We start from the raw sequence: 114,286 nt of genomic DNA, 5'->3' as shown, positions 1-114,286 counted from the left end.
CCGTTTTTGCCGAAACAGTAAGACGAATCCGCGAAGCGAATCCGGGTTGTACAATCGAAATTCTTCCATCCGATATGAAAGGTGATTACGAGAGCCTCTCTACACTAATGTCAAGCGCTCCTGATATTTTCAACCACAACATCGAAACAGTCAGGCGCCTGACCCGTCGTGTTCGCGCACGCGCCATGTACGACCGTTCCTTGACACTGCTGAAGAGAGTAAAAGAAATTTCACCAAAGACACCAACAAAATCAAGTATCATGGTTGGACTCGGAGAAACGAAAGAAGAAATCATTGAAACAATGGATGATTTGCTTGCACATGACGTAGACATCATGACAATTGGCCAGTATCTGCAGCCTACGAAAAAACATCTGAAGGTTGAACGCTATTATCACCCAGACGAGTTTGAAGAACTGAAACAAATCGCTTTGTCCAAAGGCTTCAGCCATTGTGAGGCCGGACCGCTTGTCCGCTCATCTTATCACGCAGACGAACAGGTCAACGCCACCTCCGCCCAAAGAAGAATCAACTATATGAAGGGCTACGAAGATCAGGAGAAAAAAGAAGTCGACTTCACCTTTTAAATCAAAACCGCATTCCTTTCCACGGGAATGCGGTTGTTTTGTTAAAAGGTAATTGGAAGTTCCTTTAGCGATCTGAAGCCCACAAGTTTTCGCCACTGTAAATCATCTACTGCAATTTTAAAATCCGGTATACGTTGTAATAGTCCAGAAATGGCTATTTGAGCTTCTATTCTTGCCAGCAAGGCCCCCAGACAAAAGTGGACGCCATGGCCAAAGGCAAGATGCGGATTCGGATTCCGCGTAATATCCAGTACATGGGGACGATCAAACTTGTTCGAATCCCGATTGGCAGCCCCCAGAAAGATATATACATGTTCACCTTTTTTGATCGTCGCTCCATTTATTTGTAAATCTTCTGATGCTATCCGCGCTGTCATCTGGGTCGGGCTTTCATAGCGGAGGAATTCCTCGACCGCTGTTTCAATCAGCTCCGGCTTTTCTTTCAGCATGATGAATTGTCCGGGGTGGTTCGACAAAGCCAGTATCGAATTGCTAATCAGATTTACAGTGGTTTCATGTCCCGCAATGACTAATAAAATGCAGGTGGCCAATAGTTCCTCCTCCGTGAGTTTACTTTCCTGCTGTTCTTCCTTAACTAACAGGCTGATGAAATCATTTTGAGGACGGCTTTGCCGTTCTTTGATCAATCTCTTAAAAAAAGCAAGCAACTTTGCAGTCCATTCATTACCACTTTCCAAAACCCGTCTTGTTCGGGTGAAGTCAATGGTTTGCACCAAGCGGGCAGACCATTCTCTGAACTGATACCGCTCCGTAGCCGGAACACCCAATATTTTGGCAATGATCAGACTGGCCAAAGGAAAGGCAAAACCTGAAATAATGTCCATTTTTCTCTCTGTCTCTGCCTGATGAATCAAATCATTGACCGTTTCGATCATGAATGGCCTATATTCTTCTATTTTTTTCGGAGTAAAGGCCTTGCCAACTATCCCCCGGATTCGCCGATGATCCAATTGATTTTTAAAAAGCAGCATATTGTTTTGAATGTCTTTCAGGTGCCCATATTTCTTTGTAGCAGAAGGCAGAGGGATTCTGCTTTGAAATCTAGTGTCCAGAAGGATCTTTTTAGCTTCTTCGTATCCGGTGACATGCCATCCGGGATACTTGAAGGATTTAACCTGATAGACTGGATGAATGGAACGCATTCTGTCATAAAAAGGGTAAGGATTTTCCACGAACTCGTCGGAAGTGAGTGAGATTGACATAGACTGATTTGATTGTATTACCATGTTTTCCTTCCTTTTCTTCATCTATTTGATCAAATGCGCCTTGGCGTATTTGCGACCAGATTTTATCGAGCTCCGCTCGATAAATTTCCTCTGAAAATCTGTGGCATCCGCCGGAGGCTTTAACTTTATTCAGTCGGGGTTTGAACGAAATACCAACATGCATTCATCTCCACCACTTACAGAATTGGGAGACTTCTGCTGAATGAAGTTAAAGCGAAGAGCCTACTAGACTCTTAATCTGTCTAGTAGAAATGTGATGTCAACGTAATCCTCTACCGCTTTTTGTATACTTTCTTTCGCCACATCCTTCAGCTTGGGAACAATGCCTAAAACTGGAACACCACAATATTCCTCGATTAACCCCGGATTGGATTTTTCAGCCGTATCCGGATGATCGCTGATTCCGTTGATGATGATCCCTGCAATATCGATTCCCTGGCTCTTCGCATATTGAACAGTTAAAAAAGTATGGTTGAAAGTACCCAGATTAGGCCGTGCAACAATGATGGCAGGAAGGTGTAAGGCTTTCATTAAGTCACTAACCAAAAAGCCTTCTCCGAGCGGGACAGAGATTCCGCCGGCCCCCTCAACAATGAAATATTCATGCCTGCTTTTCACTTTGTCCCAATGGTCCAATACTTCTTCCACTTTGACATTCCTGGATTCAAGCTTTCCGGCGACATAAGGGGCGAGCGGCTCTTTAAATTCAAAAGGGGTAATGTCTTCATGTGATAGAGAAGTTTGGGACATTTGCTTCAACAGGCTCGTATCACTGCTTGGTTCATTGCGTGAAATGCCGCTTAACAGCGGTTTAAACACCCCAATATCCTTCCCTTTTTCTTTCAATGCTGCTACAAGACCACAGGATATGATCGTTTTTCCGACATCAGTATCTGTTCCTGTTACAAAAAAACCTTTCAAATCATGTTCAACTCTTTTCCGATTAAATTAAATGATTCTAGCAAGTAATCTATCTCTTCCGATGAATGGCCGGCTGTAACGGTTAAGCGGATGCGGCTTTCCCCCACCGGTACAGTCGGAGGCCGGATGGCGGGGGCGTAAATCCTCTTTTCCTGAAGTTTTTGTGAAAACAGTACCGATTTTGCCGCCTCCCCAATAAGGACAGGGATGATCGATGTTGCGCCCCCCTTTACTTGATAGCCCATATCGCTCAAGGCGGACTTGACCTTCTTTGCCTTGGAAAAAAGCCCTCTGCGCTTTTCTTTGTCAGCTTCAACTATTTCCAGGGCAGCGTAAGAAGCCGCACAACTGGACGGAGGAATGGCCGTTTGAAAAATGAATGTCCTAGCATGATTCAGAAGAAAATCGATCAATTGATGGGATCCTGCAACAAACCCGCCTTCCGTACCAACAGCCTTACTTAATGTGCCGATCACCACGTCAGGAGAGACATTAAAATACTCGCTTGTCCCCCTGCCATTTTCTCCCAAAACACCTGTCGCATGTGCGTCATCAACAATCACATAAGCTTGATAATGTCTTGCAAGTCCCACGATTCGGTCAAGGGGAGCAATCGTTCCGTCCATACTGAATACCCCATCCGTCACAATAAAGCGGCGATGATATGATTGAGTTTGTTTTAACTTTTCCTCCAGATCATCCATATCCACATGTTTATACACAACTGTCCCGGCCCTTGAGAGCCTGCATCCATCGATAATGCTCGCATGGTTCAATTCATCACTTAAAATAACATCCCCTTGTTCAGGTAATGATGACAGCACGCCGATATTGGCTAAATAACCGCTTGAAAATAAAAGGGCGGCTTCCGTCTGTTTAAAAGCTGCAATTCTTTTTTCAAGTTTTTCATGCCACCTGGTATTGCCGGTAGTCAACCGTGAACCGCTGCTTCCCACCCCAAAATCATGCAGGACGGATTTCGCCTGGCGAATCAGCTGGATGTCATTTGCCAGGCCAAGGTAATCATTGGATGAAAAGACGGTCTCCCTTTTCCCGTCCATAGCGGTATCCATCGCTTTCAACTTCCTGTACAAACCAGCAGCTTTTCTCTTGTTCAAGCGCTGATTTAAATCTCTATCAAGCGAGGGCATGTGTTACCTCATGAATCGCTTCTTTTATAATCGCAGCCATTGCTTCAAGATCTTCTACTGTGCTAACAAGCGGAGGCATGAATACGATTGTATCGCCCAACGGCCTTGTCAGCATTCCCAACTCCCTCATTTTAAGAGAAACCTCGTATCCCACTCGCTTTTCAGCCGGAAACGGCTTTTTTGTTTCCTTTGACTCGACAAGCTCGATTCCGCACATGAAACCCAGTTGCCTAATTTCCCCAACATGACGGAGCTTTTGCAGCTCTTCGAGGATCAACTTCAGTTCAACCGCTTTTTGGGCCACCCTGTCAACGATTTTTTCGGACTCAAACAGACGAAGGTTTTCCAAAGCAACTGCACAGCCAAGCTGGTTTCCCGTATAGGAATGTCCATGGAAGAAGGTCTTCATATTTTGATAATCATCGTAAAATTCTCTATAGACCGCCTCTGTCGTTAGAGTGGCGGCAATCGGCAAATAACCTCCGGTGATACCCTTTCCGACTGCCATGATATCCGGCTGCACCCCTTCATGTTCACAGGCAAACATTTTTCCTGTCCGGCCAAATCCTGTCGCCACTTCATCGACAATCATCAGTACGTCATATTTTGTACAGAGCTTGCGTACACCGGACAAAAATCCTTCTGGCATTACAATCATGCCTGCTGCTCCCTGTACCATGGACTCTATAGACAAGGCAGCAATTTCCCTATGCTTTTTGGCAAGCAATTGCTCCAGTTCATTCAGGCACTCTTCACGACATACATCCGGATCACCGCTCTTGGACCGATACACATATGGAACTGGTGCTTTGAACCCTTTAAACATTAATGGTCCGTAAACACGGTGGAAAAGTTCAATCGCTCCGACACTGACTGCCCCAATCGTGTCACCATGATAACCATTTAACATGGAAACAAACTTTTGCTTTTCCGGTTTTCCTTTGTTCGCCCAATATTGAAAAGCCATTTTCAGAGCAATTTCCATCGCCGTTGCTCCGCTGTCTGAGTAAAAGACCCGCTTTAAGCCTTCAGGACTTATATCAATGAGTTTTTCAGCAAGTTCCGTTGCCGGAACATTTGTCATGCCAAGCAATGTTGAATGTGCAATTTTTTCAAGTTGCTTTTTGATGGCTTCATCCAATTCCTTTTTGCGGTGCCCATGCACATTGAGCCAAACGGAAGAAAATCCGTCGTAATATTCCTTGCCGTCAATATCCCTGACCTTGATTCCATCTCCACTTTCAAGGATTAAAGGGTCCTTCTCATAGTCTTTCATTTGTGTAAAAGGCAGCCAAAGACAGGCTTTGCTTTTTTCAATCAAGTTTTGAGTCATTTTACTTCCTCCCATCGGACAAAAATAGGCTGTTTTTTCAAATAATGTATGTAAGATTCTATATCTTCCCTGCCATTCACAAAGAAAATGCGACAGCCCCGTTCATCTCCGTATTTTTTTAGTTTGGTAATACGCCGATATCCAAGCCGTTTGCTCGCCACATACCCCGTTATATAATCCGGATCGTCCGACCAGCATAACTCAGCTACTGCAGCGGGATGACCGGTCACTTTTGTAGCAAGGACCAGCGCCTCTTTCATTCTAGAATTCCGGGGCATCCCATAATATGCGGCCCACTTTTCATAGTTATCCGCCTGCCAATCCATCCTAGACACCCGAATGCCTCTTTCATCTATTGGACGGCCTGAATGAATATCAAATAATACTGCACCCCCTAATCCCGAATATCCGGGTAAATGATGATATAGGGCCTCAATGCATTCTTCCGGAACCCCAGCCTGCTTCAATAATTGCCTAGCCAGCGCTTGCCCTTTCTCTACAGACTCCACTTGATGAGATTGAACGCCTAAAGGGTTCAGCAATTGAACGGGATCGTGAATGCAATCAAATTGAATTTGCATAAAATCCGGACTTCCTTTGGAATGGGTTAGCCCCTTTTCCAATAAAAAGTTCACCGCGTGCGTAATCCCATCAAAAGTGGAGATCTGTTCTCCGCCGGAAATATGCTTTCCGCCTTGTTCATGGGCCCCGCCCTTGGCAGCTCTCATTCTGACACTGTAGTATGTTTGCGATTTTATCTCTATCCTCCTCACCCTCCTATTGTTAACTATATTTTTAAAATGGTTGACAATAAAATTGTAGGTCTCCCTTTTCTATCTGTCAAATGGTTGAAGTGAATATGAGACAAAAGAACGATCTTCTTTCATCATGGAAAAGAGATCGTTCATACCAGAAGGAATGTAGTTTACCCTTTATTGCTTAAATTACTGGGGGTATCCCGCTTCCTCTATAGACATGCTTTAGAAAGCCAGAGACATGCTTTAGAAAGCCAGCTGCAATTGTATCAGCAATGCCTGCCTATCAAATCAAATGCGCCTTGGGTTATTTGTGCCCAGATTTTAACGAGCTCCGCCCGATAAATTTCCTCTGAAAATCTGTGGCATCGGCCGGAGGCTTTAACTTTATTCAGTCGGGGTTTGAACCCCCGCTGAGTGGAATACCAACATGCAGTCATCTCACCACTTACAGAAGTGGGAGACTTCTGCTGAATAAAGTTAAAGTTACGTTACTGCTCCCGCCCGAAATCCATGGTCACTCATACTTTTCTCCCTTTTGTTTACGGCATTTATTTAGCAGTTTCAGAGGAAGAATTGAAGCCCTCCCATTCCCTGGCAAGCATCCCGTAAACCGCATGGTCAACAAAGTGGTCGTATAGCCATTCCCCGTCCCTTATGAAGCCTTCCAACTGAAACCCGAGCCGCTCCGCAACCGCCCTGCTTTTTATATTTTCCTTAGCTGCTCTAATTTCCACACGATTCATTTTCAACTCTGTAAAAGCAAAATTAGTCAGCGCTCCTACGGAACGAACGATAATCCCCCTGCCTGTATAATGGTTATCCAGCCAATACCCGATAGATCCAGATCGATTATTCCAGTCAAATTCATTGAATCCTGCCACCCCGACGATCTCATCTTTGTAGACAATGGCCGTATTCATGCTCTTATGTCTAGCAAAGCTGTCCCGACTTTCTTTAATATACTGCCTTGTGTTGTTCACATTGTTCGTATCATCAAGCCACGGCAGCCATTGTCTCAAATGACATCTCGAACGGTCTGTCAGCTCAAAAAGTCTCACCGCGTCATTTTGATCAACTAGTTTCAGATAAATCTCGTCATCTACTACATGGACGAACATCATACTCACCCCCCTTGACTTTGAAAAAATCTATGCATAGAGATGAAAAATATCCACAAAATTGCAATAAATAATATGTTATCATCCTTAGATTCAACAAGACAACCTGTTTCAATCTTATTTGCCCAGACAAAATAATAGACAGGAATTCAAAATAATTCCTGTCTATCCATATAATCATTAAGCCTCTAATTCATCAAAGGCAATCTGCGGTGGTTCTTTTTTGAAGAAATCAGTCGAAAACGCAAGGTACACTGTTCCCAACAGTGCCCAGACAAGTCCCGCAACAATTGCAAAAATGTCGAGACTGGCCCATAAATATACAACGAATGCCAATCCGATGGCTGGAAAAATAAAGCTTCCAACGATGAAACGAAACGAACGCGGGCCCTTTTGTTTGAAAAAGTTAAAGAGCACACAAAGGTTCACGAATGAAAACGCGGTAAACGCTCCCACATTTATAAGCGAAGTAGCTTCCTCAAGGCTTAGAAAAATAGCTGAAAGCGACAAGGCGCCAATTAACAAGATGTTAGCTACCGGGGAGTTATATTTCGGATGTAAGTATCCAAAGAAACGTTTCGGCAGCACTCCGTCTCTTCCCATCGCGTACAGAAGCCTTGAAGCACTGACCTGTGCAGCCAAACCTGATGCAAAAACAGAGAATAACGCACCAGCAAGGAAAAAGGAAAGAAATAGATTCCCGCCGATAATCACAGCAATTTCCGGGGAGGCTCCTTCAATATCATTAAAGATGGACACGTCCGGAAAAAGAGATTGCATAAAATAGGTAACCCCGAAAAAGAAAACACCGCCAATTCCTGCTACAAGCAGAATAGCTCTCGGTATGGTTTTCTTTGGATTAATCGTATCCTCTGAAAGTGTTGTAATTGCATCAAATCCAATAAACGACAGGGCCAATAATGCAGCAGCCCCAAACAGACCGGACACTTCATCACCTGAAGGGAAAATCTCACCAATGGTAATAAAGCTTTCAGGGCCTTTGACAATTGAACGGATGGTAAGGTAGGTAAAAATAATCCCGACCAATGCCTGGAATACAACAAGCAGCAAGTTAAGAGAAGCCGCCAATTTCACACCAAAAATGTTTAAAAAGCTGATAATCACAAGCAAGCCCGCAATCCAAACCCATCCTGGAACCTCAGGAAACCCTGCCGAAAGATAAATATCTGCTAATAAGGCATTTATCATTGGAAGCGCTATATAAGCAATGAAGGTTACCCAGCCGACGATGACACCCAAATAAGGATTGATAATATTTCTTGTATACGTATAAACAGATCCTGCCGTCGGAAATTGTCGGACAAGCTTTCCATAACTCAATGCCGTGAACAGGATAGCTACAAAAACAACTATATATGCAGCTGGCACATGGCCGGACGAAACATCTGAGGCGATACCAAAAGTATCAAACACCGCCATTGGTGACATGTATGCCAATCCAACGGCAACAACGTGGATCAACTTTAGTTTTCTTTCAATATGATTGCTTTGTTCCATCAAATCAGACCTCTCAGGTTAAATCTTGAATACGTTTTCAGCATGCAGTCAACTTCCTACTTTTAACAGGGAGGTATGCCCGGCTTTTTGCCGGGCTTGTCCCTTATTAATCCAAGTTAACCCATACACTTTTAACTTCTGTGTAATTTTCCAAAGCATAGGAGCCCATTTCACGTCCGATTCCGGATTGTTTATATCCGCCAAATGGAACTGCTGCGTTTGTTAGGTTGTAACAGTTAACCCACACGGAGCCTGCTTTTAATTTACTAGCCACAACGTGGGCATTCTTTAGGTTATCAGTCCAAAGTCCCGCTCCAAGCCCAAAAGGACTGTTATTTGCACGTTCAATCACTTCGTCGATTGTTTTATAAGACATCGCAGCGACAACTGGGCCAAAAATTTCTTCCCTTGCAATCGTCATGTGATCTTCTGCGGAAAAGACAGTAGGCTGAACAAAATACCCTTTATCAAGGCTCTCTCCGCCAGCTAAAAGTTTTGCTCCTTCATCAATCCCTTTTTGAATATAGGAAGTGACGATGTCTTGCTGCCTCTTGGAAACAAGTGGCCCCATTTGTGTATCTTCCGCCAGACCGTTGCCAAGTTTTACTTTTTTCGCATGATCCGCAAGCCTTTCCATGACCTCATCATATATCTGCTCAGGAATATAAGCTCTGGAGCCTGCACAGCATACCTCTCCCTGATTGGCCATGATGCCGTTAAATACGCCAGGAATCGCTTTATCCAGATCTGCATCAGGCAAAATGATGTTTGGAGATTTTCCGCCAAGCTCGAGCGTTACACGTTTCATCGTGTCTGCCGCTGTTTTCATGATGGACTTTCCGACAGGTGTAGAACCGGTAAATGCGATTTTGTTCACCTTTGGATGTTCAACAAGTGCGTTGCCTGCTGACTTTCCAAAGCCAGGGACAATATTGACAACTCCATTCGGGAAGCCTGCTTCCTCAATCAACTTACCGAGGTAAAGCGCTGAGAGAGGTGTCTGCTCTGCCGGCTTCAAAATGATAGTACAGCCTGTGGCAAGTGCCGGAGCAATTTTCCACAACGCCATCATGATAGGGAAATTCCAAGGAATAATTTGCCCAACTACACCTACAGCTTCATGACGAGTATAGTTAAGAAATGAATTGGACACCGGAATGGTTTGTCCAGTCATTTTTGTGGTCCAGCCTGCAAAATACCTGAGCTGTTCAATCGCACCAGGCAAATCGGCCTTTCTCATTTCCTGGATCGGCTTACCATTGTCCAATGTATCCAACTGGGCCAGGACTTCAAAATCCCTTTCCATTAAATCAGCCAACTTGTGCATCAACTTGGAGCGGTCAGATGCGCTAATCCTCGACCAAAGTCCTTCTTCAAAAGCTTTTGCTGCAGCTTCAACCGCTTTATCAATATCATTTTCGCGAGCTTCATAAACATGAGCCAATACTTCACCCGTAGCAGGGTTGGTCGTTTCAAATGTTTGACCACCTACCGATTCATGCCACCCGCCATCTATGAATAATTTTTTTGGACCGTTTAAAAACTCGATTACTTTTGGATGAAGCGTCAAAGTTTCACTAGTAGTCATCATTCCATCCCCTTTTTTAAAAAGTGGACTGGCTGACTCGATCAGCCAATCATTTATGCAGACTTCGACAGATTGGATTCTTGTGCAGTGATGCGTTTGTACTTGGGATTCGCTACTACAACTAGAATTTTTGTGTCCGCAATCGATAATTGTGCGATATTCTGGATAATCGTGCGATATTTAAAATTATCGTGCGAAATCTCCATTTATTGTGCGAAAAACAGATTTATCGCGCGAAATCGGCAATTATCGTGCGGACGCCCCTGTAAAAGCGAATTCCCCACACCCACTTCGTCTGCACACCGCTAAACATCGCCATACGTCCTTTATATCGGCAGGAATCGTACAGTTTGTACGTCGTTAATCGAGGCTCCTTCGCTTTTCTTGTTGTTCAGCTCCGGTACCTAGCCCCTCGAGGTCATAAGCCAATCGCTTTTGAAGGCAAACTACGCCTTCTTCAGCGCTTGTCGCCCAGCCGCCCTACGCTTTTCGTTTTGTCCAGCTCCGGGCGCCAGCGACTAGCAGACTTCGCTCCTTCTCCTACGATAAGTCAACATCGGTTCGCCTTTGGCTTCACCGTGTTTCCTTTATCTCGTCAGGAGTCGTCCAGTCTGTACGTCGCTTAACGAGCGCTTACGCTTTTCTTCTTACAACGTCTTCGCAAATGCCCCCAACGCATCGTCTACGATTGCGATGATTTTTTCCACTTCGTCTTTTTGTACGATGAGCGGAGGAGCAATCGCCACGATGTTCATTCCTGGAGTGAAGTCAAACGGTCTGATTAAGAGCTCACGCTTATAGGCTTCTTCAACAACTGTTGCAGCAGCTTTGATCGTTTCAAATGGTTTGCCCGCTGCTGGATCTTCCATCAAGTCAAATCCGGCAAGAAGTCCTCTGCTACGAGTGTTTCCAACAAATGAATACTTGTCTTCCAAGTAATTCAAACCTTTTTGCAGCTCTTCTCCCATGGCAGCTGCGTTTTCAATCAAGCCGTCGCGCTCAAGGATTTCAAGGTTTTTCAAACCGACTGCACAAGCTGTTGGATGTCCGCTGTAAGTAAATCCGTGTGGTAGCATGCCATCATATGTGAAGAATGTGTCTCTGATTTCTTCTCTCATGATGACGCCGCCAAGCTGCACGTATCCGCTTGTCATTCCTTTTGCCGCACAAATGAAATCAGGAACAACATCCCAATGATCCACACCGAACATTTTTCCGGTTCTGCCGAATCCGCAAATGATTTCATCAGCAATCATGTGGATGTCAAACTCATCACAAAGTGCGCGGACTGCTTTCAAGTAACCTTCTGGAGGAACGTGTACCCCGCCGGCACCCTGGATCGGCTCTACGATGACAGCCGCAACTTTATCAGCGCCTTCTCTCTCAATGATGCTTCTGATGGAGCCTTCATACTCAGGATGGCTCTTGTCGCCAAGCTCACATTCAGTCATATGAGGTTTCGCGTTTACGATATTAGGGTCCCCTGATCCGGAGAATTCACGGTAAGCATCGATTCCAGTTGCCCTTTGGGTTGCAATTGTAACGCCGTGATAGCCTCTTCTTAAAGAAATAATGAGTTTCTTGTCTTTTTTGCCTTTTATATCCCAGTAAGATCTGGACAATTTAAAAGCTGTATCGTTTGATTCTGATCCGCCGGATGTATAGAAGATGGCATTCAGGTCTCCAGGTGTGACTTTGGCAATTTTTTCAGCCAAACGTACGGACGCTTCATTCGAATATCCATAGAAAGTAGTTGTGTAAGCCGCTTTCGTCATTTGCTCATAGGCAGCTTCAGCCAATTCCTTCACACCATGGCCAACGTTCACGTTCCAAAGCATGGAGACACCGTCGATGTATGTTTTGCCTCCCATGTCTTTTAAATAAATGCCTTCTCCGCTTTCAAAAATCAGTTTTGGACCGATTTCAGAATGAAGTTTTGGATTAGTGGATGGATGAATAATATGTTTTTTATCAAGTCCAGATAACTCATTGAATAATGCTTCGTTTTGTTGGCTCATTAAAAACCTCTCCTTTTTTATAAAAAATGATTATTTGGCTTCTGCCAGCTTTTGAACAACATGTAAAAGGACGTTCGCCCCTTTTTCAATATCATCATCTATCGTCAATTCCTGTTCGTTATGGCTGATGCCATCAACGCTTGGAACGAAGATCATGCCGGTATCCGACACGCCTGCCATATATTTAGCATCATGGCCTGGGCCGCTGAACAAATCCATTTTGGAATATCCAAATTCGTCTGCCGCCTCTTGGATAGCATCCTTGACGACCGATGAGAACAAGGTTGTCTCCGAATTCCAATCAGTTGTAATCGTCAATTCCACTTCGCTCATCAACGCAATGGCACTAAGCTGTTCCTTTAATCTTTCGAACGCGTGGGACCTCAAATCATTGTCCTCGTGGCGGATATCGATTGTGAATTCCACCTCGCCAGGAATAACGTTTGTCACGTTGGGTGTTACATTCACTTTTCCGACGGTTGTTTTTAAACCTTGGACTTCATCTGTAATCTCATTCACTTTTACAATCATCTTAGACGCAGCTACAAGTGCATCACGCCTGTTTTCCATCGGTGTTGGGCCTGCGTGGTTTGTCTTTCCGGTTACCTTTACTGTGTACAAATCATTCCCTTGGATGCCCTGAACAATACCAATTGTTATATCCTTTTCGTGTAAAATAGGACCCTGCTCAATGTGCAGTTCAATGAAATTTTTGACGTTTGTTATACGGTTTTGAATAGACCCCGAATAATTAATTTCATTTAAAGCCTGTTCAAAGGATATTCCTTCATCATCTTTGATGCCGTAAATAAAATCCTTTGAAAAGTTTCCGGTGATTCCCCCGGATCCAAGCATTGGGGGTGAGAAGCGAGCCCCCTCTTCATTGGTGAAATTGATAACTTCAACTGGATATTCAGTTTCGATATCGTTTTCATTTAAGACACGGATCACTTCCAGCGCAGATAGAACACCCAAAATGCCGTCATATTTTCCACCGCAAGGCTGCGTATCCAAGTGGGAACCGATGGCAACAGATGGACCATCGTTCCTCTTGCCTTTTCTTCTTCCATATATGTTTCCAAAATCGTCTATTCTAACATCAAGACCTGCCTCTTTTAACCAATCGACAAATATATCGCGCATGTTTTTATCAGCATCCGATAAGGCTAGGCGGTTCATTCCACCATTTCCGGATGGGCCGATGGAAGAGCTTACTTTTAATGTTTCAAGCAAACGCTCTCTGTTCACCTTTAATAATGTATTCTCCATACGCATCCTCCTCACTTATTTTATTAATGCAAGAAGCGTGCCAAAGTTATTTTTCTTTAAAAATAAAAACCTTTTCATTTAGTAGTATAGTAATATATAATAAATTTGCACCGAAAGTGAATATTAATGATGCGAAATCGAAGCACTTTTATAGAATTGGGAGGCGCTTTTATGAAAAAACACTTTTTTAAAGATCGGCATTTTCATCAGGTGTTCAATCATTTAAAGGATGGTATATTCATAGCAGATAGAAATGGCGTCGCACTTTGGTGCAATGATACAAGTACGAAGCAGATCGGTGCGCCAAGATCCAAAATCATTGGCAAGCATGTAAATGACTTGGAGAACAACGGTTTTTTCACCCCTTCTGTCACCAAAATCGTATTGGAAAATAAAGAAGTCGTTGTGACAAAAGTCCAGACATCAAAGGACAGACAGTTCCTGGCTACTGGTTACCTTGTAAAAATTGATGAAGATGATACCGAATACATTCTCGTTCAAGTAAAAGATATTACAGAAACGGTGAAGAACTCCTTTAAGCTGGAAAAAGCGGAAGCGCTGATGCAACAGTATTGGGAAGAGCTTCAGGCAATGAAGAAGAACCAGCAGAGGGATAAAAAGAGCCAGTTAATTATTGGAAACAGCAAAAGCAACGAGGAGCTGTTAGATCTTGTCAACCGGGTGGCCACCGTTGACGCAACTATCTTATTGACAGGGGAATCCGGCGTCGGTAAAAGCTTAATTGCTGGTGAAATCCATAAACACAGCTCAAGAAGGGATAAGAGCTTCGTCCAGATTAACTGTGGAGCCATTCCGGAAAACCTGCTGGAATCAGAGCTTTTCGGATATAAAAAAGGAGCCTTTACCGGGGCAAGCCAAAGCGGCAAAAAGGGGCTTGTTGAAAAAGCGGACGGCGGCACATTATTTTTGGATGAAATTGCTGAACTTCCCTTGTCCCTACAGCCAAAACTGCTTCAATTGGTCCAGGACAAATCGTTTATTCCTGTTGGGGGAACAGAGCTTCAAGAAGTGGATATCCGGATTATCGCCGCCACTAATCAGGACTTACCGAAGATGGTTGAGGAGAAACAGTTCCGCGAGGATTTATATTACCGTTTGAATGTAGTGTCCATCCAAATCCCGGCGCTTCGGGAACGAAACGAGGACATACCGCCATTGGTCTATCATTATTTAAATCTTTTTAACGATAAATATATGAAAAAATCATCCTTAGACAAAAGGGTTCTGGAGCACCTTCAGAACTACAGTTGGCCAGGGAATATCCGGGAACTCGAAAACATGATTGAACGCTTAATCGTAACGGCAAAGGCGGATACGATTACGCCTTCCGACCTGCCGGATAAAATTTTATACGAGGAATTCATGGATCATTCCATTCGGAAGCTGAATAACCAAAGTCTCCCAGAATATCTGGAAAAGATTGAAAGGAGATTGATAGAGGAAGCTCAAATGAAATACACCTCTACAAGGAAGGCAGCCCAGTCTCTGGGGTTAACCCAGTCCTCCTATCTAAGAAGATTGAAAAAGTATGAATTTTAGATAACGCGGGGGAAATTTTTACCCCTGCTTCATTTCATATGGCATGGAATTTGCATGATATTATATTGAATATAATTGGAGGGGATTATAATGGCACGTACGATAGATAGTACACCAAGAAATGACAGCTTTAGAATGCCCGGAGAATTTGAAGAGCACGAAGGCACATGGATGCTATGGCCGATGAGAACAGATACATGGAGATCTGGAGCTAAACCTGCTCAAAGAGCTTTTGCGGAAGTCGCGAAAGCGATTTCGCAATTTGAACCGGTTACGGTGTGTGTCAATGCGGAGCAATTTGAAAATGCCCGCGCTCTTTTGGACGATCAAATAAGAGTCGTTGAAATTTCATCCAATGATGCCTGGATGCGTGATATCGGGCCCACTTTTGTAAAAAATGACAAGGGTGAAGTACGTGGTATAGACTGGCAGTTCAATGCATGGGGCGGTTTGGATGAAGGACTGTACTTCCCATGGGACAAGGATCAGCTTGTCAAACAAAAAGTGATGGAGATTGAGAATATAGATAGATATGATGCGAAAGATTTCGTATTGGAAGGCGGGGCCATCCACGTTGATGGGGAAGGAACGCTCATTACAACAGAACAATGCGTGTTGAATCCAAACCGTAATCCGCACATGTCAAGAGAAGAAGTAGAGAAAAAGCTAAAAGAGTACTTAAACATCGAAAAAATCATCTGGGTCAAGGATGGCCTTGTTGACGATGAAACAGACGGACATGTAGACGAAGTACTATTTTATGTGCGTCCTGGAGAGGTCGCCATCGGCTGGACAGACGACCCTGAACATCCGCACTACGAAGTGCTTCGTGAAGCATATAAGCAATTGGAGCAGGAAACAGACGCCAAAGGGCGAAAACTGAAAATCTATAAAATCCCGATGCCTAAACAAATTGCCCTCACAGAGGAAGAAAGCAAGGAAATCGACTTTGCCGCTGACGCTTTCGATCGTACGGCAGACACTGAATTTATCGCTACCTATGTCAACTGCTACATTTGCAACGGTGGAGTCATCATTCCATCATTCGGCGATCCGAAGGATGAAGAAGCCGTTGAAATCTTCAAGGAGATGTTCCCAGATCGGAAGATTGTGACAGTGAACACACGCGAAGTTTCCATTGGCGGAGGAAACATCCATTGCATTACCCAGCAGCAGCCAAAGGCTTAAGGTGAAACGACGAGGCTGAGACATAAGTAGTTTTTTAAGCAAAATAAAAAAGCGCGAGAAATCAACGTTTCTAAAATTGATTCTCGCGCTTTTTAAGTGCGACTAGTTTTGTCCCATCCTCGTTTCTTACGGAAAAGGCAGCGTTTTGCCATTGTCTTATAAGTGTGCATTTCGTATAATGAAAGTGTCGTTCATTTCCGGGATGTAGCTCAGCTTGGTAGAGCACTAGCATGGGGTGCTAGGAGTCGCAGGTTCAAATCCTGTCATCCCGATATAACAGGAAAGCGCCTGACCCTTTACTTTCAAGGGGTCAGGCGCTTTTTAAATTGGTACAGCTCGAATGTGTCTTGAATAATACAGGCTTTTTGGGGTTTATTCTTTTCTTATTGTAACGTTTCCCATGTAACCTAATTTCTTTACCATACTTTCTTAATAAAATATTTTCGAAAATAGACGTTAGATTACAAAGTTTTTCTTCAATCAACTCTACTTTCATGCTAATCACCTCTTGATAAAGTTTTTTGTTGTACTAGCTCTTTTTGATGTCAATCATTTTTGACTGACTTTAACTTTAATAATTTAGAAGAGAAGAAATTAATAACGGGATAATGCATCTTTGCAGCTTTTTCTACCCTTTCGTTTTTTGAAGTAAAAATCTAATTTTATTGGCTAAAAAGGTTTCTCTCAACTCCGTATAAGGCAGGATAAAACTGCAAAATACTTTGTCACACAAGGAAAAAGGGATACGGGTAACATTAGAGTTCGCTTTTCCTTTATGCTAAAACCCAACATTGAAAATAAGTTATAGAAAGCTGGCTTATTAATCTGTCAGCAAAGATATATAAACTTTTATCATTATTGCACCAAAAGTTACCATAAGGAGCAACGGTATCCATCCAAATTGTTTTTTCGACTTTCCTATTATTTCATTAAGTGTTACAAACAAAAGGGTGCCAATAGTAGTTCCTGTCAACAATGTGTCTACTGTCCTCGCTGAACCCTTAATCGTTTCCCCTAAAAAAGCACTTACTCCGAAGACAACCGATAATATGGTTATTATATAAAGAAAAGTGACTCCTTTTATTCTTGTTACTAATAGGGTAGTCATAATGGCTATACCTTCCGGAATTTGATGAAGTATCATTGCGGTAAGAAAGGAATGACTATTAAATAATGTAACAGCACCATATGAAAACCCCATAATAATGTGATGAAAGAATATAGCTGCAACTAAAAATCCTAAAGTTCTTTCGGAAACATTAATCCCGTCTTCATGATGAAAAAAATGACCAATTAGTAACATAATGATGTACCCTGTTAAAGTACCTAAAAGTACACCTCTGAACTCAAAGTCTATTAGGGTATGAGGGATTAAGTCAAATGTAATAATACCAATTAAGATCCCTCCACAAATGACATATACATAAGGTAGCTTTTTCGGGAAAAATCGCTTAATCGAACTTGATAATAATCCTCCAATACCTAACCCCATAACAGAAATTCCTGATAAAAGCAAAGGCATCCACACGGATTCCAAATCCTTTCAATAATAAATTTGGTTTGTACAATCTTATGACGCAGTCTTAATGAAAATTATTCTGTTATTGGAATCCTTTTGTTAGATTATTAGCAACTGCAACTTCATAAAAAATGAGTCCTCTTTTAAAAGGACTCATTACTAAAAATTATTCGATATTTATCAAATGCGCCTTGGCGTATTTGCGCCCAGATTTTATCGAGCTCCGCTCGATAAATTTCCTCTGATAATCTGTGGCATCCGCCGGAGGCTTTGACTTTATTCAGCCGGGGTTTGAACCCCCACTGAATGGAATACCAATATCCATTCATCTCACCACTTACAGAAGTGGGAGACTTCTGCTGAATGAAGTTAAAACAAATGGAGTTCCTATCCTACGTAAGAGCAAATAATATTAGCTTTTAATACTACTTGACTTTTACTGGTTTTTTAGGCATATTATGCATTCCTCTTGCCGTGACATGAACCTGTACAATATAATCCCCTTCTTTATCAATTACTGTTTCAGCTTCGTAGGTCCATATTTATTATTCTTTAACTTCAACCATCATACTTTCATCTTTTTTTCCATCTTCCCATATTTCATATTTCACTTCATCTGCATCAGAAACAGGATCGTTACCTTGTGTAACAGTTGCTTGCATCTTTAATGTTTCCTTAGCATTAACACTTTCAGGAACTTTCTAGCTTCACTTCGAGTATTTCCGGTATATCTTTTTCTTCAGCATCCTGATTATTTTGATTTCCACCACTACATGCAGAAAGTAAAGCTAATGGTATCATTAGACAGATTATCCATAATCTCTGTCGCATTCTTTATTCCTCCTTGAATTTACAGAAAATCCCTTCTACTGTATTTGCAACTATTGCTTCGTACACTAACCTGACCCGTTATCAACTACCTTATTTAACAACGTGCTCGTTAATTTAGTACGGTCTTAATATGCTGAACTTGTATCTTATCCCAATTTGATTTCCAATTTTTCTTTAATACACGTTCCTCATAGATAGCAATACGATCCTTATCCTTTTTGAAATAACTGGTTGGCTTTACCTCCAAATTCAAAACATCTTTAACACCATGTGGAGCAGCTAATTTTAAGGTATCATATGCATCTAGCTTTACCCCCAAAGCTGTTGCCGTTTCCGGAAATTTAGATATAGCGTCAAAGGAGGAAAAGTAAGGAAGAATATTATTTGCGATATGCATTCTTGCTTCGTTCTTTACTGACCAAGGTTCATTAGGATATATACTGATCAGCTTTCTCTCAAGCTTTTTTTCTTCAGTCTCATCTATATTTGTATCATCAAAATAAATTACATCAATATCTGGTATAGGTGTCCTTTCGCTATATCCATGCAGCGTATCCCAAATTTTTGAACGGACAAAACCAGCACACACCCACCAATCGGGCAAATTTAATGACTTTACTGTAGTTAAAATATCCATCATCCAATCATCTTCGCTAATTAATTTTAAAATGTCCCCTTCACTTTTTAAATCCATATTAGCCTCCGTATATTACTCCATTTTTAAATGAACATTTTTTCTCGTTTTCATCGGCTTGCATTTTTAACAAAAATGGCCTGATCGTTGAAGAACCTTTTAACAATTCAGATAAAAATCACTTTAAAAAAGCTCAGAGATTTACATAAGACTGTGGTTCTATTTCAGAACCACACCAGTAAGACATAACTATTAGATTGGCGCTTATCTTAATCTACCCAGTCTCCAATTTGAAAGCTCTGCAATATAAGATCATTGAGATTACTTCATATTGATATAGGCACCCCCTATTTCAGTTTTATACTCTTGGATCCTTTCCAAAGGTGAGTCAGGAATGGTTTCTATAATTCTCTTAACAAAGTTTTTCTTTTATCGTTTCCGACATTACTTTTTCCCAAAATATACGTACAGCTAATTCTTGAACAGAAAGATATTTTGGGAACTTAATATGTTGTAATAAGATTTCATAAAGCTAGAAAGGTTCTGGTTTGTATCTCCCCAATACTCAAGTACAGTATATATTGCATCCTCATCATTGCCGATTACTAGCTTCTTCGCTTCCTCTAGTGAAGGATTTTTGGAAAATTTATCTACTAGTTCATTTTCATATTCAATATTGTATAACTCGTCGTCCATCTATAGAATTTGCAACATTTCACCAAATAAAGAAGACATGTGATGGACCTCTTCAGTCTCCGTATCTAGGTAGGAGATTGTTGGAGCAGTGGATCCAGAACTGTAATCTAATACTATCCAGTGGTGTCCACCACCACTTATGATTATATACTCCTTATTAACTACTTCCCATCAGTAGGTAATCTATCTCCATAATGCCTTTATTTTCCTTAATACCAAAAAGACAGTCTATTTGAACAACCCCTCCCCCCCAATTACTAATCAAATGCGCCTTGGCGTATTTGCGCCCAGATTTTATCGAGCTCCGCTCAATAAATTTCCTCTGATAATCTGTGGCATCTGCCGGAGGCTTTGACTTTATTCAGCCGGGGTTTGAACCCCCACTGAATGGAATACCAATATCCAATCATCTCACCACTTACAGAAGTGGGAGACTTCTGCTGAATGAAGTTAAAATGAACTGGAGCTAACGTAGGGAGCAAATACCCGCCATTTTGACTTAAAAACGGCTCTACATACTCTTAGGGAGCTTTACATTAAAGGTGTTTTCAGCTAATGCAATATCTTCACTTGTTAATGGAGCTAATACAATGTCAGGACTATAAGAGTTTTTCCATACATTCATACATTTTCTAGCTTACGATACATCTTATCAAGTAGCCATCTGAAGCATCCTAAACTAAAATCAAAGTTTAGGATTTTTATTTTAGTAAGTAAGTCTTTGGAATGACCTCGATGTTAATAATTATAAATTTAATATCATAAACATACATATTTTAAATTTTTATGATATTATAGGATTTATTTTATTATAAAGGTGTGTGGTTTTATGGCACTATTTTTTACATATGTTATTGCAGGCCTTTCTATTGCAATGCCAGTTGGGGCTATTACAGTAGAGATGACGAAGCAAGGTCTCAAAAATGGATTTATGCATGGCTGGGTTGTTGGATTAGGTGGAATGACTATTGATTTTGCTTTAATCGTAGCACTTTATTTTGGATTAGCTTCTTTTCTGCAGCTTCCTTTTATTCAAATACCAATGTGGCTAGTGGGTGCCATATTTTTGTTTTTAATCGGCTATGATTCTATTAAAAATGCGGATAAAGATATAACATTATCAGGTGAAAAAACTACAAAATCACTATGGTTAACTTATCGTAACGGCTTTCTCGTTGCAATCTCTCCCGGTAATATTATTTTTTGGTTAAGTGTGTTTGGGGCAGTACTATCTAATTCATATAGTTCAGCTAAGCCAACAAGTTTTTTAATTATTGCAGCAGGTGTTTTAACAGGGATTTTATTGCATGATCTAGGTTTATTAACCATTGTAGCAACTACTAGAAAAGCAATGAGTCGATCAATGATTAAAAGATTTTCTATCATCGCAGGATTTGTGTTAATTGGCTTTTCAGGATATTTTGTTTATAAATTCTTCATTGCCATGACAGGTGTGTTGTAGGTGTAAGCTCCTTATCAAATGCGCCTTGGCGTATTTGCGCCCAGATTTTATCGAGCTCCGCTCGATAAATTTCCGCTGAAAATCTGTGGCATCCGCCGGAGGCTTTGTCTATATTCAANATTTGCGCCCAGATTTTATCGAGCTCCGCTCGATAAATTTCCGCTGAAAATCTGTGGCATCCGCCGGAGGCTTTGTCTATATTCAACCGGGGTTTAAACCCCCACTGAATGGAATACCAATAGGCATTCATCTCACCACATACAGAAGTGGGAGATTTCTGCTGAATGAAGTTAAAGGGCCTGCTAGTAGGCCCGGCTCCTTATAGAAGTGATGTGATTCGTGAGGGTACGTTCACCCTCACGAAGTGCGGCAACCAGCATATTTTTAATCTAGCAGTAACTTCCGTTTTGTAAAAAAACCTATGAATGGCCCAAGTTCTACACCAGGGCCATTCATAGGTTTAATTTCATTTAAATATGTTAGACAATTGGTTAATACCACACTGAATTGTCTCCTCATTCACTTTGGAGTATCCCAATACCCATCCTTTTCGCTTGCTTTCCAGACAATAAGGACTTAGAGGATAGACACGTATTCCGTTCTCTAAAGCTTTATTTGTCATTTCTTCTTCCTTAAAATCCTCATCTGCTTCCAGTAACATATGCAGACCTGTCTCAACACCTTTTATAGAAAACAATTCATCTAATTGGGTTGAAGCAATCGCTTTTACCATCGCCTCATGCCTCCGTCTATAGACGTTTTTGACTCGCCTCATATGTCGCATGAAGTGACCCTGCTCAATAAAATGAGTAAGGGTTAGCTGTTCCATGATGGGAAGATGCCGGGAAGTGAGCTTTTGTACACGAGCTATTTGTGCAATTGCCTCAACAGATCCTATAATGGCTGAAATCCGAATTCCCGGAGCAATCATTTTGGAAAAGCTCATCAGATAGAGTGTACATTCAGGCTCTTGACTAAATAATGTCGGAAGTGGGTCACCTTTATGGCGAAATTCACCATCATAGTCATCTTCTATAATCCAAGATTGGTTGGAAATAGCTCGCTTAAATAATTCCCCTCTCCGCTTAACAGACATGATCACACCTGTTGCAGACTGATGGGCAGGTGTAACAAAAATAATCTTGGATTGTTCAGGAATGCGGTCCACCACTATTCCTTGTTCATCGACTGGAACAGGGATGACGTTCATGTTTCGATACATCAGTGTCAGTCCAGCCGGAGGAAACCCCGGATCCTCGACAGCTACTGTGTCCCCCTCCGTCAGTAATGCTTGTGAGATCAGGTCTATGCTTTGCTGAGCACCAGATGTTAGTAATATCTGATCTATATCAACATGGATCCCCCTTCCAACTGATAAATAATTTTGGATTTGATAGCGCAATGGTTCATAACCAAAAGGGTTTCCGTAAAGCCAGCTGGACAAATCAGCTTTGTCCGATGAATGAAGAAATGATTGCCTCCATTTTTTCAAGAATAAAGAATCTAAATAAGGCTCATGGGGAGAAAAGTCGATATCGACTTCGTTAACCTCTTTTCCCCAAGACCAATCATGTAATCTCTCTACCGCATCTTCTAAAACAGGCAAAGATGGTGGAGACAAGCGTTGGGCCGATCTTTCCTCCTTTGAGATGTTAGGTTGGCTCCAGTCACTTACACGTGTGCCTCCACGACGTGAAGTAACAGTATAGCCCCTGCTATATAGCTCTTCATACACGGCTTGTACTGTTGAGCGAGCGACTCCTAATTGTTGAGCCAGTTCACGTGTCGGTGGGAGGCGGTAACCAGCTTTCCATTTTCCACTCGTAATATTATGAACAGCTTGATCAAGCAACTGTTTCCAAATTGGTTTATGAGCTTGTCGATCTATCTTTATCACTGCGCAATTCACTCCTTTATGGACTGATTAAAATTGCTATTTTTGGATATATCATACCACTCCATTCGTTGTTATACTACGGTTGCACCATAAATCACATTATGAATGGAGAGAAACAAGCATGAAGCATATGAAATGTAAAATTCAAAATAACGGGAGTATTTTACACTTGAATGAGTCGACAGGAAGGAAAAATTGAAAAATAGCCGTTGAAAACTTTGTATCAGATATCCCAAAAATCTGGTCGTCATAGACAATGAAAGAATCCGCCAATATGGAAAAAACATGCTCATGAACATCAGGCGTTGCTTATGTAAAGCCGGCTCTTAATGACTGTTAACAAAGCGAGGCATGAACTTATCTTATAAGATACCTCTCATTTGCTGGCCCAATAGCATCATCTATATTCAGACCCAAGTCTATATGCTCACTTTTTCACAAAAAGTCGAGCAACAACCTAAGAAACTCGTTTTCAGAGTGTACCAATAATGAACGTAATTACAGGAATTATCATACTTGGTGGGATTTTACAAAATGCTTTCGGAAGGAGAAATCAGAATGAAATCTAAATCAAATCCGCTGCGGCTAAACGATTTATTTTTTCCATCGGTAGCTGCCTTAGTATCTGTACTTATTAATTATGGTGGAACGTTTGCAATTGTATTCCAAGCCGCCAAAGTAGCTAATCTAAGCCCCGAACTAACCGCTTCATGGGTATTTTCTCTTTCTATAGGTATTGGAATAACTGGGGTATGGTTAAGTTACAAATACAAAGAACCTATTATCACGGCTTGGTCAACTCCAGGGGTTGCCTTTTTAGCATCGGCTTTAGTGTTTACACCCTATAGTGAAGCCATTGGTGCCTATATGATATCTGCCATCGGTTTTATTATATTGGGTGTTTCTGGAATGTTTGACCGTCTGATTCAATATATTCCTCCTGGGATTTCAGCTGGTTTATTAGCGGGTATATTGCTTCAATTTGGAATAGCAGCCTTCGGAGGAGCTGAAATAGACCCAGCTTTTGTTATTATGTTATTTTTTACGTATATAGTTTTAAAACGGCTTCTCCCTCGATTTGCTATAGTAGGTATCTTAGTTGTCGGGTCATTGTCCCTCGTCTTATTCAATAAAGTCGATTTTACAGGGGTTGGGCTGGACTTTGCACTTCCGGTGTTTACCATGCCAGAGTTTTCTATATCTTCATTATTAGGTGTTGCATTACCATTATTTATCATTACATTAACCGGGCAATACATCCCTGGTATGTTGATCTTAAGAAGTGATGGATTTAAAACGAGTGCGAATCCTATACTGACTGTTACAGGCATCGGCTCGCTCATTATGGCTCCCTTTGGCTCACATGCTTTTAACATAGCCGCGATATCTTCCGCTATTTGTACAGGACCGGATGCTCATGAAAATCAATCAAAACGTTATATTGCCGGTATCATTTGCGGTACGCTATATATAGTTGTCGGTATTTTTGGCGTTACACTTGTCACATTGTTTTTAATACTACCCTCAACATTTATAGCAACTTTAGCCGGTTTAGCTTTGTTGGGAACGATTGGAAGTAGCCTTGCAGATGCAATGAAAGATCCCGCAGGTCGAGAAGTGGCATTAATTACTTTCTTGGCCACTGCAGCAAATGTAACGCTTTTGGGAGTAGGCGGTGCATTTTGGGGGTTGGTAGCAGGTATGTTAGCACATCTCGTGATAAACTTCCGAACATTCAGGAAGCCATTAAGCTACCAGTTAACCTTAAAGGATAAAAATGAGAAAAGAGTCGCACCATAACTTAAATGAAGCTTTTTAGGCAAAATCAATTTCGAATTCGTACCGTACTTTTTATAAAGGCTACAGAAAAATAATAGACTAGATACTGTTAATATTTTCTTGAATCCAATAGCCCTGCCTATCCGTAGTTCTGTTAAAAGGACGGTGGAAACATGAATAATCATGAGATTGACTATCAAATTATTGGCGATGACATGCAATTTGTAGAAGTAGAGCTGGACCCAGGTGAAACGGTTGTGGCAGAAGCCGGAAGTCTGATGATGATGGATGACCACATTCATATGGAGACAGTTTTTGGAGACGGCTCTTCTCAAAGCGGAGGACTGATGGACAAGCTGCTCGGCGCAGGCAAACGGGTGTTGACAGGAGAAAGCCTGTTCATGACGATGTTTACAAATGAAGGTAGCGGAAAAAAGCACGTTTCGTTCGCCTCCCCTTACCCAGGAAAAATTATCCCGATGGATTTGAAGGAACTGGATGGAAAAATCATCTGTCAAAAAGATGCATTTTTATGCGCAGCAAAAGGCGTATCTGTAGGAATCGAGTTCCAACGCAAAATAGGGACTGGATTCTTCGGGGGAGAAGGATTCATCATGCAAAAGCTTGAAGGTGACGGAATGGCGTTTGTTCATGCCGGAGGAACGATCCACCAAAAGACATTGGGACCAGGTGAGACATTGAAAATTGACACGGGTTGTCTAGTGGCCATAACCCGTGATGTGGATTACGATATTGAATTTGTCCGCGGCGTGAAAACGGCATTGTTTGGAGGAGAAGGGCTCTTTTTTGCCACATTACGTGGGCCGGGTACTGTTTGGGTGCAGTCACTGCCATTCAGCCGGCTGGCCAGCCGAGTATTTGCAGCCATGCCAGCGACCGGTGGTTCAAAGGATGAAGGCGGAATCGGTGGACTGTTTAATATATTCAGCGACAGATCATGAGAGGAGCCTGCCAAGCAGGCTCTTCATGATTCTAACCTATGTCAAAATCACGGTTCATGATGAAATTTGCCTTCTTCCGATCAAGAGCATGTCTCCTCAATATTAGTTATGCATCCTTTTTCAACCGATGAATATAAGTGCGAAAATAGCAGGGATAATGATACTTCGCCCTCTTTCCAACGCGTATCCTACTGATCGTCCACTAGGGCCTTCCACTGATCCATCGGAACCTCACCAAGTGCTTGTGGTAATATTCGCAGAACGACCCTATCTGCCTAATGAGCAAGAGCCTAGTTAAAAGTCCAATTACACAAAATAATTTATTACTCCCTCATCATCGTCGTCTTTTTATTCAATCTTTAGCCGGGATACTTGAGACTGTGGACAATTCTCGATTTTCATTTATGAAGCAATTCTTACATGCTTTCCTCATTCTTCAGGAGAATTTCTTTGATTTTTGCTCTGTCCTTCTCATCCAAACCTTTAAATTCTCTGATCATAGTCATAAAGACGATTTTATCTTCTCCACTGAATCCTTCAAAATCAACTTTCAGTGTATTTTGTGATTCTTGAACAGCTTGATTTAATTCAGCTAGCCCCGAAGCACTTAATGAGTAGGATGTAGCAATCTTACCAATCCATTCTTGAGGAACGTTTCTTTTGCCGTTTTCAACAGCTGATAAATAAGAAGAGGCGACCCCTATTTTATCAGCCATGTCTTTTAATAGCTCATCATTATCTACTCTTAGCTTTCTACAAAACTTTCCAAAAGACGTTAGCACGGTATGTCCTTCCTTTCTAACTAAACTATTAAATTGATTCCGTTTTAATCATACTGTACTTAAATATACATTTTCTTTTTAAATCTATTAAAAGCTTTTAAGAAGCCAGTTATATAAATATTTTATTTGAGAAAAAGCAAGGCTTGGCTGGTGTAAAGCGTTACATGCTACGGTGCCAACAGGCTCGGGACGCGACTTCTCAGATATGGACACAGCATTTAGTGAAAAATTTATTTACAACTCAGGTAGCTGATATTGTACGCTATATAATCAAAAAGCGACCCATCCAAAGGATAGGTCGCCCTCTTTAACAATCATCGTTGCCTGAATATATTCAACGCATTGCCCTTTATATTTCCAGCACCTGGAATTTAACATTATTTTCGAACAGCTTCAAATGTAATCAATTGAGTTTCTTTCGTTGGATCTTTTTTATAAGAATAACCAGCAGAACAAGTTATTTCAAGGAAACCTATACTTTTCAATATAAGTTTGAATTCCTCAACTCCATACCAACGCATGGCAAACCTTTGTAGTTCAGTGTCCACTAACTTACCTTTTCTCCATTTCTCATATTTTAGATAGGTCAAGGTATATTGATCTACCCAGTTCATTTCTATTGATTTACTTTCTAACAAAATACCTTCTTCATTAGAAAAAGGAAAAGTTGAAGTGGAAGTTTCTCCTGTATGCCAATCACTGGGTATTAGAAGATCAATGATCACACGTCCTCCAGGTAATAAATGATTATAAAAACACTCCAGAGCCGCCTTGGCATCCTCTAACTTCTCAATTAAACAAAAGGAGCCAGTCGGTATTATAATCACTTCATATTTTGAAGGCAATTTAAAGTGACGCAAATCACCTTCATATAAATTCGGGGTCAATCCTCTTTCTTTACAACGTTTTCGACAAGAATCTAACATTGCAGGTGAATAGTCAATGCCGTCAACGGTATATCCCTTCTCGAATAATGGTATAAGAACACGCCCAGATCCCACTGCAGCTTCAAGTATCTTTCCGTTCGTGTCTTTTAATCTTTCAAGATAATACTCAATATCACCACCTACTGAATGTCCAATAGGCTTTGTAAAATTATAAAGTTCCGTACTTAGTTCACCATAATAACTAAACAATTCAATTCCTCCATTTTATATGCGGAAGAATTTATTCAAATGTTATTTCTCCCGCTCCTGGTTCTTTTTAGCTATAAAATATAAAGAGCTGACTATCATAATATAAATCACTCGCTTTCTAACAAATTCAATATTAGGATACATTTTTCTTTGAAGACATTCAATTATTCATATAATTGTACAGATTATTATCCCCCATCGGGCCTGCCAACACACATCTTCCCCTGCTCCCTTTTCAGTAAAAGTTCTCTTTCTCCAAAAATTCTTTCGCAACCTTTTCCGGCGACACTCCATCAACATTCACTTTATAGTTCATTTCACGCATCTCATCATCCGTAATTTTTCCAGCCAGTTGGTTCAAGGCGTCCACCACCTCCGGAAATTGTTCAGCAATCTCTTTCCTCATAAGCGGAGCACCCTGATACGGAGGAAAAAGATTCTTATCATCTTCCAATACGACAAGCTTGTAATGCTCGATCTCGCTATCTGTTGAATAAGCGTCGATCAAATTGATATCCCTGGATTCAACCGCAGCGTATCGCAGCTTCGGCTCCATCGTTTTCATCGAAGGAAATGTCAGCCCGTACAGCTTTTGAACTCCGACATACCCATCCTCCCGGTCGGAAAATTCCAATGTGAATCCGGCTTTGATTTTATCGGTCAGAGTAGACAAATCCGAGATTGTGCCAATTTCGTAAGTATCCGCGAACTGCTCAGGGACTGCCAGCGCATACGTGTTATTAAATTTCATCGGCTCAAGCAGCATGAGGTCAAACTTCTCCAGCAAGCCAGCTCTGGCCTGTTCATAAACTTCTTTTCTGTCTGTGCTGACCGCTTTCTCTTTTAAAAATTCAGAGATGACCGTTCCTGTAAATTCAGGGTAAATATCAATGCTTTCACTTCTTAACGCGTTGAATAAAAAAGAAGTTTTTCCAAGTCCTGGCTTCAACTCAACCCTCAGATCGGTATTTTCCTCAATCAGGACTTTGTACATATTAATTAAAATTTCAGGTTCAGAACCGAGCTTCCCTGCAATGACCAGCTCTTTTTTCTTGCCGCCGGCTGCAAAAGGGATGATGATAATCAACAATGCAGCAACGGCGATTACGCCGATCACACCGGCTGATTTTTTAAAAGAGAGATGCTCAAACCTGCGAAGAAGCAGGTCGAATAAGATGGCTAAGAGGGCTGCTGGGACTGCACCAAGCACAATGAGGGCAGAGTTATTTCGGTCAATTCCAAGCAAGATGATATCACCCAGACCGCCGGCCCCAATCAATGCAGCGAGTGTAGCGGTTCCGACAATGAGCACCATTCCCGTCCGGATTCCTGCCATGATGACAGGCATTGCAAGCGGAAGCTCGACTTTCATCAACTGCTGCCGTCCGTTCATCCCCATTGCCCTGGCTGCCTCCGTCAAAGAAGGGTCGACTTCTTTGATGCCTGTATAAGTGTTCCGCAAAATAGGGAGCAGTGCATACACCACAAGAGCGATTATTGCTGGAACTTTTCCAATTCCGAGCAACGGAATCAACAGCCCAAGCAACGCCAGCGACGGGATGGTCTGCAACACAGCGGTGATGCCAATGATGCTTTCAGCCACCCTTTTCCTCCTTGTTAAAAAAATGCCAAGCGGAATAGCTATCAAAACTGCAAAGAACAATGCAATGAACGACAGCTCAATATGCTCCAGCAATGCCGTGACCAATTCTTCTCTTCTATCTTGAAAAATCTTCATAAAGCTACTCATGTTTACAGCCTCTTTCATCCAATTGGCTTGCCATATATTCAATGACCCTTTGCCTGTCTATCAAACCAATCGACTTTCCATCCTTTTCAATTAGGACTTTGTCATGCTGTGACAAATTTTCAAGCACTTCGGCCAATGAAGCTTTCGCTGGAAGACGATTTAAAACGACTGATGCGTCCAAAGGAAGGACAAGTGATTCAAGGTCAATTCTTTCATCCTGTTTATGCACCCCAACAAAGTCACGGACAAAAGGATTGGCCGGTTTATTTAAAATATCATCTGGGGTTCCGACCTGCACCACCTTTCCTTCTTTCATGATGCAGATCCTGTCACCGAGTTTAAGGGCTTCCCGGATATCATGAGTCACAAAAACAATCGTTTTATTGATTGTCCGTTTCAAATGCAGCATATCATTCTGCAATTTTTCCCGACTGATCGGGTCAAGCGCACTAAAAGGCTCATCCATTAAAATAATACTCGGATCAGCAGCCAATGCCCTGGCGACCCCGATACGTTGCTGTTGGCCTCCAGAAAGCTCCGTCGGTTTCCGGTCCCGATAAACGGCAGGATCCAATCCGACCATTTCAAGCAGTTCATCAACCCTGCCTAGAATTTGTTTTCGGCTCCACTTTTTCAGTTCCGGTACAACGGCAATGTTTTCTGCAATCGTCATATGCGGGAAAAGCGCAATCTGCTGGAGAACATAGCCGATATTCCAGCGCAGTTCATGGATATTGTAATCGGTGATTTTTTTATCTCCTATGAAAATACTGCCGTCTGACGCATCAATCAAACGGTTGATCATTTTCAAGGTAGTCGTTTTTCCGCAGCCGCTGGGTCCGATTAATACAAAAAACTCATTTTCTTGTATATGTAGATCAAGTTGGTCAACAGCCTTTGTCCGATCATCATAAAGCTTCGTAACTTTATCGAATTTTATCATAGGCTTACCTCTCTTTTATTCGACATTATAATAGCGTTAATTGTCGCAATAGGTGCAAGAAAAATCAAATGCTATGGCTTTAAAATTTTTTTTGAATCCAAAGGTTCAATTGACAGTAATTCCCTTAAAAGGATGGTGGAAAAAAGTGAATAATCATGAGATTGTTTATCAATTTATTGGCGATGACATAAGTGGAGTTGGATCCGGGTGAGACAGTTTTTGGAGACGGTTCTTCCCAAGGAGGAGAATCAAAAGATGAAGACGGAATCGGCGGCCTTTTTAACATATTTAGTAACAGATAATGAAGAGCCTGCATTCGCAGGCTCTTATTCGTCCGGGCTTAATCCTTTCATCAAAAATTGAATGGTTCTTTCCATTTCCTCTTCATCTTCCCACTCTTCAGAAGACAATATAAAAAAACGGGCCATTAAATGGCCGAAAATCGTCGAAAGAAACAAGCGGATGACGGTTTTTGACGGCATAACCATGATTTCACCTTTTTCTTGGTAATGCATGACGGCCTTCTCCATACGAGTATATATTTTAGCCGCGATATGCTCCTTGAATTGCTCCTGCAGTTCCTTTTGAAAAGGTAGCTCCTGCACAAGAATTCTGAAAAGAAGCATGTTTTTCTCCATAAAAGCTTCCCTGTTTTTGATCATTGCTCTGAGGAAATCCTCCAAAGTATCATAATCCTTATCCAGCACCCGATTGATATCCTTTATAACAAAAGGGGCAATCATTTTGGCCATCATCGGTGCAACAATGGATAAAAGCAATTCCTTTTTTGTTTTATAATGGCGGAAAATCGTTCCTTCCGCGACGCCGGCTTTTTTTGCGATTTCACTTGTCGATGTAGCAGCATAGCCTTTTTCAGCAAAGATTTCGACTGCTGCCGCTATGATTTTCTTCTGCTTCGGCGTGAACTCTTCCTCATCCAAAGACAATTGATCCCAAATCTGATTTTGTTCCAACATAATAGACTCCTTGTTATATTTTCCTATATTTTCTAAGAGCTCCGATATTCAGTACCATGAATAGAACCGCAAACCCCAGCATAGCCACCAGATCCAGAGCAATTTCTTTCACTCCATAGCCCCTGACCATAACATCCCTTAATGCATCTGCTGCATAATAAAGAGGCGTAAGCGGACCTACCCAGCTCAACCAGTCTGAAATAGTTTCAAGATTGAACAGCCCTGAGAAAAAAATTTGCGGTACGACGACAATCGGAATAAACTGAATCATCTGCAGCTCGTTATTTGCAAATGAGGATAATAAAATTCCGAGAGTCAAGGCCGTCAATGAAAGAAGCACAATGATTAATAGCACATACCAGAAAGATCCTTCGATTAACATGCCCAGGACATAAATGCTGTAGGCGGCTATGATTGTCGCTTGAAATAGTGTAAAAACGCCAAACCCAACTACATACCCAATGACAATCTCCCATTTGCGGAGCGGAGTCGATAATAGGCGCTCCAATGTCCCTGACGTCCTCTCTCTTATAAAAGAAACTCCTGCAATGATAAACACAAAGAAGAAAACGAAAAAACCAAGTAGGACAGGCCCGAAATAATCGAATTGGCTCATGTCAGCCGAACCGTGCAAATAGTGGATCTCTATGTCTGCCATTTCACTTGGGCCCTGCAAGGGCTTAAACGCTTTTTGCATCCACTTCATCGCGGAGCCGTTGACAAGCGGGTCACTGCCTTCAAGATATACGGACGGCGGCATCCGGTCGAAAACAAGATAACCGTCCAATTCACGGGAAGAAAGAAGCTTTTTAGCCTGATCCTCCCCTTTTAAGTCAGTGACCTTCGCACCTTTAAGGTCCATTTTATCTTTGATTTGTTCAGGCGCATTCACCAGTCCAATTTTGGGCGTGTAGTCATCTCCGTTAAAAACGAGATGGAGCATCGTTAGAACAAGAATAGGGGCAAAAACTAAAAGGCCGAGGGTTCTCTTATCTCTTCCGATCTGCTGTAAAATCCTTTTTACCAAAGCCATGACTCTCATGAGGATACACCTCCATATACCAGAAAAGCTTCTTCTATTGAATTTGAGTCCGTTTCTTGCTTCAGTTCCCCCGGCGTGCCAACAGCAATGAGCCGGCCCTCACGCATCAGCCCCAAGCGGTCGCATTTTTCTGCTTCATCCATGACATGGGTTGTGACAATCAGCGTCTTCCCTTCCTCTTTCAATTGATGGAAGGCTTCCCAAACACTTCTTCGGAGTACAGGGTCAATACCAACAGTCGGCTCATCTAAAATTAATAGCTCGGGCTTATGCAAAAGAGCGATGGCCAAGGAAAGTCGCCTTTTCATACCGCCGGAATAATTGGACACCTGCTTTTCAAGATGATCAGTCAGTTGGACAAGTTCCATCACTTCCACGAGCCTTTGTTTGCGTTCTCTTTTCCTCAGGCCATACAAAGCAGCAAAAAATTCAAGATTTTCACGGGCGGTCAGTTCCATATAAAGCGCATCCGACTGAGCCATATATCCCAGCTTTTCAATCAGGGGCAAGGAGGGCATTTTCTCCTGAAAAACATCGATTTCACCCGAGGTTGGCACTTCAAGCCCTGCAAGCTCCTTGACCAAAGTTGTTTTCCCTGCCCCTGAAGGTCCAAGCAGGCCAAAAATTTCTCCTTGTTGAATTTCAAGATCAATATCTTTCAAAACCTCCACTGTTCCAAATGTTTTGGAGACACTGCGAATGGAAACACAAGCATTGTTCAATTATTTCACCCCTTTTCACCATGAGTGATTACTCACTTTTTATTATAAACAAATTCCACAAAAATAGAAGTGATAAAATCGGGTTCCGCCCCTTTGAGGTATTTTCACATAAGAAGTATTGGGGTATAATGAGGAGAGAAACACCATATAGTCAGAATGATCGTTCCGGCGCTGGGAACACCGAAACGATCCGACAATAGCAGGTCCCGCCGGGGATCAGCACAAATGTGTACTAAAGCCGTCTGGAGGGGTCATCTCAAAGGCGGCTTTTAGTCTTTTTTAAATGACAGAATGGCCACAATCAAAACAGCAAAACCAATCATGGACGAGATAGATTCGTATACTGTCATGGCACCACCTCCCTCCTTGCGAGAAGTGTGCACGGACCGCCCTTGAGAAACCTGTTCTATTGTTCTTATATTATACCATTTTTTTCATAAATACGAACATATGTTTTATTTTTTGTTACTTTAGAACGAGGAGGCGAATTGAGTTGGAGCATGCTCTTGTCATTGGTGGAACGGGAATGCTATCAGGTGCTACACACTGGCTTGTCCAGCAGAATTACCGGGTATCTGTTATAGCAAGAAACTGGGGTCGGATGAAAAGATTGATTGACCAATCAGAAAAGCCTTCTGCCATTACACCTGTACTCGTAGATTACTGTAACGTAACAGATCTTCGCAGCGAGATAAAGAGGATTATTCACGAAAATGGGGAGATCAAATTAGTTGTAGCCTGGATCCATTCCATAGGAAAAAATGCTTTGCCCATCATTGCAGAGGTCATATCAAAAAACAGCAAAAACAAGTGGAGGCTCTTTCATGTATTGGGCAGCAGTATAGACTTGAAAAAGACTGTCCGAGATGTGGACATACCGTCCGGATGCCGTTATCGGCAAATTCAGCTAGGATTTGTCATTGAAAATGACCATTCTCGGTGGCTGAACCATAAAGAAATATCACATGGTATCATCGACTGCATCCAAAAAGATGCGCCACTTCATATCATCGGCACTGTAGAACCATGGAATTTGCGTCCATGAAAAAGAAGTCTGCCTGCCCGCAGACTTCTTTGCTTATATCGTATAGTTCAGCCAATCTGCGCGACTTCCACCCATTTTTTCATAAAATCGCTGCGCGCGGTAGTTATCAGGGGCGGTCACCCAAGACATATAGAAATAACCATTCTCCTTCGTATAGTCTTCGCAGGCTTTAAACAGTTCCTGTGCAACGCCTGCCCCCCTCTCCTCTTCAACGACATACAAATCATTCATGATAGTTATTTTATCTGCCCTTGTTGTACTGTACGTAAAGTACAGAGTCGCAAACCCTGCCAGCTTTCCACCTTTCTCGGCTACGAATTGGATCCCTTCCTTTTTTTCAAGCAGCAGTTCAATGATATGATGCATTTTTTCAACTTCCGGCCTTGGCCTTTGGTAAAAATCGACAACATACTCATACATAAGCTTTGTTAACTCATCTCTATCTTTCTTCTCAGCTGGTCTTACATTTATTGGCATAATCCATTCCCCCATTCCACTGTGTTAAATAAAAGGTTATAGTATATCTGTACACTAAGAAAGATACAGTTAAATAAAATTTAACCAGTACAGATTTGAGGTGATTTTATGAAAATATGTCCTCGATTGGAAAATCAATCAAGCGAACCGTTGTATCTACAACTCTATCAATACTTAAAAGAGGAAATTCAGACGGGAGGAATCCCATCTCTTAAACGCCTTCCGTCCATCCGCGAGCTTGCCGATGATTTACACATTAGCAAAACAACAGTTCAAATGGCTTATCAGCAGCTTTTAGCCGAAGGATATGTCGAGAGCAAAGAGCGCAGTGGGTATTTTGTAGTTAAAATGGAAAAAGAGCCCTTCGGGGACCTACCTCATTTTTCGCAGCCGCCATCAGAAAAAAAGCCCACTGCCGCACAGAAAAACATCCTGTTTGATTTTTACATGTCTCATATTGATGTAGACCATTTTCCTTTCCAAAAATGGAAAGCATACGTCAATCAAAGTCTGAACTCGGAATTCCTTTCATATGGAGACAAGCAGGGGGAGCCTGGACTTCGGTCCTCCATCAGCCGCTATCTCCGTCAAGCTCGTGCGGTAAACTGCGCGGAAGAACAGATTGTTATTGGGTCGGGCACTCAAACCATCATGAGGCTTTTATGTCAGTTGATTGGATTGGATGGAAAAAAGATTGCCATGGAAGAACCCGGATATGACGGAGTGCGACATGTTTTTCAAGGACTGGGATTCGAAATGTCACCAGTCAAGCTCGAAGCGGATGGAATCAATCTGGACGCATTGGAGCGAAGCGGTGCGAAAGTTGTTTACATTACGCCATCCCACCAATTTCCACTGGGGATGGTCATGCCCATTACGAAGCGGATCAAACTGTTGCAATGGGCGGAAGAGAACGGCGGATTGATTATTGAAGACGACTATGATGGCGAGTTCCGGTATCATGGAAAACCCATTCCTTCTTTGCAGGGACTGGATGCCAACGGGAATGTCATTTATGCCGGGACTTTTTCAAAATCACTCATGCCAGCCATTCGAATGAGCTATATCGTCCTTCCAGAAAGGCTTTTGCATATATACCAGGCGAATAGATTTAAATATGATCAAACCGTTTCGAGGCTGCATCAAAGAACATTGCAGATGTTCATGGAAAGTGGCGAATGGGAGCGGCATATCCGCAGAATGAGAAAGATTTATCAGAAAAAGCATGATCTTCTTCTCCAAACCATTAAAAACACCATGGGTGACTATGTGAAAATCACCGGACAAAACGCAGGGCTGCATATTGTCACTCAAATAAAAAGCAGAAAAAGTGCTGATGAACTTGTAGAAATTGCTGAAAGGTTAGGAGTGAAAGTTTACAGCACGACTGCCAATTGGAGCATTGGGCAAGAGAAGGGAAATCCACTCATTTTACTGGGATTTGGAGGCTTATCAGAGGAACAGATTGTTGAAGGAATTGAACTTCTCCATGAGGCCTGGCTGCCTTTTTATGAGGATCAACAAAAACCTATTGACTCTCACGTAACGTGATCCTTTATATTGTGATGGAAGGGAGGAGAAATCGATGAAAGTCAAGGAAGTGGCAGAGTTGATAGGAATTAGCGTCCGGACGCTGCACCATTACGATGAAATCGGCCTACTCTCGCCTAAACGAAAGGCAGAATCAGGTTATCGAGAATATACAGATGAAGATTTGGAAACCCTGCAGCAAATCCTTTTTTTCAGAGAGCTCGGCTTCCCTTTAAAGAAAATAAAAGACGTGTTGAACAGCCCATCATTCGATCGTCAGGAAGCCTTGCTGCTGCAGAAAAAAATGCTGCTGGAAAAGCGTTCCCGGCTTGATCAAATGATCCTTCTGATTGAAAGAACGATTCAACACGCCGAAGGAGAGATTCAAATGACGAACAAAGAAAAATTTGAAGGTTTTGATTTCAGTCAAAATCCTTATGAAAAAGAGGCTCGCGAACGCTGGGGAAACAAGGCAGTGGATCGATCCAATGCGAAGCTTGCGGGTATGTCGGGAGAGGAGCAAGAGGCGATGACTGAAAAAATGAATGCTATTTATAGAAAATTGGCCGCCCTTCGCAAAGAAGCGCCGAATTCTGATGAGGCACAGTCCGCTATCAAGGAGTGGTATGACTTTTTAAACGACAACTTCGGGAGCTATTCATTTGAGGCGTTTAAGGGATTAGGACAAATGTATGTCAGTGACGAGCGTTTTACAAAAAACATCGATCAATTTGGAGAAGGCTTGGCGAAGTTCATGTGCGAAGCGATGGCTGCATTTGCTGATAAGAAGGAAATCGAAAGGCGCTCAGACTTGGGCGACTAGGCGCTAACTATGACTTGGGGCGATGGATCTTGTGAAAATTTTTTACTTTTTTAAAATAAATGAGGGGCCAGCTTTTGCTGGACCCTCTTGATATAAAAAGCGAAAGATCGATCTGTACTGAAATAACAGTTTGCGCTGGTACTGTCCAGATTCGTGGAAATACTTGCGACTTTTCAGGAATACTATCCAGGTTTACGCTATTACTGTCCTACTTCGTGCAAATACTATCCAAGTTCACGGGAATACTTGCGACTTTCTCGGAATACTATCCGATATTCAAAAATACTATCCAATTTTCCAAAATACTGTCCGCTTCAGGATTCATACGACCCAAAGATCAAATGCGCCTTGGCGTATTTGCGCCCAGATTTTATCGAGCTCCGCTCGATAAATTTCCTCTGAAAATCTGAGGCATCCGCCGGAGGCTTTAACTTTATTCAGCCGGGGTTTGAACCCCCACTGAAATAGCATTCATCTCACCACTTACAGAAGTGGGAGACTTCTGCTGAATGAAGTTAAACATATTTTTCTCCAATTCTTTACTCGTCTTCCCCAACATAATGGATATATAGGTCTTCGTTCGTCGGTTTAAGCTTCAGGTCTTTGGGAATTTTTAAATAAAGATAATCGATTTCCATGAAACCACCGTAATCCATAGCGCCTTTACCTCCGCCGGTAAACTGTGTAATGACAAATTCTTTTTCATATATCGTAAATTTAAGGTCTTTCTCTTCCCATTTTCCCTTCACATGCATTGTGTCTTTTTCCAATGTCACATTCAATGGCCGATACTCATTCGTTATATCGATTCCCCCAACGACAGACTTTGAGTAATAGGTTCCTTCAATCATTCTGTCATTTTCAGGTTTTCTTTCCACAATCACCGATCCATCAAACCAGTCTTGATCTTCTATGCGGAGCTCTTTTCCACTGTATTTCCATCGCCATTCATTTAGGACATACCGAGTATCAACTTCATTCGTACGCCCATCCAAAAGGGCACCAACCAATCTGTCCATTTCTTGATTCAGTTGTTCATCAGAAGACCGATTAAAATCGGGTTCTTTTTCACTGATTGGCAAAGCTTCAAAAATAAATACCCCAGCTATCAGCACAAGTCCATAGCCGATTAATAGTAGTTTTACGTAATGTTTATTTTTCAAAACGTTCCGCTGCATTCCCTTGATTCCCCATATCAGAATACCGGCAAACCCTACAAGCACCAGCAAACCAGTCATGCCCATTATTTCCTGACCTCCATTCGATTCGAGAGGAACATAGATCCTGCAAAAAATAGAGCTGATAAGACAAGTGCTTTAACAGCAAATAATAACAAAGATGATTCAGCAAAAATGAAATCAAAAATGGCTTTTGCCAATTTCACGTTACGGATTCCCAAATAAACGGCAAATCCGGCTAAAAGCGCTGGCAACAAAAAGACGAAAATTTTATTCACCTGCACTATCATACCGGTTAAATAACCAAGAGAAGCAAACAAAATCATGTATAAAATAGCCGCAGTCACAGCGATGAAAAATTCCGCAGGTGCCCCCATTAAGCTGTTTCCCGTACTATATTGGATATCTGCCAAAAAGAAAACGATGACTTTTAGCAGGAAGCCTACTAAAACAGCAGCTGCCCCTCCGATGGCACTCGCAGTCAGCAAAAATAATACATTTGCTAAATTGCTGCTTAAACGATTCGCTATAAAAGTAAAATCATCATATCTGACCGACTTTGTAGTAATCAGTATGCCAGTAATGAATATCCAAACCATTGTAAAAATAACAATTATATCGGCAGAATAATAAGAAACATCAATTGATATTCCCGTGCTCGAACTTGTTCCAGAAGAACTCACACCTCCGAGTGAAAACAGAAGGCTAATTAGATGAACCCCAGCCATCGAAATAAATACACCCAAAAAAGCCCGCATCTTGAACTCATATTGTCTTTTTACGACATCAGACAAACTCATTTCGGTTAAAGACATCGTCGATTCCCCCTTTTTGTCTGCTCGTCAAATAAACGCACACATCACTTGCCGACACCTGAGACACCTTTATTCCGTCAAGCTTCATTTGATTGATCTGATCTTCGGAAAAATCATTTTTTACAACGGTAAAAGTGCGGCCAGGTCCAGCTTCCTTCTCATGGATGATTTCCTTATTTTCGCTCCATTTCGCAATGGCTGACATTTTTCCAGTAAGACCGATCGCCCACTCCTTCAGATCGGAAACAGACAAATGCAAACGGACTTTCCCATTGTTAATCAACAGGACATCTTCCAGTACATCCTCTATCTCACTCAAATGATGACTCGAAACAATGATGGTCCGCGGATGAGCGAGATAATCCTTTAACAAAGCCCGGTAAAAATCTTTGCGGACTGCAGCATCCATTCCTGTCGTGGGCTCATCGAAAATCGTCAAAGCGCATCGGGACGCCAGCCCCAAAATCATGTTGAATGTGCTCTTCATCCCTTTTGATAAATTTCCATGGTGAAAATTGGGGTTGAAAGAAAAGTAATCAAATAGGCCTTCTGCCAGTTTCTCATCCCATTTTTCATAAAAACGCCCTGCCTCTTCCAATATTTCTTTTAAAGTAAGTGCAGGCGGAAGCCCCATCTGATCATCTATGAAAATGCTGTTGGCTGAGACCCGCAGATTGTTGAAAGGATTCTCTGAAAAAACTTCGATCGTTCCTGAAGTTGGATGAATAAAGCCGGAAATCAGCTTTAACAGCGTCGTCTTGCCAGCCCCGTTTCTTCCAACAAGCCCCGTCATTTTATTTTCATTGATTGTCAATGACAGTTGATCCAGCACCTGGTGTCGTCCGTATTTTTTCGTCAGATCTGTACATTCGATGATATTCACTCTCCGCCCCTCCCCTTGTGCACTTCTTTAAGCATATCAATAAGATCATTCTCCGAAACATTCAATCTTTCAGCTTCAAGGACAAGCTCCTGAATCAATCGTTTTAACGTTTCATTCCTTCGTTTGCTTATAACCTTTTCTTTCGCTCCTTCTGCAACGAACATACCAAGTCCCCGCCTTTTATATAAAATACCTTCGTCCACCAATACATTCAGCCCCTTCGCGGCAGTTGCCGGATTAATATTGAACATATCTGCCAGCTGGTATTGAGAATACACTTTGTCATTCACTTTAAAACGGCCACCAATGATCTCGTTCTCCAACGATTCCGAAATCTGAAGATAAATCGGCTTCGTATCATTTGGATCAATTAACATACACATCCTCCTCTCTGGATGGGTGCATTACTGTTGTAATGTAGTATATGATACAACATTAAAAATAGCAATAAGAAAACCGATGATTTTTGATGAAACCATCGGTTTAGATTTATCGCCGAATTTTCCGATAATATAGACATCTACGTATACATCTTTTAATATATTGATAATACCATGCCCTAAAACGGACATTCTTTGCGTGAAAAAGATGAAGGTTCATTGCAGGAAAGGGGGCTATTAACGCAGGAAGACTTACATCAGCTGAAAAAGTAGTAGGAGATCCCATGACAATCGCGACGATTCTTAAAAATGATGCCGAAACATAGAAGGAGATATTATTACGCATGTCCTTCCAAAAGTTTGCTTTCACTGGTTGAGTGGATCGGCCATATGAAACAGCTTTCGCGAAACTAATCCACATGTCGTCCCTATGCTAGGTGAAATTACAAAGGAAGAGGATGGTCAAACATGAAGAAGAAGGGCTTGTACCGTGATTTTTTCCTGTTTTTCGATATTACCATAATGCTATTCATTTTTGCGGCCTTGAGTATTTTTGTATGGTTAAAGGGCGATACATGGATTCTAGCCATCTACTTTTTTCTTGGACTGGTTGCGTATATGTTTACTGAATATGCAACTCACCGATTTTTTTTCCATCTCAAAGCTCCTAAAAACCAGCTGTTTTTAAAGCTCCTAAAACGCCTTCATTATGACCATCACAAAGACCCGAATGATTTAAAACTTTTATTTCTGCCGATTTGGTACACCCTTCCAAATCTTGTTATCGCTGCCGGGGTCTTTTATCTTATCGAGTCAACCCTAACAGGCGCTTTTTCCTTCCTTATGGGGAACATTGTCATGTTGCTAATTTACGAGTGGAAACATTACGTTGCACATCGTCCCATTAAACCGATCACTAAATTCGGGGTGTGGGTAAAAAAGCTTCATTTGCTGCACCACTTCAAAAATGAGAACTATTGGTACGGCGTCTCCACCCCTTTTGTGGATATATTGTTTGGTACGCTAAAGGATGAAAAGGAAGTCCAAACAAGTAAAACCGTCAAGGATTTGGAAAAAAGAGAGAAATCCTCATGACAAACAGATCCATCCAAGCGAGATGGTGATTTTATTCATCAAACGTTTGGTTTGTCCATTGCTCTTTTCTGTCGCTGTCGAAATAATAAGGAGGGACTGTACCTTCCTCCCCCTGAGATTGGAAGAAATTTTCCTCCACCACATATGATACCGACCTCACACCCTTTTCTCCATTACCTTCCCATGTCTCGGTAAAGACCACTAAATATTTCTCCTTCTCTAACTCAGATGCCTCTGTCTTCATCGTTACACGATAATCATTGATGATTCCTTCCCTTTGGCCAATCTTATCCGGAAATGTCCCCAGTGCCCTTCCCTCATCTGATGCGGCGATTTTCACTGCCTCTTCCTTTGTAAAAGGCGGTATTTTAGGAGAGGTGTATTCGAGAGTGACCCAAGCTATTAACGATAACAAGATAGGAATCAAAGCAAAAAAATAAACTTTCTTTCGCTTGGGACCCTTGTATAGTAACAACAAACGGTCGACGAGAGCATACAGCAAAGCAGCCGCCATTCCATTAATTGCAAATCCAGCCTGTTGAAACAATAAACCACTAGCCGAACCAAATACAACATGTAATAGAATATACAACCATTGGTTCCCTTTAAACCATTTCCTTTGTGCATGCTCCAATGCAAGAGAAACCAAATTTCCATACACCAAAATAATGGGTCCGCTATAAGTGAAAACCACGTACGACCACCCTATGAATTGATTCCCTTTATGATAAGGTCCATCCACACCTAAGGAAAAGGCTCCCATGGCAAGAGAGAAAAACAAAGCCGTAAAGAATGTGGCCAATAATTTTCGCTTTAATATTTTGGTAAAATTGCTTTCTGTCTTCATGCTACCGCTCCTCTGTTTAATTGGAGTTGGCCTTTTATTAATCAAACAGTTGATTAGTGTGAGCACCGCTTCATTTATCAGCCTTTATTAGGCAGCCGCTTCAGTATCTCATTTTTCAATCAAACGGTTGATTAATAGCTCCCTCATAATAGACAGGAAGTTCTCCTGATTCGTTAGAAACAATTATGGAATCCCTCTCCACTTGAATCCAAGCAATCATAAGCCCGTGTCTCCACCTTTTTCCAGAGACTTGGTGAAGGTCGCTATAAACTTTTCATTTATGGACTTCGCTGCTGTCTCCCTCATGATCATAATCTTCGATAGCACCATGCCGCACTCCTGCTTAATCGGAAAGAGTTTTTTGCTTTAACGCGTTAATTGAGTGGGGGTCAGACCCCTTATTTTTCCTCGGTCACCACTGTAGCGTTATAGATAACGATGCGCTTTCCATTTATATCAAATAATACCTTGTTTCCGTATTCCGTGTCCTGGATATCAATTTTTCCTTCGTATTGCTCTATCAGTTCTCCGTCACCACTGTACACTTTGACGATTCTTTCCATTCCGCCGGAGTTGTTGGATTTCATGTTTTTTAGCGTCCTTTGTCCGGAAGCAGTGTTAAAGTACCAAACGATTGATCCAATGATCAATGCAGCTACAATTAATGTACTGATAATACCTGTTTTTTTCATTCGATCTTTCCCCCTTTATCTCCCTTACGGATACAGCAGGGAAAGGTTTCGTTTAGGGATTGCCGAAATGAATCAAACGTTTGATTCATTGAATAATTCGCGACTGTACAGTAACCTTAGCAACTGGAACAATAAACTCATCTTATTAATCAAATGATTGATTAGATATCTCCATAATGAAAAAACCGCCCTGATGGACGGTTCAAGTTTGATTTGCCAAAGGGGCATTTTGTTTGCCCTGCAGTTCTAAAATGATTTCACGTTTATATTCAATAAATTCTTTTGTTAACTGCATATCCCATTCACGGGGCCGCGGCAGTTCAACTTGGATTTCTTTCGCAATTTTTCCAGGCCGTGCCGACATGACATAGATCCGGTCTGACAAGTAGACCGCTTCATCTACATCGTGGGTGACGAACAATACACTGCACTTTTCTTCTTCCCAAACGCTTAGAAGCAGGTCCTGCATTTCTTTTCTCGTTTGGGCATCCAATGCACCGAACGGCTCATCCATGAGCAGCAAGCTTGGCTTATAAACAAGCGCCCTCGCAATAGCCACACGCTGCTGCATTCCACCGGACATTTGGGAAGGATAATGGTTTTCAAAGCCAGACAAACCGACAAGCTTCAGAAAATGCATAGCCATTTCTTTCTTTTGAGCTTTATTTAATGTGTTGTCTTTTTTCAATGCAAATGCGACATTTTCCCACGCATGGAGCCAAGGCAGCAAGCTGTATTGCTGAAAAACAACGCCGCGATCTCTTCCCGCTCCAGTTATTTGTTTGCCGTCCAATTGAAGGTCGCCTGCGGTGTATGTGTCTAATCCCGCCACTAGTCTAAGAAAAGTCGACTTCCCGCAGCCTGAGGGACCGAGCAAGGAAACAAACTCTCCTGTTTTTATGTCCAGGTTAACATCTTGGAGGGCAACGACTTCTTTTTTATTGCTGATAAAAATCTTATTGATATCTTTGGCTGCTAAACGAACTTCTTCCATGATATCCCCTCCATCATTCTTTTACCTTGGCTGATTCCTTCCACGGGAATAAACGGTGATACAACAATTTGAACAACATATCTGTAATGAGGCCGAGGAGCCCAATCACAAGAATTCCGAGAATGATCCGGTCCGTTGCAAGATAACGCTGTGCCTGCATGATCCGGAACCCGAGACCTTCGGAAGCCGCAACGAGTTCAGCGACGACCAGATAGGTCCATGCCCATCCCCATGTCGTCCGGAATGTATCCATAATTCCCGGAAAAGCCGCCCTGAACACGATATCTTTGATAATCTCAAATTTTTTCAAACCGATTGTCATCCCGACTTCAACCAAGGAACGGTTAACCGTTTTACAATTGTCGGCAACCATGATCACTTCTTGAAAGAATACACCTAGGAATAGGATGAAGAACTTTTGAGTATCGGTTGTGCCAAACCATAAAATGGATAACGGAATAAAAGCGACGGCCGGCATGTAGCGAACAAGTCCGACAACTGGTTCCCAAATGGATTGCCACGCTCTGGATGTCCCCATCATGATTCCAATTGGCAAAGCGAACAATGTTGAAATGAAAAAGCCCATGAAAATTCTGTAAAAGCTGACACCGATATCTTTGAAAAAGATACCTTCTTCAATTTCCTCCATTGCTGCGCGCACCACATCACTCGGAGATGGAAGAAATAGAGGGTCTACGTAGCCCCCATACGTCACAATGCTCCATACAGCAAATATAAAAAATACACTTATTGTTGAAATGATTGGATATCGCTTCATTTTGTACCAACTATTCCATATCAAATATTTCGTCTAAGTTGATTTCGTTCTTCATGCTTCCGCCTTCAAGCATAAGCTTCTGAATGTTTTCCGCCGCTTTTCTCAATTCACCAGAGCTGACTTTTTCAGACTGCTCTTCACTATTGTAAAATTTTAGCCCGCTGAGGATAGATGGCAATTCGTCAGCAGTGATGCCGCTGCCTTTTGCCACGATTTCATTCCCCTCTTCTTCATGGTCTCTCCAATATTGAAGGGCTTCGTCCCATACAGCGCGCAAGCTTTCTTTTGCTTCAGGATTGTCTTCGAAGAATTTTGTTTTACCAACTACAATATCGCTGATCAAACCAGGTGAGTTATTGCCAGTGTAAAGAAGATGCACTCCCTCATCCTTCTTCTTATCCAGCACTTCTTTAATATATGGAGCATAAGTAACAGCCGTTTTTACATCACCGGAAATCATAGAAAGACCTGCCTGCGGTGCCGGCATAAATACCGTTTCAACATCATCCAGTGTCATGCCCTCTTCGCTCAATGCCTGCTGAAGAAGAAGCTCTGATGTTGCGCCCTCTTCAAACGCAACCTTCTGTCCTTTAAACTCTTTGACTGACTGAATGTCTTTTGTAGCTAAAATTGCGTCTGCATCATGGGACTCGTCCATGAAAATGATGGCTTTCATGTCCAGATCCTGATTGGATTTCATCCGAATGGTTGTATGAGTTGCAAGGTTCGCTACATCCACTTTATCGGAAGCAAAAGCTGCATTCATATCAGAGTCCTGTTCAAAGGGGACTGTTTCGATTTTGATACCGTGTTTCTCATCAATCCCTTTTTCCTCAGCAATCCAGAACGGGCCGTTGCCCACCCATGGCTGAACAGCCACTTTGATGGTCTGCGTATCTCCATTGGCATTTCCGCCGTCTTTATCTTTTGCTCCTTCATTGGAGCTATTGGAGCATCCAGCAGCAATTAGCATGAAAATTGCGATGCTGATGGCTAGAATTCTCAACTTCATTTTACTTCCCCCTCATTTTTGAAAAACTTCTTTGCTCTACCATACTAAAGTGTCAGTACGTCGACAATCCTTGAAAAAGGGCGATTTATGACCCGAAGGGGCCAAAAAAAACCAGTCCGTCAGACGTACTCCAAACGCACTAGCTCTATTTTAAATCAATTACGAGTATAAAGAAATAGCTTTTACCTGCCAAAGAATGAGACAATTGTGGAACTTTTATGAACAACTAGGACTTTGCTAATACAACGTAGATAGAAAGAGGCTTATCGCCAGTATTCTCAATCTCTAGCATTTGTTGATCTTCACAGTGAACAACATCCTTTTGCGAGACGGTGAGTTCTTTTTCATCAATGATTAATGTGCCCGCTCCTTCAACTACATACATATAAACATGTGCATTGGGGTGCGGATGCGGAGGGACTGACTGACCAGGCAAAAGATTCAAGACGAATGCGTCAGTTTTTCCCTCTTGAAAAAGCTTCTTCCTGACAAAGCGGCTTTCGTTGAACTCCTGAGATTCTTTAATGTTTTTTAACATGGGAACAACTCCTGTCACAGATATCTGTAATCATTATATCAGATAATTTTGATATAATGATTACAGAGTAGATTCGAGATCAATAGAACATCTTTATAAGGAGATAATGGAGATGAATCATTTTACAGAAAAAGTTATAGACACCATCTTGCAAATTCCAGCGGGACGCGTTGCTTCTTACGGACAAATTGCAACATTTGCAGGAAATCACAGAGCGGCTAGGCAGGTTGGCAGAATTCTGCATTCCATGAGTGAGAAGTATAATTTACCGTGGCACCGGGTAGTCAATACAAAAGGAGAGATTGTCCTTTTTAAAGCGGACAAGCAGAGACAGCTCCTTGAGCAAGAAGGGATAGAGCTAAATGAAAACGGCCGAATTGACATGAAAACATTCCGCTGGGAAGGACCTGCCGGAGAGGATATGGACTGGATGCGGGGGTAAATACTCTATGGAATACGCTTACGAATTATGCTAGGATACTTGTAAACTACTATGGAGGTGGAATATATCGTTATCAAACATAGAGGAAGATCGCTTCCTTTAGAAGGTGTACAAGCTTCTATCAAACGGCTGCATCCGAGACATGCAGTAATTCCTATTTTAACCGCAAAAGAATTTTCCCTCGAAGCTGGCATTTCTGGTGAAATAAAGCTGGCTGAAGCACTTCACAAACACTCATTTCCATTTGAACACAGAGTGATCCATGACCTTTCCTTAGCATCTACTACTCCCTTTCAAATAGACTCCCTGTTTCTAACCCCATTCTATGCCCTTGTTCTTGAAGTGAAAAATATTGGAGGACGATTGGAATTTAGGGACAACCCTCCCCAATTGATTCGAACTCGCGAGACAGGGGAGGTTGATGGATTTGAAAGCGCGGCTGCCCAAGTAGAACGCAACGGGGAGCTGCTTGAAGGCTGGCTGAAGTCGAAAGGAATCTACATCCCCATTTTCCAAGCTGTAGTATTAGCGTATCCAAAGCAGATTCTGGATCGGGCCCCAGCAAAGACTCCAGTGTTATTCCCCAACCATGTTCCTCGCTATATTATGGAATTGCCCCGCAAAGAAACGTTGCTCGATCAAAAAACGTTCAATTGGCTAGCTGAAGAATTTCTGGATCGTCACATCAACTATGTTCCAAGGCCGGTCTGTGAAACTTACAATATTCCAAGAAAGGACATTCGAACCGGGGTCATCTGCCTCAATTGCGGGGTGATCGGAATGGTTAAAATTAAAAGGAGCTGGCGTTGCCGTTCATGCGGATTCCTCGATCATAGAGCGCATGAACGCGGGGTTAGGGAGTGGTTTCTTATAATGGGGCGGGAAATGACAAATAAGGATTGCAGGGAGTTTCTTGGGGTTGATATGAATATTGCTTCTAGAATATTATGTTCTATGGATTTAAACAGCATCGGTTCCTGCCGCTATCGCAGATATACCTTAGATTTTCATAAAAAAGATTTATAAGAGAGTTGGAGCTTTTATAAGAGAGTTGGAGCTTTTATAAGAGAGTTGGAGCTTTTATAAGAGAGTTGGAGCTTTTATAAGAGAGTTGGAGCGCGCATCGCCCCAAAGGGGCCGGCGCGCTCCAACTCTTCATATTCTATGCATCGGCCACAATGATGTAGGTAGCGTGGACAGGACCGTGCACGCCAACAACGAGGCTCATTTCGATGTCGGCGGAGTTGCTCGGCCCAGAGATGAAGTTGACGCAGGAGGCAACGCTCTCCCCGGCTGCAATTCGCCTATCGATTTCTGCCGCAGCCTGAGTGATCCTCGGAACGATGGTGCTTTTTGGAATGACAGCAATGTAGTTCCTCGGTAAGAGGCTCACGGAACGGCCTTTGCCTTCGCTTGAAAAAAGGACGACTGTCGCAGATTCTGCAAGTGTGATATCGCTGAAAGTGATCCCAACATCGGCCTGCTCGGCTGCAGCTATGCTCCCGATCCGATCTTCAGAATTCCACTCACTTACCTTGTACTGTCCTAAAACACCGTTCAATCCGAACTCTGCAAATCTTGGATCTTTCCATGTAACGATCGATTTACAATCATTTTGGTCTAACGCTTCTTTTAAAGCGGCTCCGAGCTCTGCCTTCTCCGTTTCAATCACTTCCGTGTAAACGAGGAGGCACTGATTCTTCAGGACTTCGACAAGTTCATCACTCGTCAAGCCGGAAAAAACCTCCCATTGAGGCTTGTACTCTCGATTAGGCCGGGCGGGCTTCTCCATTATACGATCCCGTCCAAAACTTTTAGCCAGCCGCTCCAGGAACTGCTCCCGATTGGCAATTCGGCCATTAAGCTCGTCTCGTGTACTCATTCGCCCGCCCCCTTTTTCCGTTCTTTATACAGATCCCGGAATCTCTTTTTCCCGACGGAAGGCAGGTTTCGCGATTGCGTCCATCCTCGGATTGGCTTTGGCCCGCCCTTGGACATGCCTGCAATCACTCCGCGTACAGCCGTGGCGGATTTTGTACTAACTTTATAAAGCCGGCTGGATGATGTGACCGTCCGGAACGTTTTCATCACCATTTTTTCCCCGGCTGGTGCAAGTCCTTCTTCCTGAACGATTTGCTGACGATGCTTATAGAGCAATTCGTGCAGCGGTATGCGCACCGGGCATACTTCCGTACAGGCAGCACATAATGAAGAAGCATACGGAAGTTCTTTATATTCCTCGTATCCGCCCAAGAGCGGAGTCAAAACAGCTCCGATCGGCCCCTGGTAAATTGAACCGTATGCATGTCCGCCGATATGGCGGTATACCGGGCATACATTGACACAGGCTGAACAGCGGATACAGTGCAGGGCCGATTGAAATTGCGTTCCAAGAATACCGGATCTGCCGTTGTCGACGATCACTAAATGGAATTCCTCCGGCCCGTCTGCTTCTCCTTCTAGCCTCGGCCCGCTCACAGCCGTTACATACGTCGAAAGCTTTTGTCCAACTGCGCTACGGCAAAGTAAGGAAACCATCACATCGAAATCTTCCCACGAAGGAACAAGCCGCTCCATTCCCATAACGGTGATCTGCGTTTTCGGCACCGTCGTTGAAAGCCGCGCATTCCCTTCGTTCGTCACAATACCGACTGTTCCCGAATTGGCAATGGCAAAGTTGCACCCAGTTATGCCGACATCAGCTGATAAAAATTCCTTCCGAAGCTGTTCGCGGGCAAACTGTGTGAGCTCTTCCGGCTCTTCGCTACCGACGTATCCCCTTTTTTCTGAAAAAATATCCCTGACCTGCTCCCTCGTCTTATGAAGAGCAGGACCGAGGAAATGAGAAGGGTGGTCATTATCCAATTGAATGATGTATTCGCCAAGATCCGTTTCAATGACCTCACAGCCGGATTTTTCCAAAACTGGATTCAGTCCAATTTCCTCTGTGACCATCGATTTTGATTTTACAATCTTTTTTGCCTGCTTCTTCCGAACGACCTCTTCAATGTATTGATTGGCGTCTTCTGCAGTTTCTGCAAAAAACACATGTCCGCCACGCTTCGCCACATTATTGCTTAGCTCGGTCAAATAGTAATCAAGGTTGTCTATCGTATGCGAACGGATTTCTTCGCCCAGGTCACGCCAGCGTTCCCAATCGTCCAGCTCACCGACCGCCTTTAATCGGACAGATTGAAGCCGTTCCTGTGCAGACGGGACCGCCCCCTGTACATTCTGATCTCGGAGCGCTTCGTCTGCACGCACGTCAAAGGCAGCATTGCCGATTTTAATTCCCAATTGCCTCTCCCCTTTCTATTCAAACATCAATCCTAGAGCCACCAAGCGCCCCATAAAAACAAGCGTCTACGCTTTTGTTTTATTTAAAATTTCAGCTAGGTGCATCACTTTGATTGGCAATCCTTCCCGTTTGATTCTTCCTCCAATGTTCATCAAACATCCGCAATCTCCGCCAACCAGCACGTCTGCACCTGTTTCTTTAATATGCTCCACTTTTTCCTCCACCATAGCCGACGAAATATCACCCATTTTCACTGAAAAAGTTCCTCCGAACCCACAGCAATCCTGGCTCCGCGGTAAAGGTTCAAGTTCAAGACCCTCCACATTTTTTAAGAGTGTAATAGGTGCCTCTTTCACACCGAGCAGACGGGTCATATGGCAAGATTTATGATAGGTGGCACGCCCTTCAAAAGCTGCACCTACATCTTCCAATTTTAAAACATCTACGAGAAACTGGCCGAATTCGTATGTTTTATCCGCTAAATCCTTTGCTTGACTCTCCCATTCCACATCACCCTTGAAAAACTCAGGGTATTCTTTGAACATATAAGCGCAGGAACCGGATGGTGTTACAACGTATTCCGAATCTGCAAATGTCGTAATCATCTGCTTCATCGCCTCTTTGGCATCCTCCAAGTATCCCGTGCTATATGCAGGCTGCCCACAGCACGTCTGCGTTTCTGGAAAATCTACTTCACAGCCGCACCGTTCCAAGACTTCAACGACATCCATCCCAACTTCCGGGTAAAAAACATCTGCCAAACATGTAATAAATAATGAAACCTTCATCTTTTCCCTCCTATCACAACTGCCACAGCAGTTCTATCCCCTTCCTGTTAGCTGAACACATACTTACAGGAAAAGTTACTTTTAACTGTTAAAGCAAGTATAAAATTTGGACTAATCTTCTACAAATCATGATGATATGGTATGTACAGCTCCGACGGACTGCAAGCGAGGCGACAGGTGTTACGTCCTGAGCCACAAGACGTAGCTCAGGCGCGACCGGTGAAAGGATCAAGCCAGCAAGGAAGCCTATTCAAAGTAGAATATGCTCCTGCGATATAGCTTTATTCGAGAAAGCCATTGGAACATCGTAGCAAAGTTCCATGAAGCATGCCCAGAGATGCTTCACACGATGCAGCTGGTTTGGTGTGGCGGCTAAAAAATTCCCTCATCAAAATTCGCCTTCTGCTGGCCGGCGATCATCGGGTACCTTGCCGCTTTTCTTAAAAGATTATCACGTTATACAGCAACTATCCAACGGAAAAGCCCCGGAAGAATTTCCCCGGGGCTTCACTCCATCCTTCAGATACCGAATGTGTTTATAGTCTTTACATCAAATGCGCCTTGACGTATTTGCGCCCAGATTTTATCGAGCTTCGCTCGATAAGTTTCCTCTGAAAATCTGTGGCATCCGCCGGAGGCTTTGACTTTATTCAGCCGGGGTTTGAACCCCCACTGAATGGATTACCAATAGGCATTCATCTCACCACTTACAGAAGTGGGAGACTTCTGTTGAATGAAGTTAAAAGCTTTCTGATCAGCCAAAGATTTCCTGATTCGCCCGCTATGTTTAATCAGTAGCCCAAATAGGCAGCTTTGATCCGCTCGTCGCTGAGTAGTTCCTGTGCAGGCCCGTTTGTCACCACACGTCCGGACTCCAACACATAGCCATAATCAGCTATACGCAAAGCCTGGCGGGCATTTTGCTCAACAAGCAGAACAGTTGTCCCGGATTCATTGATTTCTTTGATGATTTTAAAAATCTCTGCAACAATAATTGGCGCTAGACCCATGGATGGCTCATCTAGAAGAAGCAATTTCGGCTTTGACATAATGGCCCGCGCAATCGCCAGCATCTGCTGCTGGCCGCCAGACATAGTGCCACCAAGCTGGGACTTTCTTTCCCGCAAAATAGGAAAACGCTCCATCACCATTTCCAAATCCGCCGACACCCCGGAATCCTTCCGGTGATAGGCACCCATCTCAAGGTTTTCAAGAACTGTCATATTCGACAAAATGCCGCGTCCTTCAGGCACTAGAGCCAATCCCCTTCGCAAAAGCTGATCGGGGCGAAGCTTCGTGACATCTTCTCCTAAAAACTCAATCTTTCCTGTACGTGGCTTCAGCAAACCAGCAATAGTTTTCATTGTAGTGGTTTTTCCAGCACCGTTTGCCCCCAAAATGGTCACAATACTTCCCTGCTCCACTTCGAGATTGATTTCTTTAAGAGCTTGAATATTATCGTAATAAGTACTAACGTTTGTTACTTTAAGCAAGGTCATCCTCCTCTTTCCCGAGGTATGCCTCAATTACTTCCGGGTTATTCTGAATTTCTTTAGGCAATCCTTCTGCAATTTTCTTTCCGAAGTTCAATACGACAATCCGGTCGCAAGCCCGCATGACCAGCGGCATGTCGTGTTCAATCAATAACATGGTAATGTCGAGCTTTTTGATTTTCTGAATCAGATCAAACAGCTCGTTCGTTTCTCTTTCATTCATTCCAGCAGCCGGTTCGTCAAGGAGCAGGAGCGATGGATCACTTGCCAGCGCGCGGGCGATTTCGAGGCGCCGCTGCTGCCCGTATGCAAGGTTTTCCGCCAAAGTATCCACATGCTCGGCTAAATCGACGGTCTCCAATAATTGTCTCGCCTTTTCCTTTAAAGCCGCCTCTTCTTTTTTCTGAAATCTAGTCCGGAACACACTTCTGAAAACGCCTGAGTCCAGTCGGCAATGATTGCCTACCATCACATTTTCCAGCGCGGTCATTTCAGGAAAGAGACGGATATTTTGAAATGTACGGCAGATTCCTTTTTTGGTAATTTGATGGGGCTTCAAATTCGTCAATTTCTCCCCATGAAAAGAAATTTGGCCGCTGGAAGGAGGATACATTGCAGTAATCATATTGAACATGGTCGTTTTTCCAGCACCGTTCGGGCCAATCAAACCTAGTACTTCTCCCTTTTCGATGGAAAACGATACATCTGTCAATGCCTGGATACCGCCGAAATTTTTACTTATTTGATCGATCGCAAGGATCATGAAGCTTTCCTCCTTTGCCCTCGTCCCCGCTTTTTGAACCAATTGACCACTTTAGCATCAATAAGGCCCTGTGGACGATATGCCATCATGACGATCAAGAGCGCACCGTACACCATAAAACGGTAATCGCTGATGAACCGGAGCGCTTCCGGCATGGCAGTCAAAAAGATTGAGCCGAAAATTGGTCCCCATATGACTTCGCTTCCGCCAAATACCGCAAAGATCAATATTTCAACGGCACGATGGTACGCAAAGTCTGACGGGCTTATATAAGCGGTAATGTGTGCATATAGTGCCCCTGCAAAACCTGCGATCATAGCGCCCTGCCCGAATGCAAGGATTTTATAATACGTAATGTTTACTCCCATCGCCTCAGCCGCTCTTTCGTCCATCTTGATTGAAGCATAAGCACGGCCGACCCTAGAATGTTCCTGTCTGATAAAGAAGGCGACAACCGCCACAACGATGATTAATAAAATAAGAAAGACTGCAAGACTGATAAATTGGTTATTTCTAAGTCCCAGCATATCAGGTGTAAAACCGATGTCTTTACTAAAAGCAAGAACTTCACGTCCTAAATGCGGAATGCCCGAAATACCAACTGCACCCTTTGTAAGAGACTCCCAGTTGATAAGAAGCACGCGAATGACCTCACCAAAACCAAGAGTGGCAATCGCTAAATATACTCCCTCAAGCCTAAGCGCCGGAAATCCCACAATTACGCCCACGATACATGCGAGGACCGCTCCTGCAACAATCCCAACAATCATCGGCATTTCATAGTTCAATGTCAATATCGTCGTCGTGTAAGCTCCGATACTCATAAAACCTGCATGTCCAAGTGAAAGCTGGCCGGTCGAAAGAGTCACATACATACTGACACCCAGTAAAATATTAATTAATACGAAAGACCCAACTTGTAAGTAATATGGATTAATGAATTCTAACATGTCCTCACCGCCTATCTCCCGACGCGGCCTTGCCAAAGATTCCTTGCGGCCGTACGATTAAAATAACAATGATAGCAACAAATGCAATAGCATCCCGGTAACCCGAATCTCCGAAAGCGACAACCATTGTTTCCGAAAGACCCAGAATCAGCCCACCGGCCATGGCTCCATTGACACTTCCCATTCCACCGAGAATAATGATGGCCAATCCTTTTAATCCAATGGATAAGCCCATCTGAGGTGCAACAGAGTTGAACGCCAGTCCAACGAGCACGCCGGCAACCCCACCCATTGCCGAAGCAATGACAACAGTGAGGGTGATCATTTTTTTCGTATCTACTCCAAGCAGGCTAGCAACCTCCAAGTTTTCGGCACTCGCTCTCAATGCCTTGCCTGCTTTTGCCTTTGAAAGCCAGAATGACAGCCCTACCATCAAAATAATAGCAATGATAAATATAACAATTTGCACATAGTATACGGAGACTGATCCAATCTGAATACTCATCTCGGAAAGCTGCGTTCTGAATGGTTTATTTCCGGCACCAAATAAGTGATGTGCGAGGTTCTCCAAAAAGATGGATACACCAATTGTACTGATTAACGGCGCCAAGTGGGATACACCCTTTTTTCCCCGCAGCGGGCGGAGTGCTAAGCGCTCCATTAGATAACCTATCACCGCGGTTACAATTATGGCTGCAATGAAAGCGACATAAAGGGGCATACCCAGTACACTTGTAACTAATACTCCCATAAAGGCTCCGAACATGAAAATTTCTCCGTGGCCCATGTTAATGATATTCAGCACACCAAACACGAGAGTATAGCCGAGAGCAACGATCGCATATATGCTTCCGAGAGTCAGACCGTTGATTATCTGTTCAAGTAACAAATTATTTTTCCTCCCGTTTCAAATCTACTTTGATTTTCGGCATACAAGCCCCCGTTCAGGAACGGAGGCTTGATTATCAAATTCGCCTTGGCGTATTTGCGCCCAGATTTTATCGAGCACCGCTCGATAAATTTCCTCTGAAAATCTGTGGCATCCGCCGGAGGCTTTGACTTTATTCAGCCGGGGTTTGAACCCCCACTGAATGGAATACCAATATGCATTCATCTCACCACTTACAGTAGTGGGAAATTTCTGCTGAATGAAGTTAAAACTTACTCAAACTCTTTAAACTTTCCATCTTCAACAATCAATACTGTAGGCTCCATGACAATATCTCCGTCTTTATCAAAGGACATTGTTCCAAGAACTCCTTCGAAGTCCTTTATTTCTGCCAAACCGTCACGGATGTCATCTGAGTCATCGCCGCCAGCTGTTTTGATCGCTTCAGCCATTAAGTAAAGTCCATCATAAGCTTGTGCAGCAAATTGGTCAGGATCTTTTCCATAGGCGTCATTATATTTTTTTACAAAATTTTGTACTTTCTCATTATCTTTTTCAGAAAACCATGGTGTAGCAACGATGAGGCCATTTGCTGCATCTCCAGCAATATTGATAATTTCTGGTGAGTTGAATCCATTTCCACCTACAAATGGTACATCAATGCCCATTTTTCTTGCTTGGTCCAAAATCACGGCACCTTCATTGTAAAGTGCAGATGCGAGGACTATATCAGGTTTTAGGTTTTTAATTTTAGTCAACTGTGCCTTATAGTCGGACTGTCCAATTTGGAACGTCTCAGTAGTCACAACTTCAAGCCCCATATCTTCCACTGTTTTCTTCATGGTGTCATAACCAGACTTCGTGAACACATCATCATTTCCATAAATAAGAGCAACTTTTTTCGCACCATATTCATCAACAGCTTTTTTTACGGAGGCTGGAATTGCTACTGCCTCTGGAATAGAGTCACGGAATACGTACTCCCCAATCTGCGGGATTCCCTCTGCAGTTGTAGACGTACCCATGATTGGAATACCGTTCAAATCAGCTTCAGGTCCTACGACATTCATCTCTGTACTCAATGTTGGTCCTATAATAGCAGAAACATTTTCATTATTCATTAATTTCTGTGCCGCAGATAACGCTTGATCTTGGGCTCCTGCAGAGTCTTCTACTAAAAGGTCGATTTTTACCTCTCCCTTTTCTGACAGTTCTTCGTTAGCCAGCTTGAGTCCATTCGTGATGGCTTCTCCATAACTTGCGCCAGAACCGGTCATCCAAGCAATAACCCCTACTTTGGCCTCAATCGGCTGGTCGCTTCCCTTATCATTATTTTCAGACTCTTTGCTTGTAGAGCTACCGCCTCCACATGCCGCAAGCAAAAAGGCGCTGAATAGTGCGACAAATAAGAATGTTCTTTTCAAAGACATCTTTCTTCCCCCTACTTTAATAAAATCATACATTTATTAATAATACACAATATTATCTGTAAATAATAGAGTTATTTACAAAAATGCTATTTATCAAAATTTAAGACTTACTGATTATTAGTGTCGAAAGAATGAATATGGTCATGTTTTCTCATAATAATGTTTTTAGGAATTATCAAGAAATAATTTTGCTAGATCGGAGAAGCCCAACCTCTTGCCTAATTATTAGGAACAGGAGAAAATAGAGTTTGATTAAATTATTGGGGTGTTTATTTTTAATGCGCATATTTGTATACATCATTATCTTTTTTTCCTTCTTTGATTTATTTTCACAGTTACCCATCATGACACCGCTAGCAAGTTCGCTTGGGGCTACACCGTTTATAACCGGCCTCGTTGTCGGGATGTTTTCCCTATCAAATATGATCGGGAACATCACTTCAGGCATTTTGACAGACAGAAAGGGACCTTTCCTGATTCTCCTAGCAGGACTGCTTTTGACAAGCATTTCCCTATTTTTATATCAGCTTGCTTTTGATCCGTTATTATTGCTGTTTGTACGCTTTATTCATGGCTTGCACGCTGGCTTGATTGTCCCAGCTGCTTTCACATTCGTAGCTAATTCGACCGCCAAACATGAAAAGGGCAGGAGTGTCGCCCTGTCCGGAGCATTTATAGGTATGGCTGCCATTATAGGTCCGGCTTTCAGCGGCATTTTAGCCAGTAGGACAACCGAAGTAACAGTGCTACAGACAACCGGGTTTGCTCTGCTCATATTGGGAGTCCTCGCTTTTTTTACCCTGAGGAAAAAAGCCATTGCCATCCCTGCTGCCCGAAAAAGAACAAAGCGTCCTGTACACCAACTATTCAGAAGCCGGCCGGTTGTCAAAGCATTCGCAGGCGCTTTTTTCCTTATGTTTTCTCAAGGTGTGCTTGCCTATATGCTCCCATTGAAAGTGGATAATCTTGGAAGCGATACGCAGATGAGCGGAATGCTGCTAAGCACGTTCGGTGTTGTAGCCGTTTTGATTTTCATCCTGCCGACCAACCGCCTATTTGATCGTTTGAAGCCGATCAATACCCTAGTATTTGGAATGCTTACAATGTCCGCCAGCATGATTTGTATCAGCTTTTCCGAAACCTTGTCCCTTCTGTTTATATTCATGGCATTGTACGGTACTGGATTTGCCTTTCTCTTCCCTTCGATCAACTCTCTGCTCATTGAGTCTACGACAGAAGAAAATCGAGGGAAAGCATACGGTTATTTTTATGCTTTCTTTTCCATCGGAGTTGTTGCTGGTTCAAGCATTACAGGCTTATTGGAGCTCTCGGCAAACGGAGGATTTTTATTCACTGGGGTGTTACTTTTTACTGCAACAGCTCTTATTAAATTCATGAAAAATACAGTTCCTGGTGGAGCATAGTAGTCATTGTTAGGGAAACACTATGGCAAAAGGAGGTTTCCCTAATGACCAGAAACAATAAAATTTTAGTTCCTGAAGCTCGTGCGGGATTGGATCAATTAAAAGCCCGGGTGATGAAGGATAAAGGATACCGGGTGAATCCGGAAAAGCCTGACAATGTGAAATACGAAATCGCACGTGAACAAGGCATCCCATTGAAAGAAGGAAATAACGGCCAATTGACTTCCGAGCAGGCTGGAAAAATCGGAGGGCCGATCGGAGGCAACATGGTCAAAGAGATGATTAAAATGGCCCAGGAACAGATGAAGAAATAGAAATAATCCGCTGGTCCGAAAGGATCAGCGGATTAAGTTCAACATGCTGGTTATTTACTTACTGTAACACTTCCATTATAAGTACTTAATTTGATTAAGTTCTCACCATTTCCAAATACAGCCTCTTTCCGATTAGGCTCGCCGAAAACATTCACCTTACCATTTCCCACCCTTATATCAAAAGTGGCATTCTCAGGTTCTTTGGTCGCTAGAATCTCAATTCTTCCATTATCTGTACCCAAATCAATTGGACGATCCAAGTTATCCGTTATTAAAGAGATGCGACCATTGCTCGTTTGACCCGATATCTCTCCTTCAACATCTTCAAGATTAATCCTGCCGTTGTACAGCCTTGTGGTGAATGAAGCCCCTCTTATATTTTTTGCATCAATTCTACCATTGGCTGATTTAGCCCTTACTGAGGAACCCTTGATGTCACTTAGTTCGATCCTTCCGTTATCAATATCAACAATGAGCTCTTCAGTCTCCATTCTTTCCACATGGACCCTGCCATTATTGTTTTTAATCTGCATGGAGTCATATTCCTTTTCGGGCAAGTAAACTTTTAGTGACAGGGGCGATGTAGGATAGAAATCAAAATGAATGAACTTCTGCTTGTTTTTTAACCGGACAAGAAGTGTATCATGTTTCACATCTGCATCAAATGTAAATTTCTCTCCTTTCCCCACCTCGCCTGAAAGTTCTGCGGTTGCAGTGGAATCCTTTGTTGGAAGGATTTCAATCCTTGAGCTATTTGTGTTAACATCAATATTTGAAAAATTGCCTTGGACAGTTTTTGTTTCAGAGACTTCTGTACCTGTCATTTTAGATTTAACAGTCAGCAAACTGCCTGCAATGCCGACAATCAAAAGGACCAAAGCAATGATTGAAACCTTTTTAATCATGTTTCAATCCCCCTTTTACAAGCCTAGTATTAAACTTCAAATATCGGACAAAGCCATTGATGATACCTCGGGTGGCAAAATACATCCCTATAACTATGAAAAAGCCGATACCGGAAAGTATAAAAGAGAAAAACATATCAAACCATTGAAAAGCCTCTGGAAAAATGATCGCGCTCACCAAGACAAGCAGAGGTGAAACGATAAAAGCCATTCCCGATACCCAACCGCCTACAATCGCTCCAATTAATCCTATGAAAGGGCCAAGAACAAACACAAGGTTGAAAAAACTTAAGCCGATGACTGCCCATACTGCCCGAAAAACATTCCCGGTTGTTTTAGTTGTTTCCACTTTTTCAAGATGGTGATTTACCAGCAGATCCTTGGCAATCTGCTGCGGCGAACCCAGTGAAGCCGAGATTTCCTCCTCTGTCTTTCCTTCTTCCTTACCAAGGATAAAATGCTCTTCGAAATCTTGTAAAATATCTTTGCGCTCCTCTTCAGAAAGCTTTTCTAAAGATGATTCCAAAATTCTCATAAACTGATACTTCGTCATTGCCCAACACCTTCTTTGATCAATTGATTGACACCACTTGTAAACTCCTGCCACTCTTGAAGCAGATTATCCAAACGTTCCCTTCCTTGGAGCGTGAGCTGGTAATACTTTCTTGACGGACCCTCTGTCGACTCCTTTAAGTAGGTAGTAAAATAGCCCTCCTTTGTTAGGCGCCTTAACAGCGGATATACCGATCCTTCAGATATTGCAATCTGATTGGAAATCTTTTGTACAAGTTCATATCCATAGCGGTCTTTTTTGTATAATAATGAAAGGACACAAAGCTCTAAAACACCCTTTTTAAATTGAACATTCATTATGGCCCACCCCATCTATTCATTGCAAACTACTGAATAATATACAGTACCTCGATAAAAAAGCAACCCTTAGCTGCAATCCTAGAATATCACATGGTACTGTTTATTGCAAAGTACTGTATATAATCATTATTTAATAAAAAAATGCATGAGAGCATCTTCTGCTTTCCCATGCATTTTTTTCAATTTATTCGTCCAATCCCATTTCTTCTTTTACAACTTCCGCAATGCGCTGAACATATTTTTCACACGCTTCTTCAGTAGGAGCCTCTACCATCACACGGACAAGCGGCTCTGTTCCGGAAGGTCTAACCAGAATTCTTCCGTTTCCATCCATTTCCCCTTCGACTTCTTCAATGACAGCTTTTACTTTTTCATTGTCTGTCACGTGATGTTTGTCCTTCACTTTGACATTCACAAGCTTTTGCGGGAACTTCTGCATTTCTTTTGCTAATTCGGAAAGCGGCTTATTCGTCAACTTCATAATATTGACGAGCTGAAGACCGGTTAAAAGACCATCACCTGTCGTGTTGTAGTCTAGGAAAATAATATGTCCGGACTGTTCTCCACCCAAATTATAATCATTGTTCTTCATTTCTTCTACGACATAGCGATCTCCCACAGCAGTTGGCACGCTGTGCATCCCATTAGCCTCTATAGCCTTATAGAAGCCCAAATTGCTCATGACGGTAGAAACGACTGTATCTTGTTTCAGGCGCCCTTCTTCTTTCAAGTGTTTCGCACATATGTACATGATTTGGTCTCCGTCTACAATCTCTCCGTTTTCATCGATAGCGATAAGACGGTCGCCATCTCCATCAAAAGCCAAGCCGATATCAGCCTGCTTTTCTTTTAAAAAAGCGGCTAGGGTTTCCGGATGAGTGGATCCCACTCCTTCATTAATATTCAGCCCGTTCGGTGACGCACCCATTGTAGATGTATCGGCATCAAGATCTGCAAATAAATGGGTAGCGAGAGCGGATGTAGCACCGTTCGCACAATCAAGAGCCACGTGAATATCGGTAAATTCCTCATCTACCGTCTGCTTAAGGAATTGCAAATACTTCTGACCGCCTTCAAAATAGTCGTTCACAATCCCAAGTTTTGACCCTGTAGGGCGTGGAAGGTGATCCTCATTTAGATCGAGCAGTTCCTCAATTTGGGCTTCTTCTTCATCCGAAAGCTTAAAACCATCCGGACCAAAAAATTTAATACCGTTATCAGGAACCGGATTATGAGATGCCGAAATCATTACTCCGGCATGGGCTTCCAGAGCTTTTGTCAAATAAGCCACGCCAGGAGTTGAAATGACGCCTAGACGCATGACTTCCGCCCCAATAGAAAGCAAGCCCGCTACAAGCGCCCCTTCCAACATATGTCCGGAAATCCGGGTATCCCTGCCAATCAGAACTTTAGGATGCTCCGCGCTTTTTGTTAAAACATAACCGCCGAAACGGCCTAACTTAAACGCCAGCTCCGGAGTAAGTTCCGCGTTGGCCACTCCCCTTACTCCGTCTGTTCCAAAATATTTACCCATTTCGATTGTATCGCTCCTTCGTTCAACTTTGTTTAAACAGTCATTTAACAGAAATAACCTGATAGAGTTGTCTGCTATGTTTAAACAGTTCCTTTTTCCTTTATCCGTATCTTCGCTGTGTCTGTCGAAAGTTCCCACTTGACGTCTTTTGGCCCTTTCACTTCCAGGTTCACTTCGTGATCTCCAGCCTGAAGGCCCTCCATGTTCATAAATACCTCAAACGCGCCCTCCTGAGCCTTTTTCAACTGATCTTTACTACCTTCCAACTTAATGGATACAGCCCCATCCTTGGGCGTCAAAAACTCAACGTCCAATCCTTCCGCCAAACCCTTGCTATCGATCGGAACTTCGCTCACATTTGTCTCTTCACTTTTTTTACCTTTGTCCGTCACGACCTTTACTTTGACTCTTTCCGGAGTGATTTTATTGACGCCTTCCGGATATATGATCGGCACATCCAATACATTATCCTTGTCAACCTTACTTACATCTACTTCAACTTCAATTTCATCAATTGATTTTAAAATCTCCGTCCATCCGAAAATCATAACCTCATCTAGATCAGGCTCCATTCGCTTGATGACAATACCGTCAGGTGGGGTTCCGACCTGTTTGATTTTGAGTGGAACAGTCTTTCTCGGATTATTTACCGGGACAGTCACAGTTACATATTCAGGCTCAACATACACATCAAGTTTGTTCAATTCACGGTCAAGAACTGTCACTTTTGTGTCTCGCTCGATGGTATCTGTAATCAAACCTTTAGCATCAATGGACGCTTTAACATATGAGATTTTTTCAAGCGTTTCTTTTCCGGCGGTGATTTGGACTTTATTCGGTTCAACCATCGGACGTTCCGCTTCAAATCCTTCTGCCAATATATTGTTATTGAATTCCGGCTCGACATCGAATTCCTTAGTCATCTTTTCTTGAATGGAAATCTCCACATATACAGGCTCGACCTTTACCTTAAGCTTGTCGGAAAAGTTTTTATATAAAATTGGAACACGGTGGTTTCCAATGCTCAAATCAGATAAATCCACATAAACGGTAAAATCTCTTTGCCGCTTTGTCGCTTCCACAAACCTTCTTTGGCCTTCGATTGTTACCTCTACTGTATCGGGCACACCTGTTACAACAAGGTTTTCGGAATCATAGTATTTCTCCAATGGCACATCGGTGATGGTTTCAACCTCATTGTTTTCCATTCCGTTTGGCCTGGATGCTCCGTTTTTGTTCCCCATATCCTGCACTGAGAGAAACATAAGAAATGCAAGCGCCATGGCCACAATTCTTACGAACCAGGGGTTATCCATGAATTTATCCATCCTGTTTCTTCCCCTTTCTTTTCCAAAGTGATGAGGAAGTCTGTTTCGTCCATTCCTTTTCCAGAAGTTCCTTAAATTCTTCAGGAGACAGGTCTCTAAACAGTTCACCATGCTGCGATACGGATACATGTCCTGTTTCTTCAGAAACGATAATCGTCAGGGCATCTGTTACTTCACTGATTCCTACCGCTGCCCGGTGCCTTGTACCGAGTTCCTTCGAAATGAACGGACTCTCAGAAAGAGGAAGATAGCAGGCAGCTGCAGCAATTTGGTTTTTTTGAATAATGACTGCCCCATCATGCAGTGGCGTATTAGGGATGAATATATTGATCAGTAGCTGCGAAGTCAAATTGGAATGAAGCGGAATTCCAGTTTCTATGTAATCGCCCATACCCGTTTCGCGTTCGATTGAAATCAAGGCCCCGATTCTGCGCTTCGCCATATAACTGATGGCATCGGTGATCGCAGTCACCCTTTGCTGCAATTCCTCTTCTTCTTGGATGCCGCCTCTTGTAAAGATACTTCCGCGTCCAAGTTGTTCGAGGGCACGCCTCAGTTCTGGCTGGAATATGATAATAATGCCAAGGAACCCCCAGGTAATAGCATTTTCCAAAATCCAGCTGAGTGTATGCAAGTTAAGGTATTCGCTGACAAACCGGGCAATGATAATGACAAAAATTCCTTTTAAAAGCTGTACCGCTTTTGTGCCGCGTATAATCATAAGCAGCTTATATATAACGTACCAAACGAGGAAAATATCTACTATGCGGGACAAGTAGTCCATAATAGAAAGGTCGGCAAACGGCATAATCTTTCCTCCATCTATTTTTTAAGCGCTGACATCATGTTGAAAACAAACCAATTATAACATAAAAATAAACCAGAGACATTTGCCGATAATATGTCAATGTAGCTTTATTTTGGAAAACGCGAAAAGGGCTGATTTTATAAAAAGCGCATAGCCTTGTGACAAGTACAAGACAAATTTGATGGGAGACCTTTTTAGCCACCACAGCAAACCCGCTGCCTTGAAACAAATCATATGAAGCTGCTCTTAGTAAGTAGATTTACGCGCTGGAAACATATGTCACCTTGACTAACCTGTATTATTGACATACTTACGCCCGCTTAACCTTCTTGCCCATGGTACCTAACCGGCTTAATACCATTTTTTGTCTAATCCCTTTTAAAAAAGACTGCATAAGCAGTCAGTGTTGAAGTTATTTAAATAGTTGGCCCACCTTTTTTCCGCCCTCTTTCACCTTATACCAAATCCATTCAAACATTTCATCAATTTCATCTATATCACCAGTCACGTTCCCAGCAGAAGCCATGTATTGATTCCCGTTAATGATGGTGACATTCCCATCTATTTGGCCTTCTATTCTTATATTCCCATTTTTTACAACGAGGTCTCCTTCGACCACTTCTCCTTCAGGAACAATCACTGTATCATTTTCCACGATTATATTAGGTTTTTTCGTGAACGCAAATTTTTGGTCATCATTCCATCCACTGACAAGACTACCTGCCATTAATAAAAAGAATAATGAAACAGCAATCAGCATAGGATGATGTCTGAACCAACGTTTGACCCCTACAATATTCTTCTCTTTCGGGAGGCGATCCATGACCTGATTTGTAAAGTGAGCGGGAGCTGCAATTCGGGAGACACTTTTCACCAATGCTTCTGTTCTTTTCAGTTCTTGAAAATGTGATTGACAGGCCTCGCAAGTTTGTAAGTGTTCCTTCAATTCACGTTCTTTATCTTGTGTCAGATCTCCGTCCATGTATTCCTGCATATAGAGAACGATCTCTTCTGAACAAGCCTTCAATTTCCTTCTCACCTTTCTCACATATTGTGCAATCTCTTTCGAAGTGCTTCCCTGCCGCGGTGAATTCTTGTTTTCACCGTTCCAAGCGGCATTTCTAACACTTCTGCGATTTCATTCAGCGAAAGATCATCAATGTACCTGAGAATAATGACCGATCTGTATTTATCCGGCAATCGCAAAATTTCGTTTTGCACAATTTCCTGAAGTTCCAAAGTCTCAACTTCTGCATCAGGCGTCTTTCCTGCTGCTGCCAATTGTGAATATAAAGTCAAACCTTCTGTTCCTGCAATTTCAGCATCAAGAAAATAATCAGGTTTTTTCTTTCTTATCCGATCAATGCAAAGATTAGTAGCGATTCTATACAGCCATGTGGAAAACTTGCGGTTCAACTGAAAGCTTTCGATATTGACATATGCCCGGACAAACGCCTCCTGAGCAATATCTTCAGCCTCATGCCGATTTCCAAGCATCCGGTAGCAAAGGGAACAAATTCTATCTCTGTATATTTCTACGATTTCCCCAAATGCTTCCTGATCGCCTTTTAAAACTTGCCTGATTCTTTGATTCACCAACTTATCCATCTCATTTAACCCTCCCGCCAACGCGGTTCTCTTTATATACGTCCCATTTTAAAAAAGGTTTCAAATTTAATTATGTGTCTATCATAACAAATTTTTACAGTCGTTAGTGAAATTGGTTTAATCTGTAGAAAAATGGTTAGACAGTTATTATTAACCACCTTTTGAGGGATAAATAATGGACAGGAAACCCTGTTAAAGAAAATTGAGGAAAGAAGAAAAGAAATGGTTAAATTGGGCTATCCCGGTCATTTGACGATGAGCGCGTCGTACGTTTAAGCGACCAATTAGACCAATTATTGAATAGATATCATATAATCGAGCAGAAAGAGGCAAGCAACAGTTCATAATGGAGCTGCTGCTTGTTTACCGAAGGTTTTTTCACAAAAGCTTTTCACCAAATAATGATCCCATCAACGCGACAGCAACTTCTGCTGTCTTATTTTTTTCATCTAAGATAGGGTTAACTTCCACAAATTCTGCAGAGGTGATGAGCCCCGATTCTGCGAGCATTTCCATCGCCAAATGACTCTCGCGATAGCTGATGCCGCCCAATACTGGTGTCCCTACACCTGGAGCATCATGGGGGTCCAAACCATCCAAATCAAGGGATAAATGCACACCGTCTGTTGTTTCTTTCAAGTAAGCAATTGTCTCTTCCATCACCTTAGTCATTCCCAAGCGATCAATCTCATGCATCGTATAGACTTTGATGGAATGCTTCCTGATCAAATCCCTTTCAGCCTGATCAAGATCGCGCGCCCCAATGATTACAACATTTTCAGGTTTCACCTTCGGATGGAACCCTCCAACATCAGTCAGTTCAGGATGTCCAAAACCAAGGCTTGCGGCAAGCGGCATACCATGAATGTTGCCTGAAGGAGTCGTTTCATCCGTATTTAAATCCCCGTGTGCATCATACCAGATTACTCCCAAATTTTGAAAGTGCCTTGCCACACCTGCAAGCGTTCCGATTGCAATACTGTGATCGCCTCCAAGAACCAGCGGGAATCGGCCGTTTTTTATAATGGAATCTACACAGTCGGCCAAACTTAAAGCCGCCTTTGTGATCGCTTTCAAATTTCTTAAATAAGGTTGATCATTCAAATCATCATTTATCTGATCCACATGAATATCCCCGAGATCTTCAACCTCATATCCTATGTTATCCAAACGTTTAACAGCATCCGCGTATCTCATGGCACTCGGTCCCATATCAACGCCTCTGCGCATCTGTCCCAGATCCATGGGCACGCCAACAATCGAAAATTTCCTTCTCATGGGCTCGCTCCTTCACCAACATAATGCCTATATTCTATCCCGAGAACAACAAATGACTCAACTAGGCAAAAAAGTGAATATATATGCAGAAAGGCGGAGGTGCCTGGCCATCGACGTACTGACTGGAGTGCCTTCGACGAGATAAAGGAAACACGCGAAGCAAAGCGGAGCGATGTTGACTTATCATAGGAGAAGGCGCGAAGTCTGATAGTCGATAGGCACCGTAGCTGGACAATGCAGAAAGGCGGAGGTGCCTGGCCATCGACGTACTGACTGGAGTGCCTTCGACGAGATAAAGGAAACACGCGAAGCAAAGCGGAGCGATGTTGACTTATCATAGGAGAAGGCGCGAAGTCTGATAGTCGATAGGCACCGTAGCTGGACAATGCAGAAAGGCGGAGGTGCCTGGCCATCGACGTACTGACTGGAGTGCCTTCGACGAGATAAAGGAAACACGCGAAGCAAAGCGGAGCGATGTTGACTTATCGTAGGAGAAGGCGCGAAGTCTGATAGTCGATAGGCACCGTAGCTGGACAATACAGAAAAGCGGAAGCGCCTTGTCAGCCCCGACAAGCATAAGACGATTCCCGAGGAGGCAGCTTTTCAGCCACCACAGGGAATTGGCTTATGACCTCGAGGGGCTAGGCGCTGGAGCTGGACAGAAGAAAGGCGGAGGTGCCTGGCCATCGACGTACTAACTGGAGTGCCTTCGACGAGATAAAGGAAACACGCGAAGCAAAGCGGAGCGATGTTGACTTATCATAGGAGAAGGCGCGAAGTCTGATAGTCGATAGGCACCGTAGCTGGACAATGCAGAAAGGCGGAAGCGCCTTGTTAGCCCCGACAAGCATAAGATGATTCCCGAGGAGGCAGCTTTTCAGCCACCACAGGGAATTGGCTTATGACCTCGAGAGGCTAGGCGCTGGATCTGGACAGAAGAATAGCGGAGGACGACGTTTAGTGATGTACTGACTGGAGTGCCTTCATCGAGATAAAGGAAACACGGCGACAGAGGAGGCCGATATTGACTTATCGAAGGAAGTGAAGTCTGCTAATCACTGAGTACTGAAGTTGGACATTAGAAAAACGACGGCTCAAGGGGAACTTTATTTGATTTTTTAGCAATAAAAAAACCTACGCTACGGCATAGGTTTTTAAAAGGATGGAGCCTAGCGGGATCGAACCGCTGACCTCCTGCGTGCAAAGCAGGCGCTCTCCCAGCTGAGCTAAGGCCCCTCGAATATAAAATTGAAAANGCCTTTTTCAAGGACAAGATATATCTTAACATCTCAACCTGAATGTGTCAACAGTTTTTTAATATTTTATTCTCTCTTTTTTAAAGAGTGAGCCATGCAGGATTCGAACCTGCGACCCTCTGATTAAAAGTCAGATGCTCTACCAACTGAGCTAATGGCTCTTGGCTGGGCTAGCTGGATTCGAACCAACGATCACGGAGTCAAAGTCCGATGCCTTACCGCTTGGCTATAGCCCATCGTTTAAAAACATATTTAGTATATTACCCAAAATCTCATTTTATATTCCCAATCTATGTAAATGGTGGTGGGGGACGGATTCGAACCGCCGAACCCGGAGGGAGCGGATTTACAGTCCGCCGCGTTTAGCCACTTCGCTACCCCACCATCAAAAAAGGCAAAATAAAAAATGGTGCCGGCCAGAGGACTTGAACCCCCAACCTACTGATTACAAGTCAGTTGCTCTACCAATTGAGCTAGGCCGGCAAGCCATATTAAAAGTGGTGGAGGATGACGGGTTCGAACCGCCGACCCCCTGCTTGTAAGGCAGGTGCTCTCCCAGCTGAGCTAATCCTCCGAAGTATAGGATGTACAAGTGCATGCGTTGCGACAGGATGTCGAGCTCTTAGCATGCCATCCGCTATTAAAAATAAAATGAGCGCATTTAAAAATCAATGGTGACCCCTACGGGATTCGAACCCGTGTTACCGCCGTGAAAGGGCGGTGTCTTAACCGCTTGACCAAGGGGCCGTTTATTAAGCACAATAAAGAGTATAAATAAATCGGATAAACTTGTCAACACATTTCAAGATTTTTTTTGAGAAAATGTTTTTCTTTGTCACTTTTTATATGTTAAAGTCGATTCTCCCGTGACCCAATAGTGAAATAGCACATTTTTTTATTGGAATCCAAATTATTCTGCACTTGGGACCTTTTACTACATAAAATAATAATCAATATACCTAGGGAGGTGCCTTTTTATGAGCGCAGGTGTAGGTTACGGTGGTGGCTTTGCGTTTGTCGTTGTTTTGTTCATTCTCTTGATTATTGTTGGTGCTGCCTTCACTGGCGGCTGTGGCTGGTGGTAAGCTAAACCAAGTAATTCCCAAGAGAAAATATGCCTGATTAGACAGGGCTCCCAACTATGGGAGCCCCTGACATTTTATAAAGCTTCCAGCCGGGCTTGAACCGGCGACCTCATCCTTACCATGGATGCACTCTACCAACTGAGCTATGGAAGCATGGCTCCGCAGGTAGGATTCGAACCTACGACCGATCGGTTAACAGCCGATAGCTCTACCACTGAGCTACTGCGGAATATTAAAATATGGACAAGCCAACTCTTATTATAATCATTTTGTGAATTAATTCAAGAGCTTTATTAAAAAAATGGATGAGGTAAATATAGCAAGACTGCTCAGTACATGTCAATAATTTTTATGATTTTCTCCGCCCCATCCTCCCTGCGGGCAGTATATACTTCATGCATTCCCTATGACCTGCAACACGCTTGAACAGCGAAAAAAGCGTTTTATACCTTTCTTCCATTGCACGTTTAACAATGTGCTCAATATCTTCGTTTTTTAAATCAAATAAAATCTCGTCCATTTCGCGTTTCAGCAGATAAATGATCTCCTCTTTCTCCTGCTCCGTAATCAGCATCCCATACATGACTACACCTCATCGATGATTTTAGTATTCATAGCTATCCCCAAATCTCCTGGCTTCATACCCATTTCTTTTTAGGGTCTTTTAGTCATATGTATCAAGGGTTCAAGCATAGATTGTACAAGGATGGAGATTGAAGGTGATAAGGTGAACTTTTTTGTAACAGTAAGCGGGAGAAGGATTAAACAAGGATTCCTTATTGTGATTATTTCTTTTTTCACCGCACTTTTTTATTTTTCCCAATCAATGATGCAGTTTCCTGTCTTATCTGCAAAAGATCAGTCAAAAGCGATTTATAAAGGCGAAAAAGGAGTCGCACTTACGTTCAATATTGGTTGGGGAGATGTTCAAGCTGAGCCGATTTTAAATGTACTGGAAGAAAAGGAAGTCCGATCGGCTACTTTCTTTCTATCAGGCGCTTGGGCGGAAAGGCATCCAGAGGTTGTTGAAAAAATAAAAGAGATGGGGTTTGAAATCGGAAGTCTCGGTTATGCATACGAAGATTACACGGAGCTGGAAGATCAGGAGGTTAAGCTGGACATCAACAAATCACTTGAAGTCTTTAAAAAGCTGGACATCAAAGAAGTGGAACTTCTTCGCTCCCCAACAGGACATTTTGATAAACGCACGCTCAAAATAGCCGACGATATGGGATTGACCGTTGTACATTGGAGTCTAAATTCACAGGACTGGAAAAATCCGGGTGTCTCGACAATTGTTAAAAATGTCAGCAAAGCAAAAAAAGGGGATATTATTTTAATGCATGCATCTGATGCAGCAACCCAAACAGCCAAAGCCCTGCCGGAAATACTTGCCGTCATCAAAAACAAGGATGATCTGGTAACTGTTTCCTATATGATTTCCAACGGGAAGGTAAAAACAACCTTAATACCTTAAAAAGCGAACCTTAACGTGGGTTCGCTTTTCTTATCGGTGGGGAATAACCTTTTTCCCCATTATACTCTCTCAGGATTTCACTGGCTTATTTCCGGACATATTCTTTTTCGCTTCAAGCCTGCGGGCCCTATCCTCTTCCGATAAGCGATTATATTTCGGGAGTACCAATAGCTGGTATATATTGCAAGAAATTAGAGGAAAAATTACTAAAAAGAGCCATCCCTCGTCATTCGCCTTCAGAACCGGAAGCCATTCCAAAATAGTTATGACTACCATGAAAAACAAAGCAGAAACAAAGGTAGTTCTTGATGTAGCCTTTGCTTTGAAAAAGGCAGTAACCAAACCAACAATCAAAATGAAGATAGCAAGTCCGATATATGGAAGAATGCTTTCCCCTTTACCTGCAAATGACTGGAAGCGAAGGTAGACCAAATCAAAAAGCACGATGATAATAAGAACGATCTGAACGGCGTTCCATAAAGAAATAGAACGGAAAATCCCAAGACCAAACTGATGGATAAATAAATAGGCGAAAAAACCAACTTGGCTTACAACGCTAAATGTAAACCCTACACCTACAAGCCAAATAAATGTTGAAAAAATGGCTCCTATATTCATTTCTGTAAAATATGGCTGGAATTCACTCCACCGGATCAGAAAACCAAATATGCCGGTAATGATTCCGCCCAAAAAAAGTGTCGAAAAGAAAAAACGCAGCCAATTTCGGATTGTCACTGACCTAATCCTCCAATTATTATTCTTGTCTACCCGATTTTATCAACCTTTTTTCAAAAAAGCCATTGCTCGCGTAAATGTGCATAAATTCTTCACAAAGTCCCATATTAAAAATAACGGAGAAACATTAGGAAAGGAGCATTTTTAATGAAAAAGGGAATCATCCTGCTGCTCCTCGTCTGCTCATTGCTGCTTGCCGCCTGCGGGGGGAAAGATGTAGATGTTGGACAGCCCGACTATGATCAGACGAAAAAAATGATAGTGGATATTTTAAAAACAGATGAAGGAAAAAAAGCTGTCAAAGACATCATGACAGATGAAGACATAAAACAAGAGCTCGTCATGGATCAAGCCGTTGTCAAAAATACAGTAGAGAAAACTCTCACATCTGAAAAAGGCCAGGAATTCTGGAGAAAGTCTCTTGAGGATCCGAAGTTTGCTGAATCCATGGCCAAAAGTATGAAAAAGGAAAATGAACAGCTTCTGAAATCATTAATGAAAGATCCCGAATACCAAGGAATGGTGATGGATATCTTGAAAGACCCCGTCTTTCAAAACGATTTAGCCCAAGCGCTTAAAAGCAAGGAATTCAGAGAGCAAATGCGCGATGTAGTAACGGATACGCTCGAGAGCCCGCTTTATAGAGCCAGATTAGAGGAAATGGCCCAAAAAGCTGCCTCCGAGAAAAAAGGTGGTAAAAGCAGTGGGAACGAAAAGAAACAGACAAATGAAAATAACCCATAATTTATGCATCAAATGCACCTTGGCGTATTTGCGCCCAGATTTTATCGAGCTCCGCTCGATAAATTTCCTCTGAAAATCTGGCATCCGCCGGAGGCTTTAACTTTATTCAGCCGGGGTTGGAACCCCCACTGAATGGAATACCAATATGTTATTCATCTCACCACTTACAGTAGTGGGAGACTTCTGCTGAATGAAGTTAAAAAGCTGGCATTGATCGATATCCAATGCCAGCTTTTTTGTTGGTGGCTTCCTTCCCACTGAAGCTCCTTACTTTTCCAATTCATGAATAACTTTTTCTGCAATTTCTCGATAAATCTGTCCCAGTTTATGTGCTTCATCATAAATGGACGGTGCAAAATCCTCTTCATTCCAATCAGGCTGCTGAAGCGGAAGCTTTCCGAGAAGCTCTGTGCGAAGCTCTTCTGCAAGCTTTTCTCCCCCACCTTGTCCAAAAACGTATTCCTTCTCACCCGTCAACTTGCTTTCAAAATAGGACATATTTTCAATAACACCCAAAATTTCGTGGTTCGTTCGAAGTGCCATCGCTCCGGCACGCGCTGCAACAAATGCTGCAGTTGGATGTGGTGTTGTCACGATGATTTCCTTTGTGCTTGGCAGCATTGTATGGACGTCGAGGGCCACATCTCCCGTTCCTGGAGGAAGATCAAGAAGCAAGTAGTCCAAATCTCCCCAATCCACTTCAGTAAAGAAGTTGTTAAGCATTTTCCCGAGCATCGGACCACGCCAAATCACCGGGGCATTGTCCTCCACAAAGAACGCCATGGAAATAACCTTTACGCCAAACCGATCCACAGGAAGAATCTTTTTTCCTCTGACAACCGGCCGTTCAGTAATTCCCATCATATCCGGAACACTGAATCCGTAAATATCGGCATCAACAAGCCCAACCTTTTTGCCAAGACGCGCCAATGCAACAGCCATATTGACAGAAACGGTTGACTTTCCAACTCCGCCTTTTCCACTGGCAATCGCGATAAATGTCGTTTTGCTGTCAGGAGAAAGCAAGCCTCCTGCCGTCTCATCGGGCATATCTCCAGCTGTGCGGTGTTTCTCCAACTCTTCTTCTGGAAGATCTGTAAATCGGATTCCAACCGTAGCAGCTCCCGCCTCTTTTAGAAGCTGTACGACTTTGGATTGAAGTTGCATCTGTTCCGGTGTTCCGGTCTTAGCCAACGCTATTTTTACACTGACATGCTCCTTCTCCTCTTTGATCTTCACTTCTGTAATCCCATTTGTTTCCTCTAATGTCTTATGTAAAAGCGGATCTTTTAATTCTTTCAGAATATTGAACACCTGTTGTTCAGTAACCAATTTTTGCACCGTCCTTTATCGAATTGCACTTTTGATTCAGTATAACATATTCGTATTGTTTTCTATGAAAAGACGCTCCATGAGGAAAGATTAGAGAATGTAAAAATCCACTATGAAAAAGTGGATTTTGCAACCTTTTAAAAAAACGATTGTGTAATGAACTTCCCCATACACCTTAGTCTTTTAATTTTTCCTTCGTGAAATACCTCATAACCCCTCGATAAATCCCCGCTGCCACTTTTTCTTGGTAACCATCTTCCATTAAAGCGGCTCGCTCCCCTGGATTCGATAAAAAACCAATTTCAACCAGGGCCGCTGGTTTTTTGGAGTGTTTAATCAAATATATATTTTCAATAATCTTTGCTTGACGATCCGTGTTTTCCAGGCTGACAACCAGCTCTTCCTGAATCAATTTGGCCGCCCGCTTATTTTCTACTAAATGTGGGGAATAAAAGGTCTGTGCACCTCTCCATTTTGGAGAAGGGATAGAATTCAAATGGATACTTATAAATAAGTCCGCCTCAGATTCATTGACCAATTTAAGTCTTTTTTTCAAATCAGCCGTTTTCCTTTTACTGAGCCCCTTCATATCTGGATCTGCCAAATCGGCATCGGTTTCCCGTGTCATCAAAACCAGCGCCCCCTGCCCCTGCAGATAATCCCGCAGTTTAAAAGCAACTTCAAGGGCGATGTCTTTCTCAAGCGCTTCGCTGTCGCCAGCCCCTCCATCAGGGCCGCCGTGTCCTGGATCTAGGTATATTACTTTTCCAGTCAGCGGAAGATTCCATGTATCAAACGAATCCCGCGGAATGAATTGATATTGGACAATTAAAAATATGAGCGCCGCACCGATGATGAAAAAAATAGCTTTTGTTTTTTTTCGCATGCGATCTCCCCTCTGCCAAGGCTTCCTCACAAAAGCATATGGGACAAGATCATCATTTAGAACAAAATAAGGACAGGGACATCTCCTTGATATATTCACTCATTTTTATAAACTCGTTTAGGATAAGTCTAGAGGGGATAAATCTTTAATAAAGATAAAGGAAGGTCACTTTTCAGATGATCATAAATCAAGAACGCCTCTTAGGGATGACATCGGAAAAGTTTCGCCTAACAAATGGATACTGTAGAGCTGAGAGATAAGCCCTACCGCACCACCATTCATTCTGACCAAGGGTGGCATTACCAGCACAATCAATGGGTGAAGACATTAAAGAAAAATAGCGTATTCCAAAGCATTTCTCGTAAAGCAACCTGCGCAGACAATGCTTCAATGAAGAATTTCTTTGGGATTTTAAAGCAAGAAATGTATTATGGGGAAGAACTAGTAAGCTATGAAGAATTTATAAAAAGGATTGAGGAATATATCTACTGGTATAACCATGTACGATCAAAAGAAAAATTGGCTGGATTGAGCCCAGTCGAATACAAAACTCAATCCAGCCAATCAGCTGCATAATAAAAACTTTAACTTTTGGGGGTAACCACAGATTTTCCAATCATATTTCATGCGTTTTATTCATTTTAAAAAGCTTTGTTTCAGCTCTTTTATCAAATGCACCCTTGGCGTATTTGCGCCCAGATTTTATCGAGCTTAAGCTCGATAAATTTCCTCTGAAAATCTATGGCATCCGCCGGAGGCTTTAACTTTATTCAGCCGGGGTTTGACCCCCCACTGAATGGAATACCAATATGCTTTCATCTCGCCACTTACAGAAGTGGGAGACTTCTGCTGAATGAAGTTAAACAATCTCTTCTGGAAACAATAAGTTGGAATCCCGGAAATACTTTTCAAACAGTTCATTGGATACCGGCTTACTGAACAGGTATCCTTGTCCCTGAATGCAACCGCCTTTGTTTAGGTGTTCAAGCTGTTCTTTGCTTTCAACTCCTTCAGCAATCACACTAATGTTCAATGTATCTGCAAGTGTCAAAATGGCGTTGACAATCGCTTTGCTTTCGACGTTTTGGTGTATATCCCTTATAAAAGAAGAATCAATTTTCACTGTATCCACAGGCAAATGCTTAATATAGGTGAAAGAATTGTAACCTGTACCGAAATCATCCACTGAAATCTTAACGCCAAAACCCCGGATTTCCTCCAAAATGGCTGCGGCATTTTCAAGGTCGGCAAAGACACTTTCGGTGACCTCAAGCTCCAGCCACTTCGGATCAAGTCCTGTTTCATTTAAAACTTCAATCACTTTGTTCAGTATGCCCGATTGTTCCAACTGTCGGACTGAAACATTCACTGACGCGGTAATCGGCGAGTAACCCATATCTTGCCACTTTTTATTCTGTTTGCAGGCTTCACGAAGCACCCACTCTCCAATTGGGATGATTAAGCCTGTTTCTTCTGCAATCGGGATGAATTTGTTAGGAGGTACCCTGCCCAGGTCCGGATGGTTCCAGCGAACCAGAGCCTCCATGCCAACCAACGTCCCTTTAGAAAAGTCAATCTTCGGTTGGTAATCTAAATAGAATTGTTCCCGCTCTACAGCCTTTCTCAATTCAACTTCTAATAAGATACGCTCCAATGATTTCTCTTCCATGTCGGCATCAAAAAGAGCATAACCGCTCCTTCCTCGTTCTTTCACCACATAGAGGGCCGTGTCCGCCCGCTTTAATAGTTCATCAGCATTTTTTCCATTTTCTGGATAAATAGCAATTCCAATGCTGCATGATAGGAAAATATCCTTCTCGAAAATGTGCACTGGCTCCTCAAAACTCTCTTGAATTCTTTCCACCAGTAATTTTACATCCGCTTCATTTTCAATATTATCAAGAAGGACCGTAAATTCATCCCCGCCAATTCTTGCCACAAAGTCTGTTGATCGAAGTGATTGTTTGATGCGGTGAGCCGCTTCCATGAGTATGTAATCTCCGGCATCGTGGCCCCAGGAATCATTCACATATTTGAAGCGATCCAAATCAATGAACATGACGGCTACTTTCGAAGGCCTTTTTGTTTTAGCAATTGTCTTTTGCAGCTCATTCATAAACAGTCTTCGATTCGGCAGGTCTGTCAATGTATCATGAAAAGCCAAATGGTATATTTTCTGTTCCGATTTTTTTCGTTCAGTTATATCCCTTGTGACGAGCATTACCTTCCTGATATCACCGTTATCGTTCAAGATGACATTCATCTTGGCCTCTACGGAAATGCAGCTTCCAGAACTGGTTTTTAAACGAAATTCAAGCTGGGAAGTGATCTTCTTCTTTCCCCAGAGCTGTTCTATTGTCTCCTTTACTTCTTCCTGGTCTGTTTCGTATATTAGGTCAAAAATGGTTCCTTTTCTTATTTCATCCAAGTCATACCCCAATAACGAACCGTGAGATGGTGACAGATACAAAAGATTTCCCTCCGTATCAACTGTCGAGATCAAGTCAGAGGAATTTTCAGTAATAAGACGGTATCTCTCTTCACTTCTTCTGATCTCTTCTTCCATTTCCTTTCGGGCAGTGATATCATTCCGAATCGCAACATATCGGTGAGGCTTACCTTTTTCATTTAAAAAAGGAACGATGGTCGTATCCACCCAATAAAATGAACCATCTTTTGCCCTATTGCGGATCTCACCTTCCCAGACATGTCCCTTTCCAATGGTCGCCCACATATTCTTGAAGAATTCCTTTGAATGGTAATCGGAATTTAAAATCCGATGGTCCTGCCCGATCAATTCATCGTGGCTGAATTTTGATATTTTGCAAAGCAAGTCGTTGACATAAAGTATTTTTCCCCGTTGGTCAGTGACCGCAACAATTGAAGACTGATCCAATGCATACTTGATATAGGCTAGTTCCTTCAAAACTTGTTCAAAATCCGTCTGATCGGATAGTTCAAAGTCATGAAGATAAAGCCTCGATACCTCTTCAACTGCCGAATCTGATTTACCCATTTTACTTCTCCTCCATAGATGCTAAAGTGACTGAACTCCCAAAAAAGCTCCTTATTTTCTATGTTCTATCATAGCACGATGGGGCAAAAACTGGATACTTCTTCCTAGTCCCTTGGGATCAAAATAAAGTGGTTCCATTCACATTCTCGTCATATAAGAAATAAGTCAGAAGCAACAACTCCTGACCAAGTTATTTCCAATCAAAGTCCTGTTTATCAAATGCGCCTTGGCGTATTTACGCTCAGATTTTATCGAGCTCCGCTCGATAAATTTCCTCTGAAAATCTGTGGCATCCACCGGAGGCTTTAACTTTATTCAACCGAGGTTTGAACCTCCACTGAATGGAATGCCAATATGCATTCATCTCACCACTTACAGAAGTGGGGACTTCTGCTGAATGAAGTTAAACACCCCTTACAAAACTTTATTTAAAAAAGCCTTGGTTCGATCCGATTTAGGTTTCGTAAAAATTTGAGATGGGACATCCTCCTCTACTATGACACCACCATCCATAAATATGACTCGGTCAGCTACTTCCCTTGCAAATCCCATTTCATGAGTGACCACCACCATCGTCATGCCCTCAAATGCCAACTGTTTCATTACTTCTAGTACTTCCCCAACGAGTTCGGGGTCAAGAGCTGAAGTCGGCTCATCGAACAGCATAACTTTGGGCTGCATCGCAAGAGCACGTCCAATGGCCACCCGTTGCTGCTGCCCCCCTGATAATTGCCTTGGATAGCTGTTTGCCTTATCCGCAAGCCCGACTTTTTCAAGCAGCTCCATAGCAAGAGCTTTCGCTTCCTCACTGTTTATTTTTCGTATTTTTTTCGGCGCCAAAGTAATATTTTCCAAAACCGTCTTATGAGGGAACAGATTAAACTGCTGAAAAACCATCCCTACTTCCGTCCGTACTGCATTGATATCTGTTGTAGGGTCTTTCAAGTGATGTCCGTTGATGACAATTTCCCCGTCCGTCATTTCCTCCAGCATGTTTAAACAGCGCAGAAAGGTGCTTTTTCCCGAACCGCTCGGCCCGATGACACAGACTACTTCCTGCAGCTCGATCTCACAAGTAATCCCCCTTAATACCTCGAGATCTCCGAATTTCTTATGCAAGTTGTTGACTTGTATCATTCTGTTTCCAACCTTCTTTCAAAAAAGCGTAGAACCATTGATAAACTAAAAGTGATGACTAAATAAAATAAAGCTACTGTCGTATAAATTTCCACTGCATTAAAGTGGTTGGCTGCAATCAAACGTCCTTGAAAAATCAGTTCAGGGACGAGAATGACAGACAATAAAGACGTATCCTTGATACTGATAATAAATTGGTTCCCAAGTGGCGGAATCATTCGTTTAAAAGCCTGTGGCCAAATAACATGGAGCATCGTCTGCTGATGATTCAGCCCAAGAGACCTCCCTGCCTCCATCTGGCCTTTATCTATTGATTGAACAGCTCCCCGTACAATCTCAGCTATATATGCCCCTGAATTAACAGCAATAACAATAATCCCCGCTGTGATGGAGTCAAGGTTTTTTCCGATAACCAAAGGAAGGGCAAAGAAAATCCAAATAGCCTGGACAAGTACAGGAGTACCGCGGATGACTTCAACGTACACAGTGGAAATGATGTAAAAAATCTTAGTCTTAGCCACTCTTCCGATTCCAAAGAGAGCCCCTAAAGCAAAACCGATTAAAAGCCCGACTACTGAAATGAGCAGCGTGTAATACAATCCTTTTGTCAAATCCGGCAGGAATTCGATGACACCTGCCCAATCAAATCTACCAATCATTACTTCACCTCTTAATAGAAAAGCGTAAGAAACCCAGCTCTGCGAAAAATACAAGAACCGCAATTACATCACTGAGTATGCATCAAGCTGTTTTGCGACGCGGTAAAACTACAAAAATGTATTTCACCTTGAACATGCTTCCTTGCTGACTTGTGACCTTGAGCCGATAACGCTTGGACTCTAAGCGCCACGTCCTGTGACGCTAAAGCTAAACATAACTCAAAACTTAGTCGTTCCTTATCTTCGACGAATAAAAGGGTGTAACAAAAGTCGGTTACACCCTTTCCTTCAGGATCATTACCTATTCAGGCTTTTCACCAAACCATTTTTCATAGATTTCATCATATTTTCCATTCTCTTTTAACGTAGCCAAAGCTTCGTTAACCTTGCTTACAAGTTCATCCTGGCCCTTAGCAAAAGCTATACCGTACTGCTCAGCTTGATATAACTCGCCAACCATCTTCAAGCTATCTTCCCCTTTGGTCTGGATATAGTAAGCAACATTCGGAGAGTCATAGAGAACCGCGTCGGCACTTCCATTTTCAACGGCCAAATACACCTGGTCCAATTGCTCGAACTGGCTGGCTTCAGCTCCCTCAATATTCTTTTTAATATAATCGGCACTTGTAGACCCGAGTCTTGTTGCAACTGTTTTCCCTTTTAAATCTTCTATACTGTTAATGTCTTTATTGTCGACGGAAACCCCGATCCTGAGACCCGCATCATAATAAGGGTCACTGAAATCAACCGTCTTTTTGCGTTCATCTGTAATCGTGATCCCAGCAAGGGCAATATCAAAAGACCCCGTCTGCAACCCTGGGATAATACCATCAAAGTTTGTCGTTTCCAACTTAATTTCAAAGCCAACTTCATCAGCAATCGCATTAATCAAATCAATATCGAATCCGACATATTCCCCGTTTTCTTTAAACTCGAATGGTACAAAAGAGGTGTCACTTGCAACCGTATATGTATCTTTTAAACCACTGCCTCCACTGTTCTTACTTTCCTTGTCGCCACTGTCCGATCCTCCGCTTGTGCTTTCAGATCCTCCTCCACACGCAGCCAGAACAAACATCAACGCAAGCAATAAAATCCCAAAAAGACCTCTTTTCTTTATTCTCATGAGACATCCTCCCCCTTTTCACATTGTAAACACTTACATAATTAAGCTAACTATAACAAAGATTGTCTTTTTAGAAAAGTTCATATTTTCCTTAAATTATACGATTATTTGTCTTATCAAGCTTTTCATGACTCTTTAGAGCTACAATGCTTGTTATTATTCCAAAATACGGATGGAGGCTGATGATTATAAAAATAGCCCATTTGAAAAACCTCCCACTGTTACAAAGGTCGTTGTTTTTCAATAAATGGAGTCGACATTTCCAATGTCGATACATCTCGTAATACATTTGTTACACAACTGAAAAACAAAGTCACAATTTGACGTGTTATGCTATATCTACCATAAACAAGAAAATGTTGGAGTTTCAGGGGGAAAGTGCTAGAATGACGATGTTAAAAAAAGCTCTAATTTCATTATTCGCCGTTATCACATTTGCAGCAGTGATCACTCAACCTATAGATACGGCTAGTGCGGCAGCCAAGCCATCAGGATCAGCAATTATAAAAGAAGGTAAAAAGCATCTGGGCGTTCGCTATCAGTATGGTGGAACGACTCCAAAAGGATTCGACTGTTCAGGATTCACTTCCTATACATTCAAGAAAAAGAACGTCAAGCTTCCAAGAACAGCGGCTGAACAATATAAAAAAGGAAAATCCGTCAGTAAAAAGAATTTGAAAGCCGGAGACCTTGTATTCTTTAAAACTACTTCAAAAACGAAAATCTCTCACGTTGGAATTTATGCGGGGAACAACAAATTTATCCATTCTGCGGGAAAAGGTGTAGCCATTACATCTATCAATGACCCGTACTATTGGAAATCCAAATATGCAGGTGCAAGAAGGGTATTATAATTCCCTTTTTCATTAAAACAGACAGCGATGATTCTCGCTGTCTGTTTTAATGAAAAGATCTTTTTGATCCTAGACTAAAATACTGCTCCTTAGCTGATTGTCGACAGTTTTCAATTATGCTTGACTATTTTGGTAGCTTGGACCAAATTTAAGATAGATGCCTCTCCTATTTTGGGATGAGACACTGATTTTGCAGTAATACGATCGGGGTATTGTTCGTTCCCACCCGCTTTTTCTCACCGGGTCTTCCATATGCTCAGAATAACCACGTTTGTTCATAAAAAAACAGACGGCGTTTTTTAACCGCTGTCTGTTTTTTTCACCTATTAAGCTGTATATCCTCCATCGACCGGAAGGTTAACACCTGTAATATAGACCGACTCATCAGATGCCAGGAATAATGCTGCATTGGCGACATCTTCAGCATACGCAAAGCGTCCGAGCGGAACGCGGCTCAAAACCTTGTTTGCATTGGCTTCCATATCATCGTCTTCATCGCGAGCTAAGAATTCCTTCAACATTGGTGTTTCCGTGAATCCCGGGCAAACGCTGTTTACACGAATTTTGTGTTCTCCTAAGCTCATGGCCAGTGCACGAACCATGTTGCTTACTCCCCCTTTTGCTGTTGAATAAACAGGGCTAAAGTAAGAGCCTACAAGGCCTGAGATAGATGAAGTGAAAATGATAGAACCGCCATTATCTTTCATGAACGGCAGAACATATTTCGTCAGGAAAAAACCGCTTTTCACATTCAAGTCCAGAGCAAAATCAAAACCAGCTTCTTCTACTTGATCGACACCGCCAGGGCCTGGTGTTCCCGCATGATTCCATAAAATATCAATCTTTCCATATTTATCAGTGATTTTATCAACCGTCGCTTTGATATCCTCCACACTGGTCATGTCTGTGCGATAAAAATGGGCTTTTCCGCCGCTTGCTTCGATTTCTTCAACAACAGCCTGTCCACTCTCTTCATTAATATCTAAGATGTTAACAATCGCTCCTTCTTTAGAGAATAACTTCGCTCCCGCTTTTCCCATTCCAGATGCTCCTGCAGTAATAATTGCTACTTTGCTTTGTAATCTCATAAGATGAACTCCTCTTTTCTATTATTTTGTTAAAAATGTACTCAACCATGGCACGTATAAGAGAATGATAGTCGCTACAAGCAAGGCCCCTAAATAAGGCATCGACCCTCTTATGACAACACTCAGCTTTTCCTTAAAATGCCCACTGACAACAAACAGGCTTAATCCAACCGGCGGTGTAATCTGAGAAATCATCATGCAGGCAATCGTCAAGACGCCAAAATGAATTGGGTCATATCCAAGTGCCATTACGGCCGGATACAATATTGGAATCGTGATATATAAAATCGGTACAGCATCCAAGAACATTCCAAATACAAGGAATAATACAAGGATTAACAGCATGATCAGCCATCCAGGCAATGTCAGCTGTGATACATATTCTGTAATTTGCTGCGGAACATGAGCATAAGTCAAAGCAGTTGAAAACATGTTCGCTCCGCCAAGCAGCAAGTAAATGACAGTGGTTGTCACCATGGAGTTAACTAAACTTTTTTGGATATTTTTCTTAGTGAATTCTTTTCGGTTAAATAGGAAGCTGATAATCAAAACATACACAACAGATACGGCCGCAGCTTCGGTCGGTGTAAATACTCCAGAATAAATCCCACCCAATACAATAACTGGCATCAACAATGACGGAAGAGCAACAATAAACGATTTAAAGATCTCCTGTGCACTGCTGCGTTTTTTCCTTTCCGTCTTGTCCTTAACACTGACGATGATGGCAGTGACAATCAATAGAGCCGCAATGACCAGCCCTGGAACAATGCCTGCAAGAAAAAGCTGTGCCACGTCTATCTGAACCATTGATGCATAAATAATCATGTAAATACTCGGCGGTATCATTTGGCCGAGTGTTCCAGCAGAAGCTACGACCCCCATGCTGTTTTCCTTGGAATAACCAAGCTGAATCATTTGCGGAATCATCATGGATCCTACGGCAACAACTGTAGCAGTCGCGGATCCTGACAATGCACCAAAGATTGTTGCTGTGATAACGGCTGCCGCCGGCATTCCGCCGGGCAAATGGCCGATCAAATGGTTAACAAAACCAATCATTTTATTGGCTGTTCCCATATAGGTCATCAAGTTACCAGCTAATAAAAAATATGGAATCGCCAGCAAAATCCATTTATCCGTTGCAATCAAAAATTGCGAAATGATCGCTTCCAACGGCAGGTCCAAAAACACAAACATCAGGATCCCGCCACTTAATCCAAGCGAAAGCCAAATAGGTGCACCAACGATCAATAAAATGAAAAAGATAATAAGTCCAATCAGTAACATATTCAAACCTCCCTCCTAATTCGTCTCCGCTCGAAAAAGATTAAAATCAATAATCATTTGCAAAAGAGCATAGACACATCCGAAAAACATACCGGCTACAATCGCAAACGCTGGAATGACCATCAGCATTTCACCAGAAAGTGTCATTAGATTCATGCTATAAATGGAAGACGCCCAAATGATTCCGGCATAAAATAGAATGACAAATGCAATAAACAAAATGATTCCAATTAGGAACTCCACAAGATGTTTGCTTTTCCTGGATAAACGATCCTCAAGAAGAGACATTTTTATATGTTCATTTTTTTTAATCAAGGGGCCTATGTACGCAAACACCCCATAGACGATAGCGTAACGGCAGATTTCCTCCAATATTTGATAAGAAATCCCGAACTGATACCGCAAAATGACTCCAACAAAAGCCAGTACCACACTGAGAATCAAGCAAAAGACAGCAATGACCTCCAGCGCTTTATCCAAAAATTTCGTCGAGTTCTCAAGTTTCTCGATTCGGTTCATTTTTTCATCTCCTTACACTCCAAATCAGTTTTCATCTCTTAACCTGATTGCTTCTTCCATCAGCTCTTTAGCTCTTGGCTCGCTTTTCATGAAGCTGTCCCAAGCAGGCTCAGTCACTTTTTTCCATTCTTCAATTTCTTCAGGTGTTGGATAATAAGTTTTGATTCCCTGCTCGCTTTCAAGCCTTTCGTTGACATCAGCGATTTTCTCGCTGACAGTGTCGTAAGCATATTGCTCCAGGTCTTTCCCTGTCTCTACAAGAATCTCCTGAAGGTCTTCCGGCAAGGATTCAAATTTCTTTTGTGACATCATGACAGGCATGAGATAGTTAACGAACGGATAAAGTGTTTGCGTTTTAACAGGAAGCTTATTGTCATACAAATACAGCGGAACTGTAATTAATCCATCTACCACTCCCTGCTGCAAGGCGGTCGGAAGCTCCGTACCCGGTATGGAAATTCCACTTGCTTTAATCGCTTTCAATGTCTCCGGAGCTACTTTTCCGCCAGGTGTACGCAATTTCAATCCATGAGCACTTGCTGTATCTGTAATCATCTTGCTTTCATCTGCTGTCCATAAAGTAGCGAATAAATCCGTGGAATCCAGTGAAAGCACCTTTAACCCTTTTTCTTCCGCCATCTTGGCTATTAGACGACCGCCTTTTTCACTATCAACAAACGCTTTCCGGCTATCCATATACACTTTGGGATCTTTCGGATCATAGTCGAATAAAAACGGCAGATCAAAGAAATACCAAATGGGATCGAAGCTTCCCGCTATTGAAGTCAGAGAGTGCGTCATGTCTATCTGCCCCTGCAGAATACCCGGTATTTCCTGTTCAGGTGGCATCAATTGTGAGTCCGAATAGATTTCTAACGAAAGTCGCCCGTCACTTCTTTTTTGAAGTTCCTCATCAAACCACACCATATATTGATGATGGAGCGTAGCCTTTTGATAGGGATGTGAGACCCTTAAAACGTAGGACTCTTTATCCGCTGAACCGCTTCCATTTGAAGAACAAGCTGTCATTAAAAGCATAGATACTAGGAAAAAGACGAATATCTTAAATTTTTTCATTGTTACCTCCATTTTTAATTGAATATTTTTACTTCTATATCAAAGCCTTGACTCCGGGCGTTCCCTCCTCACCCTAGTAGAATGTTTGTCGATTCCTGTAAAAACGCTATCTTAATATATAGCAAATAGCATGCCAACTTATAAAGTCTGATTTTATTACGATTTATTGAAAATCAATCCAACTATCGGTGAAATAATTCACCATTTCTTCAAAAAATACCTGAAGTAATTGCCAAAAAAATTTTTATTATTGATATATAATTAGATGGTGAAATAATTCAGCAGTGTTTGAAAAAATTCACCACACAAGATTAAAGGATTTAAAAGGAGTGGAAAGCGGGATGACCGTCCATAATTCATCGATGGACTACCATGATCAAGCCTCCGCACTTGACCACTATAAAGACTTAGCTCATAAATTGGAAACAGTCATTGAATTCTCCACAGATGGCATTTATGTGGTAGACCGTTACGGAATTACTGTTCTGGTCAATCGTGCATATGAGGAAATGACCGGATACCAAAAGGCGGATCTGATTGGAAAAAATGTATTAGACCTCACGGAAAGAGGATATTTCGATCGCTCTATTTCTGAGCTCGTCTTTAAAGAAAAAAAGCAGCTATCCATCGTTCAAAAAATCGGAAATGAGGAAAAGCTTGGCGAGAAGAAAGAGGTAGTAGTAACAGGCAGTCCTGTATTTGGTGACGATGGAGAATTATCTTTAATTGTCATCAGCGTAAGTGACATCTCAGAAATCAGTAAAATGAAGCGTGAACTCACAAAAGCAATGGAAACAGCCGAATTGAACTCTCACCGCTTCGCCGTCCATACAGAATTCGAAAAGAACCAGACCATTGTTTTTCGGAGTCCGCAAATGAAACAGGTATACGAAAAAATTCAACAGGTAGCTCCATTCCCCACGAGTATTTTACTGTCAGGGCCTTCGGGTGTTGGTAAGGAAATGCTGACCAACTTAATTCACCATTTTAGTCAGAGGAAAGATAAGCCCTTAATCAAAATCAATTGTGGAGCGATTCCCGAAAATCTATTGGAATCCGAATTATTCGGTTATGAGAAAGGATCATTCACCGGCGCAAGGCAGGAAGGAAAAGCCGGATTGCTTGAGCTTGCTGATGAAGGGACAATCATGCTCGATGAAATTGGCGAGATGCCACTCGCTTTGCAGGTAAAATTACTACGGGTTATACAAGAAAAACAAGTACGCCGGATCGGGAGCAACAAGACAAAGGATCTAGATATACGGATTATTTCTGTAACAAATAAAAATTTGGAGCAGCTTGTGAAACAAGGCCTATTTAGAGAGGACTTATATTATCGTCTGAACGTTATCTCCATAGATGTGCCGCCCCTTTCGGAACGTCCGGAGGATGTCCAGGAATTACTCAAGTACTTTTTTTCCTATTTCTCAAAGAAGTATCACATTCAAAAAGAAATTGCGTACGAAACCATCCGATATTTGACAGCCTATCACTGGCCGGGAAATGTACGGGAATTACGAAATATGGTTGAGAATTTAATTGTTTCTATTCCCGAAAATACCCTTGAACCCTATCACCTTCCCTTCCGGATCACCCAGGTTGAGCAAGGCTCCAAAGAGGTCCCATTAAAACAAATGGTGCAAAATTATGAAAAGAAATTGATTATGGATGCCTTGCAGAAAAAACAATCCCTGCGCCAAACAGCAAAGGAACTGGGTATTCATCATACAACACTGGTGAAGAAGCTGCAGAGCTGGGGGATAAAATAAAGATGAACAGCTTATAAGAAAGCGGGAACATGACCATGAAGCATGTTCCTGCTTTCTTATTGATTTTCTATTTCTGCATGAGTGTACAAATAAATCGTTTCTTCATCAATCAAGAAGCTGACAAAGAGCAATCCCTAGAGGATTCGTTTGCCATAAGTTTTACATCGAACATTTGTGAGTACCTATTATGGAGCAAGGTGCTTCTGTCTTTTTGGAAATCTTACTTTGTGAAAAATGTTCATATTACCCTTTACAAATTTCGTGTCCCGAATTATAATAGTGAAGTTGGTTACCTAGGTAAATATTAGGAGTGATGCCAATGAATCCTGTGATTCATGAAATCTTTCAAAAGACCCGGCTGCTTACCAAAGAGCTTAACACCACATTAAAAAAACATGACTTGTTCGCTTCCCAGTGGACAGTCCTTTATTGCGTTTATCAGTATGGAGAAATGACGCTGACAGATATATGGAAATATCTGAATGTAGAGGCACCAACGATTACTAGGACAGTCAAACGCTTAGAGGAACTTGGCTGGCTCAAAACATATGCAGGAAAGGACCGCCGCGAAAAAATGGTCCGACTGGCTGAAGAAGCAGAAACTCGATTGCCTAATATTAAAGATTCCATAGAGCGGTTTGAAGAGCGGACAGTGGAAAAATTAACCAAAGAAGAGCAGACAGTATTGATGGAGCTCTTGAAAAAATTAGATATGGAAGGAAGATGATAGTTTGCAAAAATCGCAACCCATTTGGACAAAATCATTCATTAGCTTGTTCTGTACGAACCTTTCGGTTTTTATTGTGTTTTATGGTTTAACGGCAACTCTGCCGCTATATGCGACAGGGATTTTAAATAAAACGGATCAAGAAGCTGGCCTGCTAATGTCCATCTTTTTACTTTCCGCCATCATCGTTCGGCCATTTACCGGAAAGATTTTAGACTTGGTCGGAAAAAGAAGAATGCTTCTGTTCAGCCTCGTCTTATATTTGCTATGCACGGTTCTTTATTATTTCATCGATCCATTCGGCTTGTTGCTTGCCCTACGCTTTTTGCATGGAATTGGGTTCAGCATTGCAACCACAGCATGCGGGGCCATTGCGGCGGATATCATTCCGCCAGCACGCCGCGGTACAGGCCTTGGTTACTTTACCATGTCGACAAACCTCGGGGTTGTCCTAGGTCCGCTCATTGCCTTGTCTCTCATCCAAGCCTACTCCTTTGACATGCTGTTCATCATTCTCAGCCTTTTAATGATAACAGGGGCGCTTTTCTCTTTGATCGTGCCTGCCCATAAACAGCAGAATGGAGCCAAAGCTAAAAGAAGGATGTCTTTTAATGACTTATTTGAAAGAAAAGCTGTGCCTATAGGCTTTCTCGCTTGTCTGACCGGTCTTTCATATGCGAGCATCCTATCCTATTTATCCATTTATGCCCAAGGAAAAAATCTGTTGGGCATGACAAGCAGCTTCTTCCTCGTCTTTGCCGCTGTCATGCTTCTTGCAAGACCGTTCACAGGAAGATTGTTTGATCTGAAAGGACCTCAATATGTCTTGTATCCCGGATTGGTTTTATTCATCGTCGGATTGATTATGCTGGCATTTACCAATTCGGCTACTACATTTTTACTAGCAGGAGGCTTCGTCGGACTTGGCTACGGCTCTTTGGTGCCAAGTATGCAGACGCTTGCCATCCAATCTGTGCCTATCGAACGAAGTGGGTATGCCACTGCTACTTTTTACACTTTCTTTGATGGTGGAATCGCTTTGGGATCATATATTTTCGGAATTATTGCTGCAGCTAAAGGGTATCAATCGATATATCTGATTTCCAGTATACTTGTCTGCTGTGTTTTTCTATTACTCATGATTTTAAAACCAAATAAACAAGATAGGAAAGCGGCGGACACCGTAAAGAAAGTGGAGAGTTTTTAGGAACAGACCAAATATATCCATTCTTTGGTGGAAATCCACAGATAAAAAGGGTGCTATAATCCCTTTTTAATAAAACAGACAGCGACCCATTTGAGTCGCTGTCTGTTTTTATTAAAAAGATGGATGCAGCGGACGATCTCACTACAACCATGATGCTTCAGTGACCAAGTATTCTCCAGTTTCGTGCCGAATTCCCTTTCTCATTACAACTTTAGTAGGTAGTAAAAACTCAAAATTCATCGTTAAACCTCCCTAGATTCTAAAAATTTATTTAGCAAACCAGCCTGTCGGTTGTACTTCAAGATTAATATTGATTTGTTTTACTTCTGTGAACTCTTCATATCCAAATGTGCCTAGTCCGCGCCCAATTCCACTTTGTTTATAGCCGCCCCAAGGAGCTTCATTGTATGTTGGATGATAACAGTTAATCCATGTAATTCCGGCTCTGATTTTTTTGATTACACGCAATGCTTTGGCACCGTCCTGACTGAATACCCCCGCAGCTAATCCGTAATCTGTATCGTTTGCCAAACGAACAGCCTCTTCTTCATCTTTAAATTTTTGGACAACGAGAACTGGTCCAAAAATTTCTTCGCGAACAATTCGCATATCGGGAGTTGTATTAATGAAAATAGTCGGTTCTACAAAATATCCGGCTCCCATACCATCTTCCATAATTTGACTGCCGCCGCAAACCAGCTTGGCTCCCTCTTGTTTGCCTATTTCTATATAGCTGAGTACTTTCTCCATATGCCCCTTACTGACCAAAGGACCCATTTCTGTCTCATCATCATGCCCCGGACCCACTTTTATCTTTTGCGCTCTCTTGACCAGTTCTTCAATAAATTGGTCATGGATGCTTTCTTCCAAAAGTAATCTCGAACCAGCGGAGCAAACCTGACCCGCTCCGGAGTATATTCCGAATAAGGCATAGTCAATGGCGGCTTCAAAATCGGCATCCGCAAAAATAATATTCGGTGATTTCCCACCAAGTTCCAGGGATATCTTTTTGATATTTCCTGTCGCCGCTTTCATAATGTGTCTTCCGGTTGCTGTGCCTCCTGTAAACGATACTTTATCTACATCAAGGCTTTCGGCTATTTCGTTCCCAACCGTTTTACCAGCACCCATGACCATATTGATAACCCCTGCAGGAATCCCCACTTCTTCAATGATTTCAAATAAACATTGCGCTGTGACCGGTGTTACTTCGGAAGGTTTAAACACAACTGTATTTCCCGCAGCCAATGCAGGGGCGATCTTCCAAACAGACATCAGTAAAGGAAAGTTCCATGGAACGATCAGCCCGCAAACGCCTACCGGTTCCCGTACGACCATAGCTTGCATAGGGTCTGGCACCTGATAAGTCACACCATCCGGTTTCGTCACCATTCCAGCATAATACCGAAAGCAAGCCACAGCATCTGCTACATCAAACTGAGTCTCATGCAGAGGTTTTCCGTTGTCCAATGTTTCCAGATAGCTGATTTCTCCCGCTCTTTCCTCCAATTTATCTGCAATGGCATATAAAAAAGCTGCCCTTTCTACTGCTAGTAGATCTGACCATATACCACTGTCAAAAGCCTCTCTGGCTATCGCAATTGCTTTTTTGGCATCTGAAATATCGCCCTCGGCTGCCTTCGCAATGATTTCCCCATTAGCCGGGTTAATGATATCTCTGAATTCTCCACTTGATGGGTCTTCCCATTTTCCATTTATATACATTTTTAATTTTTTCATGTTGTCTCCTCACTTGTCTCGTTATAAAGTTAATTCTCTGTATAGATTTTCGTTGTTATTTAAAACCTTTGAGAGCTTAGAATCAGTAGATTTGAATAATAAGACAGACTGGGTGATCAATTCTTCTTTTTCCGTCAAGAGGATGTGCGTTTCGCCACGAGCATCTATAAAAGTACTCCCGCCTATAAAGGTTAAATCTCCTTCAGTTCCTATCCGATTACATAAAGCAAGGGGGACTTCATTTTCCATGGCTCTACACTGAGTATAAATTCTTTGGTATTCCTTATAAGGAGCCATATTTGAAGTAGGAATCAAAATGATATCAGCGCCTTTTAGCCTTAGTATTCGGGCGACTTCCGGAAATTCTATATCAAAGCATCCCATAATCCCAATTTTCCCAAATTCCGTTTGGAAAACTGGAACCTTTTCACCATGTGAAAAATAGATTGCTTCTTGATCGTATAAATGGGTCTTTCGGTAAAAACCCAAAACTTCCCCCTGATTGTTTATATAGGCAGCGGTAACATAATATTGATCATTGTAAATTTCCGGAAAAGATATAATAGTACTTATCTCAAGCTCATTACATAGCTTTTGGATGAACCTAATGCTTGGTCCATCTTTCTTTTCAGCAGCTTCTCTTAACCAAGGCCCGATTAAATAGCCGGTCACACATAGTTCAGGAAATACAACTAAGTCCGATTGTTCCTCTTTAGCCTTTTTAAGAAAGTATGATATTTTCCCTAAGTTGAAAGCCTTGTCATTTAACTTTGTCTCTATTTGAGCAATAGATAACCTCAATTCCTCCCTCCTTTCCACTCTCTGCCTAGGACTTATCGCAAGAAGCGTGCCACACAAAACTCCCGGAAAGTAATAAAATCCTATAATAAATCAGAGAATCCATTAATATTTCAGGAAATAAATAGTAAAATAGCTGACTTTTTTCATCTGATGAAAAAAATCATCCCCTTTGAAAACCTATTTTTATAGTAAATCTATGATTTTTTTCATCGGTTTCCATTAATTCTCACTAAAACTTTTAAATTTCTTATGTTATCTTTTAAAAACTCATTGAATTGGTACCTAGTATCCAAATAAACAATCATTATCTGAATTGCCCAAATCAAATGCGCCTTGGCGTATTTGCGCCCAGATTTTATCGAGCTCCGCTCGATAAATTTCCTCTGAAAATCTGTGGCATCCGCCGGAGGCTTTAACTTTATCCAGCCGGGGTTTGAACCCTCACTGAATGGAATACCAATATGCTTTCATCTCACCATTTACAGAAGTGAGAGACTTCTGCTGAATGAAGTTAAATAAATAGGTTATATTTCATCTCTAATGTGGAAATTGCAACAAAAACCATTTTGTCAACCAGAAAAAAGCACCAGAATTCATTAGGATTTCATGCAATGTGGCTCACTTTTTGCATAGAAGTCAGTGGATGTGAGTATTAGGAGGTTCGTTGTATGTGGGGTTCCAGAAACAACGTAAATTTACTGTTGCTAGTTACATCAAAATACGAAATAAAGCATTTGGTCGGGAACTTTTTTTCGGTCTTCCATAGAAATACAACAAATATTTTTGCAAGTGACAGAAAACTCACTATGCTTGACTGGTCTAAAGTATTTAATGAAGGGCCCAACCTTAATCTAGGTGAGCAAATTCTATATACGAGGAACCAAGAAAAAATATTATTCACCATTACAAAGGTAAACGAGAAGGAATTTGAATATATTATTTCCTTCACAAATATCTCAAAATGCTCGGCGCTAGGAGAAAATAAAACTTCTTTGGATGATAAGTCTGACATAATGATGGAGTCAAACAAGATGAAACAAATTTTCTCTATTATTAACAAAATAGCGCAGGTAAACTCGACTGTACTTATATTGGGGGAGTCGGGCGTCGGCAAAACCATGCTTGCTAAACAAATACACAATTCAAGCCCCAGGGTTGACCATCCTTTTATTGCTGTGAATTGTGCATCGCTCCCGGAAAATTTAATTGAGTCGGAGTTGTTCGGCTATAATCATGGTACATTTACAGGCGGACAAAAAGGGGGGAAACGCGGTTTATTTGAAGCTGCAAATAAAGGGACTATATTCTTAGATGAAATTGCTGAGCTGCCATTTTCCATTCAATCCAAAATGTTGGAAATACTCCAATCAAGCACATTCCGAAGAGTAGGTGGAACAGAAAATATAAACGTAGATATTCGCATCATAGCGGCTACCAATAAAAATTTGAAGCAAATGGTCGAAGAGAATAAATTCCGGCAAGACCTTTACTATCGATTAAACGTAGTCCCGATCAATATCCCTCCTTTAAGAGAAAGAAAAGATGACATCCCTTCTCTCGTTACATTTTTCTTGAACAAATATAACGAAAAATATTCCCAAGACGTAAGGTTAAATAGCAAGCTGGAGAGTCAACTCATAGAATATGACTGGCCAGGAAATATAAGAGAATTGGAAAACGTCATAGAAAGAATAGTAGTAACAAATACTGACCAAATTGCTGAACTGCTTGATACACCTATACAAGAGAAAAATAACGAGCCCCGGGTCCAATCGAAGGAAGAAGGCAATATACTAACCGAGGGGCTTATTCCCCTTAAAATGGCCAAGAAAAGACTTGAAAAGCAATTAATTTTGAGAGCGTATCAGATGTATGGAAGCACCTATCAAGCTGCTAAAGCGTTAAAAGTGGACCAATCAACCATTTCGAAAAAACTAAAAGAATATAATTCAAACTAAAAGGTGAAAAATCATGAAAAAAATTAATCTGGCCTTGGCTCAACTAAGATCTAGCTTCTTAAATAAAAAAGAGAATGTTAAACGCATTAAAGAGACCATCGAACTCGCTTCTACAAATAAAGCAGACTATATACTTTTCCCTGAACTTTTTACTACAGGGTATCTTTCTAATAATGAAATTAGAGAACATGCGGAAACAATAAATAGCACATCAATTGAGGAAATCAGAACAGCAGCGCACAAAAACAATTGTGGAGTGATTTTTGGCTTTGCAGAAGAGCTTCATGGAAAAATATTTAACACTGCCCTTTTTATTAATAAGGAAGGGAAGGTTGCAGGAAGCTACAGAAAAATCCACCTCTTTGAATTTGAAAAAAATATATTCATGCCTGGTAAAAACTGTCCCGTGTTCGACACTCCTGAAGGAAAAATCGGTCTCATGATCACTCAGGATATCGAATATCCTGAGGTCTCCAGAATATTAGCCATCAATGGGGCACAATTAATTCTCGTCCTTTGTGCTAATATGTATCCTTACCAGCGATCTCATAATGTTTATTTACATGGAAGAGCCATGGAGAATCATGTATTTGTTGCTTCTTCTAACAAAGTCGGATTAGAGGGAAATAATGTTTTTTTGGGGGAAAGCATAGTCATTGATCCCAAGGGCAAAACCATTTATAAATCCGGCAATAATGAAGAAGTTCCCATTATAGAAATCAATTTCGAGGAAATAGAAAAAGCAAAAGGAGCTTTAAATTATCTTAATAATAGAAGACCTGACATTTACCTGCAAGAAGGCATGAATCCCATTGAGTATCGGAAGATATCTAAGATTGGATCTTAGTATCAATATGGGACCTCAATTGAAATAACCCCATAATAAATGGTCAAACCCCCCGCCAAATTTATTGGTGAGGGGTTTGGCCTTATTGATTTATGTATTCTGCGGCCTCATCCGGGATTTTCATAGTGATTTTAATCAGCGCAACCTTCAGTGTCACATAGGGACTATTTTCGTATGATATGATTCGTGCCGCTTCATGTAAAGAAGCGTCCTTATCCTCTTTTTCACCCAATTTGATAGTATCCTCCTGCAAAATAATATACTCATACTTTTTTTTAGCCTCTTCAGGAAGAGCAGACGCGTATTCCCACTCATTCATTTTTAATTGTTCGATAAATATTTCTATATCGGCTTTATCAGTTATTGACCGTAAAACGGAATCGTTATCATCAGAATCAGACCGCACCTCAATTCTTTGTGCTTTTCCGATCGTTTGAATGCCAGCCTGTAATTCGTCTTGCTCCTTAGTACCGTCATTTACTTCGGATGAATCAGATGAGTCACATCCAGCCAATAATCAAATGCGCCTTGGCGTATTTGCGCCCAGATTTTATCGAGCTCCGCTCGATGAATTTCCTCTGAAAATCTGTGGCATCCGCCGGAGGCTTTAACTTTATCCAGCCGGGGTTTGAACCCCCACTGAATGGAATACCAATAGGCATTCATCTCACCACTTACAGAAGTGGGAGACTTCTGCTGAATGAAGTTAACACTACCATCAAAAGCAGCCCACCATATATAGGAAGCTTTCTCACGATTTTCACCCCTATTTTTTTTCCTGCACTAATGTACCCTTATAAACACTGTATCATTGAAGCATAAAAAAAATGTCGCGCCTAAGACTTAGATTTTGCAGATTGTAAACTTGATAAGGACTTCGGCTTTAAGAACACCAAATCACTCCGTCACAATTTGTTGATTAGGTTTATCTTGAATAAGCACATGACTGCCTGTTAAACTTGTCATAGATTCATAAAGTAAGGGAGAGTGGAGAAGAGATGAGCATAGTTCAAGAAAAAGGTTATTTCGGCCAGTTCGGAGGCAGCTTTGTACCACCAGACTTGCAGGAAGTAATGAATCACTTAGACGAGCAGTTTGAAAAGTATAAAGATGATGAGGAATTCATCCAGGAATACAATTATTATTTAAAAGAATATATAGGCCGGGAAAACCCGTTGACTTTTGCTGAAAGATTGACGAAGGAGCTTGGCGGTGCAAAAATTTATTTGAAACGGGAAGATTTGAACCATACCGGCGCCCATAAAATCAATAATGCCATCGGACAAATTTTACTTGCCAAACGAATGGGCTTAAAGCGTATTATCGCTGAAACTGGAGCGGGCCAGCACGGCGTTGCTACAGCTACCGCTTGTTCAATGTTCGATATGGAATGCGTCATTTATATGGGGGCTGAAGATACAAAAAGGCAAGCTCTGAACGTATTCCGCATGGAATTACTGGGTGCCAAGGTTGTAGCGGTTGACAAAGGACAGGGGCGTTTGAAGGATGCCGTGGACGAAGCATTAGGTGACCTCGTGCAAAACTACAAAAATACCTTTTATTTGCTTGGCTCAGCGGTTGGGCCTCATCCTTACCCAACGATCGTTAAACATTTCCAATCGGTGATTAGTGAAGAGTCCAAGAGACAGATTGTTGAAAAAGAAGGCAAACTGCCGACTGCGGTCGTCGCCTGTACCGGTGGCGGAAGCAATGCGATTGGAGCTTTTGCCCATTATATCGATGAACCTGGTGTACGTTTGATCGGTGTTGAACCGGACCAGGCACCATCTTTAACGGAAGGTGTTCCTGCTGAGCTTCACGGATTCAAGTGTCTAGCGCTAATCGACGAAGAGGGAAATCCGAAACCAACTTATTCGATTGCAGCCGGCTTGGACTACCCTGGCATTGGCCCTGAACACAGTCATTTAAAGGAATCCGGGCGAGCGGAATACCACACAGTAACAAATGAAGAAGTCCTGGACGCCTTCAAAGTACTTTCGAAAAAAGAAGGAATCATTCCAGCACTCGAAAGCGCACACGCCATAGCACACACATTAAAATTAGCACCTACTCTGAACAAAGATGACATCATCATCGTCAACTTGTCTGGCCGCGGAGACAAAGACGTACAGCAAGTATTTGAGATGGAGAATCATCAATAATAGGATTTGACAAGGGACATCCCTGCTGCTTGCAGAGAAAGAAGTGACTTTCTCTGCAAGCTTTTTTATTTTGGTCGCTTATACAGATAAAGATCGCATAATATCAAATGCGCCTTGGCGTATTTGCGCCCAGATTTTATCGAGCTCCGCTCGATAAATTTCCTCTGAAAATCTGTGGCATCCGCCGGAGGCTTTAACTTTATTCAGCCGGGGTTTGAACCCCCACTGAATGGAATACCAATATGCATTCATCTCACCACTTACTAAAGTGGGAGACTACTGCTGAATGAAGTTAAATATTCACGATAACCTGCGGAATGATCCTCTTTTATATGCTTGTTTACCTCTTACTCAGTGGAAGAAAAATGAAAAGTGAGAGAAAATCATTTTACATACGTTGTATAAGGTGTAGAAGCTTTTACAAAAACGTAAGGAGAAAATGAGATGAAGTCAAATGAAAAGAATTTCATCCAACGATTGCAACATCAAAAAGAGGATGCATTAGAGTTTATAGTCGATAAATACTTACCATTGATAAAAGGGGTCACTTTTAACATTCTCTCTCCACTCAACAACGATGGCATCATAGAAGAATGCATCAATGATATTATTCTTTCTATATGGAATCATTCGAGGAAGTTCCATGGAGATGCGTCGGATTTCAAAAAATGGATTTGTGCCATTGCTAAATTTAAATCCATTGATTATTACAGGAAGGCACGCAAAAAAGAAGAGTTTGTCTCCAATTATATGGATCTTAATGCTGAAAAGTCAGCTGAAGAGGAATGCGTTGCAGCAGAAAATAAAAAGGAATTGATTAAGTTAATCAACCAGCTAGAATCTGTGGACCGAGATATTTTCATCATGAAGTTTTTTCTCGGTTTCAAAACAGAGGAAATTTCCAAAAAGCTCGGCATAACAAGAGCAGCAGTTGATAACCGAATTTATCGTGGGAAAAAGAAACTTCATACAAAAGCGGCCAATTTAAACCTGGGAGGTAGAACCGTATGAAGGATATTTATGAATTATTGAATGAAGTCGATTTAGATGAAAATGAATTTAAGGAAATGGAAGTCAGCGAATGGGAAAAGGCGCAAATCAAAAAGACAGTAAAGCGATCCATTAAAAAGAAAAAAGCGAAGAGGTGGAAAAGAAATGTCGTGACTGCCGCCATCGTTACTGGTTTATCAGTGGCGACTTTTGGATTGACGTTTCCAACCCATGCCAGTAACGTTCCAATAATAGGTGATATATTCAGGTTTTTGGATAATGGCAGAACAGGCCTTTATGAAAATTATAAGGAGTACTCCACCGAGATGAACCTGTCGCAAGAAAGCAACGGTATTAAAGTAACCATCAATGATGCCGTATATGATGGAAAAACAGTTTCATTAACCTTTTCACTGGAAAGTGACCGCGACTTGGGCGATGATCCCTACCTCGAGGGCAACCTTGATATATTAGAAACATCCGGCGGCACAGGAATGTATCACATTTCAAAAGTAGGTGACTCTCAATATGTGGGTCTAATTACTGGGAGTACATTTGATGGAGAGGAAAAAGACCATGTCAAGGTAAAGTGGGAAATAGATAGCATCCTGCTCCCCACTGATAAAAATATAAAAGGCAGGTGGGACTTTGCCCTTGCATTAGATGCTCCTGCAAAAGATACACATATTATTGACCAAAGTGTTGAACAAAAAGGAGTAAAAGTAAGCGTAGGAAAAGTTTCAGTGACACCGATGTCCCTTACCGTTTATTATGAACAGATGGTCTCTGAGGAAATAAAAAAGAAATGGCACGCGGTAGACGTGGATATTACCATAAAAGATGATTTAGGCAATGATTATTCTGGAGAAGGTAACGGAGGCTCAAGTGACAGTGACAACTATCACATAAACTGGAGCAAAACGTTCGAAAAAATCGATCCAAATGCAACGAAACTAATCATTACACCTCATGTAGAAATGTATGAATATACTCCCGAGAATTTTGGCGGGGCAAAAGTAACAACGGAAGAAACGACGGAGGTCCGGATTCCTTCAAAGTATGGTAAAGGTAACGAAGAATTTGTATTGGATGATATCATTGTTCAATTGAAATAACCCCATAAAAAGGCTGTTACAGAAGCGTGGCTCCCGTAACAGCCTTTTTAGTATTACTGATCGAAAGGAGCTTTCTATCAAACTTTTTTCTGATAGACTTTTTCTCCACCCATATACGTTTCTTCTACGGTCATGCTGCTAATATCAGCTTTGTCCACCTGCAAAATATCACTTTCCAGGACGATGAAGTCGGCATGAAACCCCAGAGCAAGTCGGCCAACGAACGGAATTCGGGCAACTTCCTGTGCCGCTTTCGTATAAAGTTCAACTGCTGTCTCAATTGAAATGGCCTGTTCCTGTCCGATATCCGACCCATCATATGCCTTCCTGTTCACGGCTGCTCCCAGCCCAACAAATGGATTCACTGGATCATCCCATGCTGTCGCTGGTGCATCTGATGAAAATGCCACTTGAATCCCCTTTTCCAGAATGTTTTTGACCGGATAGGTATTTCTGGAACGCTCTTCCCCTAGATTATTGAGGTAACTTTCTATTTCAGCAAATAAAAAGATAGGTTGAGTAACAAAGGCAATTCCCGATTCGGCTGCACGCTGAATTGCCCTTACTGTCGGTAGCGAGGCATGTTCAATCCGGACAGAAGGAGCTCCCTCCAACCAGTCCGCTCTCTTATAAAAAGTATCGACGACTTGATCAATGGCCTGTTCACCCATCGCATGAACTGCTAGTTGAATACCGTATTTTTTCGCCGCTTCTCCTGCTTCGAGCAGTTCCTCTCTGCTGGTTGTGGAAATGCCAGCGTTTTCGTCGTCCCCGATAAACGCCGGATGAACCCAAGCCGTCTGCCCAGAGATGCTCCCGTCCGCAAAGAGTTTAATACCAGCAATATAAACAGACTGCTCTCTATCAAAAAGAGCTGGATCATTTAAATCAAGCTGTTGAAACTCATCCCAATTGTAATAGAGAGCCACTCTTTGCTTCATCCCTTTTTCTACAGCAGCTTTGTATATTTCAAAATAATCGATGGGCCTATGATCCGCCATCATCTCAGTAATGCCCGTTATTCCCTTCGCTAGAAATGTGTCGCTGTATTCCGCCAAAGCTCCCGCTTTTTCTTCAAGACTTTTCACTGGCATCTTATTCTTCACAAGATCTCCTGCACTCTCACGAAGCACTCCGGTCGGTTCCCCGTACTCATCCCGATCAATTTTTCCACCCGGAGGATCTGGCGTATGCTTAGTTATTCCCGCAATTTCCAAAGCCTTGCTGTTCACTGAAAGTATGTGAGTACATGTTCGAGTCAAGACAATCGGAGCATTTTTGGCAGCCTGATCCAAATCATGCCTGTTTGGAGTCCTTCCCTCTTCCAATTTTCCCTCATCATACCCCCATCCTTCTATCCAAGAATCAGGGCTATGTTCCTCCCTTAGCTTCTTCAACGCCTGAACCATTTCTTCAATTGAGGTCACACCCGGCGGCGTGCATGCAAGCTGCTTCGATGTTTCAGCAAGCATTAAAGGATGTAGGTGAGCATCGATAAATGTCGGGAGCACTCGACGCCCTTGCAAATCAATTTTTTCTCCCACTACAGAAGGCATGTCCTCCTCTTTTCCAATCCAGGAGATTTTTCCATTACAAATAATCATGGCATTCGCTTCCCTGTTTTCCCTATCTGCTGTGAAAATTTTACCGTTCGTAAAAATGCGGTTAAAACTCATAGTTACCCACCTCCATGAATGCACAAAGATTCTATGTTCATCTATTATAACAAAAAGAGATGGCTTCAAATGCGGGCAATCCAAAGCTTTGACCCATGCTTTGAAGACCCCAAGCCCCCATTGATCTGTCTTCCCAGTTCATTGAAAACGTCAGTATAACCTACAAATCAAAGATTGCAATTCTTTCAAAATCCACTACAATATAGATTAGAAATTGAATCGGCGTACCAGGGGGAGCTTTTGGCTGAGAGTGGATTCGTTCCGGACCCTTTGAACCTGTTAGATAATGCTAGCGCAGGGATGGTATATAGACGGCAATGGTATTTTCATTGCTCTGTTCCCCTATGGTTACGATCGGTTATCACATCATAGGGGGTTTTTTTATGGTAAGAAGAAAGATGTCATTACGTGCATTGATAGAGGTGGCGATTTTTGCGGCATTTGCAATGATGCTGGATATGATCCCATCGATTCAAGTTACTCCAGCAATCAAGTTTTCAGTTGCCATGGTACCTATTTTTATCGTTTCACTTCGCTGGGGAATAAAGGCCGGGTTTGCTTCTGGTTTTTTGTGGGGATTACTGCAAATTGTGACAGGGGATGCTGCTGGGCAAATATTGACCCCTCTTCAAGGGTTGATTGAGTATTTTATTGCATTTAGCTTTATTGGTGCGGCAGGATTGCTTGCGCCTGCCGTGAAAAATGCTTTGCAATCTGAAAGAAAAATCATGCTGACTTTGTTATTATTTGCCGCTATATTTATTGGCGGTTTTGCAAGATATATTTGGCACTTCATAGCCGGAATTATTTTCTGGGGACAGTATGCACCTCCGGGGCAATCCGCTTTTCTATACTCATTCATTGCAAACGGTACTTCCTGGTTTGCCTCTTCACTCGCTTGCTTTATTGTGATCGCATTGCTTGTCACAACAGCCCCTCGCTTGCTGCAAGTTAAATAAGGAAATAATGTAGGAGCTTTTCATCCCCCTTAGAGACATTAATCGTAAAAAGTCTTTCAAGGGGGCTCAAAGTTCCAAGTTGATCTTAAACAAAAGAAAGAACTCCCATCAACAACAAGCTTTAACGAGCCCAGGCATTAAAAAACTCTTAGCACTAGCTGGAGTTTTCATTTGAGGTGCAGAGTTTAATTAAAGTCGGACTTGTAAGCCGGCTTCTTCTAGAAATGATTATCTGATGTATTTTGAAAGTAACAGGGAGTGATTAAATGAGTCATTACTTAAAGGACGAGATCTCGTACTTCGACAATGTTAATTCTATAATTAAGCTAAACAAAGGCTTCTCCCATGATGAGAAGTATGTAATTAATGACCACTATCTTTTAAGAGTTTTTCCTAATGAAGAATTAAATAAAAGAAAAGAAGAATTTGAAACTATCAACAAGTTGGGGAAATATTCTAATCTTATACCTAAAGGTTTAGATTTTGGTTTTTTAGAAAAGAACGATAGGGCTTATATGCTCCTCACGTATCTTCCTGGAATCGATGCAGAAGTTGCCTTAAGGGATTTAACCAAGAAAGAACAGTACTCAGCAGGTTTTTTAGCAGGAAAAGAGCTGAAGAAATTACATAAATTATCAGCACCCTTAGATCATCCATCATGGTTTTCATTAAAAAAGAAAAAAAGTGATAAATACTTGATGGAATTAAAAGCAATGAATCTTGATAAAAAGCTAAAGGAATTGCTTGAATCTTATATAAAACACCATGAAAATTTAATGAAAGATAGACCAAATAAGTTTCAACATGATGATTTTCATCCGTCAAATATTTTAATAAATAATAGAAACTTTTCTGGCATTATTGATTTTCAAAGAATGGACTGGGGTGATCCAATTCACGATTTACAAAAGCTAGGTTTCTTTTCAAAGCGTGTAAGCATTGATTTTACAAGAGGTATTATTGATGGTTATCATGAAAATCAAAAATTGGATGATTCTTTTTGGGAGTTATATGCATTATACAGCGCCATTCATATTGTTTCAGCTCTTGTGTGGGCCATGAAAAAGGGTCAAAAACAATATGAGCTTCTCCTAGAATATTCTCTCGATGTAGTCAGAGATCATCATCAATTTAGGTGTATTGTGCCTAATTGGTACAAACAAAAACAGTAAAACAATCACCTAAATAATATTAGATAACATCCTTCAATGATAGAATGACCACGGAAATACCAGAATTTTGTATCTACTAAAAAGAATCCATTGTTGACCACGTTTTTTGTGTCAAAATGGATTCTTTTTCATCAATTTTAACTATAAGATTGCTATCAGTACGTTGCCGAAATGATAAAAAGTTATCTATATTATTTTTTCTTCAACATCATGAGCATTGTGATTGTAATGATTGTAAAAGCGGTAAGCGCCAGGAAAGGAATCGTGATAAAACCGAACCAATTGATATATTGACCAGAGCACGGAACTCCGCTTGTACATGTAGCGAATTCATTTAGTGAAGGAATTTTTTGCAATGCGTAATGATAGCTGGAAACGATCATACCAATTACTGACATTGGCAACACATACAGATAAATTTTCTTATCATTCCGGTAGAAAGCTATTCCTAGAAAAATAACAAGTGGGTACATTAAAATACGTTGATACCAGCAAAGTGTACAAGGTATAAAACCCATCTGCTCGCTAAAAAACAAACTGCCACCCATCGCTATGATGGATGTAATCCATGCGAGTAAAAGATTTTTATTTACCACTTGCAACCGCCTCTTCCACCATTGTGAATAAATCATCCATGCTTTTACCATCAAATTGCTTTCCATTGATATAGATGACAGGAGTAGATGAAATGCCTAAGTTATTTGCGATGCCCAGATCTTTCTTTAAGGCTGCTTCTCCTTTTCCTTTATTGTAAGCAAGCATGACTTTTTCTGTTTCCTCCGGACTTGCAACTTCCGTTAATACTTCTTCTAAAAATTCATCAGTAAAAGTATTCAATTCTCCGGATTCAGTCGTTTGCTTCTCGAACAACAAATGATGAAAATCCCAAAACTTTTCATTACCTAGCTCTTGAAAAACCGTTTCAGCAAATTGTGCAGACGTTGTTGAATCAGCACTAATAAATGAATAGTTCATAAAGTAGAACTTTGCTTTCCCTGTTTCAACTAATTGTTCATCAATCATTGGAAAAATACTATCATTAAACTCTTTACAATGAGGACATTTATAGTCGCCAAATTCAACAATTTCAACAGGCGCTGTCTCTTCCCCTATAAACGGCTGACCCTCATAATCAATGTTGCCGGCCGTCTCTTCTTTTTGAACATCTTTTAATACAATAATCCCTATAATACAAATCGCCAATATACCAATGAACCAAAATATTTTCTTTGACATGTCCACACTCCTAATTTTAAACTACGATACGTAGTGTGTTGGGTAAAAAAATTTACGCAAGTGCGTAAATAAAAAGTCCGCAAATGAGACTGAAAATGAGCAACGAAATTAATGCTATTTTAAACGGAAGCTGCAGTTGCACTTCCTTTAATGGATTCAGGATATATTCAATTCGATGATTTAACGATGTATTTGCGAATGAGACATAAGTAAAAGGCATCTTTTCCTGCTTGCCTACTTTTAACATTTTCAACAGAGCATTGCCTAGGTTCACAGATGTCTCTTGTTGTTTAATGGCAAAATCATCTGCCAATATTTCCTGAATGACACTGTATTTATGATGAAACCACTTCTGAATGGGGATATACCACATAATCGATGAGCTGAGTGAAAGCAAAAAGACTTTTAACGGATCACGATTTTCTTTATGATACATTTCATGAGAAATAACTGCTCGCAACTCATCATGATTTAAGAGATTGATTAAACCTGTTGTAACGATGATTTTAGGACTCACAAATCCCATCGTAAACGCCATGGGAGTGGGATGTGAAAGAACAGACAGTTCTTCTTTTCCAATTCCAAATGCCTGACTCATTTCGATTGTGAGTTTTTCCCCTTTGTATTGCTGAAATCGTTTTTTCATTCTGGTCGTTTGAATCAATTGCAAGCCGATTTTCCATAGTAAAAATAGCAGCGTATAAATGACCAGTCCATCAAGTACATACTCAAGAAATGACAGTCCAAACGCTTTTAGCCAACTGTGGCATACGGCAACAAGGTTAAACTTCACATTCCATCCTGCTAACATTGAGATTACGTATAACCCCATTTGAAACAAAATTGTTCCTGAAATGGCAAAGGATACGACAAGCATGAGAGATGATTGACGTTTAGACATTTGTTACATACCTTTTTTCAATTCTTTAATTTTGTTCTCAAGTTTAGCGACAAGATCATCGTCAGCTTCTTCAAGTGCATCCAGCATATGACTTACGACAACATTTCCAAATTCATCCATCAGTTCATTTGTCATTTCTTTTGACTGAGCATTTAAAAACTCCATTCTTGATTGAACGGGCCTATAAACATACGACCTTCCTTCTGTCCTCTTTTGAAGAACTCCCTTTTCAACTAATCGATTCATAACAGTCATCACTGTGTTGAAATTCATCGGTTTTTCCCGTTCCAGAGATTGCTGAACATCTTTAATTGTCATTTCATCATGACACCATAAGATGTCCATAATTTTTGCCTCGAGAGGACCAAAAAAACGGTTCAATCCACTTTCGTTTATTTTAAACTTCCAGATTTTCAAGATTGCCCCTCCCCACATTACTCATTGTAGTGTTATGCGGAAAGCCCGTCAATATAAATCAATTTACAAATTTATGTTAATCATGTATTAAAAACCATTCGATTATGTGGTTTATTTCACATTTATTCCAAACCAATTCGATATACCCTTTCAGCAGTACCATCATCATATACAGGTAGCCGCGATACCGTGGCGACGAAAGTGCTAATTTCCCCAAGACATTACTGCTCTTGACATCTTTGCCTTTAAGAGACGAAAGAGTATCGCTCCACCCTCCAAACGCAGTTGCTCCGGCAACTGAGCACGTTTCGTGCGGCGAGGAAAAGAACCTATATCCGGGCTAGCTAGGAATTTGATCATGAACAAGAGCATACAGGACCGCTGCAAAGAAAGCCCTGATAGCTCAAACAAATGATTCGAATATGAACTGAAATACTTGATCTGCATCTCTACATCGTGCTGCCCGTTCCTCTGTTTCTTCTGCATCCAATTCTCCTATCACTTAATCCTGCTTCGGAATCCATTGACTCAGCTGCTGCTCGATGCGGTCGAGCGCCTCCTTTTCTTCCGATGATATGCTGTTGTATGATAGTCGGCGGTAAGCTAACCGGCCCTGTTTATACCTACGTTCGACATATTGGACTACATCATCGCATGCCTCCTCAAGCGAGATCATCGTTGTCCCGTCAATAAACCGGGCAAAGACCAGTACATCCTCTCCGTCAAGCGAAATAGTGAGAAAAGGAACATAAACCTCTTCAAAGCCTGGAGATAAGTCTTCTTCAGATACAGTATAGATACTCGAAGAAAGATCAGTTACTGGCTCAACTTCCTGTTCCTTTTTGTTTCGTTTTCTCCAAAACATTCACATCACCCGTCTCCTCATTTGTACAAAATTATAAATAGAAATGATTTCTATCAATTGATTTTACCTTTAATTTTTTTCTTATGGAATTATTAAAGTATCCTAATTTTGTTGAAAAGCTATGCCAAGGCATTTTAGCTGTTTTTAATATAATTAAGATTCGAACTCTGAAATATATGAGTTTTTTTGGTCAAGAGGACGTCCTGTCCGTCGGCAGGCTCAAATCGCGACGTCCTGTCGCTTTGCTTGCACTAGTACTTCCTGTACGTCGGAGCCGATGTTGACTTATCGTAGGGCATGAAGTCTGCTAGTCGATAGGCGCTTGAGCTGGACGTAGAATAATCTGAATCAAATGCGCCTTGGCGTATTTGCGCCCAGATTTTATCGAGCTTAAGCTCGATAAATTTCTTCTGAAAATCTGTGGCATCCCGGAGGCTTTACTTCATTCAGCGGGGGTTTGAACCCCCACTGAATGGAATACCAATAGGCATTCATCTCACCACTTACAGAAGTGGGAGACTTCTGCTGAATGAAGTTAACAAGTTACCCACAGGCATGGAATTTTATAGTTCCTAAACAACCCAAAAGTCACGCCCCTTTACATAAGGCGTGACTTTGCTTTACGAGATCTTCTTACCATTATCATCGTTCCGTCAGGCGCGGAGTGCCCTTTAATTCCAAAATCGTCGGCGCCCCGATTCCGAACATCGCCATCCGAAGTTCCATTTCCCGGATTTTCATTACTTCAAGGACATCTTCCGGGCTCTGGGTCGCTTCTTTCAGAATGGACCGCCCGAATCCAACCAGGTCAGCACCCAACGCAATGGTCTTGGCCCCGTCCAGCCCCGTCTGCATCCCGCCGCTGGCAATCAGCGGACAGTTCCCAATCTCTCCGCGGACTAATCTGATCGATTCCGCCGTCGGAATCCCCCATTCGCTGAAGCTTTCTGCGGCAACCCGCCGGATTGGATCTTTAGCGCGGAACTTTTCCACCTGACTCCAGGAAGTTCCTCCCGCTCCGGCGACGTCGATAAACGCAACGCCGGCCTCACTTAACTTTCTGGCTATCTGACCATCAATTCCCCATCCAACTTCCTTGACCCCGACCGGAACCTCCAGCGTGCTGCACAGTTGTTCAATCTTCTTTAATAACCCTTTAAAATTCGTATCTCCCTTTTCCTGAATCACTTCCTGGATGCTGTTCAAATGAAGGACGAGCATATCCGCCTCGGTTATCCCGATAATTTTCCTGCATTCCTCGACACCGTATCCGTAATTTAATTGAACAGCGCCTAAGTTTGCAATGATCGGGACACTCGGTGCGTACTTCCTCATCAGGAAAGAGGAGGAATGTCCATCGCTGTCGAGCAGCGCCCGGGTGGATCCGAGCGCAAGCGCCCAGCCCCTTTCTTCAGCCGCTGTTGCCAGGTTCCGATTAATCGTCTCGGCGAGGGCCGTCCCGCCCGTCATGGAACTGATGAGAAACGGCGTTTTGCAATCAAAACTGAGAAATTTAGTTTCAATGGAGATTTCGTCAAAATCGATTTCGGGGAGCGCATTGTGGATGAACGTAAACGACTCCAATCCTGTTGAAATCGACTCCCCGGTAACCTTTTCGTTCAACGTAATTTGAATATGTTCAGATTTTCTTTGCTCGATTGAGTTGGCCAACGCCAACACCTGCCTTTACCATCAAGATTCTATCAAATGCGCCTTGGCGTATTTGCGCCCAGATTTTATCGAGCTCCGCTCGATAAATTTCCTCTGAAAATCTGTGGCATCCGCCGGAGGCTTTAACTTTATTCAGCCGGGGTTTTAACCCCCGCTGAATGGAATACCAATATGCATTCATCTCAGCACTTATAGAAGTGGGAGACTTCTGCTGAATGAAGTTAAAGATTTCGCCACCATTCCATGTTGAAGCCGGCAAATTGTAAATAGAAAAGCGGCCTTTCTACACCAGCAAACATGGAACTAATCGATTTGAACTTCTTCCACCGTTTGTTCTACTTCTGCACGTGTCATTTTTTCGCGTCCCTCTTTCATCGCTTTTAACGTTTTGTGAGCTAGAGCAAGCGGCAGACGGCAGAATAATAGAATGCTTTTCTTTTTGAGAGACTTCATATATTCATCTGCTTTTGCCAGGTTTTCATCTGCATATACGAATAGATCGGCACGAGTCCACCCATCGGGTACAAAGCTTACACCACGTTCAACCAAATCTTCCTTCTCGTTACGCAAAATGTTTACTAACTGAAGTCCCCGCCCATAACCGATGGCAAGTTCCCGATCTGTTTTTTCTTCGCCATAGTGCTCCCAAAGGTCCGAAAGCATGACTCCAACCAGTCCTGCAACATAATACGTATAGTCATCCAGATCTTCACGTGTGCGGATTTTCCAATTTGCTTTTGCCCATTTTGCCATACCATATGCCATTTCACAAGCAGCGTCCGTGATTATCGGCAGGGCATCATTTGGACAAGCTTGCAGCCACTCTTCTAAACGAAGTGTAACTTCGGGCATTCGAACTTTTGTCTGTCCTAGTATTCTTAAATATTCTTCGTTATCAAATGGTTGTTTAAATAATTCGCTTACTTGCATTAAGAACGTGTATTTTACATCACTGTCCAATTCTTCATGATCCTCAATTTCATCAATTGCTCGAAATACTAAATAAGCAGCTGCAACCGAATACTTTAACTCCTTTTGTAAAAAAGTAATCGGAATGTAAAATGTACGACTCGTCTCTTTTAGCATACGCATTGCATCTTTAGGAAACGCATTCATCCTTTTTCCGTTCCTCCCTATTTAAATCTGACTAACATCATCGTAACTCAATTTTTAAAAAAACACACGAAAACATACAAAAGCAACGGAGCATTAGATAAGTTAAGATTTCTTACATTCACCATTCACTAATCTGACGTATAACTGCATTATTTCATATCCATGCCTCACTCATACAAGGATAAAAGGATATAATAAACCCTCTCTGTCAGAGGAGTTCACTAACCATTTCTCACCAAAAACAGACTATCCCATCATCAACGAGATAGCCTGTAAACGTTGACATATCAATATTTTTACAAAATAATAGTTCGTATCTTTGAAAAAGGTCTTTCTGAAATCGTATCAGAAAGACCTTGTTTTGGAAAAGTTATTGACTTATCAAATGCGCCTTGGCGTATTTGCGCCCAGATTTTATCGAGCTTAAGCTCGATAAATTTCCTCTGAAAATCTGTGGCATCCGCCGGAGGCTTTAACTTTATTCAGCCGGGGTTTAAAACCCCCACTGAATGGAATACCAATATGCATTTATCTAACCACTTACAGAAGTGGGAGACTTCTGCTGAATGAAGTTAAACTTCTGGATCAAACAATCACCAAAGGACGCTTCATTAGCCAGCCATATCCATGTCCATATTTTTAGTGGATTTTCTTAACATGACAACAGCCACAATAGAAATGAGACAAGCAACAATAAGATAAATGCTGATAGGCGCGGTACTATTAAAGGTATTTAATAAATACACACATAGCAACGGAGATACTCCTTGAACAGCAGCTGAAATTTGATACCCCAGCGAGGTTCCGCTATACCGAAGCTCGGCAGGGAAACACTCTGCAATTAATGTGGCTAAAGGACCATACACTGTTCCGGCACCGACAATAGAAAAGCACATTGCCAGAACAACCAATACTGTTACTTTTGTATCAAAAAGCCAGAAGAATGGGAAGGCAACCAATATTGTCAATAGGCTCCCGACATAAAATACGATTTGTCTATTAAACTTGTCCGATAAATGTGCTGCGTAAAGGATCACAATGATCTCGACTATCGCTACTAACAAAATTGTATTCGTGAGAAACTGTTTATCCATTTGCAGTTGTTCTGTCCCATAGCTTATCGAAAAAGTAGTAAAAACATAGAATGGAACTCCTTGCGCTAAACTAGCTAAAACGACAAAAAATATTGTTTTGGGATATTTTTTAAATACCTCTACAACTGGTTTTTTTGCTAGACGATTTTCTTTCTTCATTTTTGTAAATTGAGGAGAATCCGCAACTCCACGTCGAATAATAAAGCCAATTATAACAAGCACGATACTAATGAGAAAGGGAATCCTCCATCCCCAAGTATAAAAATGATCTCCGGTCAAAAAGATAGTGAGAGAAATAACGCCTGAAGATAAGAGTAAGGCAATAGGAGAGGCTATTTGCGTCATGCTTCCCATTAAACCTCTGCTCTTCTTGGCACTCCATTCAACAGAGAGTACAACTGATCCTCCCCATTCACCCCCGGCGCCAAAGCCTTGGCAAAAACGGAAGAATACTAACAGAATCGTGACAATAATACCCGCATTTTCGTATGTGGGCAATAATCCTATAAGCGTACTGCTGATTCCCATTAACAGAAGAGTCGTTACTAAAGTGGCTTTACGTCCAATGCGATCCCCAAAATTACCAAAAAAGGCGGCTCCAAGCGGACGGGCAAGGAATCCTATAAATAGTGCTGTGAATGATTGTAATAACCCAATGTATGGATCTGACCCCGGAAAAAACAGTTTTGGAAAGACCAAAGCGGACATCGTTCCATAAATAAAGAAATCATACCATTCAATGGTCGTTCCAACGACGCTGGCAAGCCCAGCTTTTCTCGCCTGCTTGCTGCGCTGTTCTTCAGTTAAATTGCCGTGATTTATTTCATTTGACATTTTTTCTCACCATCTCTTTGATTAAATTCTCCTACATACCGATTACTGATAGGTCCCTGCTTTAACTATCAAATGCGCCTTGGCGTATTTGCGCCCAGATTTTATCGAGCTCCGCTCGATAAATTTCCTCTGAAAATCTGTGGCATCCGTCGGAGGCTTTGACTTTATTCAGCCGGGGTTTGAACCCCCAATGAATGGAATAACAATATGCATTCATCTCACCACTTACAGAAGTGGGAGACTTCTGCTGAATGAAGTTAAAAGTTAGATTTTCTCCAAATCCCATACTACATCTACGGGATAGACCTACTTGAAAGATCACCCAATCTTTCCGCTGTGTCACTCCTCAATCACTTTGCCGCTATAGCCACACCACTTAAGCAGAAATGCAGCGTATGTTTTGGTCACCCTTTTGACACTCTCAAGGTCAACCCACTCATTTGGAGCATGAAGGGCTCCACCTGTCGGACCATAACAAGTGGCAGGAATTCCATAGTACAGGTTATAAAACCTTGCATCTGTCGTTGCTGTGAATGAAAAGAATTCCAGGGGCTTCTCTTCAGTGACCATATGTGCATCGTTTAAAACATCAAATAACTCTTGATTCGGATCAATTGAAAACCCTTCCGCATGAAAGCCGTAAAATGAAATTTCCGGCGGATTTTCACTTAGCCATTCATCCTTTTGTGCAGCGGCTAATAAGTATGCCTTGAGATCATCCTTAAGATCTTGAGGCTTAACTCCCGGCGGAAATCCAACTCTGGCTTCAACAATACATTCGGACGGAACAGTTGACGGCCAATCCCCTGAATGAATTTTCCCGATATTGATGTTATACGGATGAGGGTGATCAGTGAAGTCCTTATGTTTTTCTTGGCTGTTCAATGCTTTTTCAAAGTCCAAAAGGGCATTGATCATTTTATAACTTTCAATAATTGAGTTTACAGCTTTGTCAGCCCTTTCAGTATGCGCGCCCAAACCTTTGACTTTAACTCTGACCCATATTACACCGACCTGAGCGATGAGCCCTTTTTGTCCAAGCGGTTCGGGAATTAAGGCAACATCTGCTTTAAACCCTTCTTCTATCGCTGCAAGTGCTCCATTCCCCGTGCATTCTTCCTCTGTTACTGTTTTAATCATGACATCTGAAGACAGTTTGATTCCCGCATCGCGCACCGCTTTCAGTGCAAAGATCATAGCAGCTACACCCGATTTCATATCGGCTGCTCCACGGCCATACATTTTATTGCCGACAATTTCAGCCCCCCATGGATCATGCTTCCAAAATGAAACAGGTTCCGGGCTTACAACGTCTATATGTCCCTGAAAGATCACACTTTTGCCTTTTTTCTTGCCCTCAGAACGATATTCACCGATGACAACTGGCCTTTCGTCATACGACCAATCGCTTTCTGAATAACCAGGATGCGAGGATAGCTTCTCGGGATCAGGAATTACTTTTGATACAGCCAATCCCATTTCTTTTTCCAAAAAGTCAGCAATAAAGTGTTGGACTGGTGCTTCGTTCCCAAGAGTTGATGGGAATTGGCAAATCTTTTGTAAAAAGTCGACTTCTTCCTCCCACGATGCATCTATCTGTTTGAATACACTTTCCAAAGTTAAATCGTTTTCTGTTTTCATAACGCTTCACTTCCCCATACCTTTTTAACCTGCCTTTAAGATTGGCAAATCGTAATACCGTTCGAGATAACAGTTCATCTCATATTGCCGGCAGATTCCTTATATCTAACCTTCCCCAATTCATCTAAAAAACGTAAATAACCCTTATATATTTCTTTTGTTGGGACAGAATTGGCTACGAATCCAGAGCCAAGCATGGAAGGTAGAAATCTTGCTTCTGCTTCATTTGTGCAGCTTACAATCTCAATGGTCTCTCCATCTTCATTTCCAGTACACCCATCCCCTAGAACACCGTCGCATTTCTCACCACTGCGTTGGTATCAAGAGAGGAACCGATTACAATAGGAGGGCGCATCGGGACGTAGTCCATACCTTTTCCTACATCACCACTACGGACGTCAAGATGACCGTCCCTCATCCGATCTTCCTCACCTAGTGCCAACCTTACCTAGACCTCCATTTAGAAGTATTCCATCATCAGAACTAATATCTAGCCGCTCTTTATTGACTATGTATGAATCTTCTTTCTTTTATGTCTGGCCTGATGGAGCGATCTGCCAGTCTTTCGATTTTCCATACGCACCTCCCGACAATTTAGTATTGCAAGATGTGTGCCAAATTAAAACTTATACATAACAGCTAATATATGTGTGTTTAACGTCTATTTCCCAAATATTAATTGAAAATCTTGCAATAAAAAGGTACAATTCCAAAAAAAACAACTCACCCGATTCGTTATCAATTCGCTATTTTTGTCGAATATATGTCTTTTGAATAATATCGAATCGAAATAGACTCGATTATAGGAATGGAGGAGAGAGATTTGGAGAAGTTGTTTGAACTAAGCCATCAAAACCCGGCATTATTTGTTGATATCTTGGAATCTATTAATGATGCAATCTTTATTTCGGATCATGAAGGAACAACGCTTTGGTTGAATTCCGCGAGTGAAGCGATGTTCGGTATCCCTAAAAATAAAATTACTGGTAAAAATGTAAGAGATTTGGAAAAAGAAGGCCTATTCAAGCCATCCGTATTGCGCATGGCGCTTGAAGAAGGTAAAAATGTTAGCACTGTACAAACAGTGGGCAAAGGGAGGAAATATATTGCAACAGGGCATTTAGTTATAAATAAAGAAGGAAAAGTAATTGCTGCCGTCGCACATTTGCGCGATATTACAGACGCAGTAAAAAACACATCAAAACTTCAGGAAATTGAAGAGTTATTGGAAAAGTATAGTGCCCAAATAAGAAAGTTGACAAACATGCAACAAAATAGAATTGGTGTGGAAAATGTCAATTTGGGCGGGAAAAGCAATAGCCGAATTATTGCTAAAAAAATTGTAGAAAAAATCGCCGCTGTAGATACAACAGCCTTAATCGTGGGTGAGACAGGTACAGGCAAAAGCCTGACAGCCGAAAAGATTCATTTGTTAAGTAAAAGAAGAAACGGACCTTTCGTACAGATTAATTGTGCTTCCTTACCCGACTCCTTGTTGGAGTCTGAATTATTCGGGTATGAAAAAGGATCATTCACCGGGGCAACTTCAAAAGGAAAAACGGGATTGATTAAAGCCGCTGAATCTGGAACTTTGTTTTTGGATGAAATAGGAGAAATGCCGTTGCACTTGCAAACAAAAATTTTACATTTTATCCAATCGAAAACATATATGCCGATTGGCGCAAGAGAGCCGAGACACGCGGATGTACGAATTATTGCAGCGACTAACAGGGATTTGGAACAAATGGTTGCAGAAAGCAAGTTCCGGTCGGATTTGTTTTATCGAATGAATATACTAACAGTGAATATCCCGTCTTTACGGGAAAGCCGCGATGATATTGAGGATTTGGCCATTTATTTTTTAAATATGTTTAATGAGAAATACAATAAAAACAAACGCTTTTCAAATGGCGTTTTAAAAAATTTCATTCATTATTCCTGGCCGGGAAATGTACGTGAGCTGGAAAATTTAATAGAACGCCTGGTGATTTTATCAGAGGATGAGTTTATTGAAGAAAAAGACCTGCCCCAGAAAATGATGGAGCAACACATGATTTCAAAATCACCTTATATATCAAATAACGCGACAATGACGGAGATACTAGAAGAAATAGAGAAAAAGATGATTATCGATGCCCTTGAAACAGAAAACTCGACAAGAAAAGCCGCTAACTTTTTGGGCGTTACGCAGTCATTACTCATGAGAAGAGTAAGAAAGTATAATATCAAGCTTGTGGTCGAAGAGAGTAAAACCTTTGTAAAACAGCATTACGAGGAATAAGGATAGAATATAGGGGAATACCCCTTTACATGAGGTGTTCCCGTCATTAAGTTGCCAGTTATACTTTTCATTAGATACCAAGGTTAATTCGGAGAAAAACTGTACAATAAACAAAGTGACATGGGGAGTCATGACGAACCGAAGAATAGATGCTAAAAGCGGGCTTACATATTTGATGGGTTTGTCAAATAAAGTGTGTAAGTACACTTTACTCAAGGTATTTTAA

The 114,286-nt window shown here is 41.9% G+C and carries 119 protein-coding genes, 10 tRNA genes and 1 riboswitch (1 of these 130 cut by a window edge); of the genes, 32 read left to right on the top strand and 97 right to left on the bottom strand.

Features of this window, described 5'->3' with window-relative positions:
- A protein-coding gene (gene lipA, locus D5F11_RS14555) for a lipoyl synthase (protein ID WP_120117875.1) crosses the window boundary here: on the top strand, positions 1-587 show its 3' portion. 358 nt of this gene lie to the left of the window's left edge; 587 of the gene's 945 nt are visible here — the last part of the coding sequence; the start codon falls outside the window, past its left edge; its stop codon occupies positions 585-587.
- A 41-nt stretch (positions 588-628) separates the two neighbouring features.
- Here the strand turns inward: lipA and D5F11_RS14550 are convergent, their stop codons facing one another.
- The 12 genes from D5F11_RS14550 to D5F11_RS14500 form a co-directional block, all read right to left on the bottom strand.
- Complete coding sequence (locus tag D5F11_RS14550) at positions 629-1,834, bottom strand: cytochrome P450 (protein WP_120117876.1); 1,206 nt, start codon at positions 1,832-1,834, stop codon at positions 629-631.
- Positions 1,755-1,997, bottom strand: coding sequence for a hypothetical protein (locus tag D5F11_RS14545; RefSeq protein ID WP_126646602.1), 243 nt, complete (start codon positions 1,995-1,997; stop codon positions 1,755-1,757). The genes D5F11_RS14550 and D5F11_RS14545 overlap by 80 nt, the downstream gene beginning before the upstream one ends.
- A gap of 62 nt (positions 1,998-2,059) precedes the next feature.
- A complete protein-coding gene (bioD, locus tag D5F11_RS14540; protein WP_120117877.1) occupies positions 2,060-2,755 on the bottom strand; it encodes a dethiobiotin synthase in 696 nt (231 codons plus the stop codon).
- Positions 2,752-3,906, bottom strand: a complete 1,155-nt coding sequence (bioF, locus tag D5F11_RS14535; protein ID WP_120117878.1) for an 8-amino-7-oxononanoate synthase — start codon at positions 3,904-3,906, stop codon at positions 2,752-2,754. Before bioF ends, bioD begins: the two co-directional genes overlap by 4 nt.
- Positions 3,893-5,239, bottom strand: a complete 1,347-nt coding sequence (gene bioA, locus D5F11_RS14530; RefSeq protein ID WP_120117879.1) for an adenosylmethionine--8-amino-7-oxononanoate transaminase — start codon at positions 5,237-5,239, stop codon at positions 3,893-3,895. Before bioA ends, bioF begins: the two co-directional genes overlap by 14 nt.
- A complete protein-coding gene (gene bioW / locus D5F11_RS14525) occupies positions 5,236-5,997 on the bottom strand; it encodes a 6-carboxyhexanoate--CoA ligase (protein WP_120117939.1) in 762 nt (253 codons plus the stop codon). Before bioW ends, bioA begins: the two co-directional genes overlap by 4 nt.
- A gap of 266 nt (positions 5,998-6,263) precedes the next feature.
- A complete protein-coding gene (locus tag D5F11_RS26540) occupies positions 6,264-6,434 on the bottom strand; it encodes a hypothetical protein (RefSeq protein ID WP_185830706.1) in 171 nt (56 codons plus the stop codon).
- Between the two features lie 111 nt (positions 6,435-6,545).
- Positions 6,546-7,118, bottom strand: a complete 573-nt coding sequence (locus D5F11_RS14520; RefSeq protein WP_342776036.1) for a GNAT family N-acetyltransferase — start codon at positions 7,116-7,118, stop codon at positions 6,546-6,548.
- Between the two features lie 177 nt (positions 7,119-7,295).
- Complete coding sequence (locus D5F11_RS14515) at positions 7,296-8,633, bottom strand: APC family permease (protein ID WP_120117880.1); 1,338 nt, start codon at positions 8,631-8,633, stop codon at positions 7,296-7,298.
- Positions 8,634-8,739: 106 nt separating this feature from the next.
- Entirely contained in the window at positions 8,740-10,221 is a 1,482-nt protein-coding gene (locus D5F11_RS14510) for an aldehyde dehydrogenase family protein (RefSeq protein ID WP_120117881.1), read from the bottom strand.
- A gap of 647 nt (positions 10,222-10,868) precedes the next feature.
- Entirely contained in the window at positions 10,869-12,239 is a 1,371-nt protein-coding gene (locus D5F11_RS14505) for an aminotransferase family protein (protein WP_120117882.1), read from the bottom strand.
- A 30-nt stretch (positions 12,240-12,269) separates the two neighbouring features.
- Positions 12,270-13,508 carry a M20 family metallo-hydrolase gene (locus tag D5F11_RS14500; RefSeq protein WP_120117883.1) on the bottom strand — a complete coding sequence of 413 codons (1,239 nt, stop codon included), beginning with the start codon at positions 13,506-13,508 and terminating at the stop codon, positions 12,270-12,272.
- A gap of 171 nt (positions 13,509-13,679) precedes the next feature.
- Here D5F11_RS14500 and D5F11_RS14495 point away from each other — a divergent pair, with 171 nt between their 5' ends.
- The 3 genes from D5F11_RS14495 (at position 13,680) to D5F11_RS14485 (ending at position 16,528) form a co-directional block, all read left to right on the top strand.
- Positions 13,680-15,068 carry a sigma-54 interaction domain-containing protein gene (locus D5F11_RS14495; RefSeq protein ID WP_120117884.1) on the top strand — a complete coding sequence of 463 codons (1,389 nt, stop codon included), beginning with the start codon at positions 13,680-13,682 and terminating at the stop codon, positions 15,066-15,068.
- Between the two features lie 90 nt (positions 15,069-15,158).
- On the top strand, positions 15,159-16,256 hold the full coding sequence (gene aguA / locus D5F11_RS14490; RefSeq protein WP_120117885.1) for an agmatine deiminase: 1,098 nt from the start codon (positions 15,159-15,161) through the stop codon (positions 16,254-16,256).
- Between the two features lie 198 nt (positions 16,257-16,454).
- Positions 16,455-16,528, top strand: a tRNA-Pro gene (locus tag D5F11_RS14485).
- Between the two features lie 548 nt (positions 16,529-17,076).
- On the opposite strand, the gene D5F11_RS14480 is transcribed toward D5F11_RS14485, so the two are convergent.
- The 6 genes from D5F11_RS14480 to D5F11_RS26530 all read right to left on the bottom strand — a co-directional run bounded on the left by D5F11_RS14480 (position 17,077) and on the right by D5F11_RS26530 (position 20,418).
- Entirely contained in the window at positions 17,077-17,748 is a 672-nt protein-coding gene (locus tag D5F11_RS14480; RefSeq protein ID WP_126646601.1) for a ZIP family metal transporter, read from the bottom strand.
- Between the two features lie 170 nt (positions 17,749-17,918).
- Positions 17,919-18,104, bottom strand: coding sequence for a hypothetical protein (locus D5F11_RS14475; RefSeq protein ID WP_126646600.1), 186 nt, complete (start codon positions 18,102-18,104; stop codon positions 17,919-17,921).
- Between the two features lie 216 nt (positions 18,105-18,320).
- Positions 18,321-18,437 (bottom strand): FixH family protein, encoded by a 117-nt coding sequence (locus D5F11_RS14470; RefSeq protein WP_120117888.1) that lies wholly within the window; start codon positions 18,435-18,437, stop codon positions 18,321-18,323.
- 28 nt (positions 18,438-18,465) lie between these two features.
- Complete coding sequence (locus D5F11_RS26535) at positions 18,466-18,606, bottom strand: hypothetical protein (RefSeq protein ID WP_185830705.1); 141 nt, start codon at positions 18,604-18,606, stop codon at positions 18,466-18,468.
- Positions 18,607-18,715: 109 nt separating this feature from the next.
- Positions 18,716-19,300, bottom strand: a complete 585-nt coding sequence (locus D5F11_RS14465) for a nucleotidyltransferase family protein (RefSeq protein ID WP_120117889.1) — start codon at positions 19,298-19,300, stop codon at positions 18,716-18,718.
- Between the two features lie 944 nt (positions 19,301-20,244).
- A complete protein-coding gene (locus tag D5F11_RS26530; protein WP_185830704.1) occupies positions 20,245-20,418 on the bottom strand; it encodes a hypothetical protein in 174 nt (57 codons plus the stop codon).
- A 347-nt stretch (positions 20,419-20,765) separates the two neighbouring features.
- Here D5F11_RS26530 and D5F11_RS14460 point away from each other — a divergent pair, with 347 nt between their 5' ends.
- The gene (locus D5F11_RS14460) at positions 20,766-21,398 is read left to right on the top strand and encodes a LysE family translocator (protein WP_120117891.1); all 633 of its coding nucleotides are present in this window, start codon (positions 20,766-20,768) and stop codon (positions 21,396-21,398) included.
- A gap of 466 nt (positions 21,399-21,864) precedes the next feature.
- Here D5F11_RS14460 and pdxR (D5F11_RS14450) read toward each other — a convergent pair whose 3' ends face one another.
- Positions 21,865-23,295, bottom strand: a complete 1,431-nt coding sequence (pdxR, locus tag D5F11_RS14450) for a MocR-like pyridoxine biosynthesis transcription factor PdxR (protein ID WP_120117892.1) — start codon at positions 23,293-23,295, stop codon at positions 21,865-21,867.
- Between the two features lie 558 nt (positions 23,296-23,853).
- On the opposite strand from pdxR (D5F11_RS14450), the gene D5F11_RS14445 reads away from it, so the two are divergent.
- Positions 23,854-25,095 carry a benzoate/H(+) symporter BenE family transporter gene (locus tag D5F11_RS14445; protein ID WP_120117941.1) on the top strand — a complete coding sequence of 414 codons (1,242 nt, stop codon included), beginning with the start codon at positions 23,854-23,856 and terminating at the stop codon, positions 25,093-25,095.
- Between the two features lie 152 nt (positions 25,096-25,247).
- Positions 25,248-26,036: a TIGR00266 family protein gene (locus D5F11_RS14440; RefSeq protein ID WP_120117893.1), complete on the top strand. Its 789-nt coding sequence runs from the start codon at positions 25,248-25,250 to the stop codon at positions 26,034-26,036.
- 416 nt (positions 26,037-26,452) lie between these two features.
- Here the strand turns inward: D5F11_RS14440 and D5F11_RS14435 are convergent, their stop codons facing one another.
- The 8 genes from D5F11_RS14435 to D5F11_RS28145 all read right to left on the bottom strand — a co-directional run bounded on the left by D5F11_RS14435 (position 26,453) and on the right by D5F11_RS28145 (position 33,738).
- Positions 26,453-26,752: a helix-turn-helix domain-containing protein gene (locus D5F11_RS14435; protein WP_244862084.1), complete on the bottom strand. Its 300-nt coding sequence runs from the start codon at positions 26,750-26,752 to the stop codon at positions 26,453-26,455.
- A 443-nt stretch (positions 26,753-27,195) separates the two neighbouring features.
- Positions 27,196-27,954 (bottom strand): class I SAM-dependent methyltransferase, encoded by a 759-nt coding sequence (locus D5F11_RS14430; protein ID WP_120117895.1) that lies wholly within the window; start codon positions 27,952-27,954, stop codon positions 27,196-27,198.
- A gap of 235 nt (positions 27,955-28,189) precedes the next feature.
- Positions 28,190-29,704 (bottom strand): osmoprotectant update ABC transporter permease/substrate-binding subunit OpuFB, encoded by a 1,515-nt coding sequence (gene opuFB, locus D5F11_RS14425; RefSeq protein WP_120117896.1) that lies wholly within the window; start codon positions 29,702-29,704, stop codon positions 28,190-28,192.
- On the bottom strand, positions 29,697-30,647 hold the full coding sequence (locus D5F11_RS14420) for an ABC transporter ATP-binding protein (protein WP_120117897.1): 951 nt from the start codon (positions 30,645-30,647) through the stop codon (positions 29,697-29,699). The genes opuFB and D5F11_RS14420 overlap by 8 nt, the downstream gene beginning before the upstream one ends.
- A 326-nt stretch (positions 30,648-30,973) precedes the next feature.
- Complete coding sequence (locus tag D5F11_RS14415; RefSeq protein ID WP_120117898.1) at positions 30,974-31,624, bottom strand: TetR/AcrR family transcriptional regulator; 651 nt, start codon at positions 31,622-31,624, stop codon at positions 30,974-30,976.
- Between the two features lie 13 nt (positions 31,625-31,637).
- Positions 31,638-32,666: an ABC transporter permease gene (locus D5F11_RS14410; RefSeq protein WP_120117899.1), complete on the bottom strand. Its 1,029-nt coding sequence runs from the start codon at positions 32,664-32,666 to the stop codon at positions 31,638-31,640.
- Positions 32,663-33,388, bottom strand: coding sequence for an ABC transporter ATP-binding protein (locus tag D5F11_RS14405; RefSeq protein WP_120117900.1), 726 nt, complete (start codon positions 33,386-33,388; stop codon positions 32,663-32,665). The genes D5F11_RS14410 and D5F11_RS14405 overlap by 4 nt, the downstream gene beginning before the upstream one ends.
- 269 nt (positions 33,389-33,657) lie before the next feature.
- The gene (locus tag D5F11_RS28145; protein WP_373316065.1) at positions 33,658-33,738 is read right to left on the bottom strand and encodes a putative holin-like toxin; all 81 of its coding nucleotides are present in this window, start codon (positions 33,736-33,738) and stop codon (positions 33,658-33,660) included.
- Between the two features lie 143 nt (positions 33,739-33,881).
- Here D5F11_RS28145 and D5F11_RS14400 point away from each other — a divergent pair, with 143 nt between their 5' ends.
- Positions 33,882-34,433, top strand: a complete 552-nt coding sequence (locus D5F11_RS14400) for a short-chain dehydrogenase (protein WP_120117901.1) — start codon at positions 33,882-33,884, stop codon at positions 34,431-34,433.
- A 33-nt stretch (positions 34,434-34,466) separates the two neighbouring features.
- Here D5F11_RS14400 and D5F11_RS14395 read toward each other — a convergent pair whose 3' ends face one another.
- On the bottom strand, positions 34,467-34,910 hold the full coding sequence (locus D5F11_RS14395; RefSeq protein ID WP_120117902.1) for a GNAT family N-acetyltransferase: 444 nt from the start codon (positions 34,908-34,910) through the stop codon (positions 34,467-34,469).
- Positions 34,911-35,018: 108 nt separating this feature from the next.
- On the opposite strand from D5F11_RS14395, the gene pdxR (D5F11_RS14390) reads away from it, so the two are divergent.
- Entirely contained in the window at positions 35,019-36,461 is a 1,443-nt protein-coding gene (gene pdxR / locus D5F11_RS14390; RefSeq protein ID WP_120117903.1) for a MocR-like pyridoxine biosynthesis transcription factor PdxR, read from the top strand.
- A 34-nt stretch (positions 36,462-36,495) separates the two neighbouring features.
- Positions 36,496-37,263, top strand: coding sequence for a MerR family transcriptional regulator (locus D5F11_RS14385; RefSeq protein WP_120117904.1), 768 nt, complete (start codon positions 36,496-36,498; stop codon positions 37,261-37,263).
- A gap of 321 nt (positions 37,264-37,584) precedes the next feature.
- Here the strand turns inward: D5F11_RS14385 and D5F11_RS26525 are convergent, their stop codons facing one another.
- The 5 genes from D5F11_RS26525 to D5F11_RS14365 form a co-directional block, all read right to left on the bottom strand.
- Positions 37,585-37,734 carry a hypothetical protein gene (locus tag D5F11_RS26525; protein ID WP_185830703.1) on the bottom strand — a complete coding sequence of 50 codons (150 nt, stop codon included), beginning with the start codon at positions 37,732-37,734 and terminating at the stop codon, positions 37,585-37,587.
- Between the two features lie 68 nt (positions 37,735-37,802).
- Positions 37,803-38,507, bottom strand: a complete 705-nt coding sequence (locus D5F11_RS14380; RefSeq protein ID WP_120117905.1) for a hypothetical protein — start codon at positions 38,505-38,507, stop codon at positions 37,803-37,805.
- A complete protein-coding gene (locus tag D5F11_RS14375; protein ID WP_120117906.1) occupies positions 38,507-39,256 on the bottom strand; it encodes a hypothetical protein in 750 nt (249 codons plus the stop codon). The genes D5F11_RS14380 and D5F11_RS14375 overlap by 1 nt, the downstream gene beginning before the upstream one ends.
- Complete coding sequence (locus D5F11_RS14370; protein WP_120117907.1) at positions 39,228-40,139, bottom strand: ABC transporter ATP-binding protein; 912 nt, start codon at positions 40,137-40,139, stop codon at positions 39,228-39,230. Before D5F11_RS14370 ends, D5F11_RS14375 begins: the two co-directional genes overlap by 29 nt.
- Complete coding sequence (locus D5F11_RS14365; RefSeq protein ID WP_120117908.1) at positions 40,136-40,516, bottom strand: GntR family transcriptional regulator; 381 nt, start codon at positions 40,514-40,516, stop codon at positions 40,136-40,138. The genes D5F11_RS14370 and D5F11_RS14365 overlap by 4 nt, the downstream gene beginning before the upstream one ends.
- A gap of 471 nt (positions 40,517-40,987) precedes the next feature.
- On the opposite strand from D5F11_RS14365, the gene D5F11_RS14360 reads away from it, so the two are divergent.
- Positions 40,988-41,614: a sterol desaturase family protein gene (locus D5F11_RS14360; protein WP_120117909.1), complete on the top strand. Its 627-nt coding sequence runs from the start codon at positions 40,988-40,990 to the stop codon at positions 41,612-41,614.
- 31 nt (positions 41,615-41,645) lie between these two features.
- Here D5F11_RS14360 and D5F11_RS14355 read toward each other — a convergent pair whose 3' ends face one another.
- The 6 genes from D5F11_RS14355 to D5F11_RS14330 all read right to left on the bottom strand — a co-directional run bounded on the left by D5F11_RS14355 (position 41,646) and on the right by D5F11_RS14330 (position 46,475).
- Positions 41,646-42,461, bottom strand: coding sequence for a hypothetical protein (locus tag D5F11_RS14355; RefSeq protein WP_120117910.1), 816 nt, complete (start codon positions 42,459-42,461; stop codon positions 41,646-41,648).
- 398 nt (positions 42,462-42,859) lie between these two features.
- Positions 42,860-43,153: a hypothetical protein gene (locus tag D5F11_RS14350; protein ID WP_120117911.1), complete on the bottom strand. Its 294-nt coding sequence runs from the start codon at positions 43,151-43,153 to the stop codon at positions 42,860-42,862.
- A gap of 202 nt (positions 43,154-43,355) precedes the next feature.
- On the bottom strand, positions 43,356-44,147 hold the full coding sequence (locus D5F11_RS14345; protein WP_120117912.1) for an ABC transporter ATP-binding protein: 792 nt from the start codon (positions 44,145-44,147) through the stop codon (positions 43,356-43,358).
- Positions 44,148-44,160: 13 nt separating this feature from the next.
- Positions 44,161-44,925, bottom strand: a complete 765-nt coding sequence (locus D5F11_RS14340) for an ABC transporter permease (protein ID WP_120117913.1) — start codon at positions 44,923-44,925, stop codon at positions 44,161-44,163.
- A 10-nt stretch (positions 44,926-44,935) separates the two neighbouring features.
- Positions 44,936-45,937 carry an ABC transporter substrate-binding protein gene (locus D5F11_RS14335; RefSeq protein ID WP_120117914.1) on the bottom strand — a complete coding sequence of 334 codons (1,002 nt, stop codon included), beginning with the start codon at positions 45,935-45,937 and terminating at the stop codon, positions 44,936-44,938.
- A gap of 226 nt (positions 45,938-46,163) precedes the next feature.
- Complete coding sequence (locus D5F11_RS14330) at positions 46,164-46,475, bottom strand: cupin domain-containing protein (protein WP_120117915.1); 312 nt, start codon at positions 46,473-46,475, stop codon at positions 46,164-46,166.
- A gap of 112 nt (positions 46,476-46,587) precedes the next feature.
- Here D5F11_RS14330 and D5F11_RS14325 point away from each other — a divergent pair, with 112 nt between their 5' ends.
- Both D5F11_RS14325 and D5F11_RS14320 read left to right on the top strand, forming a co-directional pair.
- On the top strand, positions 46,588-46,917 hold the full coding sequence (locus D5F11_RS14325) for an MGMT family protein (RefSeq protein WP_120117916.1): 330 nt from the start codon (positions 46,588-46,590) through the stop codon (positions 46,915-46,917).
- 51 nt (positions 46,918-46,968) lie between these two features.
- Positions 46,969-47,943, top strand: coding sequence for a nuclease-related domain-containing protein (locus D5F11_RS14320; protein WP_120117917.1), 975 nt, complete (start codon positions 46,969-46,971; stop codon positions 47,941-47,943).
- 136 nt (positions 47,944-48,079) lie between these two features.
- Here the strand turns inward: D5F11_RS14320 and D5F11_RS14315 are convergent, their stop codons facing one another.
- The 9 genes from D5F11_RS14315 to D5F11_RS14275 all read right to left on the bottom strand — a co-directional run bounded on the left by D5F11_RS14315 (position 48,080) and on the right by D5F11_RS14275 (position 56,528).
- Complete coding sequence (locus tag D5F11_RS14315; protein WP_120117918.1) at positions 48,080-48,799, bottom strand: LutC/YkgG family protein; 720 nt, start codon at positions 48,797-48,799, stop codon at positions 48,080-48,082.
- Positions 48,796-50,214 (bottom strand): LutB/LldF family L-lactate oxidation iron-sulfur protein, encoded by a 1,419-nt coding sequence (locus D5F11_RS14310; protein ID WP_120117919.1) that lies wholly within the window; start codon positions 50,212-50,214, stop codon positions 48,796-48,798. Before D5F11_RS14310 ends, D5F11_RS14315 begins: the two co-directional genes overlap by 4 nt.
- Positions 50,215-50,280: 66 nt before the next feature.
- Positions 50,281-51,003, bottom strand: a complete 723-nt coding sequence (locus tag D5F11_RS14305) for a (Fe-S)-binding protein (protein WP_120117920.1) — start codon at positions 51,001-51,003, stop codon at positions 50,281-50,283.
- 791 nt (positions 51,004-51,794) lie between these two features.
- Positions 51,795-52,496 (bottom strand): ABC transporter ATP-binding protein, encoded by a 702-nt coding sequence (locus D5F11_RS14300; protein ID WP_120117921.1) that lies wholly within the window; start codon positions 52,494-52,496, stop codon positions 51,795-51,797.
- Entirely contained in the window at positions 52,489-53,259 is a 771-nt protein-coding gene (locus D5F11_RS14295; RefSeq protein ID WP_120117922.1) for an ABC transporter ATP-binding protein, read from the bottom strand. The genes D5F11_RS14300 and D5F11_RS14295 overlap by 8 nt, the downstream gene beginning before the upstream one ends.
- Complete coding sequence (locus tag D5F11_RS14290) at positions 53,256-54,209, bottom strand: branched-chain amino acid ABC transporter permease (RefSeq protein ID WP_120117923.1); 954 nt, start codon at positions 54,207-54,209, stop codon at positions 53,256-53,258. Before D5F11_RS14290 ends, D5F11_RS14295 begins: the two co-directional genes overlap by 4 nt.
- A gap of 4 nt (positions 54,210-54,213) precedes the next feature.
- Positions 54,214-55,098, bottom strand: coding sequence for a branched-chain amino acid ABC transporter permease (locus D5F11_RS14285; RefSeq protein ID WP_120117924.1), 885 nt, complete (start codon positions 55,096-55,098; stop codon positions 54,214-54,216).
- Positions 55,099-55,122: 24 nt separating this feature from the next.
- Entirely contained in the window at positions 55,123-55,323 is a 201-nt protein-coding gene (locus D5F11_RS14280; RefSeq protein ID WP_120117925.1) for a hypothetical protein, read from the bottom strand.
- Positions 55,324-55,370: 47 nt separating this feature from the next.
- Positions 55,371-56,528, bottom strand: a complete 1,158-nt coding sequence (locus D5F11_RS14275) for an ABC transporter substrate-binding protein (protein ID WP_120117926.1) — start codon at positions 56,526-56,528, stop codon at positions 55,371-55,373.
- Between the two features lie 278 nt (positions 56,529-56,806).
- Here D5F11_RS14275 and D5F11_RS14270 point away from each other — a divergent pair, with 278 nt between their 5' ends.
- Both D5F11_RS14270 and D5F11_RS14265 read left to right on the top strand, forming a co-directional pair.
- Entirely contained in the window at positions 56,807-57,952 is a 1,146-nt protein-coding gene (locus D5F11_RS14270; RefSeq protein ID WP_120117942.1) for an MFS transporter, read from the top strand.
- A gap of 44 nt (positions 57,953-57,996) precedes the next feature.
- Positions 57,997-58,266, top strand: a complete 270-nt coding sequence (locus D5F11_RS14265; protein ID WP_120117927.1) for an alpha/beta-type small acid-soluble spore protein — start codon at positions 57,997-57,999, stop codon at positions 58,264-58,266.
- Between the two features lie 50 nt (positions 58,267-58,316).
- Here the strand turns inward: D5F11_RS14265 and D5F11_RS14260 are convergent, their stop codons facing one another.
- The 8 genes from D5F11_RS14260 to sigW form a co-directional block, all read right to left on the bottom strand.
- Entirely contained in the window at positions 58,317-59,171 is an 855-nt protein-coding gene (locus D5F11_RS14260) for a DUF4097 family beta strand repeat-containing protein (protein ID WP_120117928.1), read from the bottom strand.
- Positions 59,164-59,724: an HAAS signaling domain-containing protein gene (locus D5F11_RS14255; RefSeq protein WP_120117929.1), complete on the bottom strand. Its 561-nt coding sequence runs from the start codon at positions 59,722-59,724 to the stop codon at positions 59,164-59,166. The genes D5F11_RS14260 and D5F11_RS14255 overlap by 8 nt, the downstream gene beginning before the upstream one ends.
- A complete protein-coding gene (locus D5F11_RS14250; protein ID WP_120117930.1) occupies positions 59,721-60,041 on the bottom strand; it encodes a PadR family transcriptional regulator in 321 nt (106 codons plus the stop codon). Before D5F11_RS14250 ends, D5F11_RS14255 begins: the two co-directional genes overlap by 4 nt.
- A 187-nt stretch (positions 60,042-60,228) precedes the next feature.
- Complete coding sequence (glmM, locus tag D5F11_RS14245) at positions 60,229-61,578, bottom strand: phosphoglucosamine mutase (RefSeq protein WP_120117931.1); 1,350 nt, start codon at positions 61,576-61,578, stop codon at positions 60,229-60,231.
- Positions 61,579-61,658: 80 nt separating this feature from the next.
- Positions 61,659-62,906, bottom strand: a complete 1,248-nt coding sequence (locus D5F11_RS14240; RefSeq protein ID WP_185830702.1) for a CdaR family protein — start codon at positions 62,904-62,906, stop codon at positions 61,659-61,661.
- Positions 62,899-63,714 carry a diadenylate cyclase CdaA gene (gene cdaA / locus D5F11_RS14235; RefSeq protein WP_120117933.1) on the bottom strand — a complete coding sequence of 272 codons (816 nt, stop codon included), beginning with the start codon at positions 63,712-63,714 and terminating at the stop codon, positions 62,899-62,901. The genes D5F11_RS14240 and cdaA overlap by 8 nt, the downstream gene beginning before the upstream one ends.
- A gap of 412 nt (positions 63,715-64,126) precedes the next feature.
- Positions 64,127-64,741, bottom strand: a complete 615-nt coding sequence (locus D5F11_RS14230) for an anti-sigma factor family protein (protein ID WP_120117934.1) — start codon at positions 64,739-64,741, stop codon at positions 64,127-64,129.
- Positions 64,742-64,758: 17 nt separating this feature from the next.
- Positions 64,759-65,322 (bottom strand): RNA polymerase sigma factor SigW, encoded by a 564-nt coding sequence (gene sigW, locus D5F11_RS14225; protein WP_120117935.1) that lies wholly within the window; start codon positions 65,320-65,322, stop codon positions 64,759-64,761.
- Between the two features lie 230 nt (positions 65,323-65,552).
- Between sigW and D5F11_RS28140 the strand changes: the two genes are divergently transcribed.
- Positions 65,553-65,669, top strand: a complete 117-nt coding sequence (locus tag D5F11_RS28140) for a Spo0E family sporulation regulatory protein-aspartic acid phosphatase (protein WP_120117943.1) — start codon at positions 65,553-65,555, stop codon at positions 65,667-65,669.
- A 31-nt stretch (positions 65,670-65,700) separates the two neighbouring features.
- On the opposite strand, the gene rocF is transcribed toward D5F11_RS28140, so the two are convergent.
- The 8 genes from rocF to D5F11_RS14180 form a co-directional block, all read right to left on the bottom strand.
- Positions 65,701-66,600, bottom strand: coding sequence for an arginase (rocF, locus tag D5F11_RS14215; protein WP_120117936.1), 900 nt, complete (start codon positions 66,598-66,600; stop codon positions 65,701-65,703).
- A gap of 1,163 nt (positions 66,601-67,763) precedes the next feature.
- Positions 67,764-67,836, bottom strand: a tRNA-Ala gene (locus tag D5F11_RS14210).
- A gap of 108 nt (positions 67,837-67,944) precedes the next feature.
- Positions 67,945-68,017, bottom strand: a tRNA-Lys gene (locus D5F11_RS14205).
- A 1-nt stretch (position 68,018) separates the two neighbouring features.
- Positions 68,019-68,092: transfer RNA gene (locus tag D5F11_RS14200), tRNA-Gln, on the bottom strand.
- A gap of 63 nt (positions 68,093-68,155) precedes the next feature.
- Positions 68,156-68,240 (bottom strand) — tRNA-Tyr (locus tag D5F11_RS14195).
- A 23-nt stretch (positions 68,241-68,263) separates the two neighbouring features.
- A tRNA-Thr gene (locus D5F11_RS14190) sits at positions 68,264-68,339 on the bottom strand.
- A 15-nt stretch (positions 68,340-68,354) separates the two neighbouring features.
- Positions 68,355-68,430, bottom strand: a tRNA-Val gene (locus tag D5F11_RS14185).
- A gap of 98 nt (positions 68,431-68,528) precedes the next feature.
- Positions 68,529-68,603, bottom strand: a tRNA-Glu gene (locus tag D5F11_RS14180).
- A 230-nt stretch (positions 68,604-68,833) separates the two neighbouring features.
- Here D5F11_RS14180 and D5F11_RS14175 point away from each other — a divergent pair.
- A complete protein-coding gene (locus D5F11_RS14175) occupies positions 68,834-68,941 on the top strand; it encodes a YjcZ family sporulation protein (protein ID WP_120118839.1) in 108 nt (35 codons plus the stop codon).
- Positions 68,942-69,021: 80 nt separating this feature from the next.
- On the opposite strand, the gene D5F11_RS14170 is transcribed toward D5F11_RS14175, so the two are convergent.
- From D5F11_RS14170 to D5F11_RS14160, 3 genes are all read right to left on the bottom strand, one after another.
- Positions 69,022-69,094 (bottom strand) — tRNA-Thr (locus tag D5F11_RS14170).
- Between the two features lies 1 nt (position 69,095).
- A tRNA-Asn gene (locus D5F11_RS14165) sits at positions 69,096-69,170 on the bottom strand.
- A 120-nt stretch (positions 69,171-69,290) separates the two neighbouring features.
- Complete coding sequence (locus tag D5F11_RS14160; RefSeq protein ID WP_120118838.1) at positions 69,291-69,524, bottom strand: hypothetical protein; 234 nt, start codon at positions 69,522-69,524, stop codon at positions 69,291-69,293.
- A gap of 144 nt (positions 69,525-69,668) precedes the next feature.
- On the opposite strand from D5F11_RS14160, the gene D5F11_RS14155 reads away from it, so the two are divergent.
- A complete protein-coding gene (locus tag D5F11_RS14155; RefSeq protein WP_120118842.1) occupies positions 69,669-70,418 on the top strand; it encodes a polysaccharide deacetylase family protein in 750 nt (249 codons plus the stop codon).
- Positions 70,419-70,487: 69 nt separating this feature from the next.
- Here D5F11_RS14155 and D5F11_RS14150 read toward each other — a convergent pair whose 3' ends face one another.
- Positions 70,488-71,153, bottom strand: a complete 666-nt coding sequence (locus D5F11_RS14150; protein ID WP_120118837.1) for a KinB-signaling pathway activation protein — start codon at positions 71,151-71,153, stop codon at positions 70,488-70,490.
- 147 nt (positions 71,154-71,300) lie between these two features.
- Between D5F11_RS14150 and gerD the strand changes: the two genes are divergently transcribed.
- Entirely contained in the window at positions 71,301-71,897 is a 597-nt protein-coding gene (gene gerD, locus D5F11_RS14145; RefSeq protein ID WP_120118836.1) for a spore germination lipoprotein GerD, read from the top strand.
- A gap of 102 nt (positions 71,898-71,999) precedes the next feature.
- Here gerD and D5F11_RS26520 read toward each other — a convergent pair whose 3' ends face one another.
- The 3 genes from D5F11_RS26520 to cwlD form a co-directional block, all read right to left on the bottom strand.
- Complete coding sequence (locus D5F11_RS26520) at positions 72,000-72,155, bottom strand: hypothetical protein (RefSeq protein ID WP_185830701.1); 156 nt, start codon at positions 72,153-72,155, stop codon at positions 72,000-72,002.
- 9 nt (positions 72,156-72,164) lie between these two features.
- Entirely contained in the window at positions 72,165-73,229 is a 1,065-nt protein-coding gene (locus D5F11_RS14140) for an Mrp/NBP35 family ATP-binding protein (RefSeq protein ID WP_120118835.1), read from the bottom strand.
- Positions 73,230-73,404: 175 nt separating this feature from the next.
- On the bottom strand, positions 73,405-74,115 hold the full coding sequence (cwlD, locus tag D5F11_RS14135; protein WP_120118834.1) for an N-acetylmuramoyl-L-alanine amidase CwlD: 711 nt from the start codon (positions 74,113-74,115) through the stop codon (positions 73,405-73,407).
- A 234-nt stretch (positions 74,116-74,349) separates the two neighbouring features.
- On the opposite strand from cwlD, the gene D5F11_RS14130 reads away from it, so the two are divergent.
- The gene (locus D5F11_RS14130) at positions 74,350-74,691 is read left to right on the top strand and encodes an IS3 family transposase (protein WP_120118833.1); all 342 of its coding nucleotides are present in this window, start codon (positions 74,350-74,352) and stop codon (positions 74,689-74,691) included.
- 283 nt (positions 74,692-74,974) lie between these two features.
- Here the strand turns inward: D5F11_RS14130 and D5F11_RS14125 are convergent, their stop codons facing one another.
- The 5 genes from D5F11_RS14125 to glnH all read right to left on the bottom strand — a co-directional run bounded on the left by D5F11_RS14125 (position 74,975) and on the right by glnH (position 80,053).
- Positions 74,975-77,131, bottom strand: coding sequence for a sensor domain-containing protein (locus D5F11_RS14125; RefSeq protein ID WP_120118832.1), 2,157 nt, complete (start codon positions 77,129-77,131; stop codon positions 74,975-74,977).
- Between the two features lie 241 nt (positions 77,132-77,372).
- Complete coding sequence (locus tag D5F11_RS27790; RefSeq protein WP_281277090.1) at positions 77,373-77,495, bottom strand: hypothetical protein; 123 nt, start codon at positions 77,493-77,495, stop codon at positions 77,373-77,375.
- A gap of 50 nt (positions 77,496-77,545) precedes the next feature.
- A complete protein-coding gene (locus D5F11_RS14120; protein ID WP_120118831.1) occupies positions 77,546-78,268 on the bottom strand; it encodes an amino acid ABC transporter ATP-binding protein in 723 nt (240 codons plus the stop codon).
- Entirely contained in the window at positions 78,265-78,927 is a 663-nt protein-coding gene (locus D5F11_RS14115; protein WP_120118830.1) for an amino acid ABC transporter permease, read from the bottom strand. The genes D5F11_RS14120 and D5F11_RS14115 overlap by 4 nt, the downstream gene beginning before the upstream one ends.
- Before the next feature lie 301 nt (positions 78,928-79,228).
- A complete protein-coding gene (glnH, locus tag D5F11_RS14110) occupies positions 79,229-80,053 on the bottom strand; it encodes a glutamine ABC transporter substrate-binding protein GlnH (protein WP_120118829.1) in 825 nt (274 codons plus the stop codon).
- Between the two features lie 386 nt (positions 80,054-80,439).
- Between glnH and D5F11_RS14105 the strand changes: the two genes are divergently transcribed.
- Positions 80,440-80,907: a C40 family peptidase gene (locus D5F11_RS14105; protein WP_120118828.1), complete on the top strand. Its 468-nt coding sequence runs from the start codon at positions 80,440-80,442 to the stop codon at positions 80,905-80,907.
- Positions 80,908-81,233: 326 nt separating this feature from the next.
- Here the strand turns inward: D5F11_RS14105 and D5F11_RS14100 are convergent, their stop codons facing one another.
- Genes D5F11_RS14100 through D5F11_RS14085 form a run of 4 tightly spaced genes read right to left on the bottom strand, consistent with a single transcriptional unit; the run spans position 81,234 to position 84,881 of the window.
- Positions 81,234-81,995, bottom strand: coding sequence for an SDR family NAD(P)-dependent oxidoreductase (locus tag D5F11_RS14100; protein ID WP_120118827.1), 762 nt, complete (start codon positions 81,993-81,995; stop codon positions 81,234-81,236).
- Positions 81,996-82,016: 21 nt separating this feature from the next.
- Positions 82,017-83,285, bottom strand: coding sequence for a TRAP transporter large permease (locus D5F11_RS14095; RefSeq protein WP_120118826.1), 1,269 nt, complete (start codon positions 83,283-83,285; stop codon positions 82,017-82,019).
- 15 nt (positions 83,286-83,300) lie between these two features.
- Entirely contained in the window at positions 83,301-83,804 is a 504-nt protein-coding gene (locus D5F11_RS14090; protein WP_120118825.1) for a TRAP transporter small permease, read from the bottom strand.
- Positions 83,805-83,828: 24 nt separating this feature from the next.
- Entirely contained in the window at positions 83,829-84,881 is a 1,053-nt protein-coding gene (locus tag D5F11_RS14085; protein ID WP_185830700.1) for a TRAP transporter substrate-binding protein, read from the bottom strand.
- A 341-nt stretch (positions 84,882-85,222) separates the two neighbouring features.
- On the opposite strand from D5F11_RS14085, the gene D5F11_RS14080 reads away from it, so the two are divergent.
- The 3 genes from D5F11_RS14080 (at position 85,223) to D5F11_RS14070 (ending at position 88,584) form a co-directional block, all read left to right on the top strand.
- Complete coding sequence (locus tag D5F11_RS14080) at positions 85,223-86,650, top strand: sigma-54 interaction domain-containing protein (RefSeq protein ID WP_245998218.1); 1,428 nt, start codon at positions 85,223-85,225, stop codon at positions 86,648-86,650.
- Between the two features lie 319 nt (positions 86,651-86,969).
- Positions 86,970-87,377, top strand: coding sequence for a MarR family winged helix-turn-helix transcriptional regulator (locus D5F11_RS14075; protein WP_120118822.1), 408 nt, complete (start codon positions 86,970-86,972; stop codon positions 87,375-87,377).
- Positions 87,378-87,381: 4 nt separating this feature from the next.
- Positions 87,382-88,584 carry an MFS transporter gene (locus D5F11_RS14070; protein ID WP_120118821.1) on the top strand — a complete coding sequence of 401 codons (1,203 nt, stop codon included), beginning with the start codon at positions 87,382-87,384 and terminating at the stop codon, positions 88,582-88,584.
- A gap of 267 nt (positions 88,585-88,851) precedes the next feature.
- Here the strand turns inward: D5F11_RS14070 and D5F11_RS14065 are convergent, their stop codons facing one another.
- Together D5F11_RS14065 and D5F11_RS14060 are read right to left on the bottom strand one after the other, a co-directional pair.
- The gene (locus tag D5F11_RS14065; protein WP_120118820.1) at positions 88,852-90,324 is read right to left on the bottom strand and encodes an aldehyde dehydrogenase family protein; all 1,473 of its coding nucleotides are present in this window, start codon (positions 90,322-90,324) and stop codon (positions 88,852-88,854) included.
- Positions 90,325-90,345: 21 nt separating this feature from the next.
- Positions 90,346-91,125 carry a carbon-nitrogen hydrolase family protein gene (locus tag D5F11_RS14060; protein ID WP_185830699.1) on the bottom strand — a complete coding sequence of 260 codons (780 nt, stop codon included), beginning with the start codon at positions 91,123-91,125 and terminating at the stop codon, positions 90,346-90,348.
- 668 nt (positions 91,126-91,793) lie between these two features.
- Here D5F11_RS14060 and D5F11_RS14055 point away from each other — a divergent pair.
- The gene (locus D5F11_RS14055) at positions 91,794-93,083 is read left to right on the top strand and encodes a sigma-54 interaction domain-containing protein (RefSeq protein ID WP_120118818.1); all 1,290 of its coding nucleotides are present in this window, start codon (positions 91,794-91,796) and stop codon (positions 93,081-93,083) included.
- A gap of 13 nt (positions 93,084-93,096) precedes the next feature.
- A complete protein-coding gene (locus tag D5F11_RS14050; protein ID WP_120118817.1) occupies positions 93,097-93,930 on the top strand; it encodes a carbon-nitrogen hydrolase family protein in 834 nt (277 codons plus the stop codon).
- A gap of 82 nt (positions 93,931-94,012) precedes the next feature.
- On the opposite strand, the gene D5F11_RS14045 is transcribed toward D5F11_RS14050, so the two are convergent.
- Positions 94,013-94,444: a hypothetical protein gene (locus D5F11_RS14045; protein ID WP_120118816.1), complete on the bottom strand. Its 432-nt coding sequence runs from the start codon at positions 94,442-94,444 to the stop codon at positions 94,013-94,015.
- Complete coding sequence (locus tag D5F11_RS14040) at positions 94,408-94,596, bottom strand: hypothetical protein (protein ID WP_126646596.1); 189 nt, start codon at positions 94,594-94,596, stop codon at positions 94,408-94,410. Before D5F11_RS14040 ends, D5F11_RS14045 begins: the two co-directional genes overlap by 37 nt.
- 332 nt (positions 94,597-94,928) lie before the next feature.
- Between D5F11_RS14040 and trpB the strand changes: the two genes are divergently transcribed.
- Positions 94,929-96,092 carry a tryptophan synthase subunit beta gene (gene trpB, locus D5F11_RS14035; RefSeq protein WP_120118815.1) on the top strand — a complete coding sequence of 388 codons (1,164 nt, stop codon included), beginning with the start codon at positions 94,929-94,931 and terminating at the stop codon, positions 96,090-96,092.
- Between the two features lie 78 nt (positions 96,093-96,170).
- Here the strand turns inward: trpB and D5F11_RS26515 are convergent, their stop codons facing one another.
- Entirely contained in the window at positions 96,171-96,344 is a 174-nt protein-coding gene (locus D5F11_RS26515) for a hypothetical protein (RefSeq protein ID WP_185830698.1), read from the bottom strand.
- 192 nt (positions 96,345-96,536) lie between these two features.
- On the opposite strand from D5F11_RS26515, the gene D5F11_RS14030 reads away from it, so the two are divergent.
- Together D5F11_RS14030 and D5F11_RS14025 are read left to right on the top strand one after the other, a co-directional pair.
- Entirely contained in the window at positions 96,537-97,103 is a 567-nt protein-coding gene (locus tag D5F11_RS14030) for a sigma-70 family RNA polymerase sigma factor (RefSeq protein ID WP_120118814.1), read from the top strand.
- Positions 97,100-98,197 (top strand): DUF4179 domain-containing protein, encoded by a 1,098-nt coding sequence (locus D5F11_RS14025; protein WP_120118813.1) that lies wholly within the window; start codon positions 97,100-97,102, stop codon positions 98,195-98,197. Before D5F11_RS14030 ends, D5F11_RS14025 begins: the two co-directional genes overlap by 4 nt.
- A gap of 77 nt (positions 98,198-98,274) precedes the next feature.
- On the opposite strand, the gene D5F11_RS14020 is transcribed toward D5F11_RS14025, so the two are convergent.
- Positions 98,275-99,873 (bottom strand): amidohydrolase, encoded by a 1,599-nt coding sequence (locus D5F11_RS14020; protein ID WP_120118812.1) that lies wholly within the window; start codon positions 99,871-99,873, stop codon positions 98,275-98,277.
- Positions 99,874-100,093: 220 nt separating this feature from the next.
- Positions 100,094-100,191: riboswitch (TPP riboswitch) on the top strand.
- Between the two features lie 65 nt (positions 100,192-100,256).
- Between D5F11_RS14020 and thiT the strand changes: the two genes are divergently transcribed.
- The gene (gene thiT / locus D5F11_RS14015) at positions 100,257-100,832 is read left to right on the top strand and encodes an energy-coupled thiamine transporter ThiT (protein ID WP_120118811.1); all 576 of its coding nucleotides are present in this window, start codon (positions 100,257-100,259) and stop codon (positions 100,830-100,832) included.
- A gap of 266 nt (positions 100,833-101,098) precedes the next feature.
- Entirely contained in the window at positions 101,099-102,004 is a 906-nt protein-coding gene (locus D5F11_RS14010; RefSeq protein ID WP_120118810.1) for an aminoglycoside phosphotransferase family protein, read from the top strand.
- 191 nt (positions 102,005-102,195) lie between these two features.
- Here the strand turns inward: D5F11_RS14010 and D5F11_RS14005 are convergent, their stop codons facing one another.
- The 11 genes from D5F11_RS14005 to D5F11_RS13960 all read right to left on the bottom strand — a co-directional run bounded on the left by D5F11_RS14005 (position 102,196) and on the right by D5F11_RS13960 (position 111,779).
- The gene (locus D5F11_RS14005; protein WP_120118840.1) at positions 102,196-102,636 is read right to left on the bottom strand and encodes a disulfide oxidoreductase; all 441 of its coding nucleotides are present in this window, start codon (positions 102,634-102,636) and stop codon (positions 102,196-102,198) included.
- Positions 102,590-103,240: a DsbA family protein gene (locus D5F11_RS14000; RefSeq protein WP_120118809.1), complete on the bottom strand. Its 651-nt coding sequence runs from the start codon at positions 103,238-103,240 to the stop codon at positions 102,590-102,592. Before D5F11_RS14000 ends, D5F11_RS14005 begins: the two co-directional genes overlap by 47 nt.
- A gap of 52 nt (positions 103,241-103,292) precedes the next feature.
- Positions 103,293-104,141 (bottom strand): M56 family metallopeptidase, encoded by an 849-nt coding sequence (locus D5F11_RS13995; RefSeq protein ID WP_120118808.1) that lies wholly within the window; start codon positions 104,139-104,141, stop codon positions 103,293-103,295.
- A gap of 3 nt (positions 104,142-104,144) precedes the next feature.
- The gene (locus tag D5F11_RS13990; RefSeq protein ID WP_120118807.1) at positions 104,145-104,558 is read right to left on the bottom strand and encodes a BlaI/MecI/CopY family transcriptional regulator; all 414 of its coding nucleotides are present in this window, start codon (positions 104,556-104,558) and stop codon (positions 104,145-104,147) included.
- 502 nt (positions 104,559-105,060) lie between these two features.
- Complete coding sequence (locus D5F11_RS13985; protein WP_120118805.1) at positions 105,061-105,423, bottom strand: hypothetical protein; 363 nt, start codon at positions 105,421-105,423, stop codon at positions 105,061-105,063.
- A gap of 642 nt (positions 105,424-106,065) precedes the next feature.
- Positions 106,066-107,094 (bottom strand): type 2 isopentenyl-diphosphate Delta-isomerase, encoded by a 1,029-nt coding sequence (gene fni / locus D5F11_RS13980; RefSeq protein ID WP_120118804.1) that lies wholly within the window; start codon positions 107,092-107,094, stop codon positions 106,066-106,068.
- On the bottom strand, positions 107,063-107,275 hold the full coding sequence (locus D5F11_RS13975) for a hypothetical protein (protein ID WP_126646595.1): 213 nt from the start codon (positions 107,273-107,275) through the stop codon (positions 107,063-107,065). Before D5F11_RS13975 ends, fni begins: the two co-directional genes overlap by 32 nt.
- A 122-nt stretch (positions 107,276-107,397) precedes the next feature.
- Positions 107,398-108,210 carry a squalene/phytoene synthase family protein gene (locus D5F11_RS13970; protein ID WP_120118802.1) on the bottom strand — a complete coding sequence of 271 codons (813 nt, stop codon included), beginning with the start codon at positions 108,208-108,210 and terminating at the stop codon, positions 107,398-107,400.
- A 611-nt stretch (positions 108,211-108,821) separates the two neighbouring features.
- The gene (locus tag D5F11_RS13965) at positions 108,822-110,138 is read right to left on the bottom strand and encodes an MFS transporter (RefSeq protein WP_120118801.1); all 1,317 of its coding nucleotides are present in this window, start codon (positions 110,136-110,138) and stop codon (positions 108,822-108,824) included.
- Positions 110,139-110,199: 61 nt separating this feature from the next.
- Positions 110,200-110,481 carry a hypothetical protein gene (locus tag D5F11_RS25710; RefSeq protein WP_120118800.1) on the bottom strand — a complete coding sequence of 94 codons (282 nt, stop codon included), beginning with the start codon at positions 110,479-110,481 and terminating at the stop codon, positions 110,200-110,202.
- Positions 110,478-111,779, bottom strand: a complete 1,302-nt coding sequence (locus tag D5F11_RS13960; protein WP_120118799.1) for an ArgE/DapE family deacylase — start codon at positions 111,777-111,779, stop codon at positions 110,478-110,480. The genes D5F11_RS25710 and D5F11_RS13960 overlap by 4 nt, the downstream gene beginning before the upstream one ends.
- An 823-nt stretch (positions 111,780-112,602) precedes the next feature.
- Here D5F11_RS13960 and D5F11_RS13955 point away from each other — a divergent pair.
- On the top strand, positions 112,603-114,060 hold the full coding sequence (locus D5F11_RS13955; RefSeq protein WP_120118798.1) for a sigma-54 interaction domain-containing protein: 1,458 nt from the start codon (positions 112,603-112,605) through the stop codon (positions 114,058-114,060).
- Positions 114,061-114,286: the final 226 nt, after the last annotated feature.

The sequence above is a fragment of the Siminovitchia terrae genome (assembly GCF_003605405.2).
GTDB classification, from domain to species: Bacteria; Bacillota; Bacilli; order Bacillales; family Bacillaceae_C; genus Siminovitchia; species Siminovitchia terrae.
The sequence above is the reverse complement of the archived record's forward strand: the minus strand, read 5'-3'. Positions and strand labels throughout refer to the sequence as shown.

Excerpts from the sequence above, each read along its gene's own strand:
- D5F11_RS14350 (WP_120117911.1), bottom strand. The coding sequence starts at position 43,153 with ATGAAAAAAACAGGTATTATCAGTACATTAATTGTAGCTGCATTGATC.
- D5F11_RS14050 (WP_120118817.1), top strand. The coding sequence starts at position 93,097 with ATGAAAAAAATTAATCTGGCCTTGGCTCAACTAAGATCTAGCTTCTTA.
- D5F11_RS14360 (WP_120117909.1), top strand. The coding sequence starts at position 40,988 with ATGAAGAAGAAGGGCTTGTACCGTGATTTTTTCCTGTTTTTCGATATT.
- gerD (WP_120118836.1), top strand. The coding sequence starts at position 71,301 with ATGAAAAAGGGAATCATCCTGCTGCTCCTCGTCTGCTCATTGCTGCTT.
- D5F11_RS14515 (WP_120117880.1), bottom strand. The coding sequence starts at position 8,633 with ATGGAACAAAGCAATCATATTGAAAGAAAACTAAAGTTGATCCACGTT.
- D5F11_RS14005 (WP_120118840.1), bottom strand. The coding sequence starts at position 102,636 with ATGATTTATTCACAATGGTGGAAGAGGCGGTTGCAAGTGGTAAATAAA.
- D5F11_RS14475 (WP_126646600.1), bottom strand. The coding sequence starts at position 18,104 with ATGAATGGATATTGGTATTCCATTCAGTGGGGGTTCAAACCCCGGCTG.
- D5F11_RS14315 (WP_120117918.1), bottom strand. The coding sequence starts at position 48,799 with ATGAGTACACGAGACGAGCTTAATGGCCGAATTGCCAATCGGGAGCAG.
- D5F11_RS14420 (WP_120117897.1), bottom strand. The coding sequence starts at position 30,647 with ATGATAAAATTCGATAAAGTTACGAAGCTTTATGATGATCGGACAAAG.
- cdaA (WP_120117933.1), bottom strand. The coding sequence starts at position 63,714 with ATGCCGTTTGCCGACCTTTCTATTATGGACTACTTGTCCCGCATAGTA.
- D5F11_RS14175 (WP_120118839.1), top strand. The coding sequence starts at position 68,834 with ATGAGCGCAGGTGTAGGTTACGGTGGTGGCTTTGCGTTTGTCGTTGTT.
- glmM (WP_120117931.1), bottom strand. The coding sequence starts at position 61,578 with ATGGGTAAATATTTTGGAACAGACGGAGTAAGGGGAGTGGCCAACGCG.
- D5F11_RS14240 (WP_185830702.1), bottom strand. The coding sequence starts at position 62,906 with ATGGATAAATTCATGGATAACCCCTGGTTCGTAAGAATTGTGGCCATG.
- D5F11_RS14355 (WP_120117910.1), bottom strand. The coding sequence starts at position 42,461 with ATGAAGACAGAAAGCAATTTTACCAAAATATTAAAGCGAAAATTATTG.
- D5F11_RS14505 (WP_120117882.1), bottom strand. The coding sequence starts at position 12,239 with ATGAGCCAACAAAACGAAGCATTATTCAATGAGTTATCTGGACTTGAT.
- D5F11_RS14160 (WP_120118838.1), bottom strand. The coding sequence starts at position 69,524 with ATGTATGGGATGCTGATTACGGAGCAGGAGAAAGAGGAGATCATTTAT.
- D5F11_RS14080 (WP_245998218.1), top strand. The coding sequence starts at position 85,223 with ATGACCGTCCATAATTCATCGATGGACTACCATGATCAAGCCTCCGCA.
- D5F11_RS14295 (WP_120117922.1), bottom strand. The coding sequence starts at position 53,259 with ATGATCCTTGCGATCGATCAAATAAGTAAAAATTTCGGCGGTATCCAG.
- D5F11_RS14305 (WP_120117920.1), bottom strand. The coding sequence starts at position 51,003 with ATGAAGGTTTCATTATTTATTACATGTTTGGCAGATGTTTTTTACCCG.
- D5F11_RS14040 (WP_126646596.1), bottom strand. The coding sequence starts at position 94,596 with ATGAATGCCTATTGGTATTCCATTCAGTGGGGGTTCAAACCCCGGCTG.
- D5F11_RS14435 (WP_244862084.1), bottom strand. The coding sequence starts at position 26,752 with ATGGCTGATAAAATAGGGGTCGCCTCTTCTTATTTATCAGCTGTTGAA.
- D5F11_RS14270 (WP_120117942.1), top strand. The coding sequence starts at position 56,807 with ATGCGCATATTTGTATACATCATTATCTTTTTTTCCTTCTTTGATTTA.
- D5F11_RS14250 (WP_120117930.1), bottom strand. The coding sequence starts at position 60,041 with ATGAATGTTCAATTTAAAAAGGGTGTTTTAGAGCTTTGTGTCCTTTCA.
- cwlD (WP_120118834.1), bottom strand. The coding sequence starts at position 74,115 with ATGCGAAAAAAAACAAAAGCTATTTTTTTCATCATCGGTGCGGCGCTC.
- thiT (WP_120118811.1), top strand. The coding sequence starts at position 100,257 with ATGGTAAGAAGAAAGATGTCATTACGTGCATTGATAGAGGTGGCGATT.
- D5F11_RS14395 (WP_120117902.1), bottom strand. The coding sequence starts at position 34,910 with ATGCCAATAAATGTAAGACCAGCTGAGAAGAAAGATAGAGATGAGTTA.
- D5F11_RS14375 (WP_120117906.1), bottom strand. The coding sequence starts at position 39,256 with ATGTCTTTAACCGAAATGAGTTTGTCTGATGTCGTAAAAAGACAATAT.
- D5F11_RS14255 (WP_120117929.1), bottom strand. The coding sequence starts at position 59,724 with ATGACGAAGTATCAGTTTATGAGAATTTTGGAATCATCTTTAGAAAAG.
- bioF (WP_120117878.1), bottom strand. The coding sequence starts at position 3,906 with ATGCCCTCGCTTGATAGAGATTTAAATCAGCGCTTGAACAAGAGAAAA.
- D5F11_RS14460 (WP_120117891.1), top strand. The coding sequence starts at position 20,766 with ATGGCACTATTTTTTACATATGTTATTGCAGGCCTTTCTATTGCAATG.
- opuFB (WP_120117896.1), bottom strand. The coding sequence starts at position 29,704 with ATGAGTAGCTTTATGAAGATTTTTCAAGATAGAAGAGAAGAATTGGTC.
- D5F11_RS14265 (WP_120117927.1), top strand. The coding sequence starts at position 57,997 with ATGACCAGAAACAATAAAATTTTAGTTCCTGAAGCTCGTGCGGGATTG.
- D5F11_RS14480 (WP_126646601.1), bottom strand. The coding sequence starts at position 17,748 with ATGGGGTTAGGTATTGGAGGATTATTATCAAGTTCGATTAAGCGATTT.
- D5F11_RS14545 (WP_126646602.1), bottom strand. The coding sequence starts at position 1,997 with ATGCATGTTGGTATTTCGTTCAAACCCCGACTGAATAAAGTTAAAGCC.
- D5F11_RS28145 (WP_373316065.1), bottom strand. The coding sequence starts at position 33,738 with ATGACAGTATACGAATCTATCTCGTCCATGATTGGTTTTGCTGTTTTG.
- D5F11_RS14105 (WP_120118828.1), top strand. The coding sequence starts at position 80,440 with ATGACGATGTTAAAAAAAGCTCTAATTTCATTATTCGCCGTTATCACA.
- D5F11_RS14325 (WP_120117916.1), top strand. The coding sequence starts at position 46,588 with ATGAATCATTTTACAGAAAAAGTTATAGACACCATCTTGCAAATTCCA.
- D5F11_RS13995 (WP_120118808.1), bottom strand. The coding sequence starts at position 104,141 with ATGTCTAAACGTCAATCATCTCTCATGCTTGTCGTATCCTTTGCCATT.
- D5F11_RS14345 (WP_120117912.1), bottom strand. The coding sequence starts at position 44,147 with ATGGAAGAAGTTCGTTTAGCAGCCAAAGATATCAATAAGATTTTTATC.
- D5F11_RS14495 (WP_120117884.1), top strand. The coding sequence starts at position 13,680 with ATGAAAAAACACTTTTTTAAAGATCGGCATTTTCATCAGGTGTTCAAT.
- trpB (WP_120118815.1), top strand. The coding sequence starts at position 94,929 with ATGAGCATAGTTCAAGAAAAAGGTTATTTCGGCCAGTTCGGAGGCAGC.
- D5F11_RS14440 (WP_120117893.1), top strand. The coding sequence starts at position 25,248 with ATGAATAATCATGAGATTGACTATCAAATTATTGGCGATGACATGCAA.
- D5F11_RS14030 (WP_120118814.1), top strand. The coding sequence starts at position 96,537 with ATGAAGTCAAATGAAAAGAATTTCATCCAACGATTGCAACATCAAAAA.
- D5F11_RS14445 (WP_120117941.1), top strand. The coding sequence starts at position 23,854 with ATGAAATCTAAATCAAATCCGCTGCGGCTAAACGATTTATTTTTTCCA.
- D5F11_RS13960 (WP_120118799.1), bottom strand. The coding sequence starts at position 111,779 with ATGAAAACAGAAAACGATTTAACTTTGGAAAGTGTATTCAAACAGATA.
- D5F11_RS14095 (WP_120118826.1), bottom strand. The coding sequence starts at position 83,285 with ATGTTACTGATTGGACTTATTATCTTTTTCATTTTATTGATCGTTGGT.
- aguA (WP_120117885.1), top strand. The coding sequence starts at position 15,159 with ATGGCACGTACGATAGATAGTACACCAAGAAATGACAGCTTTAGAATG.
- D5F11_RS14320 (WP_120117917.1), top strand. The coding sequence starts at position 46,969 with ATGGAGGTGGAATATATCGTTATCAAACATAGAGGAAGATCGCTTCCT.
- D5F11_RS14520 (WP_342776036.1), bottom strand. The coding sequence starts at position 7,118 with ATGATGTTCGTCCATGTAGTAGATGACGAGATTTATCTGAAACTAGTT.
- D5F11_RS27790 (WP_281277090.1), bottom strand. The coding sequence starts at position 77,495 with ATGAATGCATATTGGCATTCCATTCAGTGGAGGTTCAAACCTCGGTTG.
- D5F11_RS14090 (WP_120118825.1), bottom strand. The coding sequence starts at position 83,804 with ATGAACCGAATCGAGAAACTTGAGAACTCGACGAAATTTTTGGATAAA.
- sigW (WP_120117935.1), bottom strand. The coding sequence starts at position 65,322 with ATGGATAAGTTGGTGAATCAAAGAATCAGGCAAGTTTTAAAAGGCGAT.
- D5F11_RS13970 (WP_120118802.1), bottom strand. The coding sequence starts at position 108,210 with ATGAATGCGTTTCCTAAAGATGCAATGCGTATGCTAAAAGAGACGAGT.
- D5F11_RS14065 (WP_120118820.1), bottom strand. The coding sequence starts at position 90,324 with ATGAAAAAATTAAAAATGTATATAAATGGAAAATGGGAAGACCCATCA.
- D5F11_RS14550 (WP_120117876.1), bottom strand. The coding sequence starts at position 1,834 with ATGGTAATACAATCAAATCAGTCTATGTCAATCTCACTCACTTCCGAC.
- D5F11_RS14085 (WP_185830700.1), bottom strand. The coding sequence starts at position 84,881 with ATGAAAAAATTTAAGATATTCGTCTTTTTCCTAGTATCTATGCTTTTA.
- D5F11_RS14385 (WP_120117904.1), top strand. The coding sequence starts at position 36,496 with ATGAAAGTCAAGGAAGTGGCAGAGTTGATAGGAATTAGCGTCCGGACG.
- D5F11_RS14365 (WP_120117908.1), bottom strand. The coding sequence starts at position 40,516 with ATGTTAATTGATCCAAATGATACGAAGCCGATTTATCTTCAGATTTCG.
- D5F11_RS13975 (WP_126646595.1), bottom strand. The coding sequence starts at position 107,275 with ATGAATGCATATTGGTATTCCATTCAGCGGGGGTTAAAACCCCGGCTG.
- D5F11_RS14290 (WP_120117923.1), bottom strand. The coding sequence starts at position 54,209 with ATGTTAGAATTCATTAATCCATATTACTTACAAGTTGGGTCTTTCGTA.
- D5F11_RS26525 (WP_185830703.1), bottom strand. The coding sequence starts at position 37,734 with ATGCTATTTCAGTGGGGGTTCAAACCCCGGCTGAATAAAGTTAAAGCC.
- D5F11_RS26540 (WP_185830706.1), bottom strand. The coding sequence starts at position 6,434 with ATGACTGCATGTTGGTATTCCACTCAGCGGGGGTTCAAACCCCGACTG.
- D5F11_RS14380 (WP_120117905.1), bottom strand. The coding sequence starts at position 38,507 with ATGGGCATGACTGGTTTGCTGGTGCTTGTAGGGTTTGCCGGTATTCTG.
- D5F11_RS14340 (WP_120117913.1), bottom strand. The coding sequence starts at position 44,925 with ATGAAGCGATATCCAATCATTTCAACAATAAGTGTATTTTTTATATTT.
- bioA (WP_120117879.1), bottom strand. The coding sequence starts at position 5,239 with ATGACTCAAAACTTGATTGAAAAAAGCAAAGCCTGTCTTTGGCTGCCT.
- D5F11_RS14025 (WP_120118813.1), top strand. The coding sequence starts at position 97,100 with ATGAAGGATATTTATGAATTATTGAATGAAGTCGATTTAGATGAAAAT.
- D5F11_RS14130 (WP_120118833.1), top strand. The coding sequence starts at position 74,350 with ATGGATACTGTAGAGCTGAGAGATAAGCCCTACCGCACCACCATTCAT.
- D5F11_RS14510 (WP_120117881.1), bottom strand. The coding sequence starts at position 10,221 with ATGACTACTAGTGAAACTTTGACGCTTCATCCAAAAGTAATCGAGTTT.
- D5F11_RS14075 (WP_120118822.1), top strand. The coding sequence starts at position 86,970 with ATGAATCCTGTGATTCATGAAATCTTTCAAAAGACCCGGCTGCTTACC.
- D5F11_RS14500 (WP_120117883.1), bottom strand. The coding sequence starts at position 13,508 with ATGGAGAATACATTATTAAAGGTGAACAGAGAGCGTTTGCTTGAAACA.
- D5F11_RS14125 (WP_120118832.1), bottom strand. The coding sequence starts at position 77,131 with ATGGGTAAATCAGATTCGGCAGTTGAAGAGGTATCGAGGCTTTATCTT.
- D5F11_RS26535 (WP_185830705.1), bottom strand. The coding sequence starts at position 18,606 with ATGCGACAGAGATTATGGATAATCTGTCTAATGATACCATTAGCTTTA.
- D5F11_RS14000 (WP_120118809.1), bottom strand. The coding sequence starts at position 103,240 with ATGTCAAAGAAAATATTTTGGTTCATTGGTATATTGGCGATTTGTATT.
- D5F11_RS14330 (WP_120117915.1), bottom strand. The coding sequence starts at position 46,475 with ATGTTAAAAAACATTAAAGAATCTCAGGAGTTCAACGAAAGCCGCTTT.
- D5F11_RS14115 (WP_120118830.1), bottom strand. The coding sequence starts at position 78,927 with ATGATTGGTAGATTTGATTGGGCAGGTGTCATCGAATTCCTGCCGGAT.
- D5F11_RS14100 (WP_120118827.1), bottom strand. The coding sequence starts at position 81,995 with ATGAGATTACAAAGCAAAGTAGCAATTATTACTGCAGGAGCATCTGGA.
- D5F11_RS14055 (WP_120118818.1), top strand. The coding sequence starts at position 91,794 with ATGTGGGGTTCCAGAAACAACGTAAATTTACTGTTGCTAGTTACATCA.
- D5F11_RS14415 (WP_120117898.1), bottom strand. The coding sequence starts at position 31,624 with ATGTTGGAACAAAATCAGATTTGGGATCAATTGTCTTTGGATGAGGAA.
- D5F11_RS14410 (WP_120117899.1), bottom strand. The coding sequence starts at position 32,666 with ATGAGAGTCATGGCTTTGGTAAAAAGGATTTTACAGCAGATCGGAAGA.
- D5F11_RS14020 (WP_120118812.1), bottom strand. The coding sequence starts at position 99,873 with ATGAGTTTTAACCGCATTTTTACGAACGGTAAAATTTTCACAGCAGAT.
- D5F11_RS14280 (WP_120117925.1), bottom strand. The coding sequence starts at position 55,323 with ATGAATGCATATTGGTATTCCATTCAGTGGGGGTTCAAACCCCGGCTG.
- rocF (WP_120117936.1), bottom strand. The coding sequence starts at position 66,600 with ATGAGAAGGAAATTTTCGATTGTTGGCGTGCCCATGGATCTGGGACAG.
- D5F11_RS14260 (WP_120117928.1), bottom strand. The coding sequence starts at position 59,171 with ATGATTAAAAAGGTTTCAATCATTGCTTTGGTCCTTTTGATTGTCGGC.
- D5F11_RS26515 (WP_185830698.1), bottom strand. The coding sequence starts at position 96,344 with ATGAATGCATATTGGTATTCCATTCAGTGGGGGTTCAAACCCCGGCTG.
- glnH (WP_120118829.1), bottom strand. The coding sequence starts at position 80,053 with ATGAGAATAAAGAAAAGAGGTCTTTTTGGGATTTTATTGCTTGCGTTG.
- D5F11_RS14470 (WP_120117888.1), bottom strand. The coding sequence starts at position 18,437 with ATGCAAGCAACTGTTACACAAGGTAACGATCCTGTTTCTGATGCAGAT.
- D5F11_RS14465 (WP_120117889.1), bottom strand. The coding sequence starts at position 19,300 with ATGGATTTAAAAAGTGAAGGGGACATTTTAAAATTAATTAGCGAAGAT.
- pdxR (WP_120117903.1), top strand. The coding sequence starts at position 35,019 with ATGAAAATATGTCCTCGATTGGAAAATCAATCAAGCGAACCGTTGTAT.
- D5F11_RS14275 (WP_120117926.1), bottom strand. The coding sequence starts at position 56,528 with ATGTCTTTGAAAAGAACATTCTTATTTGTCGCACTATTCAGCGCCTTT.
- D5F11_RS14010 (WP_120118810.1), top strand. The coding sequence starts at position 101,099 with ATGAGTCATTACTTAAAGGACGAGATCTCGTACTTCGACAATGTTAAT.
- D5F11_RS14120 (WP_120118831.1), bottom strand. The coding sequence starts at position 78,268 with ATGATACAAGTCAACAACTTGCATAAGAAATTCGGAGATCTCGAGGTA.
- D5F11_RS14335 (WP_120117914.1), bottom strand. The coding sequence starts at position 45,937 with ATGAAGTTGAGAATTCTAGCCATCAGCATCGCAATTTTCATGCTAATT.
- D5F11_RS13965 (WP_120118801.1), bottom strand. The coding sequence starts at position 110,138 with ATGTCAAATGAAATAAATCACGGCAATTTAACTGAAGAACAGCGCAGC.
- D5F11_RS13985 (WP_120118805.1), bottom strand. The coding sequence starts at position 105,423 with ATGTTTTGGAGAAAACGAAACAAAAAGGAACAGGAAGTTGAGCCAGTA.